The sequence below is a fragment of the Chryseobacterium sp. FH1 genome (assembly GCF_000735135.1).
Classification (GTDB): Bacteria; Bacteroidota; Bacteroidia; order Flavobacteriales; family Weeksellaceae; genus Epilithonimonas.
Genome location: NZ_JPLZ01000006.1, coordinates 288,358 through 403,700 on the forward strand (window position 1 = coordinate 288,358; position 115,343 = coordinate 403,700).

The 115,343-nt window shown below is 37.8% G+C and carries 93 protein-coding genes, 1 tRNA gene and 2 riboswitches (1 of these 96 running past the window's edge); of the genes, 33 read left to right on the forward strand and 61 right to left on the reverse strand.

The window, feature by feature from the left end:
* Positions 1 to 50: 50 nt before the first annotated feature.
* Entirely contained in the window at positions 51 to 224 is a 174-nt protein-coding gene (locus IO90_RS18995; protein ID WP_165570257.1) for a hypothetical protein, read from the reverse strand.
* A gap of 382 nt (positions 225 to 606) precedes the next feature.
* Here IO90_RS18995 and IO90_RS08370 point away from each other — a divergent pair, with 382 nt between their 5' ends.
* From IO90_RS08370 to IO90_RS08380, 3 genes are read left to right on the forward strand one after another with little or no spacing between them, the layout of a single operon-like run.
* Positions 607 to 4,926, forward strand: a complete 4,320-nt coding sequence (locus IO90_RS08370; RefSeq protein ID WP_034965719.1) for a phage tail tape measure protein — start codon at positions 607 to 609, stop codon at positions 4,924 to 4,926.
* Positions 4,923 to 6,011: a hypothetical protein gene (locus tag IO90_RS08375; protein ID WP_034965720.1), complete on the forward strand. Its 1,089-nt coding sequence runs from the start codon at positions 4,923 to 4,925 to the stop codon at positions 6,009 to 6,011. Before IO90_RS08370 ends, IO90_RS08375 begins: the two co-directional genes overlap by 4 nt.
* On the forward strand, positions 6,001 to 7,827 hold the full coding sequence (locus tag IO90_RS08380) for a hypothetical protein (protein ID WP_034965721.1): 1,827 nt from the start codon (positions 6,001 to 6,003) through the stop codon (positions 7,825 to 7,827). Before IO90_RS08375 ends, IO90_RS08380 begins: the two co-directional genes overlap by 11 nt.
* On the opposite strand, the gene IO90_RS08385 is transcribed toward IO90_RS08380, so the two are convergent.
* From IO90_RS08385 to IO90_RS08395, 3 genes are all read right to left on the reverse strand, one after another.
* Positions 7,824 to 8,951 (reverse strand): site-specific integrase, encoded by a 1,128-nt coding sequence (locus tag IO90_RS08385; protein ID WP_165570258.1) that lies wholly within the window; start codon positions 8,949 to 8,951, stop codon positions 7,824 to 7,826. The genes IO90_RS08380 and IO90_RS08385 overlap by 4 nt on opposite strands.
* A 179-nt stretch (positions 8,952 to 9,130) precedes the next feature.
* A tRNA-Leu gene (locus IO90_RS08390) sits at positions 9,131 to 9,212 on the reverse strand.
* A gap of 117 nt (positions 9,213 to 9,329) precedes the next feature.
* Positions 9,330 to 10,097, reverse strand: coding sequence for an MBL fold metallo-hydrolase (locus tag IO90_RS08395; protein ID WP_034965722.1), 768 nt, complete (start codon positions 10,095 to 10,097; stop codon positions 9,330 to 9,332).
* Positions 10,098 to 10,151: 54 nt separating this feature from the next.
* Here IO90_RS08395 and IO90_RS08400 point away from each other — a divergent pair, with 54 nt between their 5' ends.
* Complete coding sequence (locus IO90_RS08400; RefSeq protein WP_034968756.1) at positions 10,152 to 11,576, forward strand: hypothetical protein; 1,425 nt, start codon at positions 10,152 to 10,154, stop codon at positions 11,574 to 11,576.
* Positions 11,577 to 11,580: 4 nt separating this feature from the next.
* The gene (locus IO90_RS08405) at positions 11,581 to 12,027 is read left to right on the forward strand and encodes a GAF domain-containing protein (protein ID WP_034965723.1); all 447 of its coding nucleotides are present in this window, start codon (positions 11,581 to 11,583) and stop codon (positions 12,025 to 12,027) included.
* Between the two features lie 71 nt (positions 12,028 to 12,098).
* Here IO90_RS08405 and IO90_RS08410 read toward each other — a convergent pair whose 3' ends face one another.
* The 4 genes from IO90_RS08410 to ruvX all read right to left on the reverse strand — a co-directional run bounded on the left by IO90_RS08410 (position 12,099) and on the right by ruvX (position 14,681).
* Positions 12,099 to 12,824, reverse strand: a complete 726-nt coding sequence (locus IO90_RS08410) for an ABC transporter substrate-binding protein (protein WP_034965724.1) — start codon at positions 12,822 to 12,824, stop codon at positions 12,099 to 12,101.
* A gap of 196 nt (positions 12,825 to 13,020) precedes the next feature.
* Positions 13,021 to 13,590, reverse strand: coding sequence for a DUF5606 domain-containing protein (locus tag IO90_RS08415; protein ID WP_034965725.1), 570 nt, complete (start codon positions 13,588 to 13,590; stop codon positions 13,021 to 13,023).
* A 108-nt stretch (positions 13,591 to 13,698) separates the two neighbouring features.
* Positions 13,699 to 14,271, reverse strand: coding sequence for a peptide deformylase (def, locus tag IO90_RS08420; protein WP_034965726.1), 573 nt, complete (start codon positions 14,269 to 14,271; stop codon positions 13,699 to 13,701).
* Positions 14,268 to 14,681, reverse strand: a complete 414-nt coding sequence (gene ruvX, locus IO90_RS08425) for a Holliday junction resolvase RuvX (protein WP_034965727.1) — start codon at positions 14,679 to 14,681, stop codon at positions 14,268 to 14,270. Before ruvX ends, def begins: the two co-directional genes overlap by 4 nt.
* A gap of 181 nt (positions 14,682 to 14,862) precedes the next feature.
* Between ruvX and IO90_RS08430 the strand changes: the two genes are divergently transcribed.
* Positions 14,863 to 16,143, forward strand: a complete 1,281-nt coding sequence (locus tag IO90_RS08430; protein WP_165570259.1) for a tetratricopeptide repeat protein — start codon at positions 14,863 to 14,865, stop codon at positions 16,141 to 16,143.
* A gap of 14 nt (positions 16,144 to 16,157) precedes the next feature.
* Positions 16,158 to 17,069 carry a hypothetical protein gene (locus tag IO90_RS08435; RefSeq protein WP_051878442.1) on the forward strand — a complete coding sequence of 304 codons (912 nt, stop codon included), beginning with the start codon at positions 16,158 to 16,160 and terminating at the stop codon, positions 17,067 to 17,069.
* Between the two features lie 110 nt (positions 17,070 to 17,179).
* Here the strand turns inward: IO90_RS08435 and IO90_RS08440 are convergent, their stop codons facing one another.
* A complete protein-coding gene (locus IO90_RS08440) occupies positions 17,180 to 17,773 on the reverse strand; it encodes a hypothetical protein (RefSeq protein ID WP_034965729.1) in 594 nt (197 codons plus the stop codon).
* Positions 17,774 to 17,882: 109 nt separating this feature from the next.
* Positions 17,883 to 18,368 (reverse strand): RNA polymerase sigma factor, encoded by a 486-nt coding sequence (locus tag IO90_RS08445; protein WP_034965730.1) that lies wholly within the window; start codon positions 18,366 to 18,368, stop codon positions 17,883 to 17,885.
* Positions 18,369 to 18,423: 55 nt separating this feature from the next.
* Here IO90_RS08445 and IO90_RS08450 point away from each other — a divergent pair, with 55 nt between their 5' ends.
* The 12 genes from IO90_RS08450 (at position 18,424) to IO90_RS08505 (ending at position 36,361) form a co-directional block, all read left to right on the forward strand.
* Positions 18,424 to 18,639: a hypothetical protein gene (locus tag IO90_RS08450; RefSeq protein WP_034965731.1), complete on the forward strand. Its 216-nt coding sequence runs from the start codon at positions 18,424 to 18,426 to the stop codon at positions 18,637 to 18,639.
* 161 nt (positions 18,640 to 18,800) lie between these two features.
* Positions 18,801 to 19,148 (forward strand): IS110 family transposase, encoded by a 348-nt coding sequence (locus tag IO90_RS08455; RefSeq protein WP_165570260.1) that lies wholly within the window; start codon positions 18,801 to 18,803, stop codon positions 19,146 to 19,148.
* A gap of 152 nt (positions 19,149 to 19,300) precedes the next feature.
* Positions 19,301 to 19,801, forward strand: a complete 501-nt coding sequence (locus IO90_RS08460) for a transposase (RefSeq protein WP_165570261.1) — start codon at positions 19,301 to 19,303, stop codon at positions 19,799 to 19,801.
* Between the two features lie 167 nt (positions 19,802 to 19,968).
* Positions 19,969 to 21,843: a rhamnogalacturonan lyase gene (locus tag IO90_RS08465; RefSeq protein WP_034965733.1), complete on the forward strand. Its 1,875-nt coding sequence runs from the start codon at positions 19,969 to 19,971 to the stop codon at positions 21,841 to 21,843.
* A gap of 32 nt (positions 21,844 to 21,875) precedes the next feature.
* The gene (locus tag IO90_RS08470; protein WP_034965734.1) at positions 21,876 to 23,039 is read left to right on the forward strand and encodes a glycoside hydrolase family 88 protein; all 1,164 of its coding nucleotides are present in this window, start codon (positions 21,876 to 21,878) and stop codon (positions 23,037 to 23,039) included.
* A 289-nt stretch (positions 23,040 to 23,328) separates the two neighbouring features.
* Positions 23,329 to 24,417, forward strand: a complete 1,089-nt coding sequence (gene rhaT, locus IO90_RS08475; protein WP_034965735.1) for an L-rhamnose/proton symporter RhaT — start codon at positions 23,329 to 23,331, stop codon at positions 24,415 to 24,417.
* Between the two features lie 319 nt (positions 24,418 to 24,736).
* Complete coding sequence (locus IO90_RS08480; RefSeq protein WP_034965736.1) at positions 24,737 to 27,778, forward strand: SusC/RagA family TonB-linked outer membrane protein; 3,042 nt, start codon at positions 24,737 to 24,739, stop codon at positions 27,776 to 27,778.
* An 18-nt stretch (positions 27,779 to 27,796) separates the two neighbouring features.
* Positions 27,797 to 29,866 (forward strand): RagB/SusD family nutrient uptake outer membrane protein, encoded by a 2,070-nt coding sequence (locus IO90_RS08485; protein WP_034965737.1) that lies wholly within the window; start codon positions 27,797 to 27,799, stop codon positions 29,864 to 29,866.
* Positions 29,867 to 30,045: 179 nt separating this feature from the next.
* The gene (locus tag IO90_RS08490; RefSeq protein ID WP_034965738.1) at positions 30,046 to 32,148 is read left to right on the forward strand and encodes a bifunctional rhamnulose-1-phosphate aldolase/short-chain dehydrogenase; all 2,103 of its coding nucleotides are present in this window, start codon (positions 30,046 to 30,048) and stop codon (positions 32,146 to 32,148) included.
* 86 nt (positions 32,149 to 32,234) lie between these two features.
* On the forward strand, positions 32,235 to 33,512 hold the full coding sequence (locus IO90_RS08495; RefSeq protein WP_034965739.1) for a TIM barrel protein: 1,278 nt from the start codon (positions 32,235 to 32,237) through the stop codon (positions 33,510 to 33,512).
* Positions 33,513 to 33,758: 246 nt separating this feature from the next.
* The gene (locus IO90_RS08500) at positions 33,759 to 35,147 is read left to right on the forward strand and encodes an FGGY-family carbohydrate kinase (protein WP_034965740.1); all 1,389 of its coding nucleotides are present in this window, start codon (positions 33,759 to 33,761) and stop codon (positions 35,145 to 35,147) included.
* 62 nt (positions 35,148 to 35,209) lie between these two features.
* The gene (locus IO90_RS08505) at positions 35,210 to 36,361 is read left to right on the forward strand and encodes an alpha-hydroxy acid oxidase (RefSeq protein ID WP_034965741.1); all 1,152 of its coding nucleotides are present in this window, start codon (positions 35,210 to 35,212) and stop codon (positions 36,359 to 36,361) included.
* A gap of 107 nt (positions 36,362 to 36,468) precedes the next feature.
* On the opposite strand, the gene IO90_RS08510 is transcribed toward IO90_RS08505, so the two are convergent.
* From IO90_RS08510 to IO90_RS08545, 8 genes are all read right to left on the reverse strand, one after another.
* A complete protein-coding gene (locus IO90_RS08510) occupies positions 36,469 to 37,515 on the reverse strand; it encodes a GntR family transcriptional regulator (RefSeq protein ID WP_034965742.1) in 1,047 nt (348 codons plus the stop codon).
* A 223-nt stretch (positions 37,516 to 37,738) separates the two neighbouring features.
* On the reverse strand, positions 37,739 to 39,139 hold the full coding sequence (locus IO90_RS08515; RefSeq protein WP_051878448.1) for a thrombospondin type 3 repeat-containing protein: 1,401 nt from the start codon (positions 39,137 to 39,139) through the stop codon (positions 37,739 to 37,741).
* Positions 39,140 to 39,287: 148 nt separating this feature from the next.
* A complete protein-coding gene (locus IO90_RS08520) occupies positions 39,288 to 41,423 on the reverse strand; it encodes a hypothetical protein (protein ID WP_034965743.1) in 2,136 nt (711 codons plus the stop codon).
* A gap of 345 nt (positions 41,424 to 41,768) precedes the next feature.
* On the reverse strand, positions 41,769 to 45,332 hold the full coding sequence (locus IO90_RS08525; protein ID WP_034965744.1) for a DUF4450 domain-containing protein: 3,564 nt from the start codon (positions 45,330 to 45,332) through the stop codon (positions 41,769 to 41,771).
* 1 nt (position 45,333) lies between these two features.
* Positions 45,334 to 46,737, reverse strand: coding sequence for a glycoside hydrolase family 28 protein (locus IO90_RS08530; protein ID WP_034965745.1), 1,404 nt, complete (start codon positions 46,735 to 46,737; stop codon positions 45,334 to 45,336).
* A gap of 104 nt (positions 46,738 to 46,841) precedes the next feature.
* On the reverse strand, positions 46,842 to 47,744 hold the full coding sequence (locus tag IO90_RS08535; RefSeq protein WP_034965746.1) for an alpha/beta hydrolase: 903 nt from the start codon (positions 47,742 to 47,744) through the stop codon (positions 46,842 to 46,844).
* 24 nt (positions 47,745 to 47,768) lie between these two features.
* Positions 47,769 to 48,503 (reverse strand): rhamnogalacturonan acetylesterase, encoded by a 735-nt coding sequence (locus IO90_RS08540; RefSeq protein ID WP_034965747.1) that lies wholly within the window; start codon positions 48,501 to 48,503, stop codon positions 47,769 to 47,771.
* Between the two features lie 33 nt (positions 48,504 to 48,536).
* Positions 48,537 to 49,793 carry a glycoside hydrolase family 105 protein gene (locus IO90_RS08545; protein WP_034965748.1) on the reverse strand — a complete coding sequence of 419 codons (1,257 nt, stop codon included), beginning with the start codon at positions 49,791 to 49,793 and terminating at the stop codon, positions 48,537 to 48,539.
* A gap of 279 nt (positions 49,794 to 50,072) precedes the next feature.
* Here IO90_RS08545 and IO90_RS08550 point away from each other — a divergent pair, with 279 nt between their 5' ends.
* From IO90_RS08550 to IO90_RS08560, 3 genes are all read left to right on the forward strand, one after another.
* Positions 50,073 to 51,560: a T9SS type A sorting domain-containing protein gene (locus IO90_RS08550; RefSeq protein WP_034968763.1), complete on the forward strand. Its 1,488-nt coding sequence runs from the start codon at positions 50,073 to 50,075 to the stop codon at positions 51,558 to 51,560.
* 237 nt (positions 51,561 to 51,797) lie between these two features.
* Positions 51,798 to 53,312, forward strand: coding sequence for a tetratricopeptide repeat protein (locus tag IO90_RS08555; RefSeq protein WP_165570262.1), 1,515 nt, complete (start codon positions 51,798 to 51,800; stop codon positions 53,310 to 53,312).
* A gap of 108 nt (positions 53,313 to 53,420) precedes the next feature.
* Positions 53,421 to 55,751 carry a VPS10 domain-containing protein gene (locus tag IO90_RS08560; protein WP_034965750.1) on the forward strand — a complete coding sequence of 777 codons (2,331 nt, stop codon included), beginning with the start codon at positions 53,421 to 53,423 and terminating at the stop codon, positions 55,749 to 55,751.
* 84 nt (positions 55,752 to 55,835) lie between these two features.
* Here IO90_RS08560 and tenA read toward each other — a convergent pair whose 3' ends face one another.
* The 7 genes from tenA to IO90_RS08595 form a co-directional block, all read right to left on the reverse strand.
* The gene (gene tenA / locus IO90_RS08565; RefSeq protein ID WP_034965751.1) at positions 55,836 to 56,486 is read right to left on the reverse strand and encodes a thiaminase II; all 651 of its coding nucleotides are present in this window, start codon (positions 56,484 to 56,486) and stop codon (positions 55,836 to 55,838) included.
* Positions 56,473 to 57,306, reverse strand: a complete 834-nt coding sequence (gene thiD, locus IO90_RS08570) for a bifunctional hydroxymethylpyrimidine kinase/phosphomethylpyrimidine kinase (protein ID WP_034965752.1) — start codon at positions 57,304 to 57,306, stop codon at positions 56,473 to 56,475. The genes tenA and thiD overlap by 14 nt, the downstream gene beginning before the upstream one ends.
* On the reverse strand, positions 57,303 to 57,941 hold the full coding sequence (thiE, locus tag IO90_RS08575; protein ID WP_034965753.1) for a thiamine phosphate synthase: 639 nt from the start codon (positions 57,939 to 57,941) through the stop codon (positions 57,303 to 57,305). Before thiE ends, thiD begins: the two co-directional genes overlap by 4 nt.
* Positions 57,941 to 58,735: a hydroxyethylthiazole kinase gene (gene thiM, locus IO90_RS08580; RefSeq protein ID WP_034965754.1), complete on the reverse strand. Its 795-nt coding sequence runs from the start codon at positions 58,733 to 58,735 to the stop codon at positions 57,941 to 57,943. The genes thiE and thiM overlap by 1 nt, the downstream gene beginning before the upstream one ends.
* Positions 58,736 to 58,795: 60 nt before the next feature.
* Positions 58,796 to 58,888, reverse strand: a riboswitch (TPP riboswitch).
* 78 nt (positions 58,889 to 58,966) lie between these two features.
* Positions 58,967 to 59,665, reverse strand: a complete 699-nt coding sequence (locus IO90_RS08585; RefSeq protein WP_034965755.1) for a hypothetical protein — start codon at positions 59,663 to 59,665, stop codon at positions 58,967 to 58,969.
* A gap of 3 nt (positions 59,666 to 59,668) precedes the next feature.
* Positions 59,669 to 60,094 carry a response regulator transcription factor gene (locus IO90_RS08590; RefSeq protein WP_228374662.1) on the reverse strand — a complete coding sequence of 142 codons (426 nt, stop codon included), beginning with the start codon at positions 60,092 to 60,094 and terminating at the stop codon, positions 59,669 to 59,671.
* A 287-nt stretch (positions 60,095 to 60,381) separates the two neighbouring features.
* Entirely contained in the window at positions 60,382 to 60,741 is a 360-nt protein-coding gene (locus tag IO90_RS08595) for a hypothetical protein (protein WP_034968764.1), read from the reverse strand.
* 207 nt (positions 60,742 to 60,948) lie between these two features.
* On the opposite strand from IO90_RS08595, the gene IO90_RS08600 reads away from it, so the two are divergent.
* The 3 genes from IO90_RS08600 to IO90_RS08610 all read left to right on the forward strand — a co-directional run bounded on the left by IO90_RS08600 (position 60,949) and on the right by IO90_RS08610 (position 68,899).
* On the forward strand, positions 60,949 to 61,344 hold the full coding sequence (locus IO90_RS08600; protein WP_034965757.1) for a hypothetical protein: 396 nt from the start codon (positions 60,949 to 60,951) through the stop codon (positions 61,342 to 61,344).
* Between the two features lie 129 nt (positions 61,345 to 61,473).
* Complete coding sequence (locus IO90_RS08605; RefSeq protein WP_034968768.1) at positions 61,474 to 66,495, forward strand: translocation/assembly module TamB domain-containing protein; 5,022 nt, start codon at positions 61,474 to 61,476, stop codon at positions 66,493 to 66,495.
* A 55-nt stretch (positions 66,496 to 66,550) separates the two neighbouring features.
* Positions 66,551 to 68,899: a BamA/TamA family outer membrane protein gene (locus IO90_RS08610; RefSeq protein ID WP_034965758.1), complete on the forward strand. Its 2,349-nt coding sequence runs from the start codon at positions 66,551 to 66,553 to the stop codon at positions 68,897 to 68,899.
* Between the two features lie 313 nt (positions 68,900 to 69,212).
* Here IO90_RS08610 and IO90_RS08615 read toward each other — a convergent pair whose 3' ends face one another.
* The 13 genes from IO90_RS08615 to IO90_RS08675 all read right to left on the reverse strand — a co-directional run bounded on the left by IO90_RS08615 (position 69,213) and on the right by IO90_RS08675 (position 83,247).
* A complete protein-coding gene (locus IO90_RS08615; protein WP_117596591.1) occupies positions 69,213 to 70,634 on the reverse strand; it encodes an efflux transporter outer membrane subunit in 1,422 nt (473 codons plus the stop codon).
* Between the two features lie 202 nt (positions 70,635 to 70,836).
* Positions 70,837 to 74,007, reverse strand: a complete 3,171-nt coding sequence (locus IO90_RS08620) for an efflux RND transporter permease subunit (RefSeq protein WP_034968774.1) — start codon at positions 74,005 to 74,007, stop codon at positions 70,837 to 70,839.
* A gap of 127 nt (positions 74,008 to 74,134) precedes the next feature.
* On the reverse strand, positions 74,135 to 75,295 hold the full coding sequence (locus IO90_RS08625; RefSeq protein ID WP_034965759.1) for an efflux RND transporter periplasmic adaptor subunit: 1,161 nt from the start codon (positions 75,293 to 75,295) through the stop codon (positions 74,135 to 74,137).
* A 301-nt stretch (positions 75,296 to 75,596) separates the two neighbouring features.
* A complete protein-coding gene (locus tag IO90_RS08630) occupies positions 75,597 to 76,193 on the reverse strand; it encodes a TetR/AcrR family transcriptional regulator (RefSeq protein ID WP_034965760.1) in 597 nt (198 codons plus the stop codon).
* Positions 76,194 to 76,402: 209 nt separating this feature from the next.
* Positions 76,403 to 77,224 (reverse strand): alpha/beta fold hydrolase, encoded by an 822-nt coding sequence (locus tag IO90_RS08635; protein WP_034965761.1) that lies wholly within the window; start codon positions 77,222 to 77,224, stop codon positions 76,403 to 76,405.
* A 210-nt stretch (positions 77,225 to 77,434) separates the two neighbouring features.
* The gene (locus tag IO90_RS08640; RefSeq protein ID WP_034965762.1) at positions 77,435 to 77,950 is read right to left on the reverse strand and encodes a DsbA family protein; all 516 of its coding nucleotides are present in this window, start codon (positions 77,948 to 77,950) and stop codon (positions 77,435 to 77,437) included.
* Between the two features lie 24 nt (positions 77,951 to 77,974).
* Entirely contained in the window at positions 77,975 to 78,436 is a 462-nt protein-coding gene (locus IO90_RS08645) for a redoxin domain-containing protein (RefSeq protein WP_034965763.1), read from the reverse strand.
* Positions 78,437 to 78,440: 4 nt separating this feature from the next.
* Positions 78,441 to 79,142 (reverse strand): YoaK family protein, encoded by a 702-nt coding sequence (locus tag IO90_RS08650; protein ID WP_034965764.1) that lies wholly within the window; start codon positions 79,140 to 79,142, stop codon positions 78,441 to 78,443.
* Positions 79,143 to 79,167: 25 nt separating this feature from the next.
* Positions 79,168 to 80,214: a cupin domain-containing protein gene (locus tag IO90_RS08655; RefSeq protein WP_034965765.1), complete on the reverse strand. Its 1,047-nt coding sequence runs from the start codon at positions 80,212 to 80,214 to the stop codon at positions 79,168 to 79,170.
* A gap of 288 nt (positions 80,215 to 80,502) precedes the next feature.
* Entirely contained in the window at positions 80,503 to 81,174 is a 672-nt protein-coding gene (locus IO90_RS08660) for a YoaK family protein (protein WP_034965766.1), read from the reverse strand.
* A gap of 23 nt (positions 81,175 to 81,197) precedes the next feature.
* On the reverse strand, positions 81,198 to 82,166 hold the full coding sequence (locus IO90_RS08665) for an NAD(P)H-quinone oxidoreductase (RefSeq protein ID WP_034965767.1): 969 nt from the start codon (positions 82,164 to 82,166) through the stop codon (positions 81,198 to 81,200).
* Between the two features lie 27 nt (positions 82,167 to 82,193).
* Positions 82,194 to 82,637, reverse strand: a complete 444-nt coding sequence (locus IO90_RS08670; RefSeq protein WP_034965768.1) for a lipocalin-like domain-containing protein — start codon at positions 82,635 to 82,637, stop codon at positions 82,194 to 82,196.
* 52 nt (positions 82,638 to 82,689) lie between these two features.
* A complete protein-coding gene (locus IO90_RS08675; RefSeq protein ID WP_034965769.1) occupies positions 82,690 to 83,247 on the reverse strand; it encodes a hypothetical protein in 558 nt (185 codons plus the stop codon).
* A 282-nt stretch (positions 83,248 to 83,529) separates the two neighbouring features.
* Here IO90_RS08675 and dcm point away from each other — a divergent pair, with 282 nt between their 5' ends.
* Positions 83,530 to 84,762, forward strand: coding sequence for a DNA (cytosine-5-)-methyltransferase (gene dcm / locus IO90_RS08680; protein WP_034965770.1), 1,233 nt, complete (start codon positions 83,530 to 83,532; stop codon positions 84,760 to 84,762).
* Here dcm and IO90_RS08685 read toward each other — a convergent pair.
* From IO90_RS08685 to IO90_RS08760, 16 genes are all read right to left on the reverse strand, one after another.
* On the reverse strand, positions 84,738 to 85,502 hold the full coding sequence (locus tag IO90_RS08685) for an Eco47II family restriction endonuclease (RefSeq protein ID WP_034965771.1): 765 nt from the start codon (positions 85,500 to 85,502) through the stop codon (positions 84,738 to 84,740). The genes dcm and IO90_RS08685 overlap by 25 nt on opposite strands.
* Positions 85,503 to 85,588: 86 nt before the next feature.
* On the reverse strand, positions 85,589 to 86,140 hold the full coding sequence (locus tag IO90_RS08690) for an antibiotic biosynthesis monooxygenase (RefSeq protein WP_034965772.1): 552 nt from the start codon (positions 86,138 to 86,140) through the stop codon (positions 85,589 to 85,591).
* Positions 86,141 to 86,160: 20 nt separating this feature from the next.
* Positions 86,161 to 88,374: a hybrid sensor histidine kinase/response regulator gene (locus IO90_RS08695; protein WP_034965773.1), complete on the reverse strand. Its 2,214-nt coding sequence runs from the start codon at positions 88,372 to 88,374 to the stop codon at positions 86,161 to 86,163.
* Positions 88,375 to 88,424: 50 nt separating this feature from the next.
* Positions 88,425 to 89,120: a LytR/AlgR family response regulator transcription factor gene (locus tag IO90_RS08700; protein WP_034965774.1), complete on the reverse strand. Its 696-nt coding sequence runs from the start codon at positions 89,118 to 89,120 to the stop codon at positions 88,425 to 88,427.
* Between the two features lie 54 nt (positions 89,121 to 89,174).
* Complete coding sequence (locus IO90_RS08705) at positions 89,175 to 89,651, reverse strand: Dps family protein (RefSeq protein ID WP_034965775.1); 477 nt, start codon at positions 89,649 to 89,651, stop codon at positions 89,175 to 89,177.
* 134 nt (positions 89,652 to 89,785) lie between these two features.
* A complete protein-coding gene (locus IO90_RS08710) occupies positions 89,786 to 90,835 on the reverse strand; it encodes a hypothetical protein (protein WP_034965776.1) in 1,050 nt (349 codons plus the stop codon).
* Positions 90,836 to 90,851: 16 nt separating this feature from the next.
* Positions 90,852 to 91,409, reverse strand: coding sequence for a hypothetical protein (locus tag IO90_RS08715; protein ID WP_034965777.1), 558 nt, complete (start codon positions 91,407 to 91,409; stop codon positions 90,852 to 90,854).
* Between the two features lie 11 nt (positions 91,410 to 91,420).
* Positions 91,421 to 92,251, reverse strand: a complete 831-nt coding sequence (locus tag IO90_RS08720) for a hypothetical protein (protein ID WP_034965778.1) — start codon at positions 92,249 to 92,251, stop codon at positions 91,421 to 91,423.
* A gap of 10 nt (positions 92,252 to 92,261) precedes the next feature.
* Complete coding sequence (locus tag IO90_RS08725; protein ID WP_034968776.1) at positions 92,262 to 92,993, reverse strand: hypothetical protein; 732 nt, start codon at positions 92,991 to 92,993, stop codon at positions 92,262 to 92,264.
* Between the two features lie 22 nt (positions 92,994 to 93,015).
* On the reverse strand, positions 93,016 to 94,779 hold the full coding sequence (locus IO90_RS18340; protein WP_131450841.1) for a hypothetical protein: 1,764 nt from the start codon (positions 94,777 to 94,779) through the stop codon (positions 93,016 to 93,018).
* A 78-nt stretch (positions 94,780 to 94,857) separates the two neighbouring features.
* Positions 94,858 to 95,820 (reverse strand): hypothetical protein, encoded by a 963-nt coding sequence (locus IO90_RS08735; RefSeq protein WP_034965779.1) that lies wholly within the window; start codon positions 95,818 to 95,820, stop codon positions 94,858 to 94,860.
* A gap of 20 nt (positions 95,821 to 95,840) precedes the next feature.
* Positions 95,841 to 96,143: a hypothetical protein gene (locus IO90_RS08740; RefSeq protein ID WP_034965780.1), complete on the reverse strand. Its 303-nt coding sequence runs from the start codon at positions 96,141 to 96,143 to the stop codon at positions 95,841 to 95,843.
* Entirely contained in the window at positions 96,144 to 96,767 is a 624-nt protein-coding gene (locus IO90_RS08745) for a hypothetical protein (RefSeq protein WP_034965781.1), read from the reverse strand. It lies immediately after the preceding gene.
* A gap of 81 nt (positions 96,768 to 96,848) precedes the next feature.
* A complete protein-coding gene (locus IO90_RS08750) occupies positions 96,849 to 97,322 on the reverse strand; it encodes a hypothetical protein (RefSeq protein WP_034965782.1) in 474 nt (157 codons plus the stop codon).
* Positions 97,323 to 97,606: 284 nt separating this feature from the next.
* Positions 97,607 to 98,056: a hypothetical protein gene (locus IO90_RS08755; protein ID WP_034965783.1), complete on the reverse strand. Its 450-nt coding sequence runs from the start codon at positions 98,054 to 98,056 to the stop codon at positions 97,607 to 97,609.
* A gap of 9 nt (positions 98,057 to 98,065) precedes the next feature.
* Positions 98,066 to 98,323, reverse strand: coding sequence for a hypothetical protein (locus tag IO90_RS08760; protein WP_034965784.1), 258 nt, complete (start codon positions 98,321 to 98,323; stop codon positions 98,066 to 98,068).
* Positions 98,324 to 98,542: 219 nt separating this feature from the next.
* Between IO90_RS08760 and IO90_RS08765 the strand changes: the two genes are divergently transcribed.
* Positions 98,543 to 98,707, forward strand: coding sequence for a hypothetical protein (locus IO90_RS08765; RefSeq protein ID WP_034965785.1), 165 nt, complete (start codon positions 98,543 to 98,545; stop codon positions 98,705 to 98,707).
* A gap of 54 nt (positions 98,708 to 98,761) precedes the next feature.
* Here the strand turns inward: IO90_RS08765 and IO90_RS08770 are convergent, their stop codons facing one another.
* On the reverse strand, positions 98,762 to 99,049 hold the full coding sequence (locus IO90_RS08770; protein ID WP_034965786.1) for a rhodanese-like domain-containing protein: 288 nt from the start codon (positions 99,047 to 99,049) through the stop codon (positions 98,762 to 98,764).
* A 148-nt stretch (positions 99,050 to 99,197) separates the two neighbouring features.
* On the opposite strand from IO90_RS08770, the gene queG reads away from it, so the two are divergent.
* The 5 genes from queG (at position 99,198) to alaS (ending at position 105,162) form a co-directional block, all read left to right on the forward strand.
* Entirely contained in the window at positions 99,198 to 100,121 is a 924-nt protein-coding gene (gene queG / locus IO90_RS08775; RefSeq protein ID WP_034965787.1) for a tRNA epoxyqueuosine(34) reductase QueG, read from the forward strand.
* Between the two features lie 233 nt (positions 100,122 to 100,354).
* The gene (locus IO90_RS08780) at positions 100,355 to 101,032 is read left to right on the forward strand and encodes a TIGR02117 family protein (protein WP_034965788.1); all 678 of its coding nucleotides are present in this window, start codon (positions 100,355 to 100,357) and stop codon (positions 101,030 to 101,032) included.
* A gap of 215 nt (positions 101,033 to 101,247) precedes the next feature.
* Positions 101,248 to 101,832, forward strand: coding sequence for a murein L,D-transpeptidase catalytic domain-containing protein (locus IO90_RS08785; protein WP_228374664.1), 585 nt, complete (start codon positions 101,248 to 101,250; stop codon positions 101,830 to 101,832).
* Between the two features lie 5 nt (positions 101,833 to 101,837).
* Complete coding sequence (locus IO90_RS08790) at positions 101,838 to 102,341, forward strand: hypothetical protein (RefSeq protein WP_051878456.1); 504 nt, start codon at positions 101,838 to 101,840, stop codon at positions 102,339 to 102,341.
* A 217-nt stretch (positions 102,342 to 102,558) separates the two neighbouring features.
* A complete protein-coding gene (gene alaS, locus IO90_RS08795; protein ID WP_034968782.1) occupies positions 102,559 to 105,162 on the forward strand; it encodes an alanine--tRNA ligase in 2,604 nt (867 codons plus the stop codon).
* A gap of 46 nt (positions 105,163 to 105,208) precedes the next feature.
* Here the strand turns inward: alaS and IO90_RS08800 are convergent, their stop codons facing one another.
* The 4 genes from IO90_RS08800 to IO90_RS08815 all read right to left on the reverse strand — a co-directional run bounded on the left by IO90_RS08800 (position 105,209) and on the right by IO90_RS08815 (position 109,174).
* Positions 105,209 to 106,015 carry a DUF4197 domain-containing protein gene (locus tag IO90_RS08800; protein WP_034965790.1) on the reverse strand — a complete coding sequence of 269 codons (807 nt, stop codon included), beginning with the start codon at positions 106,013 to 106,015 and terminating at the stop codon, positions 105,209 to 105,211.
* 221 nt (positions 106,016 to 106,236) lie between these two features.
* On the reverse strand, positions 106,237 to 107,748 hold the full coding sequence (locus IO90_RS08805; RefSeq protein WP_034965791.1) for a carbon-nitrogen hydrolase family protein: 1,512 nt from the start codon (positions 107,746 to 107,748) through the stop codon (positions 106,237 to 106,239).
* Complete coding sequence (locus IO90_RS08810; RefSeq protein ID WP_034965792.1) at positions 107,748 to 108,440, reverse strand: SIR2 family NAD-dependent protein deacylase; 693 nt, start codon at positions 108,438 to 108,440, stop codon at positions 107,748 to 107,750. Before IO90_RS08810 ends, IO90_RS08805 begins: the two co-directional genes overlap by 1 nt.
* Positions 108,437 to 109,174, reverse strand: a complete 738-nt coding sequence (locus tag IO90_RS08815) for a DUF72 domain-containing protein (protein ID WP_034965793.1) — start codon at positions 109,172 to 109,174, stop codon at positions 108,437 to 108,439. Before IO90_RS08815 ends, IO90_RS08810 begins: the two co-directional genes overlap by 4 nt.
* Positions 109,175 to 109,324: 150 nt before the next feature.
* Positions 109,325 to 109,426: riboswitch (SAM riboswitch) on the forward strand.
* Positions 109,427 to 109,530: 104 nt separating this feature from the next.
* Between IO90_RS08815 and IO90_RS08820 the strand changes: the two genes are divergently transcribed.
* Complete coding sequence (locus tag IO90_RS08820) at positions 109,531 to 112,329, forward strand: TonB-dependent receptor plug domain-containing protein (protein ID WP_034965794.1); 2,799 nt, start codon at positions 109,531 to 109,533, stop codon at positions 112,327 to 112,329.
* A gap of 169 nt (positions 112,330 to 112,498) precedes the next feature.
* Here IO90_RS08820 and IO90_RS08825 read toward each other — a convergent pair whose 3' ends face one another.
* Positions 112,499 to 115,045: a copper-transporting P-type ATPase gene (locus tag IO90_RS08825; protein WP_034965795.1), complete on the reverse strand. Its 2,547-nt coding sequence runs from the start codon at positions 115,043 to 115,045 to the stop codon at positions 112,499 to 112,501.
* Positions 115,046 to 115,254: 209 nt separating this feature from the next.
* Positions 115,255 to 115,343: the 3' portion of a ketopantoate reductase family protein gene (locus tag IO90_RS08830; RefSeq protein WP_034968795.1), read on the reverse strand. The gene runs 865 nt beyond the window's last position; the window shows 89 of its 954 coding nt (coding positions 866-954); its start codon lies off the right edge, out of view; the stop codon is at positions 115,255 to 115,257.

Below are 115,343 nucleotides of genomic sequence, written 5' to 3' on the forward strand. Positions count from 1 at the left end.
AATTAATTTATCTTTGCAATCGATGAACGTCATAAGTCATCAAAATTATTTTATCTAGCGGAGCAGTCGAGTGCTCCGCTATTTTTTTTTGCATAAATCCTCAAAACTTCATTATTATTTTTTTTCGCCAAATCTACGTTCGCATTGCAGAGAATTTCGCTTTCATCAATTTGTAATTCGCATTTCCAGCAAACCACTTTCACCACTACATTTTTAAAATCCATTTTCGCAATTCCAAAGGTATCTTTTCAAAATAAAGAAAGGATTTCGCCTTTTTTTATGCCGTAAATATTTCAAAAATGACCAGAAACACATCATAAAACCACCCTACAAAAATTATCAAAATCGTTAATTATTTGATTGTCAATAGATAAACCCTATCGGTTTTCGAAAATTTTCCGCTTGTTTGACGTTTCTGCCCGCCCCGCTCAAAGGCTGTTTTCGCGACCGCAGGGGCAAAAAAACGAGGGAAATATGGCGAAAATCCGATGGATAGGCGGTTTTGGAGGTTATTGATAAATGCGATGAGCGGTTGGTGATTGAGGGCGAAAACTGCGTCACAATTTTGCTCGCGCACCTTCACCACCTTGCGGTCAAACTAAGACCATGGCAAGTAAACAGATCCGTGATGAGATAATGCGGATGACCATCGTTGTCAACTCAGACAAAGGACAACAGGAAATCTATAATCTTAAGAAAGCGAATGATGCATTGGCTTCCAGCACCGCTGACTTGGAAAAGAAGAAGGCGGCGCTGGGAAGGCGAAACAAAGCCAACTCGGATGAGTTTGATAAGTTGACCCAAGAGATCAAGCAAAACAACGCCTCCATCGATGCCAATAAGGATAAGATGGAGAAGCTTCGTGGCGAATTGGATCTGACCCAGATGACCATGGGGCAATTGCGGAAAGAAGCCGAACTGCTCAAACGTCAACTAAAGGAAGTAATACCAGGCACCGAACCTGCCAAGCAACTACAGGCAGAGTTGGATAAGGTGAATGCTCGAATGGGTATTGTGAAGAAGGGAGCTGAAGATTCGGCACTTTCCTTCAAGAATCTATCGGAGCGCTTCAATCACTATTCGGGGATGATGACAGCTTTCGTGGCTATCCTTGTAGGTTTTGGCGTTTCCGTTCAAGCTATTATCGACCGTAATAACAAGATGGCCGATGCCATGTCCGGCATTGAGAAGACCACGGGTATGGCACGCAAGGAAGTGGAAGAGCTCACACGGTCTTTCTCTGACTTTGATACCAGGACCAGCAAACTAGATCTCATGAAGATTGCGGAAGTAGGCGGACGTCTAGGTATAGCAAAAGCTGATATTGCAGATTTTACACGTGAGGTGGATAAAGCATATGTGGCGTTAGGAGACAGTTGGTCTGGTGGAGTTGATGCATTAGCTGATTCATTAGGTAAGATTGCCAGTCTCTATAGTGAGACGAGAGATTTACCGATTGCAGATTCTATCAACATGATTGGTTCTGCGCTTAATGAGTTGGCTGCGCAAGGGTCAAGTAGTGAACAGAATATTGCTGATTTTGTTACGAGGCTTGGTTCTTTGCCTACTGCCTCTAAACCTGCCCTTAATACATTGTTAGGATTCGGTTCTGCATTTGAAGAATTTGGAATCAATAGTGAAATAGCATCTTCTGGATTTGGTAAGTTTATTCGTGTGGCTTCGAACAATGCTGAAGGTTTTGCAAAAGTAATGCGCAGACCGGTGCAAGAAGTTAAAGATTTAATTAATACAGATCCTGCGGAATTCTTCCTTCAATTCTCTGACGGTCTTAAAGGTCTTGAAGGTACTGATCTTCAAAATGTACTTGATAAATTGAAATTATCTGATAATGAAGTACAGCGTGTAATTGGTGCTGCAACTGCTAATACAGATCGCTTTAGAGATAGTGTTGAAATAGCTAACCAAGCAGTAGAGGAAGGTACTTCACTTCAAAATGAGTTCAATAAAGTAAATAACAACACGGCAGCAATCTATGAAAAAATTCAAAAGAGAATTGGAGATGTTTTCGTAAGTAAAACTATCGCGGATTTCATTAATACTTCTGTTACACTTTTCGGGCAGTTCATCGGCGTTGTAGAAGATGCAAACGGTGCTATAACTAAATATAGAAACTTTCTTTTGGTTCTTGTCAAGATTGTAGCTATTACAACAGCGACATTCATAGGAATGAATGTTGTGACGGGCGTTTACAACGGTTTGATGAAAACAGCAATAGAGAGGGTGCTGGGACTGACGGTCGTAGAAAAAGCCAGACAAATAGTTACAGGATTAGGAAATGGCATTAATACACTTTATACAGCTGGTTTAGCATTGATGGGATATGCCTATGCTAAAGTAGCAAAAGATACTGCACAAGCTACATTTGCTCTGAGAGGGTTTTCTGCAGCTTTAACTGCTAATCCAATAGGAGCAGTAGTAACATTAGTATTTTTAGCGGCGTCTGCATATTATTTATTAAGTGATTCTGTAGATGAAAGTGCTGATTCGCTTGAAAACCAAGCAAAGCAAATGAGCTTCACAGGCGAGGTTTCTAAACGTGTGATGGATGAGCAGGCAAAATCGGTAGGAGACTTTAAAAGCAAAATAGATCCCCTGATTATGGTTTTGAAAGATGAGCATTCCAGTCTTCAAGATCGTAAGAATGCTTATAATGAATTAATTAAAATTTCACCATCGTTTCAAGGCACATTGGATGCGGAATTTCGTGCTACTTCCCGTCTTGACGCTATTTATAGTTCTTTGGTTAATAAAATTAAGGATGCAGCTAAAGCTAGAGCTTTACAAGGCATGTTAGATGAACAATATGAAAAGAGAGAAAAAATCCAAGGTTCTGCGGATTTAGCAAACGAAGCCAAAGATAAACAAAGTCCTAGCACAGATGTTACTATTCCAGGAAGTACCATAAAACTTAAAAATAGCTACACTCAAGATCCTGGTAGTGCGGGAAAAATTGAGCTTATAAGTAAAATAGCAGAAGACGCCAATAAAAAATTGGAAGAGGTAGATGGTAATATTAATTCTTTATCAAAGAAAATAGCTGATTTAACAGTTAAGAATTCTGATTATGACACTTCTGATCCAGATGATGAAAAGGCGGCAAAGAAATTAGAAAAAGAACGTTTAGCGGCGGAGCGTAAAGCTCAGATTTTAGCAGAGCGACATCAAAAAGAAATGGACCGTTTGAAAGCCGACGGAGAAAAAGCCGCAGAATTGGCGCGCCAAATCGAACTTGATACGACGGATGCCATTGTAGAAGCTATGGATGAAGGTTTTGAGAAAGAAATGTCTCAATTATTTATTCAAGAAGAGCGTAAAAAAGCTGAGTTGGATAAAAAGAAAATTGGCAAGTCAGAATTTGATATTCTTCAGAGAAAAATTGATGCGGCCAAAGGCGAGGATAAGGCTCTTTTCGAAGCTTTGAAGCAATCTTGGACTTCCAACAACCAAGCGTTGGAAGATGAGAAAGAAGCACAGGCTCAAGTCTTTGCAATGAAGCGAAAAACTATTACTGCTAAATATCAAAATGAAGATTTAAAAACTCAGGAAGATGATTTTCAGGAAAAATTAAAAAGACTTAAGCGATTACAAAATGAAGAATTAGGCACTTACGAAAACCTTGAGCAATTAAAAGAAGGTCTCAAAGGTCGGGTTTCCGATAAAGAACTTAAAGAAATCAAAACGTGGGAAGAGGGTAAGAAGAAACTTGGTAAAGTTTATCAGCAGCAGGAATTGGAGATGCTTACAACTCATCTTCAAGAGATGGTCTCAATGTATGAAGGTCTGGACATGTCTATTCTTTCAGAAAAACAGAAAAAAGAGGTTACAAAACGACTTGAGGAAGTTCGAGATAAAGTTGCCGAGGTTGCATCCAAAAAGCAAGATCTTGCCAATGGTGATGATGATAAAGGTAAAAAATTAGGTAAATCCAAGAAAAAAGGAAAAACGGACATCTTAGGAATGTCCACTGATGACTGGAAAGATTTTTATGATAATATAAAAAACGGCGAGAACGTTATCGAAAGTCTAACAGCGGCGGTTGGTCTTTTGCAAAATGCATTCGGTCAATATTATGCCTTGGTTCAAGCTAAGGAGCAAGCAAAGATCGTACAAGTTGAACGCGGAGCTAGGATTGAAGAAACTAGATTAAAAGCAAAATTAGACAGAGGTCAAATAAATCAAGAACAATATGATGCTGCTATTCAAAAGTTAAATGAGGAGACTGATAGAAAAAAAGCAACATTGGAATATGAAGCAGCAAAACGACAAAGAAAAGTCCAAATTGGACAGGCAATTGTTAGTACGGCAATGGCAGTTCTTAACGCATTAAACACACAGCCTTTCTTTCCATTAGGGTTGGCCATGGGTGCAGTTGCGACTGCGGCGGGAGCTCTGCAATTAGCAACCATTATGGCTACACCACTTCCAGAAGCACCAGGTTACGAGCAAGGTTTTGGTATGGAGTACGATATGAGAAGAGAGCAGGATGGTAAAAAATTCCGAGTTCAGAGAAAACCGCTTAAATCTGGCGAAGTTTACCGACCTACGCATTTTATTGCTGGTGAAAAAGGTACTGAGCTGGTTATAGACTCGCCAACATATAGTCGTTTTCGTCCGGAAGTGAAAAACATCCTTAGAAACGAGATCGCATCATCACGAGGTTTCGAAGGTGGTTATTATCCATATTTGGAAAACAACAGCGTGTCAAATTCTGGAAGTACAAGCCCGTCAGTCTCAACACCGGACAATTCAACAATGACTGGAGTTATCGAAAGAAATACCGAGGCTTTGAACAAAGTCGCAGGAACGAAATTCCGCGCTTATCTGGTGAAGGATATGGACACTGCAAAAGATATAATCGACGTGACAGAAGAATATAACAGCTATAAAAACTCAGCAAGAAAATGATAGAAAGCACACCAAAAACGGAAAAAATCAGCAATAATTTTGAAATTTTGAATTTTTGTCTGGATGATAATTTTTTATCATTCTATAATTCAGAAGCAATTTTCGTCAACGTGATTTACAAGGTCGAAAAACTGGGAGAAATTTACGATTTCGAATCACAGTTTGCGCTTAAATCAGGAAATTTCAAATATAATCCAGGAGAGGACATTCAAGCATATGCGGTTTTGACAGACGAGCAAATCGATAGTTTTTTCAATAATCTAGAGTTGGATATCGCACCGGTGAAAGTTGATTTCAAAATCCAATTTCTGGATGGTTCTTACAACGTTTTGGAAGAATTTGAAATCAAGGATTTGCTTTTTCATGCTGGATACAAATCTTGCATTCCTGCAGATGGCTCCATTATCGAAAGGAGCTTGAATTTCAATTCGATTTTGCCTTTTGCATATTTTTATCCGACTCAGAACATAGCGTTTGATTTCAAAGGAAAAGAGGTCGTTTTTGACAAGCAAAAAGAAAGCGCACCAAACAACATCTATCAATTGTTGTTTTCGCAAAATGCGGGTCAAAACTTAATTCCAAGAGCGTTTTCGGATGGTTTTTCAGATGGTTTCAATTCGAAGGAAAATACATATCCGGAGGCGTTCTATAATTATGAGGAAGCTTACATTCATCATATTAGATCGTCTTATGACGTGAAGGCAATAAACTATCCTTTGTCGATGGATTCGTATAATATTATGTGGATAAATGAAAGCAATATCTTCCAATGCCTGTCATTTTCCGGAAAGAAAAATAAATCAATCAAACTGACTAATTTTTTCAATGAATATGCAAAGAATTTCCGCGAAAGAAAAGCTGGAAGTTTGAAAAATACATCTTTGAAACTGAATCTTGGGTGGTCACTTTTTTCTGAAATTCCACTTTTGAAAGATCTTTCCACTTCCAAAATCGCTTGGATTTTTGAAAACGATATTAATGAAAAAATAGAAATGTATTGCACTTCCGAAGAATTGACGATAGAAGACAGTTACATGGAGTTGACCGAAGATTACACCTTAGAATTTGAACTTGATGAAAAATAGCAGTATTTTTTTTACCGAAATATCCGGAAAATACGTTTTGCCGGTGCCAAGAACCGGATTTACAATCAATGACGAGAACAGCGAGTTTTCCGAAGATATTCTTGTAGAATGGACTTATCCTTACAATATCTATCAAACTGATTTGATCAAAAGAATTTTCCCAGATTATCTAAATCCCAATGCGAAAAAAAGAAAGGAGGACAAAGGGTATATCAATGTTGACGGAGTGGTTTCGCCTTGCATCATTAAGTTTCTTGGTGGTCAGCTGAAGGAGTTGAAAGTTCAGTTTGAATTTGGCGTTGGAGTTTTGGGAATTATGGACAAAAACCTTTCTGAGATTGATTTTGGAACTTTAGAAACAGACGGTCTGTATGATCACATCGACGCCAATATTGGGAAAATATATCCGGAGATTGATATTTGCTTTCCGAGAATTATAAATAGTAAGTATTTTGAAGGTTTTTTAAATGAAAATGATCTTTATGGTGGTAGATTTATATTCAATGATAGTAATATTTACGATGGTGAATCTGCGAATCGAATTCTACGAAATGAATTCGCGGAAAAAGGACAAGTTATCTTTAATCAGATAAAACCTATTCCTTATCTGCTTTTTATTATCAAAAGAGCATTTTTGAATGAAGATTTGATTGTTAAAGGAGATATTTTGGAAGATGAATATGTTCAGCAAATATGCGTTGATCAAAATAATATTGCAGATTCAAAATCAAATTATGACTCAAAAAAAATGCCTTTGAAAAACAACGGTGTTGATATCATTAATTATGAAAAGAAAGAAGAGTTTGAAATTATAGGAAGATATGTTTTGTCTGCCGAAATTTTTAATATTGTACCTGATGAAGCTGAAGTGAAAATTGAACTATTTGATAAAACAAATAACGTGTTACTATTCAATTTTTACCGCAAAGGTAAAGAGTATGTTGGCGAGACAGCTCCTGAAAGCACAATCGTAACATATAATACTGAAACCTTTGAAAGTCCAATAATTGTAGAATATAAAGTATGGTTTAACAATGTAACTTATTATATCAATGATCCAGGCAATACTTATGATGTTTATTTGAATCCTGTTGGGAAGTCTTTTTTTCAACTTCCTGTTAACCTAGAATTAAATAAATATATGCCGGAGGCTACATTCAAGGAGATTTTCAACATGGTTTTAAAATTGAGAAATTACGTAGTGACAATTACGTCGAAGAATGAAGTTTTCATTAATTACAATCTCAATGAACCACCAACGGATTATTTGAATTTGGAATTTAGCGAGCAGATAAATCCCGAAATCCTTGCTAATGACCGCTCAGATTTTGTTCTTACTTATTCCGCTCCTGAGGAATTAGGATTTTCCGATTATTTGGTCAAAAACAAGACTTTGGAAGAAGTACAAAAAGGCGATTTTCCAAAAGCGTCGCTTATTGAATTGAATGCTTATCCTCTAAAGAATTTAACTGGAATCGGTTATGTAGGAAATTTGAAATTGGAAGAACCGGAATCGGAGGTCAAAGGAATTGCGCTATTTAGATATTCAGGATTACAAGATTTTGGCTATAATAATGGAATTTCGATAGAAAATATGATGCAAAGTGTTTATGACCGAATTGATAATTACATTGAAAATCGTTTGAATTGCGACCTTATGAAATGGTCTTTTTTGACCAAACGAAGATTGTCTAATCTAAATTCACAGATGCCAATCTATGCCTATGGCTGTTTCCATAAGGTCAAAACCATCATCAAGACTTTTTATGAAGACAATCTCACAAAGTATGATATTGAGACCGAAAACCGTTACTAATAGGTAACGGTTTCAAGTCCTTCCATTTCTTCACCTTCGACCAGATGCGTGTAAATCAAAGTATTGCTGATATTTGAGTGGCCAAGTAGTTTTTTGAGACCAATAACATCTTTTGTATTTCTGTAGTAAGTTGTCGCGAAAGTATGCCGGCCAACATGCATGGTTAGCTTTTTACTTATTTTGCAACGCTCTGCAATTATTTTTAGATGCGCATTTATTTTCTGCTCCACTATTTTCACTTTGAAAAGATCTGGATTGTGAAGCAAAAGTTTTTTTCCATCTTCATTCAATCTCATTGATTGGAAATTACCCGTTTTTTGATGGTTGAATTGAAAAACGCCGTGCAAAATTTCCTCTCTTTTTCTTTGTTGAATATCGGAAATTCTTAATCCTGTGTAGCAACTGAAGAGAAAGTAACCGAGTGGAAGTTTATGAGATTCCTGGATGAATTCATTATAATAATAGTTGATCAGTTTTTTTACTTCATCCGGCATCAGATAAACTCTTCCTTGCTTTGCAAATCTGATCTTCAAATCTTCCATTTCAATTCCGATTCTAATGCCTTTTTTAACTGCCAGGTTTAGAAATTTCTTCATACATTTTACATCAGAAAAATAAGTCACTTCGCTATTCTTATTGTATTTTTTTCGATATCCCAAAAAGAAATTTTCATCAATTTTATGAAACGGAATTTCTGACTTGTACTCAGATAATTTTTTCAGAACAGAATTATGGTTTTTCAAAGTCTGCTTCGAATAGCTTTGGAGACTTAGATGATGGCGATAAAAGGAAATGAAATCGAAATCCGGAGAACTAGTTTGGAATTCTTCAATCATTGTTTCAGCGTCTAAAAATTGCTCTCTTAGAATGAACGTAGTTTTAATTTGAACCAGCTTTGCTTCTATATTTTCCAAGACCAAGTTGTATGCATTTGATATTTCTTGGATATGCTTATCTGAAGATTTTTTTAGTCGTTGTTTTTTCGGGTCCCAAAGTGATGGATTTATTTTTATTTCAATCGGATATCTGATTCTTTTTTTTGAATCACGAACGTCCAGATAAATTAAGCATTTTCCTTCCTTGTCTTGATAAGTTCTAAGGCTAAATCTGTATGATGTTGTCACAAAAATTTTTTTTGTGTCAAACCTTGTGTCAAAAATTGAGTTTCTCTGTAAAAGCATTGTTGTTGATATTTGTATAAATATTGACAACAATTGGCTGTATATCGCCTATGGGAAAAGAAAAAAGGGAAAAACATACTTTCCACTGAATTCAGTCTATTGTAATGTTTTTCCCTTGAGAGTACCCAGTGCCGGAATCGAACCGGCACATCTTTCGATACTAGAGTTTGAGTCTAGCGCGTCTACCAATTCCGCCAACTGGGCTGATGTTTGTTTTAAATTGGTGTGCAAATATAGAAATATTTTTCAGTCGATAAAAATGATTTTCAAATTAATTGCTATTTATTTTTTAACGAACTGTAAATCAAATTATATTTTTTTCTAAAATTCAATTTCCAACCCGTCATAAGCGAGATGAACGTTATCCGGAAGCTCATTTTCCACTTCATCGTGGAAGCCCAAGTGATGACTGATGTGGATCAAGTAGGTTTTTTTCGGTTTAAGTTCCTCAACCAGATCCAAAACTTCTGGTAAAATAAAATGCGAATGATGAGGTTCTGTTTTTCTGAGGCAATTGATGATAAAGAAATCCAGGTTTTTCAACTTCTCTTTTTCCTTGTCATTGATTTTGTTGGCATCGGTGACATAGGCCAGATTCTTAAATTTAAACCCAAGAATATTAATTTCGGAATGAATGATGTCAATCGGCTGAACTGCCACTTCATCAAATAATTTGAAATCAGCCTCAATTTCAAATAAATCAAAACTTGGCGCGCCTGGATATTTTTGATCTGAGAAAGCATAAGGAAAACGTTCTTTGATTTCTATCCCAACCCGAGAATTGCAATAGATCGGCATCGAAGCTTTATTTTTAAAAATCAAAGGTCGCAAATCATCCAACCCAATAATATGGTCATTATGCTCGTGTGTGATCAGAACAGCATCTATCTGCTCCTCGCCATTGGTCAACATTTGTTGGCGAAAATCGGGTCCACAGTCAATTAATATTTTCTTTCCAGAGTCAGAAGTTACCAATGCGGAGGTACGCAATCGCTTGTCTTTGATGTTGTTGGAGAGACAAACCGGATGATGGCTGCCGATGACTGGAATGCCTTGTGAAGTTCCGGTTCCTAAAAATTTTAAAAGCATTTTTATTTTTGCTGTTATTTTGGTAAATTTACAAAATAAATCTAATTCTTCGTGATAAAGCCAAAACTTACCCCTAAGCAGAAAGCATTAGCCATCAATTTAGATTCATCCATCTACGGTACTTTTGCGGAGATAGGAGCGGGTCAAGAAACTGTGAGACATTTTTTCCGAGCTGGTGGTGCTTCTCAAACGATTGCAAAAGCAATGTCTGCTTATGATAAGGACTTTAGTGATGCCATCTACGGCACAGAAAACAAAAACAGGTACGTAACGCAAAACCGTCTCCGTAAAATGTTGCGCTACGAAATGGCGCTCATAGAAGAGAGGATCCCGAGAGAGAAAAATCCGGGGAAAAAGTTCTTTTCCTACGCCAATACCGTTACTACAATTAATTTTGATAAAACTTCCAAAGGCCATGGCTGGGTCGGCATCAGATACCAGAATGCTGAGCAGGAAGAATACAATGAGATCGTGATCCACGTCAAATTCAAGGAGATCAATCCGACTTTGCAACAGGAAACTTTGGGAAGTCTGGGGGTAAACTTGATTTACGGCGCTTATTTTTATATTGATAATCCAAGAGTTCTAGTAGAATCTTTGTATGATGACCTATCGTTGGATCGTTTGGAAATTGATATGATCGACTTCAGCGGACCCGCTTTCCAATATGTGGACAACCGTTTGATGAGTCTTCAATTGGTAAAATTGGGAATGACGGACGCAGTGATCTTCAACTCTCAAGGAAACAATATGTTGCCGGCAGATATTCTCTACAAGAAAAATATTTTCGCGGTGAGAGGAAGTTTCCGTCCCGTGACGCGTGTGAACATTGATATGTTTGAGCACGGTTTGCAAATGTTCAGTCAGGATAATGCCTGCGACCGCGAGAATACGCAGATTCTTTTCGAAATTACGATTTCAAATCTCCGGGCTTCCGGTGATATTGACGAGCGGGATTTCCTTGACAGAGTCGATATTTTGGGGACTTTAGGTTACACGGTGATGATTTCCAATTTCTCCGAATATTACAGAATGGTGGATTATTTCTCATCGTTTACCAATCAACATATTGGCGTTGCAATGGGCGTTAACAACCTTTTGGACGTTTTCGATGAGGAATATTACAAGAATCTCCCAGGCGGAATTTTGGAAGCCTTTGGCAAGTTCTTCAAAAAGGATATGCGCGTTTATCTGTATCCTTACAAAGATCCAGAAAATGGCGAATTGCTGACTTCTGAAAACCTGAAGGTTCACGACAATTTGAAAGAATTATACAAATATTTCAAGCTCAACAAGAGAATTGTGGACATCGACGACTACAATCCGAAATTCTTGGAAATCTACTCTAGAGAGATTTTGAAGAAGATCATCTCCCAAGATCTGGGCTGGGAAGAGGAATTACCAAAAGGCGTGGCAGAAATGATAAAAGAACGAGGAATGTTCGGATATAAAGAATTAACTTTCGACGGATTAAAATAAAACAATGGTAGAGCTAAAAAAACGACTTTCAATTATCTTGGAAAGTCCACAAGATACAAATGTCAAACTTCTGAAGATCTGCCAAGTTTTGGATAGAGAAATCCCATATTACAACTGGACAGGCTTTTATTTCAAAAACGGCGACAAGGATGAATTGGCTTTGGGACCTTACGTTGGTGCGGTTACAGATCACATTATCATTCCATTTGGAAAGGGAATTTGCGGTCAGGTAGCGGTTTCCGGTGAGACTTTCGTGGTGCCAGATGTTAAGGCTCAGGATAATTATTTGTCTTGTTCAATTGACACAAAAGCAGAGATTGTGGTTCCAATTTTCAAAGACGGCGAAAACATCGGTCAAATCGATATCGACAGTCATTCCATCGACCCTTTCACAAAAGATGACGAGGAAATGCTGAAGTGGCTTTGCGATGAGGTTGCGAAGATTTTGTAGAATATTAAAATCAGAATTACAGATATAAAGTCGTAAATTTATTTTGCGACTTTTTTTACAATTTAATTTTGCTAATTAATTTCCTCCAACAGCTTTCGATAATATTCCCCACACTTAGCCAAGTGAGATCCATACCACGAAAAAGCCTCGCCATCCACAATCATAATTTTCTGATCAACACAAACATCCTGAATTTCCGCAATATGTTTTTCTTTAAAAGGAAAAGGCTCTGACGAAAGGAAAATAAAATCCGCTTCTTTCAAATCCTTCAATCGAACTTCGGGATAACGTTTTTGGTCTTTAAACAAATTTTCAAATCCCAATTCTTCCAAGATCCTCGATATAAAAGTGTCGCCACCAACCGTCATATAAGGATCTTTCCAAATCAAATAAGCGACTTTCAATTTGTTTTCAGGCTTCGGAATATCAAAAGATTCGTAAGTTTTCAGATTGTAAAATTGCGCTTTTTCTTCCTTCCCAAATAAATGTCCAAGTTGTTTGATCAAATAATAATTGTCTTCCAAAGTCTCCACATTCGTTACCAAAACTTTGAAGTCTTTCATCAATTCTTCAACCTGTTCTTTCACATTTTCTTCCTTGTTGGCAATGATAAGGTCGGGTTTTAAAGCTTTGATTTTATCAATATTAAGGTTCTTCGTTCCGCCAATGATCTCAACATCTGTGACTTGCTCTTTCGGATGAATGCAGAATTTTGTCCTTCCAATTATTTCATTAGAAGTCAAACCCAAATCAAACAAGGTTTCCGTAATCGATGGAACTAGTGAAACTACTTTCATTAATATGAAAATCTAATTTGTAAAACGCTTCGACTCCGCTCAGTGTGACAATATTATTACTTTTAAAGATGTCAGTCTGAGGCTCTCGAAGACATATTAACAAAAAACTCTCTCAAAAATAAACATTTCTGAGAGAGTTTTATAAATTTAAAACTAATCAATTTTCTCCCTTTAGAGTAGGGGAAAGAAAATTTAACTAATCTTCTTTTTTAGTGGTTTTCTTAGCAACTGGTTTTTTAGCTGGCTTTTCTTCAGTAGCTTCTGCTTTTTCAGTTTTCTTAGCAGGCACTTTTTTAGCCACTGGTTTTTTCTCAGTTGCTTCTTCAGTTCCTTTTGCCTCTTCTGCTTTTTCTTCAGCTGGAGCTTCCGGTTTTACAAAACTTTCTGGTGTGATGTAACCTGCTTTGTGCAAAAGGTTGTACCATTGCGCCAATTTCTTGATGTCAGATTCGTAAACTCTTTCCAAATCGTAGTTTGGAAGAGATGCAGACATAAATTCTCTTAGCTCGTCGCCAGAAGATTTGTGGCTGATGGTCGCTTTATAATCGTAGTTTTTTGCAACATTTTCAAAAACTTCGAACAAAGGAACCTCTTTGTCAAATGTAAACATTGCAATATTATCCAAAAGGCTCACTTGGCTGGAGTTGGAGATGCTTGTTTTCTTTTTGGTAGAGATATCCTCAACGATAAATCCGTTCTTAAGTTGAGAAACCAATTTGAAAAGTCCCGGTTTTCCGGAGATTGAAATAATTTTTTCTAACTGCATTTTAGTATGTTTTCTTTAATCTATTTTAACTTAGTTGATAGTTGTCTGTTAATGGTTGATTGATTCGAATTGAGAAAACTTCCATCTTCCCGCATCCAATTTCCATCTTTACTTCGGAAACCTCATTTTGTAATTCACGCTCACGTCGCCGTTTGCAATTTTTTGAAGTTTTCCTTTTACGATTTTTTTCTTCAAAGCGCTCAAGTGATCTGTAAAAAGAATTCCTTCGATATGGTCGTACTCGTGCTGGATTACTCTCGCTCTGATGTCCTGAAAAGTATCGGTATGTTTAACGAAATTTTCGTCGTAATATTCTATTTTGATGGTCGATTTGCGCTTCACGTCCTCACGAACTTCCGGAATGCTGAGACAACCTTCGTTGAATTTCCATTCCTCGCCAGACTCTTCCAAGATTTTTGCATTGATGAACACTTTTTTGAAGTCTTTCAATTCGTCCGCAATATCTTCATAATCCTCGTCATCCGCAAGAGGCGAAACATCGATGATGAAAAGACGGATGTCCAAACCGATCTGAGGCGCCGCCAAACCAATTCCGTTGGCACCGTTCATCGTATCGAACATATTTTCGATAAGTGTTTTCAGCTCAGGATAATCTTTGTTGATTTCCTGTGCTTTTTTTCTCAAAACAGAGTCGCCAAAGGCTCTAATTGGTAAAATCATCTTTTTTGTTCTAAAAAATTCTGCAATATGATTGTTGCACTTACTTTGTCGATCAATCCTTTTTCCTGTCTTTGTTTCTTGTTTTTTCCGCTTTGGCTAATGAAAAACGAAGCCATTTTGGAAGTGAAACGCTCATCGAGACGATTGATCTTTTTATCCGGAAATTCCTTTTCGAAGCCTGAAATGAATTTCTGGATCTCAGTTTCGATATCGGACATATTGCCTTTCAAATCTATGGGAAGTCCTATCACGATTTCATCTACTTGGTTCTCGGAAAAATATTTTTTCAGAAAATCCATCAGCTTTGGTGTTTCCACCGTCGTCAGTCCGCTTGCAATGATTTGCATATCGTCTGTCACTGCTATTCCAGTTCTTGCTTTTCCGTAGTCAATCGACAGGATTTGTCCCATAAGTTGGCAAATTTACAAAAATTTTCAGCTTACGGAAATGAGATTGATACAGATTGTAAAATCTTTGGCACAAAATCAGTTGCGCTGTATCTTGAGGCGCTTCGATACTTCTTATTTTTGATGAGATTAAGAAAGATTTTTTTTATATTTAATGATTATAACACTTGGATAGATGAAAAAAATGTTTACTACAGTTTTACTTTTGGCAGGCTTGTTTTCCTTCGCACAAAATGGAAGTTTTGACGAACGGATGGAATACGGCAACAATCAGTTAGATTCCAAAAACTACAAAGAAGCTGTCACCGTTTTCGAAAAGATTTTGACGGAAGATCCCAAAAATGTAAGAGCGTTGAACAATGCCGGAAGAGCTTATTTCAATAGTAAAAACTTCGAAAAGGCAAAGGAGAAATTCCGATTGGCCGCGTTGTACGCATCGCCGGATGACAAGGAGGATTTGGCTTTGTATTATTCCAATCTCTCTGCAAGTTACACTTATCTTAATGATGACGAGAAAGCTTATCAATACGCAATCAAAGCATATCTGATGGACGAAGATTCTGAGCAAAATCTTTGGAACGCCGCATCCAATGCCCAGAATTTTCAGAAGTGTGAAGAAGCCATTAAGCTAATGGACAAAGCGAAGATTGATAAGAAAAATCATTTTAATTCGCTGTATGGTCGTTGCTACAAAAATCTTGGCGATTACGAAAAGAGCATCAAAAGTTTTACCACGTTTTTTGATAATTATGTTGCAGAAGACGATTTCGTGATGTTTGATATTGATGAAGAAAAATATGTTTATCTAGGTGCTCAAATTGCTTTGATGATTAAAAATCTTAAAAACGACGAAAATGTCCAGTACAAGGAAAGCACTCTGAAACTCATCAATGAAATTTCTAAATCAGGAAAACGATATGCAATCTTTGAAAAGTTGTTTGATAATGATTTGGTTTGGGAAGATAAGGAAAGTGCCAAGCCAATCCTGAAAGAGATTTATAAAAACATCGACAAACCGACTTTGTCTGAGAATATCTATCTTTATTACTATCTTCAAGATTACAAAAAGACGTTGGAGCTTACGAACAAATTTCTGCAAGGCAATCTGGATTCCGAGGAATTGATGCACGGAAGATTTTATGACTATTTGGCTTCTTATCAACTTCTTCTGCAAGATTTAAAAAAGAATAACAAGGTGGATGACGCAGAAGTGAATGCTGTTGTCACAAAATACAAAAGTGTATTTTCGGAACATAAAGATTACAATCGCCCAGACCTCGAAAACAAAAAAGAACTGCAATTGCCGATTTTGAAAACGTTGACAATCGCAAAAAAGTATTTTGAATCTGCCGAAGAGCAAAAGAAAGTTGCGCCGATATTAATCAAAATCTTAAATAACACACCTCACACAAAATTCAAAAAAGAATTGAATGAATTCCTGTCAAAAGGCGTTCTGGAAAATTAAAAAACAAATAAATTATGGAAAACAACATTAATGAAAATCAAACAAAATCCGAAGAGATTAAAATCAAAAAGAACACACTTTATATCGGTTTAGGCGTTTTGGCTCTAATCATTGCTGTGATTCTCTTCTTCGTTTTCAAAAAGAAAAATGACCCGGAAACAATCGCTGGAACTGCGAAAAAAGATTCCACAACGCTCGTAAAAGATTCCGCGAAACTCACGACAGATTCTGCTAAAACGCCTGTCAATTATGATGAATACGGCGAAGAAGGTGCACCATTCAGCGAGTATCGAGTTATTGCCAACTCCCTGGCTTTACCATCTGGAAAACTGAATTTCGGCGACAAAGTTTACGTGGATGATTCGCGCTCCAACGATTCAAGAAAAGTAGTTTTTCTCGATAATCCTTACACCAACAAAAATGCGACGACTTATGAGTTTGACGGCAGTTCGTTCATCAGCGATTATCAGTTTGATGAGTACAAAAAGAATTTTTCTCTGGCGCCATTTTCCGGTTTGGCATCTGGCGTCAAGAAGATCTTGCTGGAGGACAATTACAGCAACGGAAACAAATATACGATCACTCAAAACGCTGACCGCGCAAAATCATCAGTGGCTTTCGGCGATTATGATGGCGACGGACTCAAAGATGTCGCGGTGATTCTGGATAATAACGACAAGCAAATCAGCAGAATCCTAATCATCTGCACCAACAGCGCAACCAAATTGCCATACACCGCGTTCTCCGAAAATTATACAGACAAAATGCGAATCAACAGTTTCCGAAAAGGCGCATCTGTGATTATGAATTCCGACGGATTGGTTTCTTCGCCACAAGACGGAATCATCGGAAATGCAGAGGATTTGAAGATTGCAATCATCTATGATTCAAGTTTGCAAAAATTCAAAACTTACTATCAGGAATAATTTGACATCAATTTGAAAAATAAAAATTCATCAAAGTTAAACCCACTGAAAACGGGAATAACTTTGATGAATTTTTTTTATTAATGAATCGAAAAATTTGGATTTCAAATCTACTTCTTCATCTCCTCAACCAAAACCTCGATTTTCGCAATATATTTTCCATAGAAATGTTTGAACCACCAATTTCCGGCAAAGTAGAGCACAAATAAGCCAAACAAAATAGAAAGCAGGAATTTGAAAGCCAAAAGTCCGTCCGTATATTCGTGACTGTAAGGAATAGACTCAGTTACAATGATGATTTCGCAAACAAAAAATGGAACAAAACTCAGATAGAAAGACAAATAATATTGCTTGTTCAGCGCAAATTGATGCATCAAATCTTTTAGCGAATCTAAAGTTCCCAATGTCGGATTGCTGATTTCTTTGTACAATTTAAAAAACTTGCTAAAGAAAAAACCTGTTACCAGCGCCATAGAAGCTACCAAAACTTCAATGTAAAGTTTGAATCTGAAAGGAATCGGGAAAAACCAAATTACAATCAAGATAATTGGCATCAAAACAACCGTTGACCAAAATTCGTGACGCATATTTCTTCGAATCCGTTCCAAGGGATGATGCATCTGTCGCTGTTTTTCTGGCGAAATCTCCGGCGTTTCGGAAACATCTTCCTTATTCCAAAGTGATTTAAGATTATCGAGTTCCATATTTTTGATAGTTGATAGTTGATAGTTGATAGTTGATAGTTCGTGCTGTCTTGAGAATATTTGTCAGGCTGAGGCGAAGTTTATCCTGAGCTTGACGAAGGGAAGCCCACTATAAGATTAATTCCTTCAGTTTCTCCTTCGCTCTGTTCAGTTTCACCCGCGCATTTCCCTCCGAGATTCCCATTTGTTCCGCCATTTCCTTCCCCGAAAAATCTTCAAGATAATAAAAAATCAAGGCTTTGTCAATCGGATTTAGTTTTTGGATGGCTTCGTACATTTGCTTCAGTTTCAGCTCATCTTCCAGATTATAATCTTCCTCTTTGATTCTATAAACCGAAACATCATCGTTTTGGATAAAACTCCGTCGCTTTTCCGATTTCAAGAAAATAATCGCCGTATTCAATGCAATTCTGTAAAGCCAGGTTGAGAATTCAGACTTCCCTTCGAAGCTCGAAAAAGACTTCCAAACCTGATAAACAATCTCCTGAAAGAGGTCATTTTGGTCATCACGGTTGTCCATATACATTTTGGAGATTTTGAAAATAATCCCTTTATGTTTATCGATTTTCTCTAAAAATTCTTTCTCAGAATCCATTCTTGCTTTAACTCTATTCGGTTAGTAGAAATAAAAATTATTTGTTACAAAAAAAGTGGAAGACACAAAAAAGCAAAAGAATCAAATGCTCAAACACTCAAACCCATCAACACTCAAACCCAATTTGGGCGCCTTTATCCGCCTTCCGTTCCCGCTTTTTTTTGCCAAAGCTTATCCAGCCACAAAAAAGGATTTCCACTCCTTTAGATTTGCAATAATAAAATATGATTGGAAAATATTAAATTTAGAAAAGAGAAAAGCATTTAATTAAACTTTGCTCCGCTCCGGGAAAAACCCATGGCTTGATTTAGAATTAAATGCTCTTTCTTTCATTGAGATTCAAATAGAAATTAGGGATCTAAGCCCATTATTAAGGAGTTGAATTGAATGAAAGTTTCTCTTTCCTTTTGTTTAATTGGTAAATTCAAAATTATGAAAAAAACGGCAATCGGCATTGATATCAGTGCAAAGACACTTGACATTTGTGTGAAAAGTGAGTGTGGGGAAGCTTTTTTTGTGATAGGAAACGACGTTTCTTCGATCAAGAAGTTTTTAAGACCCTTTAGAAAAAATATACAGGAAATTGTATTGGGCATGGAAAACACGGGCCGCTACAACTGGAATCTGTATGAAGTTCTGGAAGATTTTCAAGGGACGGTCTTTGTAATCAATCCGCTTCATTTGAGCAAAAGTCTTGGCTTGCAGAGAGGCAAGAATGACAAGGTGGATGCAAAAAGGATCGCAGAATTCATTTTTTCCTTAAGAACCAGTGCGAGATGAAACCTTGGGAAGCGAGCCCTGCTTCATTGAAAAAATTGAAGGTTTTGCTATCCGAGCGTCGATCCAAAATAAAGCTTCGAACTGCATTACTGCAACAGAACAAGAATTACGCTAATTTAAAGTCGATAGGCCTGGATAGGAAATTAATAAAAATGAACAAGGAGGAAATCGCCCTTCTTTCGCATCATATAGAATCTTTGGAAAAGGAAATGGATCTGGTCATCAAATCGGATGGGGAACTAAGTGAAAAGAGTGCCTTGATGCAGAGTATTCCGGGAGTCGGTCGCGTTCTTACGTGGATGTTTTTAGCGAAGACAGAAAACTTCAGAAACATTACCACAGCACGGAAAATGGCCTGTTATTCGGGAGTTGTCCCATTTGACCATCAGTCAGGCAGTTCGATACGGTTTAGGCCACGAGTATCGATGTTCAGCGATAGATCTCTGAAAAGTGTTCTACATCTTGCCTCGATGAGTGTGATACGGTCTGAGAATGACTTGCGGAGCTATTACTTGAGAAAAGTGTCTGAAGGAAAGAATAAGATGTTGGTTTTGAACAATATACGCAACAAAATCATTCACCGTATTTTTGCAGTGGTGAACTCCGGCAGAAATTACGAGAAAAACTACCAAAATAATTTGGTTTGTCCATAGAAATCAAGTCGGGCTGCGAATGATGCGGCGCAAAAAAATCTTTGTCAAGGTTCAAAACCTTGACAAGGATAAAATCACATCAAGAATTATCAATAGGGGCGGGCTTTAGTCTGTTTACGAAAGGGTTTTCAAATCAGGCTTTAGCCAAAACATACAAAATCAGAATTATGAATGTAAAATTCAAATTTATTTTAGGTGCAATTCTTTTTTCAGAGCTCCTGTCTGCACAAAGACAAATGGAATATCTGAAACGGGGAATCGTTGCCATACCTTCAGATTCAGGTATTTTTGTAAGTTGGCGTTTGCTTGGCACAGAAGCTCAGAATACTCATTTTGATTTGTACCGAACTGAAAATAATTCAACCAGAAAGCTGAACGAAAAACCACTTTCAAACGAAACCAATTTTTTAGATAAAACCGCAGACAAGGCAAAAAACTACACCTATTTCGTCAAATCAAATACTCAGGACAAATCGGTTGATATTGATTCTGCAAACTATGTAGCGAATCAAAAACCATATTTTTCAATTCCTCTAAAAACGCCTGCAGGTTATACGCCAAACGATGCTTCAGTAGCCGATTTGGATGGAGACGGTGAATATGAAATCATCCTTCATCAAACCGGAAGGTCGAAAGACAACAGCCAGAAAGGAGAAACCGACCCGCCCATTATTCAGGCTTACAAGATGGATGGAAAGCTTTTGTGGGAAATCAATTTAGGCAAAAACATCAGAGAGGGAGCGCATTATACACAATTTTTAGTCTACGATTTAGACCAGGACGGAAAAGCGGAAATCGTGATGAAGACAGCCGATGGAAGCAGAGATGGCAAAGGAAAATTCATTGGCGACCCGACAAAAAATTACGTCAACGAAAACGGAATGATTCTCTCAGGGCCAGAATTTATGACTGTTTTTGATGGAGAAACCGGAGCAGAAATTCACACCGTGAATTATGAAGTTCCAAGATTTGCCGGCAGTTTAAATCCAACCGACGAAGAAATGACCGAAACCTGGGGCGATGCGAAAGGAAATAGAATCGACAGATTTTTAGGAGCAGTTGCTTATCTGGACGGCAAAACACCGAGCATCATTATGTCGAGAGGTTATTACACCAGAACGGCGATTGCGGCCTGGGATTATAAAGATAAAAAACTCAGGTTACGCTGGCTTTTTGATACCGAAAGTTCGGAAGAAAATAAAAAATACCGCGGACAGGGAAATCATAATCTCAGCATTGCAGATGTCGATAACGACGGAAAAGACGAAATTGTTTTCGGTGCAATGACCGTTGATGACGACGGAAAAGTGTTGAACAGCACAGGTTTCGGACACGGCGATGCTTTGCACGTTGGAGATTTAGACCCATCGAATCCCGGACTGGAAATTTTTGATATTCAGGAGAGATTTGATGATGCCGGAGCACATTTCAGAGATGGGAAAACAGGAAAAGTTTTATGGAAATTACCATCAACTGTTTACAGTGAATCAAGTAAATTTCAGGGCCCGGGACGGGGTTTGTCTTTGAATATTGACCCACGTTATGAAGGTTCGGAATTCTGGGCTGCAGGAGCTGGACTGAAAGGGGTCTATAACACGAAAGGAAAAAAAATCAGCAACAAAAATCCACCAGCGAATATGGGAATCTATTGGGATGGGGATTTTTTAAGCGAAATTTTGGATGGAACAAACGTATCAAAATGGGACTGGAAAAAAGAAAAATCCAATCTGATTTTTGATGCCAAAAATTTCCAGTGTGAATCGAATAACGGGACGAAGAAAAATCCGGCCTTGGTGGCTGATTTATTCGGAGACTGGCGTGAAGAGGTGATATACAGAACGGCCGATAATCAAGAACTGAGAATTTTTTCTACGACCATTCCAACAAAACACAGATTGTACACTTTGATGCATAATCCGCAATATAGATTGAGTATAGTGTGGCAAAATGTTGGGTACAATCAGCCTCCGCATACCGATTATTATCTGGATGAATCAATTAAAGAAATGCCAAAACCGAATGTTGAAACAGTAAAACCTTAGAATAAAATTAATAAAACAATAAATTAAAATATATGAAGAGATCATTAATCAAAAATGGATTTTTCGCCTTGATCATCGGAGCTTTGTCCTCTTGTTCAACTCAAAAATCAAGCTCTGCAAGCACAGTTGAGCTGCCCAACAAAAAAGAAGTTTTGGAAGTTTCAAGAAGGGCAAATCAATACTTTATGAACAAGTGGCCGGATACTAAAAAAGAGATTGTCGGCAAAAAGGTTTGGCCGAGCAATCTTTGGACTAGAGCGGTTTATTATGAAGGTTTGATGGCATTACATTCTGTAGATCCCCAAAAAGAATATTACGACTATGCGATGTCTTGGGCAAACAATCACAACTGGAATTTGCAGCGCGGAACCTATACCCGAAATGCCGATCACCAAGCTTGCGGCCAAACGTATCTTGACCTTTACGAAATCGATGGAAGAAAACATCCTGAGAGAATTAAAAATGTAAAAGCAGCGATGGACAGTATGATTGCTACCTCCAAAGTTGATGACTGGTGGTGGATTGACGCGCTTCAAATGTCGATGCCGATTTTTACGAAGTTGGGAAGAATCACAGGTGAGCAAAAATATTTTGATAAAAATTATGAAATGTATGCCTATACAAAGTATAAGCACGGTGGAAATGGTCTTTATAATCAAGAAGATAAAATCTGGTGGAGAGATAAAGATTTCGTACCGCCTTACAAAGAACCCAATGGGGAAGACTGCTACTGGAGCCGAGGAAACGGTTGGGTAGTCGCCGCGTTGGCAAAAACCCTGCATGATACTCCGAAAACTGATGCTCATTATCAGGAATATTTGCAAGATTATAAAGATTTGTTAGCAGCATTGCTTCCTATTCAAAGAGAGGATGGCTTCTGGAATGTAAGTTTGCATGATCCAACGAATTTTGGCGGAAAAGAAACTACCGGAACTGCACTTTTCGTTTACGGAATGGCGTATGGCGTCAATAATAATCTAATTGACAGAGATATTTATCTTCCGGTTCTTGTTAAAGCATGGAATGCTATGGTGAAAGATTCTGTCCAACCGAACGGATTTTTAGGCTGGGTACAGGGAACAGGGAAAGAGCCGAAAGATGGACAGCCGTTAGCAGTAGATAAAATCCCTGATTTTGAAGATTACGGTTTGGGTTGTTTCCTTCTTGCAGGCAGTGAGGTTTATAAATTGGAATAATACACGCTTTTTGAAATTACAGAAGACTTAACTATGAAAATTGTTAAGTCTTTTTTGTTGTTTCAAATTCTTAATAATTCAACATAACAGTTACTCAGACTTACTTTCGGGGAAATTAACAAAATTAAAATTGTTTGAAAATAAAGATAACAGTCATCAGAATAGCAAGTTGAAAAAAATGTTTGATAAATTATAAAAAATCATATTTTTCAGAACGTTATGCATGACACTACAAGATGCGCAATCGATTACATGTTGTTAATTTTCAATTTCTAGCAATACAACAATTATGAATGCATTATTAGGAGTTTTATTCCATTTCTTAGGCGGTTTTTCATCTGGCAGTTTTTATTTGCCTTATAAAAAAGTGAAAGGTTGGCAATGGGAAACATTTTGGTTGATCGGAGGAACTTTTTCTTGGATCATCGTCCCACCACTGGCCGCATTTCTTACGATTCCAGGATTTTGGGATATCATCAAAAATGAAAGCTCATCTATTTTAGGATTGACTTTTCTTTTTGGTGCACTTTGGGGAATTGGTGGTTTTATGTATGGTTTGGGCGTTCGTTATCTTGGTGTAGCTCTAGGAAGCAGTATTATGCTGGGTTTGACCATGGTTATCGGTTCGCTTGTTCCTTCCATCTTTTATGAATTTTCGCCAGAAGAAGGTAAAGATAATATTGGTTTATTAATGAGCAACAGTTGGGGGCAGTTTGTTTTGCTTGGACTTTTTGTTTGCGTCATCGGAATTACAATTAGCGGAAAAGCTGGCGTGATGAAGGATAAGGAACTTCAAACCAATTCTGTTGATCCTCACGGAATGGAAGTGAAAACTGAATATAAATTTGGTTTAGGATTAACAGTTGCAATCATTTCCGGGATTTTGAGTGCTTGTTTCAATTTTGGATTGGAAGCCGGAAAACCGATGGCGATGGTCGCGAATGAGGCTTGGAAAATTGCAAATCCAAATCAAGGAGAATTTCTTTTTCAGAATAATGTGACCTACATTGTGGTTCTCTGGGGTGGTATGGCTTCCAACCTGATTGGTTGTTTGTATTTGGCTTTTAAAAATAAATCATACACCGATTACACGAAGAAAGATGTTCCTGTCGTAAAAAATATCATCTTTTGTGCGATGGCTGGAACGATGTGGTTTCTACAATTCTTCTTCTACGGAATGGGAGAAAGTAAAATGGGAAATGGACCGAGTTCGTGGATTTTGCATATGGCATTTATCATTTTAATTGCCAATTTGTGGGGTGTAATCATTAAAGAATGGAAGGGCGTTTCCAAAAAAACTATTACGACAATTTCTGTAGGAATGCTTATTATGTTCGTTTCGATTTTAATAGTTGGTTACGGTAATTCTTTGCGATAATATAATTTTTTCAATCTTAAATATTTAGGGCAATGATTTTTATCAGTTGCCCTTTTTTATGAGGGTGAAATGGTTTGTTTTTTTTGAATTTTAATCACATACTTTTCCTTTGTTTTTAACAAGTAGTTAAATTTTCATAAGTAAAAATCACTATTGTTTTTTAAAGATTAATTTATAATTAAGGTATTATTTCCTACGAATATTTAAAGAAAGATCAAAATAAATATTTATTTCATAATGCAGGATATTGCAGGATGCTAAACTTTTTGTAAGGGTGTAACATTGTGATAATAAATTTAACATTACAAAAAATTAATATATGTCACTAATAATTAAACACAAGGATATTAAGCGAATCGTGTTTCCCGCATTTTTGCTTACATCCAGTTTCCTCTTGGGACAACAGGCGGTAAGTGATACTGCAAAGGTTGCTACAAAAGATATTGACGAAGTCGTTGTTATCGGATACGGAACTGTTAAAAAATCCGACCTTACAGGTTCGGTCTCATCCGTCTCTGCAAAAGATCTGGCAGCTACTCCTGCTATGAACGCTTTGCAGGCTTTGCAAGGTAGGGCAGCTGGTCTTAATATTGTTACAGCAAGTGGTGCGCCAGGAGCTAACGCCAATGTTACAATCCGTGGCGGAGCGTCTATTACACAAGGGACGGAGCCTCTATACATTGTAGACGGTTTCCAACTGGACAACGCACTGAATGTCATCAATCCAAATGATATCGAAAGTATCGATGTTTTAAAAGGTGCTTCCGCCATTGCAATCTATGGTGCGCGTGGTTCTAATGGTATTATTGTAATCAAAACAAAAAACGGAAAAAAGGGAAGAACAATTATCAATTATAACAACTTTACATCGTTTGACACGCTTTCCAAAAAATTGGATATGGTTTCTAATGCAGAGGACTATGTAAAGTATCAATATGAGATGGCTAGTTTGGCTGGAAGAACCGCACAATGGAGCAATATTTTTGATAATAACTTGGCACCTGAATCCCCTGGATTTTACACAGGAGCTTATAATAGAATTAGCGACAGATATGCTAACGCGCCAACATTGGATTGGCAGGAGAAAATGTTGGGAGGTTCTGGCGTGACTACCAATCACAACTTTAATTTTTCTGTTGGGACTGAAAAAACACAGGCGTTCGTCAGCTATAACTATAACAAGCAGGATGGATTATTAGACAATTTTAGCGAAACCAGAAACTCTTTGAGAGCCAATGTTAAATCTGAATTGTATAAAGGCGTACGAGTAGATTTCAACACAACATTCAATTCTAATTCACTCAATGGTGGTGGCGCATATACGGGAATGAAAAAGATTTTGCTTCAACCTATAACCGGAGGAACGCGTTTCAATTTAAATCAACTATTCAATTCTCAGAACTATGCTGATTTTTCTGCATTGGAACCTAGTTTTGATACAGAAAATCCATTCATAGAGCTACAGGCTTCCACGTCCAACGCGAGAGCAAGAACCTTTGTAGCGAATGCAGGTGTGGAAATTGACTTTTTAAAGAAATTTACGTTCAGAACTGCTGGACAATATAACTGGAGAAATACCAAATCAACCTCTTTCTCAGACCACAACTCAAGGGCTAATCTAACAGATCCGACGACTACAGGAATCAATGGAAAAATCGGAAACAGCGAGTCTTATGGCTATCAAATCACAAATACAGTAACCTATAACAATACTTTCGGAGAGAAGCACAAATTGAATGCTTTGATTGGCCAAGAGGTTGTGTACTCGCAGTCGGAAAGCAATAATATGACTTTGATCAAATTCCCTTTTCCCAACTTCGGATTGGATGATATTTCTACTGCTACTGTCTCGGAAAAATCAACGAACAGAAGCAGTACATCTTTGATGTCTTATTTTGGAAGAGTAACTTATAATTACGATGACAGATATCTAATGACTGCAACTGTGAGACAGGATGGATCATCTAAATTTGGTCCGAATAGAAAATGGGGTACATTTCCCTCTGTAGCAGGAGCTTGGAGACTGTCGCAGGAAAGTTTCTGGCAGAATTCTAAAATCAACAATGTTGTTAATGATCTTAAATTCAGAGTTGAGTATGGTGTGACAGGGAATAATGACATCGGTAACAATTTGTTCCTTACCACGTATTCTCTAACAGATTATCCGATGAACAATACACCAGGAAATCCAGTTTACGTCACAAGCTCTAATCTTGGAAATCCTAACTTGAAATGGGAAGAGCTAAAATCAACGAATGTTGGAATAGACTTGGCCTTGTTCAATAATCGTATAAAATTGACTTCTGAATGGTATAATAATAATGTTAGCGATATGCTTCTGGAAGCTGTTCTTCCAACGTCAACCGGTTATTCCAGACAATATCAGAATATCGGAAATATGAGAAACAGAGGTATTGAATTTACTTTGAATACCATCAACTTAAAATCAGACAACTTTAGATGGAGCACAGATTTAAACATTGGACATAATAGATCAAAAGTACTTTCATTAGAGGAAGGTAGAGATTTCAGACCTTTCAGTGTAGGAAGCAACAGAGCGGGAGTTGTAACATATTATGCCAGAGTTGGTGAGCAGTTAGGTGAAATGTATGGTTATATTTATGACGGGATTTACACCACTAATGATTTTATCCAAAATGCAAACGGAACCTTGACTCTTAAAGACGGTGTGGTAAAGCCTGCGACAGGAACACCAAAACCTGGAGATATCAAATTTGCGGCAGATAACGAAGCAGGCGACCAATTCACGAGAAAGATGGTTAAGATTGGTGATGCAACACCTGATTTTATCGGAGGTATCAGTAATAATTTTTCTTACAAAGGTTTTGATATTGCAGTATTTATGAAGTTCAGCGTTGGTGGTGATGTGTACAATGCGACAAAGCACAGTTTAAGCCCATATGCTTTGTTCCAGAATGTTCCATCTGAATTTGGAAATAATTTCTATCATTTGATTGATCCGAATACAGGACAGCAAACTACTAATTTGGTAAGATTAAAAGAACTAAATCCGAATGAAGATTCACGTCTTTGGAGTCTTAGCAATACCAATACGCAAACCATCACTTATCCTTCATCATATTATGTAGAAGATGCTTCTTATTTGAGAATTGCACAGCTGACATTAGGATATTCTCTACCTAAAGATTTCCTCAGCGAAATTATGGTTTCAAATGCCAGAATATATGTAACGGTTAATAATCTTGCTACCATTACAGGTTATTCAGGCTTCGATCCAGAGGTTTCTGCTGCAAGTGGTGTGGCTATAACGCCTGGTTATGACAGCTCTGCATTTCCAAGGTCAAGAAGTTATGTACTTGGTATTAATTTAACTTTTTAACTTATAAATTGATTTAAAATGAAAAATATATTTATTCAACATAGATTTATAAAAAAGGCAGTTGTGATGTCTTCAGTTCTTTTAACTGTTCTAATGACCAATTCCTGCAGCGATGATTTTCTGGATCAGCCTGCTTATAACAATACAGATTCAGACAAAGTTTTTGAAAATCTTCAGACAGCGGAGATGTTTGTATTAGGTTGTTACAGAGGTTTGGTACCGACAGAGATGTTTTATCAGCTTGGTGCCGGCGATACTGTGAATCATTCTGTTGAGGCTCTTAATAATTCAAAATACAATGTTGGCAATTATAATTATGATGCCTACACACCTTTTACTGTTACTGGTATTTATTCTGCTATGTACGCCGTGATAGAGCGTACCAATATTGCAGTTTACCAACTAGCAAAAATGCCGGAAAGTGCAAAACGAAATGCGCTGATAGGAGAAGCTAAATCTATCCGTGCTTTTTGTTATTATAATCTCATAAGAATCTACGGTGATGTTCCGGCTGTTTGGGAACCACTGGAAACTATGGATCCTAATGACGAAAATACCTTCTATCCAAAACGCGCTTCTCGAGATGAAATATATGACAGAATTGTTGGAGATCTGCAGGAAGCGGCGACTGATATTCCAACCTTGGCACAAAGTGGTTTTGGAACTACGGAAAGATTATCAAAAGAAGGTGTCAATGCTCTACTTGCAAAGGTTGCTCTTTATGCTGCAGGATATTCACTTCGTTGGGAATTAAATACTTCTAATCCGGGAGTTGTTTCACGCCGTCAGGACAATGCAAGAGTACGAGAACTTTATCAGATTGCAGATGATGCGTGTTCGGCAGTAATAAATGGTGGAACAAAGAGTCTTGTTCAAAGTCAAAGTGGTAAAAGCGGTTTTGAAGCTTTATGGTTCAATTTTGATCGTAGAAACTTTGGAGCAGTCAATTCCGAAATGCTTTGGCATATTGCATCTTTGGGACAGAATACAAATTCAGCATTCCAGATTTATGCACATCCAGGCTATCGTGGGGGTGTTTTTGGCTCTCGTTCTTCTCAACAAATGATATTACCATCATACTATCTTTCGTTTAACCAAAATGATACACGTAGAGATGTGACTTGTACCTCTTACAGCGTCTACTTCTTGGCAGATGGTGGTGCTAACGACACTTTTGTGGATGTGGGTACAACTTATTCTGCAATTATGCCAGGCAAGTTCAGACTGTCTTGGAGTGTAGAACCACAGGCTGCCGCAGATAGAAATCTTAATATTCCAATTCTTAGATATGCTGATGTTCTTCTTATGTATGCAGAAACTCAAAATTATCTGAATAGCGGTCCAACAGCTGCTGCCAATGCCGCTTTGATGACGGTGCGTACCAGAGCTGGAATTGGTACATTACCGATGCCATCAGGACAAGCCGACTTTTTGAAAGCTATTATTCAAGAAAGAAAATGGGAATTTGCTGGTGAGTTCACGCTTCGCACAGATCTAATCAGAACCAACAGCATGACAACTGAGATCGAGGCTACTAGACAGGATATGAAAGATCTGACAAGAAGAATAGGTAAATATGCGAATGTAGCGACTTATAGGCTTTATAAATTTCATAGAAATACACAGGTCTATGGTGATCCCTTCTTAGCTTTGCCTTACATAGATATTACTGACCCGACGGAAATTGCGACGATTAAAAACGTTCCTACCAACTCAGCCAATTTTGCAGCTTATCAAACAGCATTGAGATCTATTGTAGGGGCACACGGACAAACCACATCGCCAGATGATAAATGGTATCCGACACAAATGTTTGAAGCCTACACAAGTACTTTTAACGGCAATGCGAGAAAAGCAGTAGGATTTGGAGCTGGCTTCAACGTATTAGGGATGGGAAATAACATGTATTCTAAACCTTTTGGATACGCCGAAAATGGTGGTGCATATCCTGGTTGGGTAGAGTCTGCAAATGATGGCTTATTCTTCGGTTTCCAAACCAATAAAACAGAACTGTTGCCTTTCGCAGCACAATCAGCAGGTCATCCTATGATAGACAATCCAAACCTAACTCAACTTCCTGGTTATTAATCAGTAAGTTTAATTATCAAAAAAATTAATACCAATAATAAACCAAAATTAGATTGATTTAAAAGATTAATTTATCTCAATGTTAATTTAACTTTAAATAAAGGATTCATCAGTATAGTACGGGATGCAATCGAAAATTGAACAGTCTAATTTTGGTTTAAAATTAAGAATTTATAAAAATGGAAAACGTAAAAACATTTAAATACGTAGATTATTTATGGGACGATGAGAAAGCTGCATCTTTTGGAGATGATCAGGTTGCTTTGTTTTTGTACCGTTCAAACATATTAGGAGCTGATCTCAGAATTACAAATTATGGTGGCGGTAATACCAGTTGTAAAACGATTGAGAAAGATCCATTGACAAATGAAGATGTAGAAGTAATGTGGGTAAAAGGTTCAGGTGGAGACATCGGAACTTTAACAAGAAAAGGAATCGCAGGTCTTTACACTGAAAGATTAAGAAATCTGAAAAACGTTTACGGTGGTTTGGCAGACGAAGACAGAATGGTTGGTTTATTCGACCACTGTATTTTCGATCTGGAAAGCAAAGCACCTTCAATCGATACGCCACTTCACGGTTTATTGCCATTTAAACATATCGATCACCTTCACCCGGATGCTTTGATTGCAGTTGCTGCGGCAAAAGACAGCGAGGCAGTTACCAAAGAAATTTGGGGCGACACAATGGGTTGGGTGCCTTGGCAACGTCCTGGTTTCGATTTAGGTTTACAGCTGGAAAAATGTTTAGCAGACAATCCAGGAATCAGAGGAATCGTTTTGGGAAGCCACGGTTTATTTACTTGGGGCGATACTTCTTACGAATCTTACATCAACAGTTTGGAAGTGATCGAAATGGCTTCGGAATTTATCGCTAAAAAAATAGAAGAAAACGGACAGGTTTTTGGCGGACAAAAAGTAGAATCTCTGCCAGCTGAAGAGCGTAAGGAAAAAGCCGCTCAGATCATGCCTTTGCTAAGAGGTTTGGCGTCTTCAGAAAACAGAATGGTGGGACACTTCACAGACAGCGATGTTGTGTTGGAATTCATCAACAGCAACGATTTAGAAAGATTGGCTCCAATGGGAACGTCTTGTCCAGACCATTTCTTGAGAACGAAAATTCAGCCATTGGTTCTTACTTTAGATAAAAACGAAGATTTAAGCGATTCTAAAGCTGTTCTGGAAAAACTAAATCCACTTTTCGAACAATACAGACAAGAGTACAAAGAATATTACGAAACTTGCAAGCATCCAAACAGCCCGGCAATGCGTGACCCGAATCCGGTGATTATCATTTATCCAGGCGTGGGAATGTTCAGTTTCTCAAAAGATAAGCAGACAACGCGTGTTGCGAATGAGTTTTATGTGAATGCAATCAATGTAATGCGTGGTGCAGAAGCGATTACATCCTACACTTCACTTCCAAGACAGGAAGCTTTCGACATCGAATATTGGTTGTTGGAAGAAGCAAAATTGCAAAGAATGCCGAAAGAAAAACCATTGTCTAGAAAGGTTGCTATCGTAACCGGAGCAGGTGGCGGAATCGGACAGGCAATTGCCGATAAAATGGTTGCTGAAGGTGCTGTTGTCGTTTTCACAGACTTAAATCATGAAGCTGTAGAAACAGTAACTGAAAAATACAGCAAAGACCAGGCTGTTGCCGTTCAATGCGACGTGACAAGCGAAGAAGGAATTTCAAATGCTTTCAAAGAAGCGGTTTTAGCTTTCGGTGGAGTAGATATAATCGTTCACTCTGCAGGTTTGGCGATTTCAAAATCTTTGGAAGATACGACCGTGAAAGACTGGGAGTTGCTTGAAAATGTTTTAGTCAAAGGTCAGTTTATGATGGCTAAATCTGGAACTGAAATTATGAAAAAGCAAAATCTTGGTGGAGACATCGTGAATATTGCAAGCAAAAACGGTTTAGTTGCCGGTCCAAACAACGTAGCGTACGGAACTGCAAAAGCGGCTCAACAGCATATGACAAGATTATTGGCCGCAGAATTGGCCGCTGATAAAATCCGTGTGAATGTTGTGAATCCAGACGGTGTCATCGTTGGAAGCAAAATATGGGAAGGTTCTTGGGCAGAAGGCCGCGCAAAAGCAAACGGAATTTCTGTCGAAGAATTACCAGCTTTTTACGCAAAAAGAAATTTATTAAATGAAATTATTCTTCCTGAAGACATTGCAAACGGCGTTTTCGCTTGTGTTGCAATCTTGGACAAGACGACAGGTAATATCATCAATGTAGATGGCGGAATGGCGAATGCGTTCCCAAGATAAATTTAATTTTTCAAAAGGTTTTTATTTTAATAAATTGAAGGCTTGCTTCGGGTAAGCTTTCAATTTTAAAATTTTAAAAATAGATTATGATAATAAACAAAGATATTATTGATCAATACAACAAAGCAGGCGTTGAAAACTTTAATTCAGATTTCGATTTTCTGCAAAACAAACTGACGAGATCGGGAGCAAACGTTTCTGAGATCGTTAATAAAATCGCCGATTTCCAGGTAGCCATTCCAAGTTGGGCTTTAGGCGCGGGCGGAACTCGTTTCGGGAGGTTTTCTTACGGCGGCGAACCTGCTGTTTTGGAGCAAAAATTAGATGACGTTGGATTGCTTCACGCTTTGACGCATTCTGCGGGAGCTGTTTCACTTCACATTCCCTGGGATATTCCAAGCGATGTAAGTGCTTTGAAAGAAAGTGCAAAATCTCACGGACTTGTTTTCGATGCAATGAATTCAAACACATTTCAAGATCAGTCAGATGCAAAAAAATCTTATAAATTCGGTTCTCTGAATTCTGTTAATGAAGATTCAAGAGCTTATGCTGTTGAACATAACAAAGAAGTCATCAGAATCGGAAAAGAATTAGACTCCAAAAGTTTGACCGTTTGGTTGGCAGATGGCGCAAGTTTTCCAGGCCAATTGAATTTCCAAACCGCTTTATCAAACACTGAAAAAAGTTTGAAAGAAATCTACGCAGATATGCCGGAAGACTGGAAATTGTTCATCGAGTACAAACCGTACGAACCTAATTTCTATTCCACAACAATCCAGGATTGGGGAACTTCTTTTATGCTCGCAAATGCTTGCGGGGAAAGAGCTTTCACGTTGGTTGATCTTGGTCACCATTTACCTAACACCAACATCGAGCAAATCGTTGCAACCTTAATGTACAAAGGTAAATTAGGTGGTTTCCATTTCAACGACAGCAAATATGGTGATGATGATTTGACCGTTGGTTCCATCAAACCTTACGCTTTATTCTTGATTTTCAACGAACTGGTTTATGGAATTGAAACTAACAAAAACAATCCTTATCCAGCTTGGATGATCGATGCAAGTCATAACATCAAAGATCCGTTGGAAGATTTACTACAATCATTAGAAGCTATTTTAATTGCTTATGCTCAAGCACTTTTGGTTGATCAGAAAGCATTAAAAACTGCCCAATTAAACAATGATGTTGTAGCAGCTCAGGATATTTTACAAAATGCTTACAGAACAGATGTTCGGCCGTTGTTGCAGGCTGCAAGATTGCAGACCGGAGCAGCATTGGATCCAATCGCAGCTTACAGAAATCTGAAGGTAAGAGAAACTTTGATCTCCGAAAGAGGCTGGGCAAAGGCAACTGGATTGTAAGATCCAAATTTTAAATTTGATAATTCTAACTTTCACGCGATCTGAAAGTTTTATTATAGCAACCACTCTTTTTTATCATTAAGGAAAAAATGTTTAGTGTGTCAAGTTTCCACTAGTAATGATTTTCTTGATACCTAAACATTCCTTAATGATTAAAAAACAAGCAAAGAAAATTTTAGCATTTCAATATTACTTTACAGCATATTTGTATTTGCTTAATTATATACACTTTAATTCATCAAGAGAATGTCCAAGAAAAAAGTAACGATAGTTTTTGATATTGGAAAAACCAACAAGAAGTTCTTTTTATTTGATAAAAATTACAAAGAAGTTGTTCGCGAATATACAGAGTTACCGCTCACAACAGATGAAGATGGTTATCCAACAGAAGATCTTGTCGCGCTTCAGAACTGGATCAAAGATAATTTCAATGCAATCCTTGACGATGAAAATTTCGATGTCAAAGCCATCAATTTTTCCACTTACGGTGCCAGTTTTGTACACTTGGATCACAAGGGAAATGTCCTGACACCTTTATACAATTACACCAAACCAATCGATGAAGATATTCTCGATTTGTTTTATGAAAAACACGGAAGCAAACTAAAAATTGCCCGCGAAACAGCATCACCACAAGCTGGAATGTTGAATTCAGGATTGCAATTGTTTTGGTTGAAGTACAAACATCCGGAAGTTTTCAGCAAGATCCGTTACAGTCTTCATTTACCTCAATATTTATCGTATTTATTTACCGGAATTTGTGTTTCGGAATTTACGTCCATTGGCTGTCACACCAACTTATGGGATTATGACAAAGGCGATTATCACGATTGGGTTTATGAAGAGGAAATCGATGTTTTGATGCCACCAATCGTACCAACTTCTGCAAGTATCAATACATCTTACAGAAATCAAAAAATCAAGATCGGTGTCGGAATTCACGATAGTTCTTCGGCATTGTTGCCTTATATTTTAAGCAAAAAAAATCCGTTTTTATTATTATCAACAGGAACGTGGAGTATTTCTCTAAATCCTTTTAATGATGAAAGTTTGACTGATGAAGACATCGAAAACAACTGCCTGAATTACATGCGGATCGATGGAAAACGCGTAAAAGCTTCCCGATTTTTTATGGGAAATGAATACCGAATTCAAGTCGAAAAACTTTGTGCTTACTACGGAAAAGAATACGGCGCACACAGAGAAGTGGAGTTTGATCAGGAATTATATTTAAATTTAATGAAAAACAAAGCGGTCTATTTCCGTTTTGAAGGCATTATTTTGAAAAGAAAATTGATTACCGAAACTGATCTCAAATCATTCGCAACTTTCGAAGAAGCTTATCATCAATTAATGATAGAATTAATGGATCTTCAGATTCACACGATCAAAAATGCCATTGGAAATTCTCAGATTGACACGATTTACATCGACGGCGGATTTACAGACAACGACGTTTTTATGAAATTAATGTCGCATCATTTCCAGCATTACAATGTGATGTCAACGCATTCTCCCCTGGGTTCGGCTTTAGGAGCTTCTATGGTGATTTCTAACAAAAAAATAGACGAAACGTTCTTGCAACAATACTATCAGATGAAAGTGCTTCAACCTTTGATTCTTAATTATCATTAATTCATTCTTTGAAGTTTTAGTTAAAAAACCATCAACTATCAACCAAAAACCATCAACCAATTATGTCATTTCCATTTGATACCAATTATGCTTCGCTAGAACTTCTGATCGAAAAAGCTAAAAAGAGAATGCCTCAATTCGCTTTTGATTATCTGGATGGTGGCTGTAATGAAAATATCAACAGAGACAGAAACACAAGCGAACTGAGAGATGTATTGCTTCGTCCGCAGTACCTTCAGGATCATTATCGTGAAGCCAATATGGAAACGGAATTGTTCGGCGTCAAATACGCTGCACCATTCGGGATTTCACCAGTTGGTCTGCAAGGTTTGATGTGGCCGAATGCTCCGGAAATTTTAGCGAAAGCAGCTTTTAAACATAATATTCCTTTCATTTTAAGTACCGTTACAACCAGCAGCATCGAAAGAATCGCTGAATTAACGGAAGGAAAAGCTTGGTATCAACTTTATCATCCAAGAGAAGAATGGTTGCGCGATGATATTCTCGAACGTTGTGAAGCTTCTGGCTACAACGTTTTGGTAGTTTTGGCCGACGTTCCGACTTTCGGCTACAGAGCCAAAGAAATCAGAAATGGTCTGGCAATGCCACCTCAATTGAATTTAAGAACCGTTTCTCAAGCGATGGTAAAACCACAATGGTGTCTGGAAATGCTGAAACACGGCGTTCCTAGCTTTGCCACAATGGATAAGTATATGGACAAAAATATGGGCGTGAAACAGCTCGGACAGTTTATGAATTCTACTTTTTCTGGAAGATTAAACTCAGACAGAATTAAAGCGATCCGTGATAAATGGAAAGGGAAATTGGTCATCAAAGGTGTTGCTTCTGACGAAGATGCTGCAGAATCCGTAAGATTAGGATTTGATGGAATGATCATCTCCAACCACGGCGGAAGACAGTTGGATGCTGGAGAATCCACGATTTCAGTTGTCAAAGACATCAGTGAAAAGTACAAAGATCAGATCAAAATTATGATGGATAGTGGCGTAAGAACTGGTCCGGATGTTGCCCGCGCACTAAGTTGTGGCGCAGAATTTACTTTTATGGGACGAACTTTTATGTACGCAGTTGGCGCGTTAGGCGATAAAGGTGGCGATCATATTATTGAAATGCTGAAGATGCAATTCCGACAAGTGATGGAGCAACTTTGTTGTAATGAAACGACTGAATTACAAAATTTTAGGGTAAAATAATCATTGTGGTAATTTAAATTTAATGTTTATTTTGCGCGAAGCTCCGTAGGAGCGCCACGTTTGTAGAATCATTGTTATCATATATCAAAAAGCTCCGTAGGAGCTACTTACAACGATTCCCTCTCGATAAATTTAAAAACATTATTCACCTGCTCCTTCTTATTTTTCAGAACCATATAGGCCGCAGATTCTGCCATTGCTTTGAAATCTGTAGTAATCACGGTAATTCCCAGCAATTCTTTCAAAGGCGTTTCGTTGTAGGAAATGATGCCGATATCTTCGCCTAATTTCAGATTTTTCTGTCTTATTTGTTTTACCAAATTTACCAGATCACGTTCCTGAATCGTCACAAAAATATCTTTGTCCTGCAGTTCCATATCAGGATAGATGGCGTCCAGAATTTCATAATCAAATTTGAATTCATTACAAAACTTCTCGAAACCACGTACTATTCGGAAAGGATATGGATTGACTGATTTGTTGGGATAAACCAAAATAATCTTGTCATACTTCTTGATCTTCTCCAAACCTTCCTTCAAAGCATTGTAAATATCTTGTGCAAAATCCTGAAAAACCGAACCGTATTCGCCTGAAATATTTGGTTTTGTGTTGTCTAGCATCACCAATTTATTCTTAGGTATTTTCTCGATCATATCAATCACTTCCTGCGTAGAGCTGGTGTGTTTGGACTGGTCATCACGGAAATGGGGCATCACAACGTAGTAGTCAAATCCTCCCAAATTTCGCTTCAAAGCATTGATGAAAAGCGTCTCGTCGCAATGGTAGATATACATTTCAACATTTCCCTTGGTTCCGATGGCATTTACAAAATAATCATAAATCATCATTTTGTAAGTGCTTGGTTTATTGATTAAAAAGAAAATATTGATGACATCACTTTTATTAATCCTCGAAATATAATAACCTTTACCTTTTACGGATTCTATGATTTGCCTTTTTCTAAGCTCTTTGTAAGCTTTTTCAACGGTGTCTCTGGAAAGAAAACAAGCTTCACTCAATTCATTAATAGAAGGTATTTTTTCTCCAATTTTAATTTCTCCGGCGTCAATTCCATTTAGTATAGAATCTACAATTTGTTTGTATTTTGGAACTCGAGAGTTTTCGTTAATATTGACTTCGAATATTTCTGACATAACGCTTTTAAATAGGAATATTACTTTCAGTTCTAAGAATAATCTGACCTTAGAAAATTGATTTAATAAGTAAAGACAAGATACTAAATTTCTATCAATAAGATTTTATTATTTATTATTGTTCAAAATCAGCGTGTTTGCATTATTTAAAGTCGAAAACTTCTCTCAAATTTAACATTCCAAATACCATTTTTTGCATTCTAGGAGACATTAATAAAGATTGTTAGTTCATTATGTTGTTAATATAGATTTCGATGTTCAAATAATTTTTGCAAACTTTACTAGGCTTCAAAGCGTCTGAAGGATCATTGGGATCAAGACCTATTTTCACTTCTACGGAATCCGGAATTCCATCTTTGTCACTGTCTTTTTCAACTTGATAAAATGGGAAATCGCCTAATCCATTATTGGAAAGTGGAAGGTCATCTTCCGTGAAAACATACAAACCTTTTTTTCCTTTAGAATCAACTTCAGAAATAATCAGATCATCCACGTCATCACGCATTGGGAAGTTGGCTCCCGCGTTTTTCAAAACATATTTAAAAGCTTCCTCTGCGGACATTTTAGGATTGGAAAAAGGGTAGGAGAATGGTACACTTTTAAACTTCAGAGGTGTTTCTCCAGGATATCCAATTTCGTTGTGAGGAATCAATGTTCCATCCAATTTACCGTTCTTATTGTCATCAAAATAATTTCCGGATTCATAGAGATTAAAAGTGTTGGTTCCTCTGCTGAAGGGTGTTGTTTGTCTTTCGACATTCAATGGTCCGGCCACAAAATAATTATTAATGATATTCACTTCCGAAATTTGTGTCGAACCACCCATAATATAGCCATCGCCGGAAACAAAATGCCCGTTTTCATTTCCTAAGTTCCCGAAATTATAAATCACATTATTGACAAATTCGTTCTTCCCCTTTACTTTTGGATTCCTCGTTTTGTTGCTTGCATACAGCGATTTGATGATGCTAATGCTACCATTCGTTTGAATCAATCCGCCCGCAGAATGATTGTAAAGATGCAAACCTTGCGCAATAATCGAGTTCTGAAGCGTGATGCTGTCGGGCTCGATTCCTCTTCTGTCCCAGTTGATGGAAAAAACTTCGTCCATTCCCCAAGAAATCGAGAGATGATCGAGAATAATATTTTTACCATTTGAAATTCCAGAAGCATCAGTATTCTTCGAAACCTTGTTTTTATTTCCCAACCTGATTTTCAAATATCTCGCGATTGTATGATTTGCGCCCGAAAAAGAAACCTTTTGACCAGATAGAACGATTCCTTTTCCAGGTGAAGTTTGTCCGGCAATCGTCAAATTTTCAGACACATTAACTGGTGATTTTAAATTAATAATTCCGCTCACCGAAAATACGATAAATCTTCCTGATTTGCTCACTGCCTCGCGGAAAGAGCCTTCGCCACTGTCATTCAGATTGCTTATGGTGTAAACTTCTGGATTCGAAACACCTCGTGCACCTTTTGCAAATTTTCCAAAACCCTCAGCCTCTGGAAAAGCCAAAACCTTCTCTGAATTGCAACTTTCAGATAATTGATTTATTTGATTTTGAGAATGACAGGAGAATAAAAATAGTGAAGCGAAAGACGTTCTGATAATTTTTTTCATACCTAATTATATCCAATCAATTTAAAGTCATATCAATTAAAAATTATCCTGCACTATGCTGTTTATCAGTTAGTTTTTAAAATTTAAAAACAAAAAAGCCTGCCATTTCTGACAGACCTCCTAACTTAAAATATGAATGTGAAATTTTTTAAGGCATCTTTTTAAAACCTTCTGCTTTTATTTTCCAACTTCCGTCTTTCGGGAAACCCGGAAATTCTCCTGTCGAAGCATCCCAACCTTCGAGCATCATCGCAACAGTCGTCAAAACACCACCGTTTCCGGGAAGATAAATTCTAAGACGCTTGTCCTGGAAATTATGTCCGTTTTTCAGATAGGTATTGGTTTGAATGTTCATAAACAAAGCATCCAAAGCTTTATTTGGAAGTCCAAGTCTTGCCGCGTTCATTGCGGTCATCGGGAAATCCCAACCCCACGTATGCTCCCAGTTCCATCTTTCCCAAACGATATCCAGCGTGTTTTTCATAATTTTCTTATCCAGTTTTGGAGATTCGGGAACCATTCCTAATGCGCCCAAAACAGCAGGGTGGTCATTCATCCATTTTGGGAAAGTGAAAGAATCTTTCGCTGATTCTGTCGACAAATAAACCCCATCCTGAACCGGAAGCGGAGCCAGTTTATTGATAACATCATCCCATTTTTGATCTCTCGGCTGTCCCAATCTTTCTTTCCATTCTTGAGCGATTCTCAGTGACCAATCCCAATACGCCACTTCGTAAGTCGGGTTATAAGTATATTTCGCTGGGAAAACTTCCTGAGCCGGAATCACGCCTTTCCCCAAATTGTAGCGATTTTTTTCTTTATCGTAAGTTGCAAAATCAGCCATAAAATCAGCCGTCGCAAAAATCAAATCTTTATATTTTTCTAAAACCTTTTTGTCTTTGCTGTTGCGGTATAAAAGTTCGGTCATATAAATAATGTGCGGCTGTTCCCAAATCAAAAATGCAGCAACTGAAGACGGACTTTCGTTTCCTTCATTATCAGACATTTTAATCCATCTTACCCCTTTATAACCTTGTCTTTCTGCTAATTTTTTAGCCTTATCAAATGACCTGAAATAATAATCGAGTTGCTTTTCCAAAATTTCCGGTCTTCCCCACAAAGCAAAGTGAACGCCGTGCCACCAATGCATTTCCGTGTGCGGTTTTCCGTACCAACTATTGAAGGTCAAACCAGTTTCCTGAGGCGGATTGTTCCCACCACACTGAACTTTTGTTAAATATTCTGAAAGGACAACTCTTCTCTCCAATTCATTGGCTCTTGGGTCTGTACTTCCTTCAAAATCAACGGCAGCACCGCTTTCCCAGAAGTTTTTCCAGCCCGAAATACTTTCTTTTTCAGCATCAGCGAATAAAGTTCTGTTTGATTTCGGACTTTTAGCCGAAAATTCTACACTTAACTCAACGGTTTTGTTTTTCGAAGAAGGTTCGTAAACGAAGTAGTGTTTTCCAGCCTCACGAAGTTTTCCTTCCGTAAAATTTAATTGAGTATAATAATCCGTGCTTTGCAATTTATGCTGAATCAAACCCTGCGTCGACTGTGAAGAAACAATTTTCGTGGTATGTTCGTTTTCTCTTCCGTAAAATGCAGCGTCATCCAAAAACTGTCCTGACGGATGTGGATATTTAGCAAAAACTTTAAGCTTTCCTTTAGCCACCAAATCAGATTCAATTTTCACCCCGATTTTATCTGAATTTTGGAAAGAAGCCGTCCAGACTTTTACCGGAGTTCCTTCCAGAGAAAATTCGCTGGTGATAATTCCCGTCCATAAATCAATTTTCTGATTGACGTTGGTTAAATCTGAAATTTTCGCTTTCTGACCGTCTTTTTTCGTCAGTTCAATCCCGATATTTCCCAACTGCAAACGATGTTGGTTCACACGGAAATATTCAACAGCACCTTTATTTCTTTCCGGTTCTTTGATTTGAACAGAATATAAAGCTTTTCGCCCGTCGTTATTGAAATCGTAAGACTTTAGAGTTTCCTCAAATTTATAATTCTCTTTGTTCGGAAAGCTGTTCCAGCCCCACTCAGACTGCGTGCCGAGAGAAACTCCATTTTTGTAATATTCAGGGAACGACTGCATTCCGGTAATGTCAACCGTGTAGGCAAACTTTCCGTTTCCAACCGTAAAAGTGGAAAGCGTATCGGCTTTTGTGTTGACAATATTATGTCGCTGAACAACCTTTTTCCGGTCGATTTTCTGGGCATTCACTGAAGAAAATCCCATCAGGAAAATCCCTAGATATATTGTAATTTTTTTCATTTTATCTCAATTAATATTTTAAAACTTGCAACTTAGGCTTCGACAGGCTCAGCCTGACAATCCTAATACTAAATGTTCTACCGTGCTGTCAGACTGAGCTTGTCGAAGTCTTGCGCTGATATTTCTATTTTATCTGCCACGAATTCACGAATATTTTTATGATTTTCTAAAACTTATCCAATTTCATCAAAATTATTTACCCAACCCTAAAGGGAGTAATTTTGATGAAATTTTCAAAACATTTTTCCACCCTTTAGGGTTTGGGGAAAAGAAAAATGTTTTGAAAATTTTATTTTAAATAATTTTAAAACATCCTTTTAATTCGTGCATTCGTGGCATTTTCTTCTATTTCAAAACCGTCGCACTCATCATTCCAATCACTACATCATTGCTCACGGCCGTTAATTTTATCGATTTTAATTCTTTACCCGCATCAATCGGCAAATCCAGAATTGTGGCAGAACCACCATCCACCTGACGGTCTGTAAACCCTTTGATACTAGAATATTTGCTCAGAGTTCCGCCTTTGTACAGTTCGCCCGTCTTCAGTTTCACACGGTACGGAATTTTATCGTCCGGAATTTCAAACGCGAAATTATCATCAAACAAATCCTGCTCAATCGGCCACCAGTTCGTCGGATTTTTCAGCTCCAGTTCAGTAGTCGAACCATCTGCATACTGAACCGTAATTTTTCCATTCACAATCTGCGACTGCATCGGATTGGTAGAACCTGCCATCAGAAAATAGATTTTCTTTCCTTTTCCAGAAATTGGAATTTCAAGAGCATCTGAATAATTGTCCCATTGACTTACAAAGGCAATATTTTTATCGTTTTTATCAATTAAAAAAGGAATTCCGAGAAATTCAACTTTACCATTTTTTCTTTTGCTCATCAATCCGCTGTCATCAATTTGAGCGGTGATTAACGGATAACACCAGTTTCCGATTCCCTGCCACGGAAGCTGTAAAGTCGGAACTTCCAGTCTCGGCGAAAGGTATCTCTGATTGAAAATTTCAGTCACTTTTTCATTGTATTTTGATGCCAATGAAATGTTGTTAAACTGACCTTGATTCTCAATGTTCCAGTCTGTAATTTCAATATTCTGTTGAATTCCGTTATAATCAAGCATAATTGAATTGGTTCCTTTGCTTAAAACATTCACAGGAATTTCAATAACTGTATTTTGATTTTTTTGAATCGAAAAAGTTTTATTTAAACCATTAACTGTCAGTTTTCCATTAATTTGATTGGAAGAATTCGACTGAATCTGCAATTTTTTATTCACCCATTTTGTCTCCAAAGGAAAACGGATGTCAACATTCACCGGTTGCCACCAAGTTATTCCGTTTTGCTCGACCTGAACGAAAAAAGTTCCTTTTCTTTCCTGTTGAATTAAGCTAAATTGATTTCCGTTGTGGTTTTTGATTAACTCTTGTGGGTCAAGAACTTGTTTAATTTTCTTTTTTGAATCAAAATTCAACTGAAGATTTTCAGAAATATAATTAACGTAATCAGTTTGTTCATTTTTCAGTTCTTCTCCGGAATAATTGATTTCAATTTTAAAATCTTTTCCTTTTGGCGTTGCAAACTGAACAAATGGTTGCAGAATGGAATTAGGCTTAACTTTCCAATCCACTTTTTTACCGTTCACTTTCACCGATTTGATGTTGGAATAATTCACAGGAATCTGCATTTCCAACGCCACCGGATTCTGATATTTTGATTTAAATAAATATTCGGTTTTCTTTGAAGTTCTCGTAAATTGATAATCCCAATCCGGAAGTTTCAGCTCGGCAGAATTCCAGTCTTTCGGAAAACCGGGTTTGATGCTGATTTTATTCTCCAGCAAATTTGGATAAACCCCGAAAAGTCCTTCCGTCAAAGTCCTCGAAGCCACACCAATCGGGTCGGCAAAATCACGGTATAATTCTCCACGAAACGTGTCGTAATGAGAAAGCTGTTCGAAATTCCCCGGACTGATGCCGTAATACATCGACTCCACCAGATTTCCCTTCCAAAGTTTGTAGGCATCTTCAGTTCTTCCGGCTTGCCAATATGCCAAAGCGGTCTGTAAATTTTCCGCCAAAGCCACATTGTTAATCGACCAGTCGTATGGTTGCCAACTTGTTGTTGCTAAAGTAAAATAGTCTTTATTATCAGCACCTTTTACCGTAATAGGAATTTTTGGTGTGTGATGATTGATGTACTGTAAGTTTTGATAATCCTCAAATTCATTCAGAATAAACGCATCAGAAACGTGATAAATCGACCAAATTCCAGGTTTGTCGTGAACAATTTGATTGCCTAAAGCATCCTTGTATTCAGCAAAATAACCTTTGTCTTTTATCCAAAGCTGGTTTTTCATTGCTTTTAAAATCGAATCCGCTTCCTGTTCGTAAGGCTGAGGATTTTCGCCAATGATTTTCGCCAGTTTTGCCATTTCACGGTTGGCTCTGTAATTATAGGCTGAAGTGTGCGTTACTTTTCCACCTGAATATTGAAGCGCATCACTTGCCCAAATCGCCGCATACGCATCATACAAATCACCACGCTTGAAATTCCGTTTTTCCCAATCCATATGACGAACCATTGTCGGCCACATTTTTTTCAGGAATTCTTTGTTGCCTGTGTAATCGAAGTGTGAAAACATCTGGTCAAAAAACACCAGATTCATATCATAATGGTGCGGCTTTGTGTTGTCATTCGGATTTCTGGAAATGTATCCACTAGAAAAAACAGAAGTTCCCATTTTCTCCTCGTGTCGGGCAAGATGACGTGCCGTATCCATTTCAATAGGCGCAGAATCGGGTTTCAAAACCTGCGAATTGGCATAACTTTCAAAATGTTCTTTCGCTCTGTCGTGCCAGTTCAATGCATCGGCTGTGTAAGCTCCACGCCACGCATTCAACCGCATTCTCCAGGCAACTGCGCCGTGAAGAAAGGTCGGACTTTCCCAGATTCCATCGGCTGCAACTGCTAAATTGGCTCCGAAGTTATTTAAATCCGCATCCGGAGTTTTTAGCTGAATCCTGTTCGTTAATGTTAAACGGGATTTTTCCGCTTCATTGAAAATATTTTTTAACTCTTCATCTGAAAAATTCTTATCTGATTTTCCTTTGGCAACCTGAATGTAAACCGGTTGTCTTTGTGAAGAATACGAAGCGTAAACAATCGGTGATTTGTCTGTTTTATTTTGAGTAAACTCAGCCAGTTTTTCCAAAGTCTCAGCATCAGTTTTCTGTAAAGAATTAACATTTGAAAAACTTCCGCTGACCGTTTGACTTTCTTTTTTCTTATTTAAATAATTAAGCTGAAACTGATTTTTATTGAGTTGAAACTGATTATTCAGACAATATTCCGGCAACAGATAAAATCCTGATTCCGGGTCTGCGCCAATGTCGCCGTTTCTGCTGAAAGTCGTTCCGCTAGCACCACCGTAAACAGCATAGATTTTTGTTGAAGAATCAATATTTAAAGTTTCCATTTTTAAAACCAAACCTTCTTCCTTAGCTTGAGCCAAAACGGTCAGTTTTAAAGTTCCGGTTCCAAGAATCGGGTCTTTGATTTCATACAGCATTGAACCTGGACGGTAACGCGTTTCAATTTTATCAGCCTGAATTACTTTCTTAACCGAATTTCCTTTCTGAATGACAAACTGAAGATTTCCACCCATTCCCGGAAGATACAGCGCAAATTCAGGCAAATCTCCCGCTTCAACTCTCGAAGCACGGTTATCGCCATACAAAGCACGGTTGAATCTGTATTTTCCGTTGACCAGTAAAAAATCGCCTTTGTCTTCTTTGTAATGCAGTTCACGCTCATTATTCTGCCAATGATTCGACTGGGCAAAAGAGTGTGAAAATGCCGATAAAACAATCAGTCCGGCGAAAATGGTTCTTCTTCGCATTTTATGGTTTTAACTCGGTTAATGGCTGTCCGTTAACGGTTACATTTTTCAAAGTCACGTTTTTCAGATAATCCACTTTGTAAGGAATCTGAACGCCAACCATATTAGCATTAATCATTGTAAAATCGGTTACTGGAGAAGATTCGTAAGCATCAGAAAATACAGCATATTTTCCGCCTTTGTCAACGGTTAGATTTTCAACCCAGATATTTCTGATGGTCGGAATGTGATTTCCCGGCTTTTCATAATGCATATTGAAACGAACGGCAGCTTCTTTGTAAGCGCCCACTTTTGTGTTGTAGAAAAATACATTTTCAATCGTTCCGCCACGGCTTGAGCTTGTTTTAATTCTCAACGCTCGGTCAAGATTCTTGCTGTCCATCACGTTTCCGATGGCGTAAATATTTTTCGCACCGCCCGCAATTTCACTTCCAATCACAACACCGCCGTGCCCGTCTTTCATTTCACAGTTTTCGATGATGTGGTTTTCTGCAGGTCTTCCGATATCTCTTCCGTCTTCGTCTCTTCCGGATTTGATAGCGATACAGTCGTCTCCGGTATCAAAATATGAATCTTTAATCCAGACATTTTTACACGCTTCAGGGTCGAAACCATCATTGTTTGGTCCGTGGCTGATAACTTTTACTCTTTCAATTAAAACATTTTCACACAAAACCGGATTCAGATTCCACATTGGAGAATTTTTCACCAAAACATCCGCCATATAAAAGTTTTTAGACTTGTAAGGCTGAACGAAATTCGGTCTTAAATACCATCCGTCCCCAAAAATTCTTTCTCTGGCAGGCGTTCTGTTCGCCATATATTCGTGAAGTTTAGCTCTTGCAGGATTTTGTCTTCCCGGACGCGATGTGTTGTAACCATATTTTGTTGCACCACACCAGAACCACCAATTGTCTAAATCTGAATTTCCATCCAAAGTTCCTTTTCCGGTCACAGCGATGTTTTCTTCTTCGTAAGCATAAATCAAAGATGAATAATTCATACATTCCATCCCTTCCCAACGCGTGAAAACGATAGGGTAATCGTTACTGTCCTGACTGAACAGAATCGTTGAACCGTCCGTCAAATGAAGATTCACATTAGATTCGAGATAGATTGCACCGGTTAGGAAAACGCCGTTTGGAACAACAACTCTTCCGCCACCTTCAGCACTGCATTTTTCAATCGCTTTTTTGAAGGCTTCCGTGTTTTTTGTTTTTCCGTCACCTACTGCACCGAAATCTGTTATCAAATAATCCACCTTTCTGAATTTTGGAGCTTTGATTTGTTTCTTTAAATCTTTGATTTCTTTCAGGGGCTGTTTTGCAGAAGTCCAAGGTTTATATTGAGCCGATAACGACATCGAAAACGTAAATACAATAAGGAAAAAGATATATTTTTTCATAAGATTTAATTGTAAATTAATTGATAGGTTTAGAATGATTCCTTTGTATTGCAATCTAGAAGAATCAATTTGAAGAATTATCCTGCACTGTCGGTTGCTGGAATTTACTTACTGAATAAGGTTTTCAGCCAATCGGAACAGAGTATTTTCCATTTGTCGGTCAGCTCTGTTCTATTGGCGATTCCGATTTTGTGTTCACCTTCCGGAAAGATGAACAGGGCGCCTTTGACTTTATTTTTTGTCATTGCTTGATAGTAAAGCATGCTGTTCATCGCGGGAACTGCTTTATCGTTTTGAGCGTGAATCAAAAGAGTTGGCGGTGTTTTTTCCGTCACGCGGTTTTGCATGGAGTATTCTTTGATTTTTTCTGGAGACGCATTTTCACCCAGCAAACTGTTGCGACTTCCAACATGCGCAAATTCTCCCAAGTCAATCACCGGCGAAACCAAAATTTCGAAATTGGGAATCGTGGGAATTTTCTCCCAATCGCCTTTCAATTCTGTATAATCTGTAGAAATATTACTCACCGAAGTTGCCAAATGTCCACCCGCAGAAGTTCCAATCACACCAACTTGATCGGGCGAAATGCCAAATTCAGATGCGTTCTTTCTGATGTATTTGATGGCCATCTGTACATCTTGCAACGGCGCAATTTCTCTTTGAACAAGGTCGGGAGAGGTGGGCAAGCGGTAATTCAAAACGAAGGCGGAAATTCCCAAAGTGTTGAACCATTTTGCAATCTGAAAACCATTCAAATCATAGGTCAACTTATAATAACCGCCACCTGGAATAATGATGACGGACATCGGTTTTCTATCTTCTTTTGGTGGGAAAAATGCGAAAAGTTCAGTTTCTTTGATTTGGGTAATTCTGTTGTCTTTCTCTTCAGTTTTCAGCTGTAAACCTTTGGAGTTAGGCATTTGACCTTTTGGCCACAAGGTTATTTTTTCCTGAGCAGAATATGCGTTTGCAAAGACTATCAATATAATTAATCCTAATTTTTTCATTATCATTAATATAAAAACAATTAATTATTTGATGTATTTTTCCAAACCGATTTTCAAAGTTTTTAAAGAAGTCAAAGCTAATTTGGCAACCGTTTCAGCGCCCAATTTTGACAAATGCGTGTCGTCTGCTTTGTCTTTTTCATAATAAGGATTTTCCCCAGCTTTAAAATGGAGATGTAGCAGTTTTGATTTTTCAGGACCGGCAGAGATTTCCATTTGTTCCGTCAGTAATTGCATATCGACGAACGACACTTTCATATCGTCAGCAACCAATCGTACGACCAAAGGATAATTGGTATGCGTATCGACCAAAACACCATTTTCTGTAAAGTTTCTTCTGGTAATTGAAGTCATTAAAATGGGTGTTGCACCTTTTGCTCTCGTCTCATTTACATATCTTTCGAGATTGGCTCTGTACTGCGTATAGGGATTGGTGAATTTCGTGGAATCTTTGATCTTCTGGTCGTTGTGACCAAACTGAATCACCACAAAATCGCCTTTCTTCAATTGTTTTTCAACTTTGCCCCAACGCCCTTCTGTGCGAAAACTTTTGGAACTTCTGCCATTCATCGCATGGTTTTGAAGTTCAATTCCTGTGGTCAAAAATTGTGGCAAAACCTGTCCCCAACCGTGTTCCGGATTTTTATCGGGATTGTCTTTGTTGGACATCGTAGAATCACCAATCAAAAACAGAGTAGGTTTCTGGGCAAATATAGTTAAGGATAAAAACAGAAGGAGAATCGAAAATATTTTATTCATTTTACTTGATTTTTAAAAATATCATCGAATTTATTAATTTTTCTCAAATTCGATGCTTGCCAAAATAAATGGTCCGGTTCCTTTCGCATCATTCGAGCGGATTTTCTCGTTGACATAATATTCGTAAGATCCGTCTCTGTAAGGTTTTCCGCCCAATCCGGCAACAGCACAACATTTGTTTAAATTGACAACGCCGTTTTCATCTACTGTAATAAGGTCTTTGATAATTCCGTCATATCCTTTTTTCGCATACGTTTTATAAGATTTTGGGAGATAACCTTTGTTCACGGACTTGATCATCGTGTAAACAAACATCGCCGATGCAGTGGCTTCTTCATAATTGCCATTTGCCAAAGGCTTGTCCAAAACCTGATACCAAAGTCCTGATTTTTTGTCCTGAACTTTAATAATGGCATCAGAAAAAGATTTGATGTAGGAAATGATTCTTGCTCTTCCAGAATGATTTTCAGGTAAATAATCCAAAACATCGACCATCGCCATTCCGTACCAACCCATTGCTCTTCCCCAGAAATTTGGGGAAAGTCCGGTTTCTTTGTCTGCCCAGGCTTGTTCTTTGCTCTCGTCCCAAGCGTGATAAAGCAATCCTGTTTTTTTGTCTAAGAGATTTTTTTGAACAGAATCAAATTGGAAAACAATATCATCATACGCTTTTGTAGCATCGGCACCTTTCACAAAATCTTTTGTATAATGCGTGTAGAAAGGCATTCCCATGTAAAGACCATCCAGCCAAACTTGATAAGGATATATTTTTTTGTGCCAGAAAGATCCTTCGTTTGTTCTAGGTTGTCCGTCAATTTGTAAACGTAAGGTTTGAAGAGCTTTCAGGTATTTTTCCTTTTTCTCACTTTCATAAAGATAAAGCAATACGTTGCCACTATTCAGAAGATCGATGTTGTATTTTTCCAGTTCGTAGGTTGCTATTTTTCCATTTTCGCTAATTAGTTTTTCCCCGAAACCGCTAACATAATCGTAATATTCTTTTTTACCTGTTTTCTGATAAAGAATTTCTGCAGCATCTAAAACAATGGCGGAAGGATAGGTCCATTTTGGGCTGGAACTGAAATCAAGCATCCAGGCTTCTGGGAAACGGTGCATCTCCGAAAGCATCATTCTTTCTGACCATTTTAGGTTGGTAGGAACTACTTTTACAGATTGAGATTTGGAAGTTTCTTTTTTTGAGATCGGTTTGGATTGCGCCGAAGCAAAGAAAAATCCCGAACTCAAAGCTACTACAGCCAGTATTTTTATTTTATAATTAATGAAACCCATTGTTTGAAATTTTAATATTGATTTATTGCAATTTAAAATTAATGTGATGACTGATTATCCTGCACTGTCGGGATGGAGCAATGAGCAGAAAACCAAGGAAGTAATTGTCAATTAAATCTATAATACAAAGAAAGTAAATCATTTTTTTGTAACGCATTATTACCAATAGATAAACATCAAATCAGTTTAATCTTTTCAACCATGTCACACAATGTCACGCCTCGTATCGTGTTGTTTGTATTTCCATTATATAAATTCACTCAACAAAAAAATTTATATATGGAAAAGTTTCTATTTTCAAAAATGTTTGCTAAATCAACTTTATTAGCTTCAACAATTGGTTTCTCATTTGTCTTTGGACAATTTCAGCAATCGGCAAAATTGACGGCATCAAGCAGAGAAAGCCGAGCCGAGTTTGGGACCGCTGTTGCAATCAATAATCAATATTCCGCCGTTGGTGCTTCGAGAGAGGAGATTGCGAAAGGTACAGTTTATATTTATCAGAAAAACGGCGAGAGCTGGGGATTTCATCAAAAAATCAATGCACCTGATGGTTTTGAAATGGCTGAGTTTGGAGGAAGTATAAAATTCGGGAGTGATTTTATGGTGGTTTCAGCAGGAAGGGCTGATATTGAAGGTGTTGCAAGGGCAGGTGGATTGTATATCTATGAACCAAATTCGAATAGTCAATGGATCTTCAAGAAAAAATTGATGGCATCAGATTTTAGCAACGATGCTTTGTTGGCCGTTAATCCAACTTCTCTCGCCGTGTCTGGAAATACAATTGTTGCTGGTGCACCTGGTGTAGATTCTTGGAAAGGTGCAGTCTATATCTTTGAAAAAATTAATGACAGCTGGTCGGAAATACAAAAGATAGAATCTCCTGCAGGCGTTGATTTTGGGAATTTCGGAATCGGTGTCAGTATTTATGACGGTTATCTTGCAGTTGGAGCAAGTGGCGAAAATAACAGCGCGGGCAAAATTTATATTTATAAAAAAAACGATTCCGGACAGTGGATCTTTCATCAAAGTCTGGCATCATCAGATGATTTTGAAAATTCTTATTTCGGAAACTCAATCAGTATTTATGATCAGGAATTGGTTGTCGGCGCTTACACAGAGAGCAATACTGGAAATCCGGCAATGGCTTATATTTTTAAGCTTAATGAAAATGGTTACTGGGAAGAATCTCAAAAAATTGCAAGTTATCAATCTTCAGAACATACTTATTTTGGATGGATGTGTGAAATGAAAAATGACAAGCTTGTGATAACGAGTCCGCATTTGTACGGCGCCGAACCGGGAAAAACTTTTGTTTATAAAAAGAATGTTCAAAACAACTGGGAGTTTGATCAGGAACTGACGCCACAAAATGATGTGGTCCAGGATTCTTATGGTTGGAGCATTGCGATGAATGAAAATGAGATTATTGTCGGCGCATCCAGAGATGACATGGACAGCAACGAAGAAAATGAAATGCAGGATGCTGGTTCTGCCTATATCTTTAATCAGGCAAATTTGGCAACAAACGAAAATAGTCTGTCCATTAGTGATGTAAAAATATATCCAAATCCTGCAAAAGATCTTATCAATATCACCAGTAAAAAAGAAATTTCATCTGTTGAAATCCTAGATCTATCCGGAAAGAAAATTTCAGAAACAAAAGATTCAAAAATTAATGTTTCTCATCTAACTAAAGGAATTTATCTTCTGAATATTAAATTCGTCAACGGAAAATCCAAACTCCAGAAATTGATCAAACAATAATTGATGAATCGGTTTTGAATTAATTTTAAGACCGATTTTAATTTAAAATATATATATTCATATTCTCATCTTTTGCTTTTAAGATTAATTATATCTATATTTCGTTAACGATTTTAATGCAAGATGAAATTATTACTGAGAATAATACCCCTAATCATACTTTTTGTTCTGCCTTCGACAATATTTGGACAATCAGAGAAAGAATGCGAGGTCATCATAGATTCTGCCATTCAAAAAATGTTTAAAAAGGAACATACTAAGTCCCTGGAAATGCTGATCCGTGTGAAAACAGTTTCGGAACATAAGAAATGGAATAAAGCTAATTTTCGTGCAACCAATAATATCGGTCTGAATTATTATCTGATGACGGACTTTGGCGAAGCTCTGAAATTTTATCTGGAAGCTTATGACATCGCGACCAATATGCCAGATAAAAAACACGTGATGACGGTCGTAAACAACATTGCGATTCTCTACTTTGAAGAGAAAAATAATCAGAAAGCCTACGAGTACTTCCTAAAAGCCTACCAAACCGCAAAAGAAAACAAACGAAACGAAAAAGCTGGGGCTTATGCCGTAAACCTTGGTTTGGTTTTGAACAAATTGAACAAAACCAATGAAGCTTATAAATATATTCAGGAGGCGGAAACTTTGACTAAAGATGATCAAAAAGTCAACATTATGAACAAAATGGCTCTTGCGGAAAATCTCTATCTGAAGAAAAAATTTAAAGATTCCGAAGCCATCATTGATCATCTCATTCCTAAACTCGAAGTTGAAAATCAAACTGAAAATCTGGTTTTTATTCTATTGATCAAGGCTCAGATCAGCGAGAAAAAAGGTGATTATGCGCAAGCCAAATCTTTGGCACTGGAAGCGCGAAAACTCTCGCCAAATATTAATAATAGGGAAGAAATCTACAATTATCTTTCTAAGATCAATGCAGAAACCAAGAATTATGATGAGTCTCTGAAGTATAAGGATTCTGTGATCGTGGTCAATGATTCGATTTCTAAAATTAACAATTCTGCTTTGTTCAACAATGGGAAGATCAAGTTCGAAATGCAGAATTACCAATTTGAACTGAAAGAAAGCCAACAGCGTTTGAAAGATGAAAGAAAAATTTTCTATGTCATCATTGCTTCTGCCATTATCATCATTTTGTTGGTGCTTCTTTTTCTTTACAACAATTCGATCAAATACAAACAACAGAAGACAATCACACAACTCGAATTTGAGAAAAAGCAAAGCGACAATCTGATTCTGACCCAGCAGTTAAAAGAACAGGAGACTTTGTCTTTGCTCGAAAAAGAGCGTCTCAAAAACGAAATAGAACATCAAAACCGACAATTGACATCACAGGCTTTGACGATTTCCAGCAGAAATGATGTGGTGGAGGAGATCATTGGGGCCATCATCAATCAACCGGAAATTTCGAATAATTCCAATCTGGTAAAATCGATCAAGGATTTGAAAATTCAGTTGAAGAACAATAATCAATGGGATAGTTTTTTCAAACATTTCGAAGGCGTGAATCAAAATTTCATTACAACTTTGAAAGAAAGACATCCAGATCTAAGTTCTTCCGAGATCAGATTCATCTGTTATGTTTATATGAATTTGAGTCACAAAGAAATTGCGTCCATCCTAAACATAAGTCCAGAATCCTGCAGGAAAAGAAAGGAAAGAATTTCCAAAAAACTGAATTTGACTGAAGGAATTAATTTATTCGATTATATATCAGCGATTTAGATTATTGTTGGTCACGAATAAAAATCAATGTTGTCACAATATGTCACGCCATAATTTGTAGGATTGTTTCTCTTTTTCATCAATTTTACATTAAATAAATTTTTGATTATGAAGAAAATTCTTACTCTTTTTTTAATGGTGATCTGTTTCAGTTTCTCGAACAGAGTTTTGGCTCAGATGACATTATTGACTTCGCCCGATTACGGACAAGTGTTCGATGTGACTTACGATCCAGTCAAACCTAATGTTTTGTATGCGCATACGGTTACCAATCACGTTGTGAAAAGTTCTGACAATGGACAAAATTGGGAAGTTTTATATTCTTTCCCGATAGACCAAATTTTTGCAACCATCAAAGAATTGAAATGGACACAGGACCAAAAATTTCTTAGTTTCATTGTTCAGGCGGAAGGTTCGGTTTATAATCAAATCATCATCATCGATCCTTCCAATGGTTCTGTTGTCAAAAGTATCAGTTCTCCAAACGGATCAATGCCTGGTAATCTGATTGTTTCTTATTCAGTTACCGGTGCTGATCAGGAAAATATTCTTTTGCACACGACATTTATGTTCAGTTTTGGATTAACAACTGATATTTTCTACACCAAAAATGGAGGGAGTGATTGGCAGAAAGTATATTCGAGTTTTGACAATGATGGTATTCATGTGAATAATGTGGCGATACATCCATCGAATCCAAACAAGATTTTTCTGTCAAGAGGTTTTTCTCCGGAAACGAAGTATGGTGGACTATTCGTTTCAGAAGATGCAGGAATTACATGGACAGAAAAACTTGCCGGAACTAATTTTTCTGCCATAACATTTGATCCCGCTGATCCTCAAAGAATTTTTTTAGGAAGTTTTTATCTGGCAGAAGATCAAGTGCAAAATCTTTACAGGTCCAATGATGGTGGAAGTAATTGGAACGTTGTCCCGATTAGTTGGACGGACCTTTCCACTAACAGCATCCAGAAAATAGTTATCAATCCAAAGAACAGCGACGAGATCTTGATCTTGGAAGAAAATGAGATCGTCATTTCGAAAGATGGCGGTAACAGCTGGACGAATTACGTTCATCCCAATGATGATCTCGAAAACACATACTATTACGGACTGAATGCAACTTTCAATCCTTCAAATAATAGTGAAGTGATTATCAGTTCCAACTTCTATCCGTTCCGTTCTTTGGACGGTGGTATTACAATGATAAGATTCAAAAATCCATTTGCCAATAATACAGGCAGAGTCAGTTTCCATAAAGGCACGGAGAAGCATTTGTACTATGGTCTGAGAAGAGGATTTATGCATAAAAATTTTCAATCTGGAGAAGAGACTGCAATTGGTCATCATCCAATTAACTTCTTCCCAAATTTCAATAACAACGGGCTTTTTGCGGATCCATTAGTTGCCGGAAGAGTGTACATCAGTACAAGTGGCTTTATGGGATCAAGCTTTGCTGTGAGCAATAATCACGGTGTTGATTATTCTACAGGTCACAGTGGTTTTGGACTTAATATCATGAAAATAGCGACTTCAAAACAGAATACAAATCATTCTTGGTTGTCTTTCAGTGAGTCTGTCAGAAAATTTGATTTCACTGATATGAGTGCAATTACCAGCGAAGAAGTAATTCTTCCCTCTTTCGGTGTTGTCTTTGGCATCATCGTCGATGAAAATAATGAGAATAATGTTCTGCTTTCTCAGGATAATAACGTTTACAAAACCACAGATGGCGGACAAACCTGGACAGCTTCGGAAAGCGGTTTGGAAGTTTTGGAATCCGGCAATGATTATATTTATGATATCAAAAGTAATCCATTTAATAAAAATCAATTACTGCTTTCTACCACAAAAGGAATTTTCCTCTCTGATGATGCAGGCATAAAGTGGAATCACGTCTACAATGGGAATGTCATCAACAATGCAGAATTTTCACCTTACAAAAACGGTGTCATTGTCGCAACTTCCAATTTTATGGATGGAACAGGTGATGGATATGCGTATCCGCCATCCCAAGTGAGAATTGTTCATTCCAAAGATTTTGGTCAAACCTGGATCGAGGTTTCACCTGAGGATCTGAATTATCTGTTTTCAGAATCTGCATCTATTGATTTTACGGCAGACGAAAAAGTTGATGTTTATATCAGCACATCTGACTTGGGATTGATTCAATATAAGATCAACTTGCAGACTTTATCTGTTGATTCTAATATTTTATCAAACTCTGATTTGGTCATCTATCCAAACCCGACATCTGATTATGTGACGGTGTTGAATGAAAATGTAAAGGACATTAACGTCTTTGATTTCAATGGAAGAAGTGTATTGAGGTCATCTTCCAAAAAAGTAGATCTTTCCAATTTACCAAAAGGTGTTTACATTTTGAATGCAACTTTGAACAACGGAAAATCTATCTCCAAAAAAGTTGTAAGAAAATAATTATAAATAGAACTTGATTAAAAAAGAACGGGAGCAAATTTGTGCTCCCGTTTTTTATGTTTAAAATGGAATTAAATTTATTTTTCAAATCCACATCTTAAGATCATACGCCGCTTCCCAAAAATGATATTCCATAATCGAAGCCGTGATGAACGCTTCCGTCATCTTTTCTCTGATCGCTGGTGTGGTCTCATTGGCAACTTTGTCACAGATGTCGATGGCTTTTTGGACAGCTTCAGCAAATTCCTCTCCGCCGTAAGTGTCGATCCATTTTTGGTATGGATTGTTGTCAGATTGAAGGTTGTTATAAATATGATCCCCAACTTTTTTGTAGATCCAGAAGCAGGGTAGAAGTGCGGCCATTCCCACCTCGACAGGATCCAAAGCTGCTGTGCTTTTCAGATAGTGAACATAATGATGACAAACAGGTTGCATCTTTCCTCTTTCAGTCAATCCAAAATCCTCAAAATAAAATTCGTGCAAAGCATTTTCAACCACGATCGCCGTTTCTGCATATCGCATATATTCTAACGTATCATCGATATGATGGGCTCTTGCTGCGATCAACGACAAAGCTCTACCAAAATGTTCAAGATACAAAGAATCCTGCGCCATATAAAACTGGAACTTTTCCTTAGGCAGGCTTCCGTCGGACAATTCCAAGATAAAAGGCATTGTCAAGATTGATTGATAACGTTCCTCAATTTGTAGCCAGGTAGATTCAGACCATTTCATTTTTGATTAGTTTAATTGGATTATAAAAGTGATTGAGTGGACCATTCCCTTTTCCAGTGACGACGTCTTTTCCGTTTTTTATAGCTTCGAAAACATATTCCTGTGCAAGAGTTACAGCGTTTTTCAAATCTTCGCCACGAGCCAGAAAAGCTGCAATTGCGGAAGACAGCGTACAGCCGGATCCGTGGGTATTGTTGGTGATAAATTTTTCAGTTTCGAAAGAAGTCAATTCTCCGTTTTTGCTTAATAACAAAGATGTAATTATTGGCGATTCCTGATGGCCTCCTTTCAGCAGAATATTATTGCATCCATATTTCAGAATGATTCTTCCTGCATTTTCCATATCTTCTAAAGTTTTCACTTCCATATCGGCCAGGATCGCAGCTTCGTCCATGTTTGGGGTAATGATCTCTGCTATAGGAAAGAGCTTTTCCACAATGATAGCGATGGTTTCTTCTTCAATCAATCGATGTCCGCTGGTAGCAACCATCACGGGATCGAACACAATTGGGATCTTTGGATATTTTTTTAGTGTATTGACGATCGTTTCCACCAATTCTGGTGTATGAACCATCCCTATTTTTACAGCCCTTGGAAAAATATCATCTAAGACCGCTTCTATTTGCTCTTCGACAGCTTCCATTGGAATAGGATAGATTTTCCTCACACCTTGTGTATTTTGTACAGGCAAGGCTGTGAGAACCGATGTCGCATAACATCCCAAAGCCGAAAAAGTCTTGATGTCCGCCTGGATACCTGCGCCGCCGCTTCCGTCAAAACCTGCGATGGTCAATACAGATGGATAAGTGTATTTTTTCATTTCAATATTTCATTTTTAAGTTCGAACGCCGATTTTTGTGGATTCTCGGAGGCGCATATTGCGGAGACCACTGCTAGGGAATTTGCGCCAGCTTTCATGATCATTTCTGCATTTTCTAGATTGATATTTCCAATAGCGATCAAAGGTTTGTCTGTTAAGCTTCTGATTTTTGTAAGGCCATCAATTCCCCATTCAGTCACCGTATCTTCTTTTGTTTTGGTACTGAATATCGGACTTATTCCAAGATAATCTGAAATAATGGTTTGCTCATTTTCCAACTGCTCCAGGTATTCGATAGAGTAGCCGATCATTTTGTTTTTGAAGAATGGTTGATCTCTCAAAGATGTCGGGGATATATCATTATTTCCGACGTGAATTCCAAAGGCATCAGCTTTTTCCGCAACTTCAGGGTGATCATTGATGATGAGCGGAATGTTGTATTTTTCTGTAACGTGCTTTAGTTGCAATGCCTTTTGAAGAAATTCCTTCTTTCCAATATTTTTCTCACGCAACTGGATGATGTCAACACCGCCGAGAATAGCCTCTTTTGCAACCTTCAGAAAATTCCTGCCTAAACAATCTTTTTCAGAGATAACCAAATATAACTGATAAGGAAATTTTGGATGAAGGTTCATTAATAACTCAATTTTAGATGATCTGAAAATTCTTGTTCTGTAATATTGTAAAGCTTATCAATGATATGAAGCTGTAAACTTCCCGGTCCATCACTTAGGTTAGAAGCCAACTCACCCGAGATACTAAGTAAGCTCATCGCCGTAGCTACAGCTTCTGTTTTATTTTCGATGACGCCAATGAATGCTCCTATCAAAGCTGATGCGGTGCAACCAAGTCCGGTCACTTTCGTCATCATCTCGTGGCCATTTTTTAGAAATATACCTTGTTTATCATTAATGATAATATCCGTCTCGCCAGAAATACAGACTATCGAACCATAATTTCTGACCAGATTCTCCGCAGCTTCTATGGCTTCGTCACTTTTTGCTGTGCTGTCAACGCCTTTTGTTGCTGTGATATTAGCTTTTGCCAAGGCGATGACTTCTGACGCATTTCCACGGATTACTGTAGGATTCAAAGTTAAAAGTTCACTTAGTACAGTGTCGCGATAAGAAGTGGCACCGGCTCCAACAGGATCCAAAACCCAAGGTTTGTTTAATGAATTGGCTTTTTTCACTGCCAGCAACATTGATTCTGCCCAATATTCATCCAATGTCCCGATATTCACGACCAAAGAATGAGAAATCGAAACCATTTCTTCCATTTCAGATTTGGCGTGCGCCATAATAGGAGACGCACCGATGGCAAGAAGCGCATTGGCGGTATTGTTCATTACTACATAATTGGTGATGCTGTGTACGAGAGGCGACGATTCTCTCACAGTAAGGATGTGTTTCCAAAGATTATTTTCCATATTAAAATATTTTAAAAATAAATGCTTTAGGAAAATAAAAGAAACAACAGCCATTTAAGTGAATGACTTATTGCTTTTCCCTACGTCGGTGTTAGCCGTATCAGGTTCAAAGGGACTCTCTCAATTCTTTTCAGAATACCCCTAAAGCATTACAAATATAGAGAAATAAAATTGTTTAAATTGATTTTATGGGGTTTGTTTTGAATGAATAATCATTTCAAGTAAGATTAATTAGCAAATCAAAAGCAATCTCAATTCCCCATTACTTTCTAGAGGTGCACGATGAACACAAGGTAAAACGGTTTGGCCGGGATGATTTACTGCCAATCTCCAAAGATGCCCTAATCCTAAATTAGTGGGCTTTGATTCTGTTTTAGCTTGATAATGCAGATCAAAATAATTTTCGGTCAAGAACGTTTCAAATTCCGAATCTGAGCCGTCGTGTAATTCTTTGAGTTTTTCTCTGACTTCGGGAATTAATATTTTTTGTACAGCTTGATCATTCGCCAAGATATCACTTGCAGAACCATGATAAGTGCATAAAAAAGTACTTGTTGCTACAGGAGATCGATCGACGTGAAAAGAATAGACATCTGTCGAAATAAAATCAAATTCATCATCTCGGTCGTAATTTTTAAGTAAGTTTAATGAAGGTGATGCGCCGTATTCGGATAATGATTTTAAGTCATTAATAATAGTTTCGCGCGCTAATTTTCCATTTTCTGACAGTTGAAGCGTTAATAGATCATCAACTGAGATTTCCGTAATGTTTTCTTTTAATTGTAGCCTGGAAACGATTTCTGCAAAATCTCCAATCAGGTTTCTTTCCCAACAAATTGCATTGATCTCGCCCTCGAAATCATTATTTACAAGTTCAGAAAAGCTGGAAACAACACCGATCTGTTTGTTGTCAGAAAATAAATTTCTCATGGATTATTTAGAAACAGACTCAGGTTTGACTGCAAATTTTTTGTAAAGTTGACTCCTGTTTTTAACATCATAAATCTTGTAAATATTTTTAATATGATATTTCACGGTGGTTTCCGCAATGAAGAGTTTTTCCGCAATCTCAGCGTTAGTAAAGCCTTTCAGCATTTGAAGAACTATTTCCTTTTGTCTATCGTTCAAAGAATCGTTTTCTAAAACCTGACTGTCGTCAATGATATTGAGGTTGGGCAAATTCTTGTAAAACTTGACACTTTCCCTCAATCTTCGGAATTCCAAATTCCTTTTTCTGATATATCTTTTATAGAATTTGATCCGCTGATAATTATAAACACTTGTAGAAACCAATAATACCAGAAGTCCTACGATGAGGTGATTTCTGTATCCCAATAAGTTCTGAAAATTTTCATTCAATTGGGAACTTGAGGGATGTTTTGGGTTGTGATAATTTCGAGAATTGTTTTTCAGTCCCGCGACAGATACTTCAGGATAATTATTTCTGAGGGAAGAATAATCTATTACTGAATACTTTGATATCAGTGGGAGAGAAGAGATACAAACTATTTTAATTGCTTTGAGACAAAGAAAACTGTGATATAACATTTGCGTTTTTAAGATAAATGATTGTGCAATGATACAACATCTATTATCAATACGTTAGCATCTTTAACAATAATTTAATATTAATGTCAATTACAAAATCAATTAAACTCATAATTTAATACAACCATACTGAGTATAAAATGTACGAGATCTTCCTCCGCTTTCTTTGGGCTGATTAGCTTTTTCTTGTAATAAGGCGAGCTGAATATGTTTTTTAAGTTAATGTAATTAGTAAATCCCTCACCTCGGATGTACGTGTTCACATTGCCGTCCTTTTTTTCCAAGATTCGATCGTCCAAGGTTCTGACTTTGAAGTGTACCTCGCACAGTTTTGGCTTCAAATTGCTCTTGTCAGAGTATCTTTCAACAATGTTGACTTTAAATGTATTTAGTGTAATCGTGTTAAAAACAACGTTCGACCCAACTTCTTTCATGTTAAGTTCGAGTTCATACTTCATAATTTCAAATTTATGCAAAAATATGCAATTATTTTTCATAATAAATATGATTTGGATTCAAAGAAATAATTAAATGAAAAAAAATCTCAAATCTGCTTATACGTTTTAATTAATATCAAATCTTCAACAATATATTTACATTAAACTGTTAAAATTACCTTCTAATGGCACAAAATCTGCAAGTAGATTGACATCAAATTATAAACTATGCCAGTAAAATTACAATTAGCAAATTGCAGTCATTGCAAAGGATATATTTTGTCCACCATCATCAATACTGAAGATAAATACCATCCTTTGATCTTAAATCATTACCTTCAGCACGGGGAATCCAGATTTACGCTCGATAAGAAAATTTTTGATCGAACCGTAAGTGAAACAATGTCTGAGATCCAAGTTGTAAATTTCAAAGAGCATCTCAAAAATCAGGAAAACTATTGCACTTGCAATTGTAAGGACAAAGGTAGAATTCATCAATTTTATGATAAGAGATCATCCATCAAAACAAAGGATGAAAACACAGATCAGGATGTTTATTTTTACGACTTGTATTTGACATACAACAATTTTCACCAGGATATCCCAACACGTCAGGCAATCTAAGTTTTAATACAATTATTACTTTCGAAAATCGAGCATAGGAGATAAATGTTTCCGAAATTCTAAATTAAATAGAGGGAATCCATTTATAGTATGGTATTTGCTTTAGCAACGCATAAAAATAAACAAGGTTTGAAAAAAATCAACAAAGGAAAAATTCTCAGACGTTTTGTCAGAACCATCATTAGCATTGTGGTTTTTTTTATTTTGCTCATCTTCAGTTTGAGATTGCCGTTTGTTCAGAATCTTATCAAGGACAAAGCCATCACTTATCTCGAAGGTAAAATCAAGACGAAAGTAAGACTGGAGAAGATCTATATCGGTTTTCCAAACAGTGTCGTTATCGAAAATCTGCATTTGACAAGTCAAAATATCGATACGCTTTTGGCGGTGAAAAAGTTTGATGTGGGATTGGATATGTGGCAGTTGATGAAGTCGAAAGCAGATTTGACTTCGATAGATTTGGAAGGCGTTCGCGCAAATGTGGTTCGCGATCCGCAGGGAAAATTCAACTTCGATTATATTATGGAAGCCTTTGCAACTTCCGAAAAAGAGGAGAGTCCGTCCAAACCGTTTATCATTTCTCTTGATAAAATCAATCTGAAAGACATCGGCGTTACGTTCAACGATCAGCAATCTAAAAATGACATCAAGGTTTATTTTAATTCATTCGATACGCGCGTAAAAACTTTCGACCTTCAAAGTAACAAATACGCGGTCAATGACATCAATCTTGATGGTTTGAAATTAAAGCTAAAACAAGATCTTATAGAAGAAGTTTCTAAAAATGTTGAGGAAAAAGTAGATTCTCTCAATCAGAAGAAACCAATGCAGTTGGGCTTGAGCGGAATCAAACTAACGAATTTCAACATCGATTACGGTGACGACAATTCCAAGACTTTTGCGAAGGTTTTGTTTAAAGAATTAAGCACGAAAATCAATAATCTTGATTTGCAAAATAATGCCTTCGACGTTGGAAATGTCTATTTGACGGGCGCAAACATCAACGCCAATTTATTTCTTCCAGCTTCAAACGCAAATCCAAAAGAAGAGAAAACACCTGAAGTTTCTAAAAATACAACACAGGAAAAAGCGATGAAAGTGCTTCTCGGAAAATTGATTTTCGAAGATGTAAAAGTCGCTTACAACAATACAGCCGTTGCGCCAACAAGAAGCGGAATGGATTTTAACCATCTGAATTTTGGAAAAATGAATATTGACGTTCGTGATTTCAAAATGGAAAACAATGGTTTTGCGGGAAGTGTGAAATCGGCTGAGATTCAGGAGTCGCGTGGTTTGGATATTCAAAAATTCAATACGGATTTTGTTTACTCGGACAAAGAGGCTTACTTGAAAGACCTTTATCTTCAAACGCCAAAAACGGTTTTGAGAGATGAAGTGGTGCTTAATTATAATTCCATCGAACAATTATCTTCGAATCTTGGCGCAGTCAAAATCTCTGCAAGCATCAAAGATTCAAAAATCGGTTTTGCTGATATTTTGAACTTGGTTCCAACACTCAGAAACACGGCGCCATTCAACAAATATCCAAATTCAACGTTGAATGTCAATGCCAATGTGAGAGGAACTGTGAACGACCTTTTCATCAATGAACTGAAAGTTTCCGGTCTGGATCAACTTCGAGTGAATGCTTCGGGAAGAATCCGAAACGCGATGAATCCTGACAATTTGTATTACGATTTGAAGATTGGCGAATTGGCCTCATCCGGAAAGACGATTTTCAATTTGGTTCCAAAAGGCACGATTCCATCCAATATTTCTTTGCCGTCTCATTTCAGCATCAAAGGTTTTGCGAAAGGCACGACCAAAGTGGTGAATACGAATTTGAACCTCCATTCAACGCTTGGAAACGCTGGCATCATCGCTCAAGTTGATATGCGTAGAAAAAACCGTGAGTTGTACGATGTCAAAGCCAACCTGCAGAATCTACAGATCGGGAAGATGATTCAGAATAAAGATCTGGGCGCAATCACGGCTCAGATTTCTGCAAAAGGCGAAAGCTTCGATTTCAAATATGCGAATGCGAATCTCGTCGGAAACGTACAATCTGCGACTTACAAAGGTTACCGTTATCAAAATATGAATTTGGTCGGCAAGATCAATCGTGGCGCGTACAACATTGTCCTCAATTTCAAAGACCCGAACGCGAATCTTAATCTAACCGCTTCTGGCGTGTACGATGAAAAAAATCCTACTGTAAAAGTCAATGGAAAAATTAATAAATTAGATTTAAACAAATTAGGATTCTACAGCTCGCCAATGATTTTGGCTGGCGCAATTGACGGCGATTTTACAAGTCTTGACCCAGATCAATTGAATGGTTATTTGAATTTGAAAGACTTCGCGATTTCTGATGAAAAAGAAGTTTATCCGATTCAGGAAATGAACTTGTTGGCGGTCTCTACGGCAGATTCTAATCAGATTAAATTTAATTCCCAAATCGCTGACGTAGAACTCAACGGGAAATATAAATTGACCCAGATTTTCGGAGCGTTGTCGCAGACTATTAATCAATATTATCAATTCCAAAAACCAGGGAAAGCTGAGAAGATTGATGAAGGACAGTTTTTTACGCTTAATGCAAATATCAAAAATGATGATTTGATCAGAAAGTTTGTTCCAGATTTGAAAAGTTTTGAAACCATCAACATCGTAGGAAATTACAACGCAGATTCTCAGAAAATTGAGTTGGATGCGAAGATTCCGCAGGTTTTGTATGGCACAAATTCACTCGAGAATACAAACATTAAAATCACAAATGAAAACCAAGCTTTGCAGTACAGCCTTGATGTTGCGTCTTTGAAAAGTGAAAGTTTTGCTTTGAACAAAGTCAATATCAATGGCGATGTGGCAGAGAATATCATTAATTATAACATCACGACGAAAGACGATAAAGATGCCACTCAATTCCTGATTGCCGGTAACGCCAAATCGATGGATGACATCACCGAAATCTCCTTGAATCCAAACGGTTTGAAATTAAACTATATGGATTGGACGGTTGCGGAAAACAACAAGATCCAAATCGGAGGTCAGGGAATTTTTGCGGATAATTTCAGATTGTCGAATGCTGGAAGTGAGATTTTGGTTCAGTCCGAAAACAATTTGCCAAATAGTCCGCTGAATGTTTCGCTTAAAGATTTTAAAATCGAGACCATCACGGAAATCATCAAAAAAGATTCTCTTCTCGCAAAAGGAACGATCAACGGAACGGCGCAACTTCGGGATTTAAATAAAAATATGACGTTTACGTCGGACATCGATGTTTCTGATTTGTTCGTTTTCGGAAGTCCAGTTGGAAATCTCGATATCAATGTTGATAACCAAACGCCTGACGTTCTGAATGCCAATATCGCGCTTTCTGGAAATAATAATGATGTGAAAATCACTGGAAACTACAATACGTCCGCAAGCAGTTTTGATTTGAATCTGGCAATGAACCAACTTCAAATGCAGACTTTGCAAGGATTCACAATGAACGCGATTACGAATACGGAAGGTTTCCTTTCCGGCGATCTGAAAATTACTGGAACGACGACTGCACCGAAGATTTTGGGCGATGTGAAGATGAATAATGTCGGATTGATGATTGCGCAAACTGGAAGTGATTTTAGAAATATCAATGATAAAATTGGATTCACAAATCGCGGGATTGAGTTTGATAATTTCAAAATCAATGACAAAGACGGCAATTCTCTGAGAATCGACGGTCAGGTTTTGACGCAGACCTATAAAGATTTTACTTTCAATTTGGACCTTGATGCAAAGGATTTCAAGGTGGTGAATTCTGAAAAATCGAACGACGCAATGATGTACGGAATTTTGGCAATCGATGCGGGATTGAAAGTTCGGGGAAATCTCGATCTACCGAAAGTAGACGGAAGATTGTCGGTTTCGGACAATACGGATTTCACATTTGTACTTCCGCAATCAAGCCCGTCGTTACAGGAAAGAGACGGGATTGTGGAGTTCATAGACCAAGATCAGATTGCATTGAATCAAACCATTAAAACAGATTCTCTCGATTCTCAAACTAACCTCAAAGGAATGGACGTGAGCGTGAACATTGAAGTGAGCAAAGAAGCAAAAATGTCCATCATCATTGATAAAGCGAACGGCGATTTTGTGAAACTCCAAGGTGAAGCAGATCTGACAGGCGGAATTGACCCTTCTGGAAAAACCACTTTGGTCGGCGTTTATCAAGTGGAGCAGGGAAGTTATGATATGTCTGTGAGCCTTTTGAAAAGGAAATTTGATATCCAAAAAGGAAGTACGATCACCTGGACTGGCGAACCGACAACGGCAACGCTTGATATCACGGCGGTTTATAAATCGAATGTCGCGCCAATCGATCTGGTGGAGCAACAGATGAGCGATGTGGAGCTAAATCAATTCAAACAAAGAATTCCGTTTAATACTTTATTGATTTTGAAAGGCGAATTGATGAAACCTCAAATCAGTTTTGATATTACAACAGACGAAAAAAATAACTCGGTTTCATCTTTGGTGACCGAAACGATTGACGGTAAATTGGCGCAATTGCGAGAGGATGAAAACGAAATGAACAAACAGGTTTTCGCGATGCTTTTGCTTAATAGATTTATCGGAGAAAATCCATTCCAAAGTAATTCTGGCGTTTCTGCGGAGACGATGGCGAGACAAAGTGTGAGCAAGATTCTTTCTCAGCAGATCAACAATTTAGCTTCAGATCTGATCAAAGGTGTTGATCTTAATTTTGACCTTGAATCCTCCGAAGATTATTCGACAGGAACTCAAAATACAAGAACAGATCTGAATATCGATGTCAGTAAAAAATTACTTAACGACCGTCTGAAAGTGTCTGTAGGAAGTAACTTCGGAGTGGAAGGTGAAGCGAGACAAAATGAAAACACGACCAATATCGCCGGAGATGTGACTGTTGATTACAGCCTTTCCCGAGACGGAAGATATATGCTCCGCGCGTATCGAAAAAATGATTACCAAGTTGCATTGCAAGGTCAAATCGTGGAAACGGGCGTTGGTTTCATCATCACTTTGGATTACAACAAATTCTCTGATATTTTCCGAAAATCTAGAAGAAACAACAGAGATAGCAAGAAAAAACAAGACAAGGAAGTCGTAGAATTTAAATAGTGAAATTGCTGAGAAATAGCGATAACATTAGACTAAAAAAATTAAGTCACTACAAATGAAAATCAATTTAAATACATATTGCAAATATTTTTTGGCCTCGGGAATTACGGCTTTTGCAGTGTCTTGTAGCAATACCAAATTCCTGAAGGAAGGCGAATTGCTCTACACTGGAGGTGAAGTGAAGGTGGAAAATGACAGCATTTCCAAAAAGGAAAAGAAGGCTTTGAAAAGTGCTTTGGAAGAAAATCTGACACCAAAACCGAACTCGTCTTTTTTTGGATTGAGACCAAAATTATATGCCTACAACGCAACCAAAGAACCTGAAAAAGAAAAAGGACTAAGATATTGGCTGAAGTACAAATTTGGGGAAGAACCGGTTTTGTTGGGCGATGTTGATAGAGAATTTAACAAAGATATTATCGTCAATTATTCTGAGAACAAAGGTTATTTCAATGCGAAAGCTAAGTATGACACGGTTTCGAAGAACAAAAAGGCGCAAGTCATTTATACGCTGAATCCTGGTAATCAGTATTTGATCAACAAGGTTAATTATCTCCAAGATTCTACTTTGATCAATCAAGAAATTCAGGCTTTGAAAGACAAAAGTTTGCTGAAACCTGGAAATCCTTTTGATTTGGATGTCATCAAAGCTGAAAGACAAAGAATAGACGATGGTTTGAAGGACAAAGGTTTTTATTATTTCAGTCCAGATAATATCATTGTTCAAGCCGACAGCACTGTGAGCAAAAATCACAAAGTCGAGTTGAATGTCAAACTAAAAGACAATACGCCGAAACTTGCAACCGAGCAATTTACAATTGATAAAGTGGTTGTTTTTCCAAATTACAATCTGCGGGATGCAAAGCGTGGAAAGTACAGCATTCCGATGAATCCGGATTCTTTGAAAGGCTATGAATACAATGATATCTATGTAGTGGACCCAGATAAAAAATTCAAACCGAGAATTTTTGACCGGGCTCTATATTTTGACAAAGGCGATGTTTACAACCGAAAAGACCATAATTTATCACTCAATCGATTAATCAGTTTGGGTGTTTTCAAATTCGTTAAAAATGAATTCATCGTTTCAGATTCTTTGAACCACAAGTTTGATGCTTATTATGTTCTGACACCGAGAGAGTTACAATCTTTGCGTTTGGAGGCTTTGGGAAGAACCAACTCTGCAAATTACGCCGGAAGTGAGTTGAATCTCAACTGGACTCAACGAAACTTTTTCCGAGGTGCAGAACAGTTCAAAGCATCTATTTATGGTGCTTTTGATGTTCAAATCGGTGGACCTGCAGATGCGGAAAACATCTTCCGAGCTGGAGCCAACGCGCAGTTGTCGATTCCGAGAATTGTTGCGCCGTTTACATTTAGTTCGTCAAGTGCGTTTGTGCCTCGAACCAACATTCAGATTGGATATGAGTTTCAAAACAGAACCACTTTATATACTTTGAATACCTTCAACGCATCATTTGGTTATCAATGGAAAGAAAATGTAAGGAAAGAACACGAGCTGAAAGTCATTGATATTTCATTGATCGATCCTGCTAATGAAACTCCTAAATTTACTGCGTTAAAAGAAATCAATCCATACTTGCAGAGAGTGACGGATCAGCAATTGATTTTCGGACCAACCTATTCTTTCACTTATTCCACGACGATGCTTCCAAGAAAAAATACATTCTATTACAAAGGAATGTTGGATTTGGCTGGGAATATCACGGGACTTTTGACGGGCGCCAATTACAAAGATGGCGATATCAAAAATATCTTCGGTGTTCCGTTCAGTCAATTTGCCAAGATGGAAAATGATATTCGTTTTTATCACAAATTCTCTGAGAAAACTTCCTTTGCTTCCAGATTTATCGGAGGCGTGGCAATTCCTTATGGAAACTCAGAGCATATTCCTTTTTCCAGACAATTCTTCGTAGGTGGAAGTAATAGTATCAGGGCTTTCCGCGCAAGAACTTTGGGACCAGGAAGCTATGACCCGCGAGGCGAAAATAACACGAGAGCACTATTTGACCAAGCAGGTGACATCAAACTCGAACTGAATGCAGAATATCGTGTGAACCTCTACAAATTTTTGAACGTTGCCGTGTTTGTAGATGCAGGAAATATTTGGTTGATGAATGACGATATCGACGAAAATGGAATCAACACAAGACCAGGCGCAAAGTTTACCAGCGATTTTATGAGTGAAATTGCTGTGGGAGCGGGCGTTGGTTTACGTTTGGACTTCTCAATTCTGGTTTTAAGATTAGATTTGGCGATGCCTCTCAGAGTTCCTTATTATGCAAAAGATGAGCGTTGGGTTTTAGACAAAGTTAAGTTTGGAGACGGCAGTTGGCGAAGAGACAATTTGATTTTGAATATTGCGATCGGTTATCCATTTTAATTTAAATTAGAGCCTGTTTAAAAACGATTTAAAAATAAAATTTTCAAAACGTTTTTCTTTCCCCCAACCCTAAAGGGTGGAAAAACGCCTTAAAAATTTCATCAAAATTACTCCCTTTAGGGTTGGGGAAAGAATTTTGATGATATTTTTAAGGCTCTTAGTTTAAATAATACAAGAGTGAACCATTTGGCTCACTCTTTTTTTTGTTTCAAATTCAGAAAATATCAATTTTATTAATGAAAAATGGTCGGAAATTTCCGACCATTTCTGTTACCCGAAAGTAACTTTTAACAAAAAATAACTTAAACTTTAATTATTTCCATCCGCCTCCCAAAGCACGATAAAGGTCAACAATACTGCTGAGTCTTTGTCTCTTGATGGAAGCCAGATTCAATTCTGCTTGGAGTGAGTTGGCCTGAGCCGTGATCACTTCCAGATAATTTGCCATTCCGCCTTTGTAAAGGAGTTCGGCACTTTTGATCGCGTCCTTCAACGTCGTCACTTGTTCAGAAGCTTTTACTTCCTGAAGTTTCAGATTTTCGTTGGAGACCAATGCGTCAGACACTTCGCCAACCGCATTCAGAACAGATTGACGAAAAGCCAAAACATTTTTCTCTCTTTGGATTTTTGCCACATTTAGATCTGTTTTCAGCTGTCTTTTTTGGAAAATCGGCTGTGTGATACCGCCTAAAACAGAACCGAACAACGATGCTGGAATCTGAAACCAGTTATCGATTTTAAATGAATTCACGCCACCGTTTGCGGTAATCCTCAAAGCAGGATACATACTCGCTTGAGCAATTCCCACAATTGAATTGGATTCCAACAAAACCAATTCCTGCTGACGAACATCCGGACGACGACTTACCATCGCAGCCGGAATTCCCGCTGAGATATTTTGTGGTAAGGATGAATCGGACATTTCAATCGTTCTGCTGATTTTATCTGGATTTTCACCCACCAAAATACTCAATGCATTTTCCTGAATGGCAATATTTTGTTCTAATTGCGTAATCAAAAGTTCCGTAGATTCTGTTCTCGCTTTCGCTTGCTGAACGCCCAAGGAAGTCGTTTCTCCACCTTTCCAGATTTTCTCCGTCACATCCAAAGTATTTTTGCTAAGTTCCAAATTGGATTTCGCAACATTCATTTGTTTGTCCAGCATCAGCAAATTGTAGTAGCCTTGAGCGATCGCCGCGACAACTTGTGTTTGAATGGCTTTCGAAGCTTCATAAGTTTGGAGATATTGAACTCTCGAAACTTCCTGTTGATTTTTGATTTTTCCCCAAATGTCTGCTTCCCAGCCTAAGTTAAACGCTACATTGTAATCCTCAACGTGGCTTTGTCCTAAAAACAAATTCAGACTTTGCCCGTTCATACTGTTTTTTGAAGGTTTGGAAATCTGACCAGAAACACCAAAACTGATGTCCGGATATTGCAGATATTTTGCCTGAAGTAATCGTTCTTGCGAGGAAGCAACTTGTTTCAAAGCGATCTGCAGGTCATAATTATTTTTGATTCCTTTTTCTATCAAGTTTTGCAAAATAGGATCTTTGAAGAATTGTCTCCACTCCAGATTGGCGATGCTCGCCGTGTCAGCCGTTGCCGTGTACTGGAATTTCTCCGGCACGTCTGGACTCACTTTATCCAAAGCTAATTTCGGCATGCAGGAAACCGCACTAGCGACGACTACTGTTGATACCAAAATCTCTTTTATTTTATTTATGATGTTCATTTGTTTTCTTTTAGTTATATATTATTGATGTCTTGTTTTGGGTAGCTTTATCCGCCTGTAGTTTATCCTGAGCGAAGTCGAAGGAATCCCAATTGTCACTCTGAGGTTCTCGAAGAGTCCACTCAAGTCGGGCTGCGTAGGATTCCGCTTTCAAGACTTTCTTAAGTCCCTCTCTCTTGGAGAAGGATCTAGGGTGAGGATTTTAAATATAATTCAAAGCCGCTTTTTCTTTTTTGAGTCTGCGTTTCTTTCTGCTTGGCATTTTCTCGTGCAGGTATTGGAAGATCACGTACATCACCGGAATGATGAAAATTCCGAAAACGACACCAGTCAACATCCCACCAACGGTACTGATTCCAATCGAATGATTTCCTTTTGCCGCCGCACCTTGCGACCAAACCAACGGCAACATCCCGATGATAAAGGCAAATGAGGTCATTAAAATTGGTCTCAATCTTAACCTTGAAGCTTGAAGAGCAGATTCTATCAACGTTTTTCCAGCTTGTCGTCTTTGAACCGCGAATTCAACAATCAAGATTGCATTTTTCGCTAATAATCCAACGAGCATGATCAATCCAACCTGAACATAAATGTTGTTGTCAATTCCAGCCAAACCTGTGAAAGCGTACACTCCGAAAATACCTGTAGGAATCGTCAAAATAATCGCAAACGGCAGAATGTAACTTTCGTACTGCGCTGCCAATAGGAAGTACACGAACAAAATACTTAGAAGGAAAATAAATCCAGTTTGTCCACCCGTTTTGATTTCTTCACGCGTGATTCCTGTCCATTCGTAGCCGTAACCTCTTGGCAATGAAAGTTTCGCAGTTTCCTCAACCGCTTTGATCGCATCTCCAGTGCTGTAACCAGGTTTTGGCGTTCCATTGATTGTCACGGCATTGAAAAGGTTATTTCGAGTCACTGTTTCTGGTCCGAAAGTTCTTTTCAAGCTTACCAAAGTTTTTACTGGAACCATTTCGCTTTGGTTATTTTTCACGTAGATTCCCTCAAGTGAGTTAGCGTCGGTTCTGTAAGGAACATCGGCTTGAGCCATCACTCGATAATATTTCCCAAACCTGTTGAAATCTGAAACGAAACTACTTCCGTAATAGATCTGCATGGTCTGCATCAGATCGGTTACAGAAACGCCTAACTGATTGGCTTTGTCGGCATCCACTTCAATCGTGTATTGAGGATTTCCTGCGGCATAAGTCGTAAAAGCAAACGCAATCTCCGGACGTTTCATCAATTCTCCAATGAAAGCCTGTGTTGTAGTTCCCAATTGTTCAAAAGAACCATTGGTCTTGTCCTGCAGCATAAACTCGAATCCGGAAACGTTACCAAAACCTTGGACAGTAGGGAAGTTGAAGAAGAATGTGCTGGCATCTTTCACCTGCGAAACTTTCCCTGTCAATGTCGCTGCAATCTGATCTGGGTCACTCACAGCACCTCTTTTGTCGAGGTCTTTTAGCTTGATGAAACCAGCAGCGTAAGGCGATGCGTTGGCATTACTGATGAAATTTAAACCATCTGCAACCCAAAGATGTTTTGTCGATTCTTCTTTATTAATGATGTTATCAATCTGAGAAGTCGCTTTGTGTGTTCTTTCCAATGAACTTCCTGGAGGCGTATTGACGGCAAACAAGACAAAACCTTGATCTTCCGTTGGGATAAATCCTGTTGGCGCTTTGTTAATTAAGAAAATTGTGAACGCCGTGATCAAGACAAGTCCTCCAACGCCGACCCATTTGTTTTTAATCAAGAATTTAAGACTGTAGATATATTTTCGAGTCATCTTATTGAAGGCCAGATTGAAGGCGTTGAAAAACCTCGCTCCAAAACCTTTTTTCTGACCGTGCTCTCCGTGTTCACCTTGAGGATCACTTAGTAGAAGTGCGCATAAGGCTGGACTAAGCGTCAATGCATTGACCGCTGAAATCAAAATCGCAATCGCTAATGTAAATGCAAACTGTCTGTAGAAAACACCTGCTGGACCTTGCATGAATCCAACCGGAACGAAAACCGCTGACATGACCAAAGTGATGGATATAATGGCGCCCGAAATTTCACTCATCGATTCTCTCGTCGCTTGCTCAACTGGCAAACCTGTGTGTTCCATCTTGGAATGGACAGCTTCGACAACCACGATTGCATCATCGACGACAATTCCAATCGCCAATACCAAGGCAAACAATGTCAACATATTGATACTGAATCCGAATAAATTCAAGAAGAAAAATGTCCCGATAATCGCTACTGGAACCGCAATCGCCGGAATCAAGGTCGATCTGAAATCCTGAAGGAAAATATAAACGACAATGAAAACCAAGATAAATGCAATCACCAAAGTCTCAACGACCTGATGGATCGAGGCGTCCAAAAAGTCTTTGGAATTGTACATGATGATTGGTTCAACACCTTTAGGAAGCGTCGTTTTCATTTGCTCAACTTGCTTCTCTATCTCCGTGATAATCTCGTTGGAATTGGAACCAGCCGTCTGTAGAATGGCGAAACCAGCAACCGGTTTTCCATCAACTCTGTTGGATGCGGTGTAGCTGTAAGAACCAAATTCAACTCTTGCCACATCTTTCAATCTCAAAAATGAACCGTCATTATTCGATTTGATCACGATGTTTTCGTAATCTGTGTTTTGGTTGAGTTTCCCTTTGTATTTTAAAATATATTCGTAAGTTTCCTTGCTTCCTTGTCCCAATCGTCCAGGCGCTGCTTCTAGGTTGCTATTTTTGATTGTTGCGAGAACTTCTTGAGGAGACAACCCATTATCAGCCAATCTGTCTGGTTTCAGCCAAACTCTCATCGAGTAATCTCTGGCGCCGAAAACCTGAGCCTGCGCTACGCCGGGAATACGCTGAATTTCTGGAATGACATTGATCTTCAGATAATTCTGTAAGAATAATTCATCGTATTGTTTAGCATCATTGCTGGAAAGTCCCATAAACATGATCATACTGTTCTGAACTTTCTGAGTCGAGATCCCTGCCTGAACAACCTCTTGCGGAAGCTGACTCATGGCTTTGGAAACTCTGTTTTGAACGTTCACCGCCGCGTTGTCCGGATCTGAACCTTGTTTGAAAAAGATACTCAATGTCATCGATCCATCGTTGCTGGAATTCGAGGTCATGTAGGTCATATTTTCCACACCATTTACGGCTTCCTCGATAGGATTGGCTACAGAACGGGCAACAACTTCGGCATTTGCACCGGGATAAGATGCAGTGACCTGAACGCTTGGTGGCGCAATGTCTGGGAAAAGCGTGATCGGCAATTGAAACACCGAGAGCAATCCCAATAATAATAAGATAATCGAAATAACCGTTGAGAGTACCGGTCTTTCTATAAATTGTTTTAGCATAAGAAGTTTAGTTTTAGTTGGCTTATAGCATTTAGCTTTTGGCAATTGGCTTTCAAAAGCAATGTTTAGATAATTGTTAAATATTGAATTGAAAGCAAAAAGCGAATAGCCAGTAGCAAAAAGCAGTTTACAATGGTGTCGCTGTCAATAAGCTATCAGAAGAAATCATTTTTGGTTTGATGGATGCACCGTCTTTTAAGCTGCCTAAACCTGTGAAGACAATCTGGTCACCTTTTTTAAGTCCTTCGGAAATAAAATAATAATGTTCCGTCTTTCCGGAAATCGTGATTGGTTTGCTGGTGACTGTTTTGTCTTTTCCAAGAACATAAACGTAAGTTTTATCTTGAATTTCGAAGGTTGATTCTTGCGGAATGACAACTGCATCTGATAATAATTGAGGCATTCTAACCTTTCCTGTGTTACCACTTCTCAAAGTTCCGTTCGGATTTGGGAAAGTTGCACGAACTGTGATTGCACCAGTACTTTTATCGAATTGTCCATCGATCATTTTCATTTTTCCTTTTTCGGAATAGGTCGTGTTATCAGCAATCACCAGATTTACCAAAGGCATGTTTTTCATTTTTTCTTCCAGCGTTGCGCCGGCGTATTTCTTTTGAAAAGCAATAAAGTCGATTTCACTGATGGAGAAATAGGCATAAATCTCGCTGATGTCCGAAACAAAAGTCAGAGGAGTAGGATCTGATTTGGAAATCAAACTTCCTTTTTTGTACGGAATTCTACCAAGATAACCGCTTACGGGCGCTGTAATCGTCGTAAAACCATTGGTGATTCTGGAACCGCTCAAAGATGCTTTTGCCTGAGCTGCAGTTGCCACTGCGACGGCGTAATTGGCTTTGGCTGTTTTCAGTTGGACATCGGAAACCACTTTCTCTGCAACCAAAGTTGTGAGTCGGTCAACTTCTACTTTCATTTTTTGAATGTTGGCGTTGGCTGCTTGTAGATTGGCACTTGCCATATTCACTTGTTCGCCGTAAGATCTGGAATCGATTTTAAACAATGGTTGTCCAGCTCTTACGAATGCGCCTTCCTCAACGAAGATTTTATCAAGATAACCATCGACTTGAGATCTGATCTCGACATTATTTTTTCCTTCCAAAGCGGTCGGGAATTCCTGAAAAGTTGAAGTGTTAGATGTGATCACCGTGTAGACTGGTAATTCCGGAGCTGGCGGTAATGCTCCAACACCTTCAGCCGCTTTTGTGCAGTTTTGTAAAAGTATGATACTCGATGTAAGTATGAGCAATTTTATTTTAGTAATAGTTTTCATTTTGGGTTTGAATTATGGATTAAGTTAGATATGTTCTTAATAGTTTTATAGTTATTTTTCCTAACAGTGTTAATGATTTGTTCAAAAAAATATAACATTCGGATTGGATTAGATTTCTGTTTTCATAATATTTTGGTTTAATGTTATTCTTAATTATTTAAAGCTGTTATTATATCTAACGGTGTTAATATAGACAAGTAAGTTTATTCGAAAGAGAAGGATTTCAAATCTACTTGAAAATCTTTAAGATTAATTTAATGTTAATTTTCCTAACACTGTTAATTGATGATACAAAAAAAAATTACAATGACTTTATAAAAGCCGAAACAGTTTCGTCCAACGTTGTTTTATTCATTGTAGAAGGAATATCTGCATTTCTCATCATCATGATAGATATCAATCCGTGAACGGCTGAAAACAAAGCGTGAGAAGAGTGGCAGGCATTATCAGGATTTGATCCTTTTTTATTGATGATTTCCAAAGTGCATTCGTAAAGCATATCTTGGAAAGAGGAAAATTCTTCCTTCATCATGCCTTTCCCGCTACACTGCATTCCAAGACCAAACATCAATTGGTAATATTCTTTGTTTTTAAAAGCAAACTCCCAATAAGCATCTACAATCGCCGTCAATTGATCTTCTGGCGTTTCGTATTTTTTCTGAGCTTTCAGCAACTCGATGTGTAATTGATGAAAACCGTTTAGAGAGATTTCGTACAAAATCGCCTCCTTATTTTCGAAGTAGTCATAAACTACAGGAGCACTGTATTCAATCGCATCAGCAATCTTACGTATAGAAAGTGCGGCCCAACCTTCCGTTTTGGCCAAATTGAAAGCCTCCTGCAAAATATTTGCACGGATAGATTCCTTTTCTCTTTGACGACGTTCGTGTAAGCCCATTATTTTAAATTTCTAACAGCGTTAGCAAAACTACAACTAAAAGTTCTTAACCGCCAAATAATTTCACAGTTATTTGATCGCAAATAAAATTCATTTTTGGAAAATCCTTTATTAATGGTAAAAATAAGATTTAAAATTATCATAGATTTAATCTAAAAAAGGATGAACCAACAGATTCATCCTTTATAATATTTAAAGTGTAGTCAAAATTAAGCTTCGATAAACTCCAAAAGGTCTTTATTAATCGTAGGAGCTTCCGTAGTTGGCATTCCGTGAGGGAAACCAGGATATGTTTTTAAAGTTCCGTTTTTCAATAATTTAATAGATTTCAAAGCAGCATTTTGGTAAGGAACAATCTGGTCATCTTCACCATGAAGCACCAAAACTGGGATGTCGGTCGCTTTCAAATCTTCTGTCTGGTCAGTTTCAGAAAATGCTTTGATTCCGTCATAATGAGCCACGATTCCGCCCATCATTCCTTGTCTCCACCAGTTTCTTTGTACACCTTCTTTCACGTCTGCACCTTCTCTGTTGTAGCCGTAGAAAGGGAAAGTCAAATCGATATAAAACTGGCTTCTGTTATTCAAAGTCTGGTCTCTGATACCGTCGAAAACGGACATTGGAACACCATCTGGATTATTATCACTTGCCACCATAATAGGAGGAACTGCGCTGATTAAAACTGCTTTTTTCGCTCTTCCATTAGCATATTTTGCCACATAACGGATCACTTCGCCACCACCTGTAGAGTGCCCGATGTGAACTACATCTTTCAGGTCAAGGAATTCTACCAATTCTGCCGCATCAGAAGCATATTGCTCAATCGTGTGATTATAAATGTCCTGGCTGGAGCGACCATGACCTCTTCTGTCGTGCGTCACCACTCGGTAACCTCTTTGAAGGAAGAAAATCACCTGTGCATCACAATCGTCAGATGATAAAGGCCATCCGTGGTGAAACATCAAAGTTGGTCCTTCGCCTTGGTCTTTGTAAAAAATCTCTGTTCCGTCTTTTAATTTTAGTGTGCTCATAATTTAATTTTTTAAATGTTGTGATTAATTTATTTTAATATTTTGTTGTCTTAATTCTTTAACAAATGTAGGATGGTTCAATTCGTTTCCCGTTAATCTAGTTTAATATCGTACATTTTTGATAATTTTTATTTTGGGCAGCTATATCCGCCTTCCGTTCCCTCCCGATTTTACATCGGGATCCACTCAAGTCGGGCTACAGATTCGTCATTAGTTCACGTTTTCCCTTACCAATTCCAAAAGGTCTTCCGCGCCACCATCTAATTTCTTTCCATTCATGAAGAAGGAAGGTGTTCCGTTCACGCCACTCACGATACCGCTTTCAAAATCTGAATCAACTTTTTCTGCCAATTCTGTATTTTCCAAATCCTTTTCAAATTGAGGAATGTTCAGTTTTAATTGTTCTGCCAATTTCATTAATAAGTTCTCATTCAAATCTCTTTGATTTTCATAAATCGCATCGTGCATTTCCCAGAATTTCCCCTGAAGATTGGCTGCTTCTGCTGCGATGGCCGCCGGTCTTGCGTATTGGTGCATTTCAGACAATGGAAAGTTTCTGAAAACAAATTTGATTTGACTTCCAAATTCTTTCATCAACTCTTTCAGAACCGGATAAGCGGCGCCACAGTATGGACATTGATAATCGCCGTACTCTACGATAACGAGGTCAGCTTCTAAGTTGCCTTGTGCGTGGTCAGCTTGGCTGACATTTGGTTTTAGTGACATAATTTATTTTGTGTTAAGGGTTATTTATTTTGTGTTAAGGGTTTCTAAAGCTTCTAAAATTCCGTCCGCGCCAGGATTGATGGCCGTTGGCGATAGATAACTCCATTCTATGATTCCGTCTTTGTTGATGACAAACAAAGCGCGTTTACATTCACCTTCTTCCTCATCATAAACACCATATTTTTTAGCAATTTCTCCTTTAGCTTCGAAGTCTGCGAGTAAAGGGAAGTGTAAATTTCTGGATTGTGCAAATGCGAGATGACACCATTTGCTGTCCACAGAAATTCCAAAAATCTCTGCATCGTATTTCTTAAAAAACTTCAAAGTTTCATTATATAAAGCCATTTGGTCGCTGCAAACCGGACTCCAGTCGGCGGGATAAAAAGCAAGGATGACATTTTTTCCTCTGAATTCTGAAAGTGTAATTTTCTGGTCTGGCGTTGCGTACAAAGTGAAATCTGGGGCAACATCGTTTTTTTGTAACATAATATTAGTTTTTAGCGTTAATTTTTGAAATCAATATTCCGCAAATCATTAGTAATAATGCAGGAATCATCAAAGTACATTTTCCAAAATAATCGATTAGGAAAGGAGCGATAAACGCACCATATAAAAAGCCTATCCACAAAAGCAAAAGATGAATGGCGTTGGATTGATATTCCTTTTTTTCTGCTTTATCCTTCGTCATCGTCAGCATTGCGGTGTTTCTTGCTAAACTGTTCAACGTTCCTGTCACGAAATCCGTATTTACTTTTTGGTTTCCTACTGAAGTCACAATCGTGTTAATCAATCCCATTGAAAATCCTACAATTGCAATGGATAACAAATTATTGATATCATAAAAATAAGCAATAATCGAATAGAAAATGAGAATTCCGGAAACTATATAAAATGTTAATATTTGGTTCTTAATTCTCTTCCATAATGAAAGACAGGTTCCGGCATAAATTCCTAGTAAAAAACAACTTATGACTGTTACTGATGTGATAATGATTCCAGATTTACCCGTTGAAATGGCTGCGCCCAGTGAAGTGGTATTTCCACTCATAAAAGAGACATACGTTTTCCACTGAATCAATCCTGTTGCATCGATGTAGCCTGCAATCAAAGCTAGAAATATCGCTAATCTCTCTTGCATCTTAATAGAATCAGACGAAACGAAAGGCTTTGATTTGATGACAGAATTATCCATTATTTCGAGAGATTTAAATCTAAACTTATTTCTTAGGCTGGATAAAAACTTTCTCAGTCGGGAATTTCTCAATTTCATCTTCCTTCAAGCCAAAGTTCGTTACAACAACATCTTTCGGATTTCCAGCCAGCCATTCGCTCAAATCAATCGATTCATATTTTCCGCTATTGAAGCCAATCAGAATTCTGCAAACGGTATCACCTGTATTTTTGATGTAATGTCCGGCTCCCATTGGAACATAACCAACATCGCCTGCGCTGAACTGCTCCGTAACACAAGTAGATTCTGCCAGAAAAACCGACATCTCTGCCTGTCCAGAAATAAAATATTGCCATTCGTCCGCATTCGGATGCCAGTGCATTTCTCTCAAAGCGCCCGGCTGAAGTTCCAAAATAGAACCCGACATTGTACTGCTGATAGGAAATTCTTTACTCGTTACCAATCTCTGCAAGCCTCCACCAGGAACAATTCTTGGCTGTTGAGAATGCAAAGGATAACGGTGAAAACTTGTCAGTTCGATATCAGATTCATTCGGACGTGCTTCAGCAACGAAAGACATTTCATCAGGAACAACTCCCGCTGCGAAGTAGGCTTCTTTTTGAGGTAAAGCCGCGACTTCTTCTAAAGTTAAACCTAAATTTTGAGCAACAATTTCAGGTGGTACAGACGAAACAAAATCGGTCACGCTGAACGTATGGTCTTCGGAAAAATTACCATTATCAAAAATCAAAATGAAATGACATTCCTCGGTTCCTGTTGCCTGAATCGAGTGACCGTAACCTTTTGGAAAATACCAAACGTCGCCCGGCTCAAAATTGTCTGTATAACTGTGTCCATCAGGATGAATAATCGTGGTACGAACCGTTCCTGATATGACGTAAGCCCATTCTGCCGCGTTGGCGTGCCAGTGCAATTCTCGCATACTTCCCGGTTGCAGTCTCATAGAAACGCCTGCAATGCCGATAGATGCTGGGAAATCTTTTACAGAGGCACCTCTTGTAGTTCCACCGTCGTTGGTTCTTGGTTCTTTTTTCTCTAATTCGTATTTGAAACTTAATGATGCAGTATTCATAATAGTAATTTTTATAATTAATGATTATTTGTCTTTATTTCTACTGTAAAGCTACCCCGGAATCAAAAGATTTCGAAGTGCTTTTCGATGAATGGGCAAAATGAGTCGGTGGGAATTTGAAAGGAGTAGTTGGTGTCTTTGGAATAAAGAAAATAGAGGAGAGATAATAGACTTTCAATTCGAATTTTATCGATTGAGATTCCTAAAGACGTCCATTTTAATTAATAAAAAATCCTTCTCAATTTAACTTGGGAAGGACGATTTTTTAAATGATAAAAGAATTTATTTTCAGGATAAAGATTTTTTTCTTGTAGGTATCGTATAGTAAGCCGAAATCACAATACCAGGAATCAACATTGAAACCAATCCGAAACGAGCAGAAATCAAAGCGCCAAAGACACATCCAATCAAAAAACCTGTCAGAAGTACCAATGATTTCCTTAGTTCTACTAATTTTTCAAGGGTATGTTGTGTAGAGATATAATTGAAAAAATCAAGGATGGCTTTGGTCACATTGCCTGTCATTACCGTCGTCGGGCCAAAAGCAGAATTGGCGTATAAACGGGTTACCGTATTCTGGATTCCCATCGAAAAAACAATCAGCATCAGAATAGAATGATATACAAATCCTGTTGCAATCTGATTTTGTTTTAATAAAAAAGCAATACAACCTGCAACAATCAAAAATATACCGATGGATGCAAATATTCCTTTTTCATTTTTATAAAGGCTATCCATTTTTCTGGTCAAGATGACTGCCATTATGAAAACGGGAAAGCTGGCAAGATTGCTAAAATCACGCAATTGCGGGTGGTTCGATAATTTGTAAGCAAAAACCACAAAATTCCCTGTGATATGGGCAGAGAATAATCCATCTGCAACCGTAAAGGTGCTTGTATCCACAAAACCTGCACTGAAAGCCATAATCAGGGACGAATAGAAGACCGCATCTCTTTTCATTGGTTATCAGTTTTAAATTTCTACTATCTCACAAGAATAATCTTTCCTGTGTGAGAACCGTCTTCAAGCAATCTGTGCGCTTCCGCAGCTTCTGAAAAAGGAAATGTTTTGAAAATGACAGGTTTGAATTTTTTAGATTCAATCAAAGGCCAGACATTTTTCTGAATTTCTTTAGCCAATTGTTTTTTGAATTCATATTCACGGCTTCTCAAAGTACTTCCTGTAAGGGTCAGACGCTTGGTCATTACTTTCCAGATATCCAAATCTACGTGACTGCCACTTACCGCATTGATGTGAACCAATCTGCCTTCAGGTTTTAGAATGTTGATGTTTTTGGCTAAATAATCACCACCAATCATATCCAAAATGACATCGACACCTTCGTCTTGCAATTCAGTTTCAAAATTCTGGGTCTTATAATTAATGTATGAATCTGCGCCAAGTTCAAGACATTTCTGGCCTTTTTCATCGGAACCAACCGTGACAATTACTTTTGAACCCAACGCGTGAGCAATCTGAATTCCCGTGATTCCAATCCCGCTGTTTCCGCCGTGGAGCAAAAGGGTTTCTCCAGGTTGAAGGTTTCCTCTCTGAAAAACATTAGACCAAACCGTAAAGACAGTTTCAGGTAAGCTTGCTGCCTCAGCAAAACTTAGATCTGCAGGAACTGGTAAACACTGACCTTCTCTCACAGCGACATATTCTGCGTAACCGCCACCAGCAAGAAGTGCACACACTTTGTCGCCAACAGTAAAATCTACGACATCAGGTCCGCATTTTACAATGGTTCCGGAAACTTCCAATCCCGGTATTTCGGCGGAAGCTCCTTCTGGTGCAGGATAATTTCCTTCACGCTGAAAAACATCTGGACGGTTGATTCCGGCTGCTTTCACTTCGATTAAGACTTCGTCTCCGGCTATTTCGGGAGTAGGGTATTCCTGTAATTCCAATACTTCAGGACCTCCAGGTTTTGTAATAACGATTGCTTTCATTTTTTTAAATTTTAATATCAGATTCTTTCAAACTCTCTTCCAGGTCAGTTGATGAGTCACCAACCGGGAATTGCTGGTGAATGGTTTCTCACTTTCTAGATGCAGAAAACCATCTTTAAAGATAAAGATTCTATTCTGCGTTTGTCCCGTCCAGTTGGGGAAAAGGGAGATGTACATCGTGTGACTCACCAACTGTTTTTCATCGTCCGTTTTGAATGGTCCCGAATAAGCAAGATAGGTTGAGCCTTCCTGTGTATATTCTTCCGGCGTAGCATTGGTCCAATGTTCCTGATGAAAGTTTTCCCGATGCGTATCCATAATTTGTGCCGACATATAACCGTCAGGATTATACATAATCAGACCTTTCGGATTTTCGCCCATCGGATGGGTAATTTCTCCGCCGTTGACAGGAACTTCGATAAGTTCTATCAAAGTCCAGGTTCCTACAAGTTTTTCAAAAAGTGTTTCCATAACTTTAAAATAAAATGAGCGTACCGAGATACGCCCATTATGTTTTTTTGAATTAGAAAGGTTGGTTGTATTTTCCGGTCAACGCTTTGTTTTCGATGCTTTTTGCAAAGTTGGGCGTTTCTTCGTGGTTGTGGGCATCAGAAGCGGCTTGTCTGGAAGCGGCTGCATCAGCAAGATTCACGTTGTGTTCTTTCAGGTATTCGAACATTTCAGGTGTGGCTGTTGCGTGGATTTCGTTGGTGTACAAGGTCGTGTTATCATCGATTTTTGTAGCTTTCAGTTCCCATAAAACCTGAACTTTGGTACGGCCGCCTTTGGTAATGGAATCTGAGATGGACAACATTCTGCAGTAATCTGGACGGTGTTCAACGGCAACATAATGCTGCACCATCAAAGCATCCCCGATTGTTTCGACGTTTAGAGAAACCAGTTCACCATCATACGTGGTGGAAATCGCTGCTCCGATGTGTTGTGTAGAACATCTCTGATATTCTGCATCGGGAAGATTTAATAACCAATCTGCGATGTTTACTTTTTCGATTGGGGCATTGATGATCGCTGCCACGGTAGAGTGAGACAATGCGTTTTCTGGTGTTTGAATAATTCCCATAATTTTTTGATTTAAATTGTTTGATTAATTTGATAGTGTAAAGCTACTATCCACTGATTTCAAAATCAATTGAGATTCGATGAACAGGCGGAAAGTGTCGTTGAGTTTTAATAAGAAATAGATTGGCGGTAATTAAATGTATTACAATTGATAAGCTTTAATTGTTAATAATATTTGAATCAGTGTTTTAGATAATGTTGAAAATTATTTTAAATTTTTCATTTCTAAATAAGGAAATTTATATAAATTTGTAACCATTGTGTAAGGTTAATAAACTTGGTTATGAGTGAATATTTGTCATTGTCTGAAGCATCAGAATTAATAGGTAAAAGCAAAGAGACGCTTAGACGTTGGGATAGAGAAGGTAAATTGTCTGCGGTCAGAGAACCTATCAGCAATTATAGAGTTTACAAAAAGTCTGACGTCTTAGAATTATTTACAGATTTTGTAAATGATGATATTGATGAATCTAATTTTGTTGAAGCAGAAAATGATTATACAGTTTTGGAATTGTTTGCTGGCGCAGGAGGTTTGGCTGTTGGAATGGAAAAAGCAGGTTTGAAATGTATTGCTTTAAACGAAATCGACAAGTTCGCTTGTGCTACTCTACGCAAAAATCGCCCAAACTGGAAAGTTTTGGAAGGTGATATAAAAGCTTTTGATTTTTCTGAATATCAAGATAAAGTAGATATCGTGACGGGAGGTTTTCCTTGTCAAGCATTTAGCTATGCGGGTAAAAAATTAGGTTTGGCAGACGCTCGAGGGACTTTGTTTTACGAGTTTGCAAGGGTTGTAAAAGAAGTAAATCCTCCGATTTGTATTGGTGAGAATGTCCGTGGTTTACTGAGTCACGATAATGGAAAAACTTTACAGGGAATGATTTCAATTTTGGACGAAATTGGTTATAACGTAGTTCCTGTACAAGTTTTAAAAGCTATAAATTATAATGTTCCGCAAAAACGAGAGAGATTAATTTTAGTAGGTATTAGAAAGGATATCGATTTAGAATATGAATATCCCAAACCTAATAAGAAAATTTACAACTTGAAAGATGCATTGCAGAAGGGGGAATTGTTTGATAGTAATGTTCCCAAATCTGATGGTGCAAAGTATCCAAAAAGCAAAATTGAAGTGTTGGATTTAGTTCCGCCCAAAGGATATTGGCGAGATTTACCTTTAGATATTCAGAAGTCATTTATGGGAGGAAGTTTTCATTTAGGAGGTGGGAAAACTGGCATAGCTCGTAGAATTGGTTGGGATGAGCCTTGTTTAACTTTGACTTGTAGCCCCGCACAAAAACAAACAGAACGTTGCCATCCCGATGAAACTCGACCATTTACAGTCCGTGAATATGCCCGAATTCAGACTTTTCCAGATGATTGGCAATTTGAGGGTTCGATTGCACAACAATACAAACAGATAGGAAATGCAGTTCCTGTAAATTTAGGTAAAGAAGTAGGATATTCAATTGTGAAATTCCTCAATAAATATTACAATTTGTCAAATCCCAAATAATAACTAAAATTATCAAATGTTATTTGGTCTAAGATACTTCTATTAGAGTTTTCTGTTTGCAATTTTATTTCGTCAATTGCAGAGTTTTCAATTATAGAATGATTGTGTTCAATGGAATGCAAATAATCATCTATTGCTGAAGGAAAAGCCTTATACAATTGCAACAGGGCATCCTCTTGACCAGATAGGAGAGCATAAAATTGGTCACCTGAAATTTTGTAAACTCTGCTGTGGCTATACTCTTTTCCATTGATTTCGCCCCTCCAAAGTTCATTGAAACTGTTTTTAGCTAGAATTTGAACCCAATAGCATTTTGCTTTTTTATAATCGTCAGCATATCTGGCCAATTTTTGAAATAACGCTTCAGACGAACTACTGTTCATCGTATTATGCTTGTTTTTAATGTCTGCAAATAGTGTGTTATCATCAGCTTTCACATCAAAACCACTTAAATTTCCCACTTCAAAACCCTCAATTCCACCTAATACCTGCTCGTGAAAAGTTCCAATTGAGTTGTTAATTGATTTATCAATTTGTCGAAGAATCTCAGATTGAATTAAGTCCTCCTCATCGATGTCGTTAAATTTTGCATCAAAAGTAAGCTTGATTGTATCAACTTTGTTTGAGTAAAAATTTTTCTTTGTAATATTGTTCTTAGCTCTTAAATATGCTTTATGTAAGTTTTCAATACAAAATAATAAATGTTCATCGGTGATAAAATTAACATATTTATTTGCCATTTCTGATTGTAATTAAAAGTTTGATTGCCAATTTACAATTTTTTATTATTCTATTTTACATTCTGTATTCAGATTGTCATAACAATTTATTTATAAAGCCACTTTCTAATCAACTTAGTATAATTCGGCATCACCACGTAAATCACCAGGAAAACCAGACAGCCAGTGCTGACCAACGTATCAAAATACCGATTGGCAGGGATATTCATTAATCTTAATGATGGCAATAACAACAATTGCATCAGCAATGATAAAGGATAGATGGCAGACCAGGTTGCCAGATATTGTTTCCAGCGAACCGGAACTTTGTTTTCTTTTTCTCCATAAAAAAGAAAATCGAGACCGGATTTGATTTCGTAATTGTCTTCTTTTGTGAATAACGGATGCGCCTTGTCAATCAATTTTCTTCTGGTATCAGATTCCATCCAGTTTCGGAGATTTTCAATCGTGTCAAAACGAATGATGACGGTGTAAACAAAAGTCAGATTTGGAATCGGGCGAACGATTTGCCAATCGATAAAACCTTTTGCACTTTTGGAAACGGGCAGAATTTCATCAAGCCATTTTTCATATTCGATTTGTTTTCCGTCGAGAACGTGATGGGTGATGACCACCGATGCGCCTTGAGTTTCCATCATGAAATTGGTTTTTAATTAATTTAATTCTCGATCGACTGCATAAATAACTTGGTTTCGAAGAAAGATTTCAACAAAATATCTTTTACTTCTTCCAAAGCTTTTCCTGATGCCGGATTTTCTTCGGTTGTTAGTTCTAAACTATCTAATTTTTCCTCTAATAAAGGAAGCAAACCCATTATAGCCACACTCGATTTCAAATCGTGGGCTCTCAATTTCAGTAAGTTAAAATCTTTGTTTTCATAAGCCATTTTCATTTCCTGCAAATGAGTGGGAACCTTATCTAAAAACTGTTGCGTCACGGTTCTTTCAAAATCTTTGTCGCCATTGCTGATGGACTTCAGATAATCAAGTTCGATATATTCGTAGACAGAAATGACTTCCTCGCTTTTGATTTCGGTTTTTTCGTTTTCCTGCAATCCGAAATTGGAAATTAATTTAAATAATTCTTCTTCCTTGATAGGTTTGGAAATATACTCATTCATTCCTCTGCTCAAACATTTTTCACGTTCGCCGGCCAAAGCGTGCGCAGTCATTGCGATGATGGGAATATCCAATTCAAGAACTTCGCGGATTTGTTGGGTTGCAACATAACCGTCCATTTGTGGCATCTGAATATCCATCAAAACCAAATCATAAGTCTGATTAATCAATTGTTCGACAGCTTCCAAACCGTTGGATACAATATCAAAATCGATATTCCATTGCGAGAGTAGATGTTTCATCAGACTTTGGTTAATCTCATTGTCGTCCACAACCAAAACCTTCAATGGTGCGTTGGATTTGTCTTTGAAATAGTTCGGATTGGCAGTCGAAATCTTGTTCAATTGCTCTTCAGAAATACCGTATGGAATGTTAAAAATAAAAGTAGTTCCTTTTCCCTGCTCACTGCTGACTTCGATATCGCCATCTTGTAATAATACCAAGCTTTTAACAATCGACAAACCTAAACCTGTTCCTCCGAAATTTCGGGTGGTTGAATCTTCGCCTTGATTAAAACGTTCAAAAACTTCGCCCAGCTTTTTTTTATCGATTCCAATTCCCGTATCAGAAATTTTAAATCCCAGTGTAATGTTTTTGTCAGTTTGAGATTTCTTGAAAACTTCAATATCGATTTTTCCCTGATGGGTAAATTTAATCGCATTTCCGATGAGGTTGACCAAAATTTGGGTCAATCTTGTTGCATCACCAATCAAAGTATCCGGAATTGAGGAATCTACTTTGCTGGAGATTGTTAAACGTTTTTCTTTTCCACGCTCAGCGAATAAAGTTTCCACAGAATTGATTAGACCATTGATACTAAAGGTTCCAATAGTAATGCGCATCATTCCGGCCTCAATTTTTGATAAATCTAAAATGTCATTGATAATCGCCATCAGATTTTCTCCAGACCTTTGAATTGAGGAAACAAATTCTTTCGAAGTCTCATCCAAAGGTCTTTTCTGCAAAAGATTAGTAAAGCCCAAAATTCCGCTCAATGGCGTTCTGATTTCGTGGCTCATATTGGCGAGGAAATTTTCTTTGGTCTGTGCGGCAACCGATGCTTTTTTCTCTGCAATATCCAATTCCTGAATCAGCAATCTTTGACGTTTGAACTGGCGAAGAATATGATAGCCGACAACTGAACCGCTCAAAATCAATAAAAACAATAATGCAATATCATACAATCTCGCTTTTTGTCCCATTTCCTCGCTTTCTCTGCTGAGGTCAACCATATGAAGTTTTCTGCTTTCGTAGATTTTTGCAGTGATAGAAGTGATTTCGTTCGAAATTTTTCTTGCTCTTGGATTGGCAATGGAAGTATTGTCGTCCATATTTCCAAGAGTATGATAACGGAGCAGTAATTTGTCTTTCGTCGTTTTCTTTTCCATTGCAAGAACGCTCAATCTGTGAATCAGCTTTTCTTCAACATCGTCAGAGTTATCTTTTGACAACGAATCGAGGAAGTTTTCTATCTGACTGATTTTTTGGTCGATTCCTTCGAGATGAGTGGTGTCGTTGGTTGCAATGGAAGCTCTGATTCTGCTTTCAACACCCAGAATGTCACGGTCGATTTCACGCAAATGATTGCTGGAGCGTAATTCGTTGAGAAGTCTGTTGTTATTTTGAATGAGTTCTTTGGTATTTTCGGCCGAATTGATTTGAACCGCTATCAATAGGAGAGAACCCGCAATAAATGTGAGGATGATGAAATAACTGAACCGTCTGTTTCCCATTACTGAGGATATTTTTTTCATAATTTATGATAATAATGGATGACCAAGCTTAAACGGATAAATGGAAAATTTTAGAAAACATTCATTCTCGTATTGAGCGCTTTTCTGTAAGCATCTGCGACGGGAATGAATTTTCCGTTTATCATAATTCCGCCGTCCTGGAGCGTGTCTATCTTGCCAACCGAAACGATGTAAGAGCGATGAACTCTGATGAAATGGTCTTTTGGGAGACGTTCTTCCGCCGTTTTCATCTTGCCGTGGATGGCAAACATTTTTTCCCTTGTGTAAAACTTCACATAATCGCCCATTGCTTCGGCATAAAAAATATCGTCGAGCTTCAAACGCCTTGTGATATTGGAATCTCTAACGAAAAGGAACTCGTCTTTGGTGACTTCCACTTCTTCTTTTCTGCTTTCCAAAATCGATTGTGCTTTGCTGACTGCCTGTAAAAATCTCGCTGGCATCACGGGTTTCAGGATGTAATCTGCGATATTCAGTTCGAAAGCTTCGAGTGCATAATCTTTGTTGGATGAGGTGAAAATGATGATAATGTCCTTCCCAGAAAGGTTTTTCGTGAGCTCGATTCCTGTCATTTCCGGCATTTCGATATCGAGGAAAATCAAATCTACGGGGTTGGACTGCAGATGGTTATAAGCTTCAATCGCATTGGAATATTCATTGACAATCGTCAGATTCGGGACTTGTTTTGCCAAATGCGCCAAAGTGGTTCTTGCGATATCGTTGTCATCAACAATTAAAGCTTTCATAGGGATAGTTTATTATGGTTGACACAAATATAATTATTCCTTTTCTTATTTTATTTAATTTCTGAAGTAAGAACGAATCATCCAGGCCATTTCTTCGTGCGTTTCTATCAGGCTTGTGATGAAGTCGCTGGAACCGTAATCTTTGTATTTGTCTGCAAAAGGCGTCACGTTTCCTCTTAGAAAATCGATGATGCTCTCGTGGTCTTTTAGTAAATCTTTCATAAAGCCTAATCCGTCGTTGGTACGCTCGCTGTATTCTGTGAGATGTGTCAATTCCAGGTAGATTTTCATCGTTGCAGGTGCGTAATGACCGATTTTTCTAAGACGTTCTGCAACGCTGTCAATCAACTCGTCCAACTGTTTGTACTGCTCTTCGAAGAAAGTATGGTTGGCGTGGAAGTTATCGCCAGTCACATTCCAGTGGGCATTTCTTGTTTTGATGTAAAGTACAGTTTCGTCAGCTAAAAGTTTTGCCAATTGTTCTGCTACAGCTTCTGTGTTGTGCTCTGTAAGTCCGATGTTTGTTTTCATAATTTTAAGATTTAAGATGGAGCGGTATTGCTCTTTTTTCTGACGTAAAGTTCAGAATGAATCTTAAAAAAATGATGAATTTTTCGGTGAATGGGCAAAATGAGTCGTTGGAATTATTTTATTACTGTATTAGCTTAGTTAGATGGAGGCAAAGGTGCTACAATGGTAGTCTGCGGTAATTCTTTAGGCTCACTTTTCTCTTCGTATTCGATAAAACCACTGTATTTATAAGACTTTTCCGAGCCTTGACCGCAAGTTGTAAAGAATAAACTCTTATTGGAAATACTGTTTTTATTAAAAGCTTTGTCAACATTGGTTTGACCTTCAATTTTCAAATATTTTCTCAGATAACGGTTATCATTGTATTGATCGTTTCGGAAATGGGCTTCGTTGTCTTTCGCGTTTTTGCTGATAAACTGATTGGTTTTCTTGTCAAACGTATAAGCTGAATTTTCGGGTGTTGGAAAATTTTGATAATGCTTGTTGAAGAAAACTCCGGTTTTAATATTGTCTTCAGCTTGGAAATATTCGTTTTTCATTGCGAGGATTTCTTTCCAGTTGTTGTCGTTTTTGTCCTCGTCATTTTTCTTGAAACCTCTGTCGAACATTGAGATATTTAGGATTTTTGATTTGCCTTCAGATTTCACCATTCCCGTGAAGTTTTCTTCATATCTGCTTGGTTTGTTGTGGACGATCACGAGATCGTTGTAGTCTTTTGGAATGTCAAATTTGCTTTGATGCAAAGTACCATCTACCAAACCTAAAAGAATGATTTGCGAAGGCTTAGTTTTGGTTTCGTAAACGTATGGCGAAGCGAAACAATTAGCGTCCTCATTGAAGACTGGTTGTGTCTTTTCATTGTCGAACTGTACAAAACTTTCATCCCGCTCAAAGCCTGAAAAATACAGTCGTGCCGAATTTCCAATCGTCGGATTCTGACTTCCGAAAATCATAAACAATTCCTGTCGGTCTGGATAGAAGTTAATGTAATCTTTCTCAAAAGTATAGGTTCCAAAAATCGCTGTTGCGTAGCCGTACAACATATATTTTCCATCTTCAAAAAGACAGATTCCGTCGTTTCCGCCATATCTTCCAGCAACCTCTTTGTAGCGTTTGTCGAAACTCGGTTTTTGTGCAAAAAGAAAGGCACTGGCGAACAATAGTAGCATCAAATATTTTTTCATAATTATTGTTTTTAAATTAATCCGGAGAATGGTTTACATTCACTCTTACATCATCTTTTTCTTTCTTAAAATGAATGATCGTCACGCCACCAGGAAACAAAATCTCAACTTCCAAAATATGCTTTTGCGGATAGGTGTAAGTAACGGAAATCGGATAATCATTGAAACTGGCTGTGTGTTTACCGGAAGGCATTTTCTTTTCCAGAAATTTCCCATCGTCATTGGCAATGTTCATTTCACGGAATTTGTTGTAAGCTTTTTCAAGAGTATGGTTTTTATAAAGACATTCCGTCACGAACCCATTTTCCATATTGCCACCTTTGTCTTTGTAATCAACGGATTCTGGTGGGAAACATTTGATAATTTTATCTGGTGTTTCTGGTATTTTGACAGGAATGATGACTTGAGGTTTTGGTGCTTTTATAGAGTCACCATTTGATTTCTCCTCCTCGCGAATTTTTATGGATTCTTTAGTTGGAATAGTTTGGTTTTGTTGAGCGACAATGGTTTTCGCTTGCTTTTCTTCGCAGGAAAACATCAGAATAATCAAACCTAAAAACAATATTTTTTTCATCGATTCAAATTTTATTGTTTAATAAAATCACTGTTCAACGCACCGCTTGATTCATAGCGCTTGTCATTTGGATTAATGATTCTCTTCAAAGTCTTGTCGGTTTTAAGAAACTTAAGCATTGTAAAATCTGAGAAACTCCAGTAGGCTCTCGTGAAAAAGTGGAAAGATGAGTAAGGGATTTTATTAAAATCAAAAAGAAAACTTTCGCCTCTCGAACCTGTGATTAGCAACTGATTGTTCGCTGGTTTTTCGATCCTCAGATAATGCAAAAGAATGATATCATCGTTTTTGGTTTTAATCCAGCCATCCTCTTCCAGCTTTTTCCGCTCGGTTATTTTTAAAGGTTTTAATTGATTGTCAATAATGTTAAAAGCTTTGTATTCATCAATCTCCGCAATATTATCAAAGTAGATTTTGACCTGATTTTGATTCACTTTTTCATTGGTCGGGAAGATGTAGGAAAATTTGTTCTTTGCGATTTCTTCGGCCGTCAAATCAATCTCTGTGAAGGATTCGTTCGAAGGCATATCAGAATACAAAATCAAAGTGTCCTGATCCATTTTGAATTTGCCTTTGGATTTTGCCTCGTAACCAACGTCATCGCCGGGTTTCATAATGTATCTTTCCTGATAAGCGTAAGTTGAATCTTTGTAATCAAGCTTCAACTGCGTGATGGTTCTTTTGTCTTTGCTTTTGTAAGTTTCTGATTTTGAAATAATTGAACCGATTTTGTTAATGCCTTTTTCAGAGTCAGATTCCGAAAGCAAAGCCGTATAAGACAATGCGCCAATTAAAATCAGCACAAGAATAATAAATATAAACAGCGTGATCTTTTTTCTCATAAGCGTCTCTTTATTTGTATTCCTTTCCGTTGAATTTCAAATTTTTGATGCCATTCTTAGTCGTAACTTTTTCCTCGCAATTATCATTGACCAGAAAACTTTTTGTGTGTTCTATTTTACTTTTGATGATTAGATTTTTAAAACCATTCGTTTTGTTCTTATCCAAATCAATATTTCCAGTGCTTTCTTCGAATTCTCCTGCACATCTCGTGTCCCATTCGCCACTCGATCTGTTGATTTGGTAGTTTTTCAAAATTCTTTTCATTGCATTGTTCTGAACGATGAACAAAGATAAATCCGAGTAATTATAAGGATTCGGTTTACTGCTTCCACTGTAACTTACGCGGATTCCAAAGGCGCGGTCTTTTTCATTAAGCTGATAAAGTCCCGTATCGATCGTGATGTCCGAAAGAACCATCGCATCCGAGGTCCACGCTTCTTTTTCAACATAATGGCTGAGGATTTTCCCTGTCGCGTTGTCTGCCAATACGATGTAAGCGTCTAAGACGAAGAAGTCGTGTCCATATTCATCGCTTTCATTCACATTATATTTCGGGATGACCAGAACGCTGTTGGCAGTTTTGTTGGGCAGAACTTTCGAGCGATAAAGCGGTTCGTGAATGTCCTTTTTATTAAGCTTCAGTTGCGCCAAAACTTTGGTCAGCAAAACCTCATTTTGTTCCTGAGAATAAGCATTCGCAAAGAACAAGAGCAACAAGAGAACAGCAATTTTTTTTTTCATAATTTCAATTTTTTTAAATAAATTATAATTCGTGGTCACCAACGCCTAAACTGAAAATTTCAAACGTTTCAATATTTGGTAAGGTCGCCAATTTTTGAGTGCCTTCTTTCTTGGTAGATTTCGGAAGATCTTTATTGTCATCCCAATTATCGTAGGTCGAAATATATTTTCCCGTACTCAAATTGTAATCGATGCCGGAATGATAAGAGGCATCGCCATAATGACTTTCTCCACCAATCAGATAAAAACCGCCATTTTGATAGCGATATTTATGCACAGAACCACCACGGATAAAATCGTGATTGATGATGAGCAAACCTTTCTTGATTTCCAGACCGGAGAAATAAACATTGTTCATACTTTCGCCTGCCACCGCGCCATTGCTCTCGGCCACCAATTGATAATTGCCGTCAGATTGTTTTAATAAAATCCTCAATGTTCTGCCCGTGCTGTTTTCTTTCTTCAACAGTTTTTCGGGTTGATAGACCATCACGACATCATCCAATCCATCTTTGTTAAGATCGCCAGTGGTGATCGTGTCAGCTTTTTGACCTTTGGGTAAGAAGTCTTTCCAGTTTTTGGAGCGCAATTCCCGGTAATTGGTTTTGTCCGATGGCGCATTGTCCTTTTTTGTTTTGGCAAGATTGTAATCTTTGAATTGTTGTTCTGCAACGGGTTTGTACGCTCTTAACTCTTTCAAATATCGATTGTAAACCGTTTCCGAAAGTGAGTTTTTCAATTCGGATTCTCCGGGTTTGTAGTAGGTAAAGCTCCGTCTGATCGTACTTCCCGAGCCATCATCAAACACAGAAGTTTGGCTCGTCCAGTTTTTCTGTTCGTCGTAAGTATATTTGTAATGGATGATGTAGGTTTTGCCACTTTCGCCGTCTTCCGTCCTTTTGATGCAGTCGCCATTGTCGTTATAGGTATAAAGATTTCTTTGAAGAAATTTGTTCGGCAGTTGACTGAAGTAACCGTAATGATCACTCTTCAGCTTTCCATCGGCATTGTAAACATAGCGGTGTCCAAAATCTGAAATCTCATTGGCCCTATAAATATTACGCTCTTCAATCTTTTTGCCATCTTCGTAGCGGTGCCAATAGCCTTTTCCAGCATCATAAACATCAGCACCGTTGTAATGGAAAGTGATACGGTTATTTGGATTTCCTTCCTCTATAAATTCAAAAACTACATTGTGGTCATATTGATTTGAAGTGTAATCTCTGCTTTTTTTGATGATGCCTGACGAGCGATTTCTGTCCCAATCGAAGGGAACAAACCCGGCTGGAATATGGTACTTGTTCAGATCCATCGTTTCCTCGGTTTTCTCCAGATAGATCTCGCCATCGGTGAACCATCTGATTTTCTGAACATTCCCCACATAATCGTGGATGAAATAATAATCCCATTTTCCCTGTTTGAGATGGCCACTCAGAAGCGTTTGCCGAGCTTTGTTTTGATCTTCAATCTCGATGGTTTGAGTTTTGGATTCACCAGTTCCGTATGACTTTTTCAGAATTGGTTTCTCATCCGATTTCGTGAGGTAGAAGTGCTCATTAGTATAATTGTACGGCGAAATCTCCTTAATTTTTCTCTGATTTTGGTCATATTCAAAAACCGTTTTCAGTTTGTCCTTTTTATCGCTGGCATTTTCTTTTTCCAACGTCATTGTCTTCACTTTCCCTTTGAAAAAAAACTCCTGCTCAAAAGCCTGCGCCTGCATAAAGCCTGAAACAACAAGCATTACGAAAGTTCCAGTCCATAAAAATCGTTGATCTTTTTTCATAAAGTAAAATTTCTTTTCTAATCTTAAGTGAACTTCCAAATGCGACATAAAAACTCTATAGTAACTTAAGTGTTGTACCTACAGATTTTCCTCATCCTTAAAATAATCCCCCGTAAAAACATTATCCTGCACTTTCTCCGTATATTTTTTCACCCATTCCGGATAGTAATAGGTCGCCTGCAGAACATTATCTTTCAAAACAAATTTTGCAAACGGCTTGCCAATCGCCGGCACATTTTTCAGCCCAAAAGTTTTACCGGTTCCGTTATCAAATTTACAATCCATTTCCCGCGACCAGATCATCTCAAATTCCGTCGCGCTGATTTTGCGAGTCGGGTAGAAGTACATACATTGCCCGTGATACTCAAATGCCAAACCGTCATCGCCGATATGCAAAGTCACCATCGCATTGCTCCAATTGCCATTGAGTGTCTTAGGTGTGATGGTCGTTTTATGTTGATTAATAAACCTGATGTCGGTGATTTTCCAACTGTTGTTTTCCTTAGCTAAAATCACTTTTGAAAGTGGTTCGTCATTCAAATCAATATCGACTGTGGCATTGTTTTCATCAATTTGTTTGATGTTCTTCGCCACAAATTTCTCCGGTCTTTCCTGGCTTTTGATCCAAGACATATAGTACAAATCCGGACAATAATCATCGAAAGTATAAGCGTCAGCCGAATTATAATCGTCGAAATATTTGGTCGCCAGAAACTTGGAGCAGGTCGAAAGTCTTTCTTTTTCTTTGGTGATGAATTGCTCTGAAATCGTCCCAAGATTCCTCAGTTTTTTGAAATAGGTGGCACTATCCAAAAGTGCTCTCCCCTTTTTGTCTTTCACAATTTCATAGTCGTTGAAATCATTGTTGAAATACCAGTCGTATAAGGATGAACCCACTTTTTTAATATTCATCGAATCGGCATTAAAATCGATCTTCACCGAGTCCATCTTTTCAGACTTCGAAGTTTCAACTGGCTCTTTTTTGTCTTTGCAACTTGAAATAGTCAGTGCAATTATCATTAATAAAATCAGAATTCGCATAGTTTTTAGTTTTTATGGACTTACAATCGCTTCTTCAATCGGAAGTAAAAGATATTAATTAAAATCAAAACAAAAGAAACCCCACCCACAATCATCGAAAACATCTGAAAGAACGCCTCCGAAAAAGCCCTGCTTTCTGCATCACAGTCTATTTTGCTTCCCCAAATGTCAATCCCTTTTTCGCCTTCAAACATCGCATCATTGCACGCAGAATATTCCGGAATGATGAGCATCAAGTAGATCAAAAGAATAGGAATCAGAAACACGATCAACAGAATGTTGATGAATTTTAAGATTTTAAGTTTCTGAGGCACAGTCATCATTTAATACAATTGATTGGCAAACGGTACAAAATTTTGAAGCTTCGGCAATGGTTTTACCACGATCTTTTTTTTCTCCAAGACAGTCAATTTATCAGAACCCAATTGCTGGGATTCCACGGAATAGTTGCCCGTTAACAAATCAAACTTGGTTTCTGTTGTCGTGTTTTTCCCATCCCAGATCACATTGAAGTAATGAATCAACTCAAAATTCTCATTCTGAAATTTAAATTGGTGTTGTGAATGATTGGCGTTTAGTTCGGTTAATATGTTTAGGATTCCATTGTCAATCACAACGTCTGGGAGCACATTCCCAGCATATTTTCCATCCTTATTATACTGTGGAGCAAGGAGTTTTGTAGATGACGCTACCAACTTGTATTTCGAATCTTTTTGCTGAAAGAAAATCTCCAGTTGCAAAGGTTTGGTGATGTCGGCCGTGTCCATTTTAATGGCGACTTTATCCGCCAATCCATCGCCATTCAAATCGCCAATTTCTTCACGCACAGAAACGGTAAAAGTACTGTTCGAAATTTGCTGTTGCCCATTTACAACCAACGAAATCAACATCAGATTAATAATAAAAATCTGTTTGAACAAAAGCGAAATCTTTCGGCTATTCATCATCGTTATTTTATTACAATGTTTGTCAAATTATAAATCTAAATCTGCGCCATCTGCCAAATCAGCGAGACCATAATCTCCCTACTACAATTTCTTAAGCGTCACCAATCCGTAGTGAAGCCAAATTCCAAAAATCCCGCTTTCCGTTTTGAAGGGTTTGTCGCCTTTCAGCTCGACGGTGGAGTTGGGGTCGGTATTGCAGATGAAAAAGTGACCGCCGTCGATGCAGTTCATTTTGCCTGCTTTGTGAAGCGCTGTCCACCCGAATTCCTTGTACTCATCATCCTCATCATTTTGCAAAAAGCGTCTTACCAAAATATCACCTTTCTTAGAATCTCTCTTCGATTCTACAGTCCATCTGGCCAAGTCCGCTTCAAGCTTAGAAGGTACATCTTCGGGCTTCAAATCTTTGGATCGGGAAATGACCAATGTATCTTGCACCACCGCATCGTTGTTGGGATGCACACTGTAACTGCCAGACCAAATATCAGATTCTTTTTGTTGCGAAAATGCGCTTGTCGAAATTAAGATTAATAAAAATAGGAGTGGAATTCTCATAGCTTAACTTTTTGATTGGTATTAATTGATGATACAAATGTTGACTAAAAGTAATTGATTTCCGTTACACTCGTTGGTGTTTGATTAAAAATGATTCAAATATAATTTTCAAGACAGTCTTCTTTTTCCCAATTAAAAATGAAAAAAAAACCTCCGCATCTCACTAAAATTGCTCCCTTTGGGGTCGGGGGAAATCACTTTTAGTTAAATGTAATAAGCTTCCAAGAAAAACTAATCCCTATTTGACCTTTACCACCACAAAAATCCCCTTTTCTCTTATGTGCCTATGTGGTTTCAACAACCACCTCATCCATCAAAGCAACTCTCTGTCGAAACAACCTAAACTGAAAATAATTAAAAATCAAATAAATGATGGATAAGATCAGTACAGTCGTCAACAGTGACCTTCCGGAAGAAGCAAAATCAATTACAGCAATCAGCACATAAATTGAAACACCAACTGGAACTGCAACGAAGGTAAGTAAAGACAAATAATACCGACTTTTGATCTGTTTAATCAAATTAAGAAAAAAAGTCAACGCACCAAGTGGAAAAACGACGAGGAAAATCAGCGAAAACCCCAGATTCATAAGGATGTCCAGGATATTGATAATAAATTCTATCCAATCATCATCGGCATAAGCTTTCTCCGAAATCAATACTCTATGAAAGATAAACAGAGCGATACAGAAGAGCGCATTGATGAGCCAATACTTAAAGATCAATTTTGCCATTGGAAATAGTTAGGGTTGATGATACTTAGTTTGAAACTTTACATACCCGTATTCTAACTGAGTTTCGGTCACATCGACCTTTTCATCTTTCTGAACTTCGCTGACATACACAAAACATTTCTTGGAATCTTCTATGGCAATATTTTCTTGCGCCTCTGCCTTCGTAGGACTGTCAGTCACAGGTGGCGGAATAAATTGCACAGCTTTCTTGTGCCCAAAAGCAAAACTACTGCTTACAACAGCAATCAAAAGTAATAGATTTTTCATAGCACATAATTTGTTATTGAGAATCCTACAAATTCACCGCCAAATTGTAAAGTATAATTCTAAATTAGTAATTATTATTCTTCTTATTTATTAAATGTTATATGGTTTGGTCGCATTTTTAGATAAAGTTGATTTTTAAATTTTTGATAATAATAATGAAATATGCTTCTTTTCCTTTTTTGGAACAGCATTTGAATTTATCAGTTAAATATTTACACTATGAAAAAATATATGAATTTCATTCCCTTGTTTTTATTAGCAGGAATGTTGACAAGTTGCGAAGCCGTAGAAACTATCTTCAAAGCCGGAATGTGGTGGGGAATCATCGTCGTAGTAGCGATAGTTGCCTTTGTACTATGGTTATTATCAAGAGGCAAAAACTAAAAATAAAAAGTCCCGGAGAAATTTCTCCGGGACTTTTTATTGATCTGCTGTATCTTAAAGATTATCCAAAACTTCTTTCAGATCTACGTATCCGCCTCCGTTGTATACATCGGTCATTCCTTCGGATTTGAAATATTCTGTCGCCTTTCCCGATCTGTTTCCTGATCTGCAAAAGAAAATCTTGGTTCCATTCAGATTTGTAATTTCTTGTTTTCTGTCTTCCAATTCTCCCAACGGGATATTTTTAGCTTCTTCGATATGCCCGTCCATTTCCAATTCCAACGGTTCACGAACATCGATCAAATGATAATTTCCGGCTCTTAATACATCTTCTATTGCCATAATTTTTATTTTTTACAAATTTAATATTAACAAAATTACAATATAAATTTTTAATCTCAAATAAAAATTAGGCTCCCTTTAGAGTTGGGGTTAAACGAATTTTTGATCGATCATATCAAATTTTAAAACATTAATTTTGCGCTGTAAAATGAACAACCAAGAGAAATACAGCAATCTTATCAAATCCAAGGCTCTGGCTTTCGGGTTTCAATCGTGTGGTATTTCCAAGGCAGATTTTTTGGAAGAGGAAGCGCCTCGTTTGGAAAATTGGTTGAACAACAATTTCAATGGCGAGATGCGCTATATGGAAAATCATTTTGATAAAAGATTGGATCCCCGATTGTTGGTTGAAGGTTCCAAATCTGTCATTTCGCTTAGTTACAATTATTTTCCTGAGGAAATTCAAAACAATCAAGATTTTAAGCTGTCTAAATATGCTTACGGCGAAGATTATCACGAGGTCATCAAAGAAAAACTTAGGTATTTGGTCGCTGAGCTACAAGAAGAAATAGGGGAGTTTGCATTTCGTGTTTTTGTAGATTCGGCGCCGGTTTTGGAAAAAGCTTGGGCCAAGAGATCGGGAATTGGTTGGGTTGGGAAAAATTCCAATTTGATTACCAAGAAGAACGGTTCATTCTACTTTTTGGCAGAGATTATTTGCGATTTGGATTTGATTCAGGATTCGCCAGTTGCAGACCATTGCGGAAGTTGCACCAAATGCATCGATGCTTGTCCAACCCAAGCGATAATTTCCGATAAAATCGTGGATGGGAGCAAATGCATTTCCTACGCCACGATAGAGTTGAAGGATCAAATCCCTGATTTCTTCAAGGACAAAATGGAAGATTGGATGTTTGGTTGCGACATTTGTCAAGACGTTTGTCCATGGAACAGGTTTTCTGCACCAACTTTGGAAGAGAAATTCCGACCGAATTCTGAGATCAAAAACTTTACAAAACAAGAGTGGAAGGACATTACCCAAGAAATATTTTCCTCGGTTTTCAAAAAATCCGCTGTCAAGAGAACTAAGTTTTCGGGACTTAAAAGGAATCTTGATTTCTTGTCAGAATAGAAACTTTATCAGAATTATTTTCTTTTCTGAACTCTTTTTGGGGCAACTTTCACTCGGATTGTAATTCTTTTGTTTGATTGGCGATTTTTTGGCATATTTTATTACTTTTTCGCTAATAAATTTCAAACTAAAATTTCGTAAAACCAAGATTTATTAAAAAAAATTAACATTTTGATTTTGTGTTCAAAAAAATATTACCTTTATAGTTCGCCACGATTCGGAAAACCTGAAAGATGAAAAAAAAACTGATATTAATTCTTAAAATAATCGGCTTCATATTTGGAGCTGTTTTTGTGTACATTATTTTGGGAATCCTACTTCCATTAATCCCTGTTTCAGCCGAGAAAACAGACGACCCGAAAGTCATCGAAGCCTACATTTTGACCAATGGTGTTCATACCGATATTGTAGTGCCTGTGAAAACACAATTCATAGATTGGAGTACAAAATTACCTTACAGCAACACGAAATCCAAGCAAGAAAACTTCAAGTTTATCTCGTTCGGTTGGGGCGACAAGGGATTTTATCTCAACACACCAACTTGGGCCGACCTCAAATTCTCAACAGCCTTCAATGCCGCATTCTGGTTGAGCGAATCTGCAATGCATTGTACTTATTATAATGAAATGAAACTTGGAGAAGACTGCAAAAAAATAATGCTGACAGAAAAGCAATATCAAAATCTCATCAAATTCATAGATGACAAGTTTGACAAAGACGCTTCCGGCAATTATAAATTCATAAAAACCGATGCCGTTTACGAAGACAATGATGCATTTTACGATGCAAAAGGTGCGTACAACTTCACCTACACTTGCAACACTTGGGCAAACGACGGACTGAAAGCTGCTGGTCAAAAGGCCGCATTCTGGACGCCGACGGATTTCGGGATTTTCAGACATTATAAATAGATCGATTTAAATAAACAGTATTCGGGCAGCTTTATCCGCCTTCCTTTTCTATTTGTCACTCTGAGGTTCTCGAAGAGTCCACTCAAGAAGTTTATACTGAGCCTGTAGAAGTAGGCTGCGATAGTTCATCATTTCAAATCAGTTTCACTTTTTCTATGAAGTTCATTTTTTGTCTATTTTTCTCTACAATTATTTCCGGCTGTCAAAAAGAAAATTTGAACAAGCTGATTCCAATCGCCAATGATCCAGTGACTATCACAAAACCTGAAATCGATATTTCGAAAACCAATCAAAAAGCCAAAGAAGCTTTAGAATTTTGCAAAGCCAAAAACTTCAACACAGATTTTTGCATTCTGATAGATATGAGTTTGCATTCCGGCGTGAAACGTTTTTTCATTTATGACTTCAAAAAGAACGAGATCTCTCAACAATATCTAGTTGGTCACGGTTGTGGAACTTCATCGTGGAGTGACGATGATACAAAAGAAAATCCAAGTTTCAGCAATGAGGATAATAGCCATCTTTCGTCATTAGGAAAATATAAACTAGGAGCGAGAGGTTACAGCAATTGGGGCGTCAATATCAAATATTTGATGCACGGCTTGGAAGAAACCAACAACAATGCGCTCAAAAGAATCATCGTTTTTCATTCCTGGGAAAAGATGAGCGATGATGAAGTTTATCCAAATGGTTCGCCAGAAGGTTGGGGTTGTCCCACAGTTTCCAATAATGCTTTCAAAGAAATTGATCCATTGATTAAGAATTCTAAGAAGCCTGTTTTGATGTGGATTTACAAATAAGAATAATGAAATATCCAAAGAAAATATATTACGTTCCAGGATTGATTAGCGCCGTAATCATTCCAATTTTATTTTGGTTCTATGGAAATCGAGAATTGCAAAAGCCAATTCCAAATGTTATAGATATTGGCTTGCCTTCGAAAGTTCATTTAAAAAATTCTGTCGAAGACAAGGATAGGATTTATCAGAATTCTTTCGAGCCTTATAGAAACTGGAATTACAAAAAGATTGTTGTAAAGCCAAATACAGCTAAAAATAATTCGGCTTATTACGTGTCTGAAATCAAAAAACTTCAACAAAGAAATGAGAAGGAAACAGGAATTGAATTTATGATAAATGATGAAAATTCTTACGATGATCTTATTTCTTTACTCAATGATATGGCAATCTCTAAGCATGAAAGGTACGGTTTAGATATGGAAAAAACATGGCATTTTTTTGTATTGGTTGATTATAAAGATCCAAATGCAAAGAATAATTTACTTGAAGATGATTTTGTTATATGTTGAACAAGCTTTCTACATAGATATGACGTTTATGACTCTGAAAACATATTTGAGAAATTAGTAAAAGGATCACTTCCGAAAGATTGTTACTATCTAATTTTCGGATTTTTAATACTCTTAAATATTTCAATGTTTAGTATTAAAAAATCTTTTCAAAATGATTAAATTCGCAACCTATAAAAAGCAATTAGCAAAACGCTAAATGCCAAAAGCCCAAACTATGACTTCACAAGAAATAAGACAGCAATTTTTAGATTTTTTCAAAAGCAAAGAACATTTGATCGTTCCTTCTGCGCCAATTGTTCTGAAAGATGACCCGACGCTGATGTTTTCCAACTCTGGAATGACACAGTTCAAGGATTATTTTTTAGGTTACAAAGAACCGAAATCTTCCAGAATTGCCGATACGCAAAAATGTCTCAGAGTTTCCGGAAAACACAACGATCTGGACGATGTTGGTCGTGATACCTATCACCACACGATGTTCGAGATGTTGGGGAACTGGAGTTTTGGCGATTATTTCAAAAAAGAAGCGATTACCTGGGCTTGGGAATTACTGACAGAAGTTTATAAAATCCCGAAAGAAAATCTTTACGTGACCATCTTTGAAGGTGACGAAAAAGAAAATCTTCAGCGTGATACCGAAGCTTACGATTTATGGAAACAATTCATTTCCGAAGACCGAATCATCAATGGAAATAAGAAAGATAATTTCTGGGAAATGGGAGCGAGCGGACCTTGTGGACCTTGTTCAGAGATCCACGTAGATTTGAGAACACTAGAAGAAAAAGCGAAAGTTTCTGGATTGGAATTGGTGAACAATGACCATCCTCAAGTTGTGGAGATCTGGAATCTCGTCTTTATGCAATTCAACAGAAAAGCGGACGGAAGTTTGGAAAATCTGCCTGCGAAACACATCGATACAGGAATGGGATTTGAACGTCTTTGTATGGCGCTTCAACAAAAAGAATCCAATTACGACACCGATGTTTTCACACCTTTGATCGCTAAGGTGGAAGAACTTTCGGGAGAAAAATATACAGGAATTTTAACGGACGAAAAAGACATCGCCATTCGTGTAGTTGTGGATCACATTCGTGCGGTTTCGTTTGCGATTGCTGACGGACAATTGCCCTCCAATGGTGGTGCGGGTTATGTGATCAGAAGAATTTTGAGAAGAGGAATTTCTTATGCTTACAGATTTTTGGACAGAAAAGAACCTTTCATTTTCGAATTGGTAGCTGTACTTCAAAATCAAATGGGCGCATTTTTCCCAGAACTTGAGAAACAAGGAACTCTGGTTACAGAAGTCATCAAAAGCGAAGAGGAATCTTTCCTTAAAACCATTGAAAACGGTTTGATCCGAGTTGAGAAATTAATTCAACAAACGATTTCTAATAATCAAAAAGTATTGCCAAGTGAAGAAGTTTTTGAATTGTATGACACTTATGGTTTCCCTGATGATTTGACAAGAATTATCGCTGAGGAAAAAGGCTTAACGATTGATGAAGCTGGTTTCGAAGCGGAAATGGCAAAACAAAAACAACGTTCCAAAAAAGATTCTGCAGCAAAAGTTTACGACTGGGTCGTTTTGGAAGAAAAACCGGAAACCTTCGTTGGTTACGATGTTTTAGAATCTGAAACTTACATTACAAGATATAGAAAAATAGAAAACAAAGACGGCGAGTTTTATCAAATCGTTTTGAGTGATTCGCCTTTCTATCCGGAAGGTGGCGGACAAGTTGGCGACAAAGGCGTTATCGAAAATGCAACCGAGAGCTTCGAAGTTTTAGAAACCAAGAAAGAAAACGGATTGATCATTTCATTGATTGATGGACTTCCGAAAGATGCAGGCGCAATTTTCTATGCAAAAGTCAATGTTGCTGACAGAAAAAATTCTCAAGCCAATCACTCTGCAACGCACTTGTTGCACGAAGCTTTAAGAGAAGTTCTTGGAACACACGTGGAGCAGAAAGGTTCGTATGTTGGTCCGGATTATTTACGTTTCGATTTTTCTCATTTTTCTAAAATGACCGAGGAAGAATTGGCTTTGGTTGAAGAAAAAGTGAACGCGAAGATCAAAGAGAATTTGGCATTGCAGGAGTTCAGAAATATTCCGATTCAGGAAGCTTTAGACAAAGGCGCGATGGCTTTGTTTGGAGAGAAATATGGCGACAATGTAAGAATGATCCAATTCGGAACGTCGAAAGAATTGTGTGGTGGAACTCACGTGAAAACTACGAGTGAAATTGGACATTTCAAATTAACTTCAGAAAGTTCAACGGCGGCAGGAATCAGAAGGATTGAAGCAATTTCTGGAGAGAAGTCTGAGGAATATTTCAAGAATCTGGAAACTCAAGTTTCTGAGATTTCACAATTACTAAAGTCAAAAGATTTAATTAAGTCAATTGAGAAATTATTGGAAGAAAATTCAGCATTGAAATCCGAAATCGATTCATTCAAAAAAGAAAAGGCAAAAGGCGAAATCCAAAACTGGAAAAATGACTTCGAAGACAAGAACGGAAAGAAATTATTAGTTAAGAAAACATCTCTGGACGCAGGTTCTGTGAAAGACATCGTTTTCCAACTAAAAAAAGAAACGCCAAATTCTGTCATTATCATTATTTCTGATGCTAATGAAAAACCAATGGTAACTGTTGGCGTTTCTACGGATTTGGAAGCTACTTATCACGCTGGAAATATCGTGAAAGTATTGGCGAAAGAAATCCAAGGTGGCGGTGGCGGAAATCCAGGTTTTGCAACCGCTGGTGGAAAAAACCTGGCTGGGATTGAGAATGCTTATCAGAAAGCTTTGGGAATTTAAATTTTAAATTTATCTAGAGATCTAATATCTAATTAAACTTTAATATCTATTTCTTAACAGCTCCAAAAACCTTTTGTAGAACAGATGTTGTTCTCATCGCAGAATTGTTTCGAACTCCAGTTTCTTTCTCTGCTACCATTTTAAAAACACCATTGATGGTTTCTGTGGTTACATATTCATTAAGGTCTGTGGTGACAGCTTGACCGGTGAAAGTGTTGTATTTTGAAATAATGTTTTTCCAAACCGTATCTGCTCCAACTTTACTTAAAGACGCTTGAACCTTTGGCTGAAAAGCGGTGAAAAGTTGCGTCTGTGTTTTGGTCTGAAGATAAGTTGTTGCCGCATTGTTGCTTCCCAATAGAATATTCTTTGCATCATCAATGGTCATTGAGGTAATGGCTTTCGTGAAAATCGGAGTTGCTTCTATTACTGCATCTTCTGCTGCTCTGTTCAGTAATTTTACACCTTGGTCTGCCAGACTTCCCAATCCGAAACTGCGAAGTGTCGTATCAATTTTTCTCAATTTTTCGGGCATTAAGATTTTGACTGCTTCATTTTTTAAGAAACCATCTGTTACACCTAATTTTTGTACGCCTTCTTTTACACCAAGATTCAAAGCTTCTTTGAGGCCTGATGAAATTTGAGTGGAAGTTAAGTTTCCAAGATTGATATTTGAATTGGAATTTGGACTTGTTGTAGGAACTGGAGTTGTAGAAGTTGCTGGAGTTTGTGCTTTCGGTTGAGTAAGATCTACCCCTGTTTTATCTTTGACAGCTTTCAAAAGGTCACCAATCTGCGCCTGTGCAGAGATTGAGAGTAATAAAGCAGAAGCTAAGAAAATCGTTTTTTTCATTATTTATAATTTTATACAAATTTAGATGATTAATTTGAAGTGTTGTTAAATATGCTATCAAACTAATTTCGCAAATGGTGTTTTACGTACAATCCGCAGCCCGACTTATCTCATCTTTTCTATTTTTTATTTGAATCGATGAACCACTTCGTTAGGTTTGAGTGGACTCTTCGAGAGCCTCAGAGTGACAATTAAAAGTGGAAACTTAAATTATTAAAATATCAATTCTGATTCCTCAATATGACATCGTACAAATCCTGTCGTCTGTCGGTCAAAGTTTTCACGGAACCGTTGTAATGAAGCTCTTTCAATAAGTTCAAATCCACATCTACAATGATGGTCATCTCTGTGTTTGCTGTTGCTTCGCCCTTGATGGCATTGGACGGAAACGCAAAATCCGAAGGTGTAAAAACCGTCGCCTGACCGTATTGGATATCCATATTGTTCACGCCAGGCAAATTCCCTACGCAACCTGCAATCGCAACATAACATTCATTTTCTATCGCTCTTGCGGCCGCGCAGTGGCGAACACGCGTGTAAGCATTCTGAGTATCTGTGAGATATGGCACGAATAAGATCTTCATTCCCTGATCGGCTAATAATCTTGGCAATTCCGGAAACTCGACATCGTAGCAAATGATGACTCCGATTTTCCCACAATCTGTATCGAAAACCTTGATCTCATTTCCACCCGTCATTCCGTAATATTTCTTTTCGTTTGGCGTGATGTGAATTTTTCTGTATTCATCGATTTTTCCGTCTCTGTGAAGCAGATAACTTACGTTGAAAAGTTGACCTTCTTCCAAAATCGGCATACTTCCGGAGATGATGTTCACGTTGTAGCTGATGGCCATCTCGGAGATTTTCTCTTTGATTTCTTCTGTCAGCTCAGCCAATTTTTCCATCGATTCTCTTTCATTGAGATGGTTGAATGGTGCGAGTAGAGGTGTGTTGAAAAACTCGGGGAACAAGCAGAAATCTGATTGATAGCCCGCAACTGCATCTACAAAAAACTCGACTTGCTTGTAGAAATCTTCGATATCTTTCAGCGGTCGCATTTGCCATTGAACCAAGCCAAGACGCACAACACTGTCCTGCATCGTATTTTTCTTTGCCGTGTAATAGATGTTGTTCCATTGCAAAAGAACCGCGTATTCTTCTGACTCCGAATCGCCTTTGAGATAACCTTTCAAAATTTTGACTGGTGAAAAATTGTTCCCGATCTGGAAACTCAAAACAGGATCGTAAATTTCTTTATTTCGGACTTTTGTAATATATTCTCGAGGTGATAATTCTGAGCTATATAGATGATAATTTGGGATTCTGCCACCAACGATGATGGATTTTAGATTCATTATTTCGCAGAGTTCTTTTCGTGCGTCATACAATCTCCTTCCAAGTCTCAAAGCTCTGAAATCGGGATCTACGAAAACCTCGATCCCATATAGCACATTTCCGATATTGCTGTGTGTGTTGAAAGTCCCATTTCCTGTGATCTCATCGTATGTATGTTGGTCGCCGTAAAGTTCATAGTTAACATTGATGGACAAAGCCGCTGCCGCCAGTTTTCCATCGACGAGGATACAAATTTGTCCTTCTGCAAAAATGGACGTCAGCTTTTGGATATTCCTTTTGCTCCAGACATTATCGTCAATTACTGGATAGGCTTTCTGCATTGCTTCTGCCAAATCATCATAATCATCAACGGTCAATTTTCTAATTTCTACCTGCATTATTTATACTTTTCTATTAATATTTGTTTTAATTTCTTCATTCCTTCTGTTGCTGAGGCTTTGAAATAATTCTCATTTCGGGTGAATGAATTTGGATTTTCGAGGTTAGGGTCGATGACAAAAACTTCGCAATGACTTGGAACATATCTCACGACAGAAGCAGCAGGATAAACCTGCATCGATGTTCCGATGACCAGGAACAGATCAGCTTGTGAAGCAATTTCAATTGCATTGTCCATCTCTGGAACCATCTCGCCAAACCAAACAATGTGAGGGCGAAGTTGCGAGCTATCCGTATGAAGATCGCCTAAATGAATATCATCTTCCCAATCCAAAATCTCAGTTTCATTATCGACTGATCTTGCTTTCTTAAGTTCCCCGTGAAGATGAATAATGTTGGTGGAACCGCCTCGCTCGTGAAGATCGTCCACATTCTGCGTGATGATGTGAACATCAAAGAAATCCTCCAGTTCTGCAAGCAATTTGTGAGCCGTGTTGGGTTCTACGTCTTTCAGCTGTTTCCGTCTGGCGTTGTAAAAATCTAAAACCAACTTTGGATTTCTCGCAAAACCTTCGGGCGAAGCGACATCTTGCACGCGGTGATTTTCCCAAAGTCCATTGGAATCACGAAAGGTTTTGATACCACTTTCTGCTGAGATGCCTGCGCCGGAGAGAACGACCAATTTTTTCATTGATTTAAAATTTTCTTTAAATATAATGAATTTTCCACCGCAGAAGTTCCCCAAGTGTTGTTGAACATAACATAAAATTCCGTTTTAGTTTCTTTAATTTTTTCTGCCAATTCATTTAGAAAATCTTCAGAATAAGGAGATTTATAAAGTGTAGGTTTCCCGTGGAGGCGGTAATACCCTATGCTTGGATTTGTGACGATGACATCCTCAGGAAGATTGCTCGGAAAACTAGTTCCGCTGAAAATCCATTTTTTGTCTTTTATTATTTTAAAAATGTCATCATTCCACCAAGATATGTTACGGAATTCTAAAACAATTATAAAGTCATCAGGTAGATTTTCAATAAGCCAATTCAGATTATCTGTTGTGTTATGAAAGGAAGGCGGAAATTGAAAAAGAAAACCTGTCAATTTTTTGCCAAGATGTATTTTGATGTGATTGCAGAATTCTAATATTTCTTCTTTCTTATTTTCAAAAGGTTTTTGATGAGAAATTGTTTTTGGGATTTTAATGAAAAACTTGAAATTATTTGGTGTTTCATCCACCCATTTTTGAAGTGTTTTAGCAGTTGGTTTTCTGTAAAAGGTGCTGTTAATTTCCACTATATCAAATATCTGAGAATACAATTTCAGAAAATCCTTGTTCTGAGAATCTGCAGGATAAAGCGAACCTTTCCAGTCTGCATTATAAAATCCGGAACAGCCAATGTGGTATTTTGTTTTCGAAGTTTTCATTTTAATCAGTGATTAATTTCTATGCCAATTATCATTGAATCAATTAATTAAAATGATTATGATATTTATCATACCGAATTAGTAGGAAATAAATTTGGATGAATAAATGTTTTGCAATTACTTTTGCATTGTGATTAAGAATTGCTGTCATACTTATTAAGAAAGACCGAGGGACCTGACCCAGTGAAGTCTTAACAACCTGCCGAAAGGAAAGGTGTTGCATTCAGCCTTTGAAAAAAGGAAAGATAAGTTTTAAAAGTTTTTTATTTTAGGATCAAACACATCCTCATATAAACTTCTTCTAGACTTGTCTGGAAGAAGTTTTTTTATTTATAGAACGTAAAATTTAGAATTATATGAAACAAGTAACTATTATTAATTCAAGGAAAGGAATTGCGCTCACAGCGGCGGTGATTTTCTTTTCGGGAGTTACATTTGCGCAGGCTCAGGAAACAACACCTGCAAATGACACTGTGTCCAGCAGCCAAATCGAAGAAGTGGTTTTGGTAGGATCCAGAAGTGGTGGAAGATCCAAAGCGGACAGCCCGGTTCCTGTGGATGTTTTCAATTTGAAGGAGATTCAGCAGAGTTTGCCACAGACGAACATCAATCAAATCCTTAATACGATTGCGCCCTCTTTTACATCAACAATTCAGACCAATGCAGATGGATCGGATCATTCGGATCCAGCGCAGTTGAGAGGTTTGGGTCCAGACCAGACTTTGATTTTGATCAATGGAAAGAGAAGACACACATCCGCTTTGGTGAATGTAAATGGAGCTCCAGGAAGAGGAACGGTAGGAACGGACCTGAATGCCATTCCAGCTTTTGCACTTTCCAGAATAGAAGTCTTGAGAGACGGAGCTTCTGCACAATACGGTTCTGATGCGATTGCCGGCGTGATGAACCTTCAATTGAAAAGAGACACCGGAAAACTGACAGGACAACTGAATTACGGTGGTTATCTGACAAAAGCAGCTAATGATCACACTGGAAACTACGACGGTCAGCAATATCAATTGGACCTTAACTACGGAAACAAAATCGGAAAACGAGGTGGTTTCTATAACTTGACATGGTCTTCACAATTCCGTGATCCTACAAGAAGAGCTGGAACAGAAAGTGGAAATATCTATAATGCCTACAACGCGATCGAGAAAAGAGCATCAGAAAATGGCGTGAATCTTTCGTCTTATTTCAACAATATCAACAATCTGAAAGGAACTGCGGGCGAACAAGACTTCGTGAATCTAATTCATCAATATTCTCAAGGTGTCAATTATTTTGACTCAAACTTTCAGACCAACATCCAGAATGCATCAAGCATCACAGCTTTGCAATCTTTGTTGGGAGCCAACTACACAGACCAGGAGTTAGCTTACAGAGGACAAACCAGAAAAGATTTTAATCAACAAGTTGGTCAGTCTAAGCTCAATAACCACCAATTGTTTGCCAATATAGAAGTGCCTATCAATGATGATTGGAAAGCCTACACTTTTGGCGGATACTCTATCCGTGATGGTGCTTCCGGCGGTTTTTACAGAAGACCAAATCAGGCAAGAACTTTTACAGGAATTTATCTAGATGGTTATTTGCCAGAGATTCATACGAAGATCCAGGATGTGTCATTGTCTGCTGGAGTTAAAGGAAATTGGAGCGGATGGAATGTCGATCTAAGCAATACTTTCGGACAAAACAGTTTTGATTACACGATTGAAAATACTGGAAACACAAGTTTAAGATTCAATTCTCCAAACACTTTCAAAGCTGGGGGATTGCAGTTTTTGCAGAATACCATCAATTTGGATTTCAGCAAGCAATATGACGTTTTGGAAGGCATCAACGTCGCTTTCGGAGCAGAACAACGTCACGAGAATTTCAGAATCAATCCAGGGGAAGAAGCCTCTTACACCGCTTATGACATCAACGGAAATGTACAAACGCCAACAACGCCAAACTCATTGAAACCAACTGACTTTTTTGGAGCTGCATTGGCAGGAAGTTCTCAGGTTTTCTCAGGCTTCAGAGCAGAGAACGCAACCAATAGAAATCGAAATTCATACGCTGCCTATGCTGATGTAGAATTCAATTTTACCAATTGGTTTTTGGTAGATGCGGCGGTTCGTTTTGAGGATTATTCAGATTTTGGTTCGACTTTTAATTATAAACTAGCGTCTAGAATCAAACTTTCCGATGATTTGAATTTCCGTTTTGCAGGTTCCACAGGTTTCCGCGCACCGTCAATTCATCAGATCTATTACAACACGACATCAACATTGTTCACAACACTTCCGGGAGGAACAGCGCCATCTTTGGTAGAAGTAGGAACTTTCAGTAATGATTCTACGGTTGCAAGAGGATTGGGAATTAATAAATTGAAACAAGAAACTTCAAAATCTGTTAGTACAGGATTTACGTATAAAATCCCTGCTCTGAATTTGAATATTACTGCAGATGCCTATTTCATAAGAATTGATGACAGAATTGTTCTGACTGACCAATTTAGCAGACCAACCGATGCACAGATTATAGCAAATCCTAACTTACAAGGGGTAAGAGATGAATTTGATAAAAACAATGTGAATGCCGCACAATTCTTTGCCAATTCCATCGATACAGAGACAAAAGGTTTGGACGTGGTTATCAGCCATAACTACAGAACTGGCAATGTGAAACTGAATAACGATTTTGCCATCAACTTCAATAAAACCAAAAAAGTGGGCGATATTCACGCTTCAGATCTATTGAAAAATGCAGGATTGGAGACGACTTACTTTGGTGAAAGATCCAGAGTTTATTTAGAAGATTCAGTTCCAAAAGTAAAAGCGAGTTTGTCTAATAATCTGAAATGGAAAGATTTCAATTTCTATCTGAGAAATACTTACTACGGAAAAGTTTATGGTGCTGATGGTATCAATGGAAATATTTATGAACATCAGTTGATCACAGATAAAATCATCACAGATTTGTCCATTGGTTACGATATCAGTAAGAATTTTAATTTGACAATCGGTGCGAATAATTTGTTTGACATCTATCCAACGAAGAATGTGGCATCTTCCACCAACAACGATCAGTTTATCTACTCACGTTCTACCTCACAATTCGGACAGAACGGAAGATATGTCTTCAGCAAGCTGACCGTTAATTTTTAATTTGACGATTTTAAGGTTTTATATTTGTTTTGAAATGGCATCGGGGTTTTCCTCGGTGCTGTTTTTTTTTGGATTAATATTATAGATGCTTCGAGAGCCTCAGCATGACATCGCGAATACTTTCGATTTAAATCTATACTGTCAGTCTGAGGCTCTCGAAGACAAATAATTATAAATCCAATTTCGCATTATTCAATCTCAAAGAATTCAGAATCACAGAAACCGAACTGAAACTCATTGCCGCGGCCGCAATCATCGGACTCAATAAAATGCCGAAGAAAGGGTAGAGCAGTCCTGCAGCAAGCGGAATTCCCAAAACGTTATAAATAAAGGCAAAGAACAGATTTTCTTTGATGTTTCTCAATAATTTTTCACTGAGGATTTTCGCCTTCGCAACGCCGAGAATATCGCCTTTCAATAAAGTGATTTCGGCACTTTCAATCGCGATGTCGGTTCCTGTTCCCATTGCAATGCCGATGTTGGCTTGTGCCAAAGCTGGCGCATCATTGATTCCGTCGCCTGTCATTGCCACGATTTTCCCTTCGTTTTGAAGTTTTTTGATTTCGTTCATTTTATCTTCGGGAAGACAATTGGCTTTGAAATTTTTGATTCCGAGTTGTTCAGCGACTGCTTTTGCCGTATTTTCATTATCGCCGGTCATCATTATCACTTCGATGTTTTGATTTTGAAGAAGTTCAATCGCTTGTTTTGAAGTCGGTTTAATATTGTCTGAAAAACTTAAAAATCCAAGAACGTTTCCAGCTTTTGCCAAGTAAGAAATCGTTTTCGCTTCGTTTTGTTTTTCGTTGGTTTTTAATTTTAAATTTTCTGGAATATTAATGTTAAAATGATTCAGCAAAGATTCGTTTCCTAACAGTATTTCTTCTTGATTAATGATTCCTTTCACACCTTTTCCTGAAATATTTTCGAAGTTTTCTACTTTTTCAAATTTGTTTTCCTGAGCAGAGTCGAAGGATTTTTTAAATTGACTTAAAACCGCATTAGACAAAGGATGTTCAGAATTTTGATTGAGTGATGAAGCGAGTTTCAGAATTGTATTTTTATCTTGATTTTCAATAGTTTCGATGTTGTCCAGACTTGGTTTTCCTTCCGTCAAAGTTCCCGTTTTATCGGTAATTAGGACATTGATTTTGTGCATTTCTTCCAAGGCTTCGGCGTTCTTTATCAAAATTCCATTCTGCGCACCTTTCCCGATTCCTACCATCAAACTCATTGGTGTAGCTAATCCAAGAGCACACGGACAAGCGACAATTAAAACAGCGACGGCGTTTACAAAAGCAAAAGTCAATTTATTTTCCCCACCGAAAATGTACCACGCAACGAATGTTAAAACCGAAATCGCCATCACAGTTGGAACAAATATCTTCGAAACTTTATCTGCCAATTTCTGGATTGGCGCTTTGCTTCGGCTGGCGTCGTTCACCATTTTGATGATTTTGGAAAGCAAGGTTTCATCGCCGATTTTTTCCGTTTTCATCAGGAAAGTTCCGTTTCCGTTGACGGTTCCGGAGGTGACTTTGTCGCCAGATTTTTTTTCTGACGGAATTGGTTCGCCCGTAATCATCGATTCGTCAACGTTGGAATTTCCTTCGATAATTTTTCCATCCACAGGGATTTTTTCGCCTGGTTTTACTCTTAGAATATCATGGATTTTAATGTCAGAAAGTGGAACTTTTTTCTCATTTTCATTCACAATCAAATTGGCAGTCTCCGGCGAGAGATTCATCAATGCTTCGATAGCTTTTCCTGTTTTTTGATGCGCTCTTGCTTCCAACATTTGGCCCATAATCACCAAAGTCAATATCACACAAACCGACTCAAAGTAAAGCGGAACTTTTCCGCCGTGAGAAAATTCGTGGGGAAGAATATCTGGAAAAATTAAAGCAATCAAACTAAAAATAAATGCGACAGAAACGCCCAACGCAATCAAAGAAAACATATTCAGATTCCACGTTTTGAAGGAAATCCAACCACGTTTCATCACAAACCAGCCTGCGTAAAAAAGGACTGGAATCATTAGAATTAATTCCAAAATCGCCTGGATTTGATGAGAAAACGGCCAATTGATGAACATTCCGCCCATCGAAAGAATGAAAACGGGAACAGAAAATCCTAGCGCAATCCAGAATTTTCTTTGCAAAGTTTGATAGGTTTTGTCCTCGTGTTTTTCACCTTTTATCGGAATCATCACCAAATCCATCCCGCAAACCGGACAACCAACATTGGAATCGTAAACCTTGTCGCCTTCGCAAAACATCGGGCAATAGTATTTTCCTTCTTGATGGGTGTTTGGTGTTTGGTGTTTGGTGTTTTGATGTGTATGTGAACTTCCAGCTTCCAGCTTCTGACTTCTGACCAAATCTTCTGTGATTTCCTCCAAATGCATATGACAAACTGGGCAACCGGAATCTGATTCGTAGGTTTTGTCGCTTTCGCAAAACATCGGACAAAAATATTCGCCAATTTTATCTTTGAAACTTTCGGGAAGATTGGTTTTGGAATAGGTTTTTGGTTTGTTTCGTTGGTCTTCACGCTCTTCAATCGGAACGAGGAACATATTACAAACGGGACATCTGCCTTGCTTGAAATACAGTTTTTCGCCTTCGCATTCCATCGGGCAATAATAGACGGAGCTTGGTGAAATTCTTTGGTTTGGGTGAAGATTGTCGTGGTTATGATGATTGTGGTTTTCCATTTTTTTATTTTAACACAAAGCGCACAAGTTCTTATTTTAAAGATTCAATGTTTTGAAGGCACAAAGATGAGTACGCTTCGCTCTGATAATTATTGATACAAATTTCAGCAAAATAGATTTCAATCTGTTACAAATAAATGGAAAGATGTTATAATCAGAAATTAAAAAACCTCTAGATTTTCTAAAGGCTTTGTTTAGGTTTTCGATATCTACAAACTTAGTTGCTGAATCTTCTCTGTTAATTCCTGATGTATTTTTTGAGTTGAAGGCGTTTCTACTCCCAGCTCTTTTCCGTAAT

Excerpts from the sequence above, each read along its gene's own strand:
- IO90_RS08715 (WP_034965777.1), bottom strand. The coding sequence starts at position 91,409 with ATGAAAAAAATATTGTTTTTAGGTTTGATTATTCTGATGTTTTCCTGC.
- thiE (WP_034965753.1), bottom strand. The coding sequence starts at position 57,941 with ATGAACCTTCATCCAAAATTTCCTTATCAGTTATATTTGGTTATCTCT.
- IO90_RS08810 (WP_034965792.1), bottom strand. The coding sequence starts at position 108,440 with ATGAAAAAATTGGTCGTTCTCTCCGGCGCAGGCATCTCAGCAGAAAGT.
- IO90_RS08445 (WP_034965730.1), bottom strand. The coding sequence starts at position 18,368 with ATGGATTCTGAGAAAGAATTTTTAGAGAAAATCGATAAACATAAAGGG.
- IO90_RS08440 (WP_034965729.1), bottom strand. The coding sequence starts at position 17,773 with ATGGAACTCGATAATCTTAAATCACTTTGGAATAAGGAAGATGTTTCC.
- IO90_RS08735 (WP_034965779.1), bottom strand. The coding sequence starts at position 95,820 with ATGCGAATTCTGATTTTATTAATGATAATTGCACTGACTATTTCAAGT.
- IO90_RS08465 (WP_034965733.1), top strand. The coding sequence starts at position 19,969 with ATGAATGTAAAATTCAAATTTATTTTAGGTGCAATTCTTTTTTCAGAG.
- IO90_RS08635 (WP_034965761.1), bottom strand. The coding sequence starts at position 77,224 with ATGAGCACACTAAAATTAAAAGACGGAACAGAGATTTTTTACAAAGAC.
- IO90_RS08770 (WP_034965786.1), bottom strand. The coding sequence starts at position 99,049 with ATGGCAATAGAAGATGTATTAAGAGCCGGAAATTATCATTTGATCGAT.
- IO90_RS08535 (WP_034965746.1), bottom strand. The coding sequence starts at position 47,744 with ATGAAAAAATTAGGATTAATTATATTGATAGTCTTTGCAAACGCATAT.
- IO90_RS08800 (WP_034965790.1), bottom strand. The coding sequence starts at position 106,015 with ATGAAAAAAACGATTTTCTTAGCTTCTGCTTTATTACTCTCAATCTCT.
- IO90_RS08380 (WP_034965721.1), top strand. The coding sequence starts at position 6,001 with ATGAAAAATAGCAGTATTTTTTTTACCGAAATATCCGGAAAATACGTT.
- rhaT (WP_034965735.1), top strand. The coding sequence starts at position 23,329 with ATGAATGCATTATTAGGAGTTTTATTCCATTTCTTAGGCGGTTTTTCA.
- IO90_RS08490 (WP_034965738.1), top strand. The coding sequence starts at position 30,046 with ATGGAAAACGTAAAAACATTTAAATACGTAGATTATTTATGGGACGAT.
- IO90_RS08415 (WP_034965725.1), bottom strand. The coding sequence starts at position 13,590 with ATGCAGTTAGAAAAAATTATTTCAATCTCCGGAAAACCGGGACTTTTC.
- IO90_RS08585 (WP_034965755.1), bottom strand. The coding sequence starts at position 59,665 with ATGAGAAATTTATTTTCTGACAACAAACAGATCGGTGTTGTTTCCAGC.
- IO90_RS08705 (WP_034965775.1), bottom strand. The coding sequence starts at position 89,651 with ATGAAAACAAACATCGGACTTACAGAGCACAACACAGAAGCTGTAGCA.
- IO90_RS08825 (WP_034965795.1), bottom strand. The coding sequence starts at position 115,045 with ATGGAAAACCACAATCATCATAACCACGACAATCTTCACCCAAACCAA.
- IO90_RS18340 (WP_131450841.1), bottom strand. The coding sequence starts at position 94,779 with ATGAAAAAAGATCAACGATTTTTATGGACTGGAACTTTCGTAATGCTT.
- IO90_RS08470 (WP_034965734.1), top strand. The coding sequence starts at position 21,876 with ATGAAGAGATCATTAATCAAAAATGGATTTTTCGCCTTGATCATCGGA.
- IO90_RS08790 (WP_051878456.1), top strand. The coding sequence starts at position 101,838 with ATGAAATATCCAAAGAAAATATATTACGTTCCAGGATTGATTAGCGCC.
- IO90_RS08405 (WP_034965723.1), top strand. The coding sequence starts at position 11,581 with ATGGTAGAGCTAAAAAAACGACTTTCAATTATCTTGGAAAGTCCACAA.
- IO90_RS08560 (WP_034965750.1), top strand. The coding sequence starts at position 53,421 with ATGAAGAAAATTCTTACTCTTTTTTTAATGGTGATCTGTTTCAGTTTC.
- IO90_RS08755 (WP_034965783.1), bottom strand. The coding sequence starts at position 98,056 with ATGGCAAAATTGATCTTTAAGTATTGGCTCATCAATGCGCTCTTCTGT.
- IO90_RS08665 (WP_034965767.1), bottom strand. The coding sequence starts at position 82,166 with ATGAAAGCAATCGTTATTACAAAACCTGGAGGTCCTGAAGTATTGGAA.
- IO90_RS08555 (WP_165570262.1), top strand. The coding sequence starts at position 51,798 with ATGTTTAAAAAGGAACATACTAAGTCCCTGGAAATGCTGATCCGTGTG.
- IO90_RS08430 (WP_165570259.1), top strand. The coding sequence starts at position 14,863 with ATGTTTACTACAGTTTTACTTTTGGCAGGCTTGTTTTCCTTCGCACAA.
- IO90_RS08725 (WP_034968776.1), bottom strand. The coding sequence starts at position 92,993 with ATGAAAAAAAAAATTGCTGTTCTCTTGTTGCTCTTGTTCTTTGCGAAT.
- IO90_RS08455 (WP_165570260.1), top strand. The coding sequence starts at position 18,801 with ATGAAAAAAACGGCAATCGGCATTGATATCAGTGCAAAGACACTTGAC.
- IO90_RS08595 (WP_034968764.1), bottom strand. The coding sequence starts at position 60,741 with ATGAAGTATGAACTCGAACTTAACATGAAAGAAGTTGGGTCGAACGTT.
- IO90_RS08495 (WP_034965739.1), top strand. The coding sequence starts at position 32,235 with ATGATAATAAACAAAGATATTATTGATCAATACAACAAAGCAGGCGTT.
- thiM (WP_034965754.1), bottom strand. The coding sequence starts at position 58,735 with ATGGAAAATAATCTTTGGAAACACATCCTTACTGTGAGAGAATCGTCG.
- IO90_RS08600 (WP_034965757.1), top strand. The coding sequence starts at position 60,949 with ATGCCAGTAAAATTACAATTAGCAAATTGCAGTCATTGCAAAGGATAT.
- IO90_RS08685 (WP_034965771.1), bottom strand. The coding sequence starts at position 85,502 with ATGGCAAATAAATATGTTAATTTTATCACCGATGAACATTTATTATTT.
- IO90_RS08640 (WP_034965762.1), bottom strand. The coding sequence starts at position 77,950 with ATGTCACTAAAACCAAATGTCAGCCAAGCTGACCACGCACAAGGCAAC.
- alaS (WP_034968782.1), top strand. The coding sequence starts at position 102,559 with ATGACTTCACAAGAAATAAGACAGCAATTTTTAGATTTTTTCAAAAGC.
- tenA (WP_034965751.1), bottom strand. The coding sequence starts at position 56,486 with ATGAAATGGTCTGAATCTACCTGGCTACAAATTGAGGAACGTTATCAA.
- IO90_RS08650 (WP_034965764.1), bottom strand. The coding sequence starts at position 79,142 with ATGGATAATTCTGTCATCAAATCAAAGCCTTTCGTTTCGTCTGATTCT.
- IO90_RS08435 (WP_051878442.1), top strand. The coding sequence starts at position 16,158 with ATGGAAAACAACATTAATGAAAATCAAACAAAATCCGAAGAGATTAAA.
- IO90_RS08540 (WP_034965747.1), bottom strand. The coding sequence starts at position 48,503 with ATGAATAAAATATTTTCGATTCTCCTTCTGTTTTTATCCTTAACTATA.
- IO90_RS08545 (WP_034965748.1), bottom strand. The coding sequence starts at position 49,793 with ATGGGTTTCATTAATTATAAAATAAAAATACTGGCTGTAGTAGCTTTG.
- IO90_RS08645 (WP_034965763.1), bottom strand. The coding sequence starts at position 78,436 with ATGTTACAAAAAAACGATGTTGCCCCAGATTTCACTTTGTACGCAACG.
- IO90_RS08615 (WP_117596591.1), bottom strand. The coding sequence starts at position 70,634 with ATGAACATCATAAATAAAATAAAAGAGATTTTGGTATCAACAGTAGTC.
- IO90_RS08700 (WP_034965774.1), bottom strand. The coding sequence starts at position 89,120 with ATGAAAGCTTTAATTGTTGATGACAACGATATCGCAAGAACCACTTTG.
- IO90_RS08485 (WP_034965737.1), top strand. The coding sequence starts at position 27,797 with ATGAAAAATATATTTATTCAACATAGATTTATAAAAAAGGCAGTTGTG.
- IO90_RS08745 (WP_034965781.1), bottom strand. The coding sequence starts at position 96,767 with ATGATGAATAGCCGAAAGATTTCGCTTTTGTTCAAACAGATTTTTATT.
- IO90_RS08480 (WP_034965736.1), top strand. The coding sequence starts at position 24,737 with ATGTCACTAATAATTAAACACAAGGATATTAAGCGAATCGTGTTTCCC.
- IO90_RS08500 (WP_034965740.1), top strand. The coding sequence starts at position 33,759 with ATGTCCAAGAAAAAAGTAACGATAGTTTTTGATATTGGAAAAACCAAC.
- IO90_RS08805 (WP_034965791.1), bottom strand. The coding sequence starts at position 107,748 with ATGCAGGTAGAAATTAGAAAATTGACCGTTGATGATTATGATGATTTG.
- IO90_RS08655 (WP_034965765.1), bottom strand. The coding sequence starts at position 80,214 with ATGAATACTGCATCATTAAGTTTCAAATACGAATTAGAGAAAAAAGAA.
- IO90_RS08695 (WP_034965773.1), bottom strand. The coding sequence starts at position 88,374 with ATGAAAAAAATATCCTCAGTAATGGGAAACAGACGGTTCAGTTATTTC.
- thiD (WP_034965752.1), bottom strand. The coding sequence starts at position 57,306 with ATGAAAAAATACACTTATCCATCTGTATTGACCATCGCAGGTTTTGAC.
- queG (WP_034965787.1), top strand. The coding sequence starts at position 99,198 with ATGAACAACCAAGAGAAATACAGCAATCTTATCAAATCCAAGGCTCTG.
- ruvX (WP_034965727.1), bottom strand. The coding sequence starts at position 14,681 with ATGGGACAAATCCTGTCGATTGACTACGGAAAAGCAAGAACTGGAATA.
- IO90_RS08515 (WP_051878448.1), bottom strand. The coding sequence starts at position 39,139 with ATGAAAAAAATTATCAGAACGTCTTTCGCTTCACTATTTTTATTCTCC.
- IO90_RS08720 (WP_034965778.1), bottom strand. The coding sequence starts at position 92,251 with ATGAGAAAAAAGATCACGCTGTTTATATTTATTATTCTTGTGCTGATT.
- IO90_RS08530 (WP_034965745.1), bottom strand. The coding sequence starts at position 46,737 with ATGAAAAAATATATCTTTTTCCTTATTGTATTTACGTTTTCGATGTCG.
- IO90_RS08525 (WP_034965744.1), bottom strand. The coding sequence starts at position 45,332 with ATGCGAAGAAGAACCATTTTCGCCGGACTGATTGTTTTATCGGCATTT.
- IO90_RS08370 (WP_034965719.1), top strand. The coding sequence starts at position 607 with ATGGCAAGTAAACAGATCCGTGATGAGATAATGCGGATGACCATCGTT.
- IO90_RS08375 (WP_034965720.1), top strand. The coding sequence starts at position 4,923 with ATGATAGAAAGCACACCAAAAACGGAAAAAATCAGCAATAATTTTGAA.
- IO90_RS08460 (WP_165570261.1), top strand. The coding sequence starts at position 19,301 with ATGAACAAGGAGGAAATCGCCCTTCTTTCGCATCATATAGAATCTTTG.
- IO90_RS08620 (WP_034968774.1), bottom strand. The coding sequence starts at position 74,007 with ATGCTAAAACAATTTATAGAAAGACCGGTACTCTCAACGGTTATTTCG.
- IO90_RS08410 (WP_034965724.1), bottom strand. The coding sequence starts at position 12,824 with ATGAAAGTAGTTTCACTAGTTCCATCGATTACGGAAACCTTGTTTGAT.
- IO90_RS08550 (WP_034968763.1), top strand. The coding sequence starts at position 50,073 with ATGGAAAAGTTTCTATTTTCAAAAATGTTTGCTAAATCAACTTTATTA.
- IO90_RS08520 (WP_034965743.1), bottom strand. The coding sequence starts at position 41,423 with ATGAAAAAAATTACAATATATCTAGGGATTTTCCTGATGGGATTTTCT.
- IO90_RS08740 (WP_034965780.1), bottom strand. The coding sequence starts at position 96,143 with ATGATGACTGTGCCTCAGAAACTTAAAATCTTAAAATTCATCAACATT.
- IO90_RS08765 (WP_034965785.1), top strand. The coding sequence starts at position 98,543 with ATGAAAAAATATATGAATTTCATTCCCTTGTTTTTATTAGCAGGAATG.
- IO90_RS08610 (WP_034965758.1), top strand. The coding sequence starts at position 66,551 with ATGAAAATCAATTTAAATACATATTGCAAATATTTTTTGGCCTCGGGA.
- IO90_RS08750 (WP_034965782.1), bottom strand. The coding sequence starts at position 97,322 with ATGAGAATTCCACTCCTATTTTTATTAATCTTAATTTCGACAAGCGCA.
- IO90_RS08815 (WP_034965793.1), bottom strand. The coding sequence starts at position 109,174 with ATGAAAACTTCGAAAACAAAATACCACATTGGCTGTTCCGGATTTTAT.
- IO90_RS08510 (WP_034965742.1), bottom strand. The coding sequence starts at position 37,515 with ATGTCAGAAATATTCGAAGTCAATATTAACGAAAACTCTCGAGTTCCA.
- IO90_RS08820 (WP_034965794.1), top strand. The coding sequence starts at position 109,531 with ATGAAACAAGTAACTATTATTAATTCAAGGAAAGGAATTGCGCTCACA.
- IO90_RS08710 (WP_034965776.1), bottom strand. The coding sequence starts at position 90,835 with ATGAAAAAATATTTGATGCTACTATTGTTCGCCAGTGCCTTTCTTTTT.
- IO90_RS08670 (WP_034965768.1), bottom strand. The coding sequence starts at position 82,637 with ATGGAAACACTTTTTGAAAAACTTGTAGGAACCTGGACTTTGATAGAA.
- IO90_RS08780 (WP_034965788.1), top strand. The coding sequence starts at position 100,355 with ATGAAAAAAAAACTGATATTAATTCTTAAAATAATCGGCTTCATATTT.
- IO90_RS08760 (WP_034965784.1), bottom strand. The coding sequence starts at position 98,323 with ATGAAAAATCTATTACTTTTGATTGCTGTTGTAAGCAGTAGTTTTGCT.
- IO90_RS08660 (WP_034965766.1), bottom strand. The coding sequence starts at position 81,174 with ATGAAAAGAGATGCGGTCTTCTATTCGTCCCTGATTATGGCTTTCAGT.
- IO90_RS08395 (WP_034965722.1), bottom strand. The coding sequence starts at position 10,097 with ATGCTTTTAAAATTTTTAGGAACCGGAACTTCACAAGGCATTCCAGTC.
- IO90_RS08630 (WP_034965760.1), bottom strand. The coding sequence starts at position 76,193 with ATGGGCTTACACGAACGTCGTCAAAGAGAAAAGGAATCTATCCGTGCA.
- IO90_RS08690 (WP_034965772.1), bottom strand. The coding sequence starts at position 86,140 with ATGATGGAAACTCAAGGCGCATCGGTGGTCATCACCCATCACGTTCTC.
- IO90_RS08505 (WP_034965741.1), top strand. The coding sequence starts at position 35,210 with ATGTCATTTCCATTTGATACCAATTATGCTTCGCTAGAACTTCTGATC.
- IO90_RS08625 (WP_034965759.1), bottom strand. The coding sequence starts at position 75,295 with ATGAAAACTATTACTAAAATAAAATTGCTCATACTTACATCGAGTATC.
- def (WP_034965726.1), bottom strand. The coding sequence starts at position 14,271 with ATGATTTTACCAATTAGAGCCTTTGGCGACTCTGTTTTGAGAAAAAAA.
- IO90_RS08675 (WP_034965769.1), bottom strand. The coding sequence starts at position 83,247 with ATGGGAATTATTCAAACACCAGAAAACGCATTGTCTCACTCTACCGTG.
- IO90_RS18995 (WP_165570257.1), bottom strand. The coding sequence starts at position 224 with ATGGATTTTAAAAATGTAGTGGTGAAAGTGGTTTGCTGGAAATGCGAA.
- dcm (WP_034965770.1), top strand. The coding sequence starts at position 83,530 with ATGAGTGAATATTTGTCATTGTCTGAAGCATCAGAATTAATAGGTAAA.